The organism is Dyadobacter sp. CECT 9275 (genome assembly GCF_907164905.1).
GTDB lineage: Bacteria > Bacteroidota > Bacteroidia > Cytophagales > Spirosomataceae > Dyadobacter > Dyadobacter helix.
Window position 1 is genome coordinate 1,326,445 of sequence record NZ_CAJRAF010000002.1, and the last position, 115,343, is coordinate 1,441,787.

Sequence of the window (115,343 nt, forward strand, 5' to 3'; positions counted from 1 at the left end):
CATGTCCGCCGCCAGCAGATGCCGACCTGAAATTCCCTGCATGTGGTCCCCGTTCACCTACCCAATGCACATGATCGGCAATGGTCTTGATATCATCATAAGTGTATGGATTGAAATGCTTCCCGGCCTGCCGCTGATACCGAGCCCCCTGGATGATGTGATACATGTGCGGGATCACGCAAACCGTGATAAAGGGATGTCCGTAATCATTAAAATCAATTCCCCAGGGATTACTGGACCCTTCCGCAAAAACCTCAAACTGATGGGTGGTCGGGTGATATCTCCATACACCGGCGTTTATTTTGGTCCGTTCAGCATCCGAGGCGCCTGGTTTGCCAACATTAGAATGGGTGAATACCCCATGTGTACCATATAACCAGCCGTCGGGCCCCCATCTGAGATTGTTGAGTACTTCATGCGTATCATGCACACCCCATCCGTCAAGGAGTTTCTGAGGGGGACCAGCAGGTTGGTCCGTTTTGGCATCAACCGGAATAAACAAGAGATACGGAGCAGCTCCCAGCCAAACACCTCCCATCCCCACTTCAATCCCGCTGACGAGGTTCAGGCCTTCGGCAAACACCTTTCGTTTGTCCAGAGTACCGTCACCATCAGTATCTTCAAAAATCAGGATCCGGTCGCGGCCCTGCCCCTCGGGTGCAGGCACCGGATAGGTATGCCCTTCCACCACCCAAAGTCTCCCTTTTGCATCCAGCGTAAAACTTATCGGACGGATAATATCCGGTTCCGCAGCTGCAAGCGTTACTTTGAAACCTTTGGGAGGCGTCATTACCTTGGCCGCTTCCAGACCCGAAAGTCCTGCATGCAACACAGGATCCAGTGGAGGAAGGATAATAATATCTTTTTGTTTCAGTTCGTTTGGGAAATCCGGACGAGTGGGGTAAAACAGGAAGTCATCAAAATTAATGTGCGCCCATTTGTCGTTGGCTATGTATGGAATCTGCGAAATACCCGTTTCGTTGTCGATGATACGAATAAAAATATCCTTGTTTAAATACGGCTGCAGATCAACAACAGCAGGCTGCAGCGTAGCACGGCCCTGGCCTGTGATATGATAAATGATCTGATCGGTACCTGCCAGCACCAGTTCCACGCGGGTATCCTGTAACGCTCCGCCCGATACTCTGAAAGCCGCAAAAGGCTGGGTAACCCGAAAAGGCACGGAAGTTAAAGTTCCCGTAAGTTTATAGTGAAGAGTTCCGCCACTGCTCAGGAAATATTTGCCCTCGAAACCGATATTCATTTCCTTTTCATGAACAGGCGAAGGATCCTGACTAAAAAGCGGATTGGCAAAAGCCTCGCCAGTAGCTGTCCAGTCTTTTAAGGTACCCGTTTCAAAATTAAGATTTAACGGTTTTCCATCTTTTAAAGGCAATTGCCCGGCAATGGTGACATCGGATATTACCCCTTCGACTACTTCGAAGCTTCCGACCATCCCTGCCGCCCGGTGCCCCGGTACTGAGCAAAAATAGGTATCACTCTGCTCCGCTTTGAAAGTAATACTGGTACTGGCACCCTTTTCCAGAATCGTTTTGCTTTTGATACCGAGCTTTTCCAGCGCAATATCATGGGTCATGATCTCACCATTGGTGATCCTGATACGTACAAGCTCACCCTTTTTTGCTTTTAACGTAGGATTACGCGTACCATCTTTAGCAAAGAAACCGAGCATGGTAGCTTCCAGGGCATAATCACGATCAAATTTACCAGTGTCTTGTACCGGGATTTTTTTAGACTGTTGCGCCAGAACACCGAACCCGGAAGTTGCCCAGATCATGCAAAACAACAGGATGCGAAAACGGAATGAAGGGATCATATATCAAATAACATTTGAGGATATCGAATTAAATTTCTGAGGAAAAAGACCAATAGGTATAGGTTATACTTACTTGCCCCTGTCCACACCAGTATCGCACCCTTTTCCTGTTACCTAGAATGTTTTATTTCCGACAATAAAATGATTGCCCCTGTTGCGATAACCATGCACCGCCGTACTCAGCAAAAGAATTGCCGAAGCGGCTAAGGAAGCGTAAACAACCGCCTGCTCTTCCCCCTTATTGGCTACTCCTACAGCAATGAGTGCCCAAACACCCACCGAGGCCGATTCCCTCATATTTCTATTCCAGGTCAGAAACAAATTAACGACCATTGCAATAAAAATCATGACGATTGTCCAGCTGACCTGAGAAATACCAAATCCCGCCCACTGGATCTTGGTAAGATAAGCCGCTACATTGGCAATTAAAGCCACACAAATCCAGCCAAGATAAATGGCAAAAGGCCACCATTCCAGGGCAATCTGCTTCAGCGTAATCAGGTCCAGCTCCATCCGGGTCCGTTTCACGATCAGTATCAGATTAGCAAGCAGTATGATCATAATCAGCACCGAGGTACCTGTATATTCATAAAGCCAGGCCAGCACCCAGAAGCAATTGGCGGCACAGGAAGCCACATAACTCCAGCCGATCCGCCCTACAATGGCGGGCACCTCCGACGAGCTTAAAAGCCCTCTGGACTGGTGGATAACAAAAGCGGCTAGTCCCAGGTAGATCAGCCCCCAGATGGCAAATGCATATCCTGCGGGCGTAAATAAGTTCTGATAAGAAGCGGAAACCGTTGCCATGGTCTTACCATTGAAAATACCGGTATTGGATAGGTAATTAATAATGATGGTCACGATCAGTGCCATCACATTGGATCGTTGCAGTGTTTTTTTCATAAGTTTTGTCTGCTGGTCAGTTTTCAAACTTCTTCGTCAACCAAGGGCCTTTGGTATCCCAAGATAGCAAGATAGTCAGTATACTTCTATTAAAACTGTACCCGTGCGTTCAAAATAACAAATGCACAGTTGCGTGGCAATATCCCAGCCGTTATGACCCCGCTTCCGGTGGTCCTTCATTTTTCCATCACCGCTCCCTACCCCAACTCAAAAGTTAAATATTAATTAACATTTAAATAATAAAGACCGGGACATTTGTCTCTATTTTTACATGTTTAATTTTGATTAATCTAAAATAGTTAAATATTTATAAACAAAAAACAGCTTCTAACAAAATATTCTATATATTTATGGATTGATATATAGAATATTACAAATCAACATACACATTGCTATGTATAATTCTACTTTACTTAAAATTTTAACACTATCCCCTGAAAGGACTCAGTTATCAGAAAAGTGTTCAGTATAAGTTTACCAAACTCACCTATATATTGACTAATTTCTCTTTTACAACCTTACCCTCCGACGGGCATGCATACCACGGCTTTTGGAATGAATACACAATTAAACAATAACATATGAAACCGATGTCTACTAAACCCATCTTGTTAATGCGGTATGGACTGATCGCCTTTGGCATGATGATCAGCAGCCCTGCCACACTGCTGGCCGGAAATGAAATGAACGGAGCTCCTTCGAAAAAGAGTTTCCCGACAGAAAATGCAAGCAAATTATCAGCAACACAACAGACTGATCCGGATCAGAAACCGGCAAAAAATTCAGCTGCCATTGACGTAAGCGGCAAGGTTACGGACAGCAAGGGAGGGATTTTGCCCGGCGTGAATGTCATTGTAAAAAACAGCCAGAAGGGAACGTCAACAGATAGCGAGGGAGCCTTCCGGATCAGTGTTGATTCGGAGTCGGATGTACTTGTATTTTCCTTTATCGGATACAAAACCCAGCAGGTAGTAGTTGGGAACAGAAAACAGATTTCGGTCATTCTTGAAGATGACACCAACGTTCTGGACGAAGTGGTCGTTACCGCGCTGGGTATATCCCGGGAAAAGAAATCACTCGGTTATGCCACCCAGAAAATCAACGGAGACATCATCAACGAATCTCCTGCTACGAATTTCGTAAATAACCTTTCCGGAAAAGTAGCTGGTGTCAATATCAGCGGAGCAGGCGGTGTAGGGTCTTCTTCCAGGATCACCATCCGGGGCGAATCTTCTCTTTCCCTGATGAGCAATCAGCCGTTATTTATTATTGACGGTGTGCCGGTTGGCAATGACGGCACCAACAACAGCGGCAGTGCAGATTACGGCAACAGTGCGTCGGAAATCAATCCGGCGGATATCGAATCCATCAACGTGTTGAAAGGCCCGGCAGCGGCAGCCCTATACGGCTCCCGAGCCGCACGCGGAGCCATCGTCATCGTTACTAAAAAAGGAAGTAACCGCAAAGGATTGGGCGTAAGCTTTAATTCCTATCTGTTTGTGGAAGAAGTAGGACGTCTCCCCAAGTTCCAGAACGACTTCGGCCAGGGAAACAACGGAAAATATGAAGGCTCCAACTTCGGAGCGAGCTGGTCGGCATACCCCAACGGGGATAACGATGATTATGATGAAAGCTGGGGCCCCAGAATGAACATTGGTACCACCGAGGCCCAGTTTGACTCTCCCACCACGAACGGGTTCCGCGGCGGTGACGTCTCTATCGCTAACAGAGGAGATATTATCAGGACACCCTGGGTTTCTCAACCGAACAACATCAAAGATTTCTTCACACGCGGGAGCAAGTACTACAACAACCTTGCCTTTACAGGCGGAAACGAAAACGGCGATTACCGCCTTTCTCTTACCTCTTTAAATGAAAAGGGTGTAATACCCAACAATAACCTGAACCGCTACCAGGTAAGCCTCAACAGCAGCTACAAGCTGACGAAGAAACTTACGTCTTCTATCAATATCAATTACGTTAAACAGGGCAGCGACAACCGCCCCGATAACGGATACGGACGGAATACGTTCATGTATTTCTTTACCTGGATGGGTCGTAACGTAAACATCAACAGCCTGAAAAACTACTGGCAACCTGGCTTGGAAGGGGTACGCCAGTTTCAGTATAACTATGGTGAAAATCACAACAACCCGTTTTTCCTTCAGTATGAAAACACGAAAGGACAGAACAAAGACAGGGTTTATGGCAATATCGCACTGGAATATGCCTTTGATGACCACCTGAAAATCAAGTTGCGTTCGGCCGCGGATCTTTACAACGATTTCCGTCCTATGCAATGGGCTGTCAGTACGGTAGATGTTGAAAGCGGCAGCTACTCCTATACTTCTATCAAGAGCGAAGAACGCAATACCGATTTCCTTCTGACCTATTCCAACACGATTAAGCAGGGCGATTTTGGGTATACGTTTTCATTCGGTGGTAACCGTTTTGACAACAACGGGCATAGCGAGTCATCAACAGCTCCGCAATTACTGATCCCAGGCATTTACACCATCCAGAATACCGCCAGCCCGTTGAACGGCAGTTCAAGCAGATACAAGAAAAGAATTAACAGCCTTTACGGTGTAGCCAATTTTAATTATAAAGACCTGGTATACCTGGACATCAACGCCCGTAACGACTGGTCGAGTACCCTTCCCAAAGGCCACAATTCTTATTTTTATCCTTCTGTCGGTGTAAATACCAATCTTAAAAGCATACTGAATCTTCCTAAACTCATCAGCCAGGCCCAGCTAAGAGGTAGCTGGGCACAGGTTGGAAATGACACAGGCCCCTACTCTATTTACAATACCTATGGAAACGCCAGCCCATGGGGCAATAACTATGCACTGGTGGGCCCCGGCTCATTGCTGAACCCGAACCTGAAACCCGAGATCACGTCAACGTATGAGTTCGGAGCAGCGGTAGGCTTCCTGAACAACCGTCTGGGACTGGATGTAACCTATTACGACATCCGCTCCAAAAATCAGATCATCAGCCTGCCGCTGGTGCAGAGCTCCGGTGCAACATCCAAGCAAATCAATGCTGGAGAAATCAAAAATACCGGTGTTGAAATTATGATCAATGCAACGCCGGTCAGCACCTCAAATTTCAAGTGGAATTTAAATGTCAACTGGTCACATAATACAGGTAAGATCGTCTCCCTGACCAGCGAAGTGGACAAAATTGTACAAGCTGCCCCTGGCGAGGACGCCTCCATACAAGCCCGTGTAGGAGAGAAAATGGGTGCTATCTGGGGCCCCGGCTACCAACGCGTTGCAGACGGACCTATGAAAGGGGAAATCATTATTTTCAAAGATGCCTACCCCCGGCCCACCACGCAGGATATACATTTAGGAAATTATAACCCCGACTGGATCGCAGGATTTTACAACCAGTTCACCTACAAAAATTTCAGTCTGAACTTCATGTTTGGCGGACAGTATGGCGGCAAGTTCATCTCCCGTTTCTACAACAAGGCGGCAGGCGCCGGCCAGTTGGAAGAAAGCGCCATGGGGCGGTCAGCGCGTGCGCCGGGTACCGAGTACAGCTCCCCTTACTACATTCCGGGTGCTGCACAAATGGATGACGGCAGCTACCAACCCAACAACACCAGCACCGACGGAACCTACAGCAAAGGCGTTTACGGAACCAACGCCCGTTATTTCATCAAAAAACCGCTGGATCACATTTCCGAAGCACAGCTGTTCAGTTCTACTTATTTTAAGCTGAGAGAATTGTCGTTCGGATATAGCCTGCCTACCAAATGGATCGGCGTGAAGTATATCAAAGCTGCAAAAATTTCAGTAACGGGCCGCAACCTGTGGCTGATCACCCCGAAAAGCAATAAGCATTTTGACCCGGAAGTTGCTACCGCAACAGCCGGAAACGGATTGATACCCGGTTTTGAAAACATGAGTACGCCTTCGACGCGGGAAATGGGTGTGAGTCTGAACCTGAATTTTTAACAGCAAAACTTTACAATCATGAAAAAGTTAAGTTATATACTAATCTTTGTCCTGCTGACTGTGGCGAGCTGCACAAAGGATTTTGAAGAGATCAATACCAATCCCAATTCTCCCGATAAAGTTTCAAATGCCGGATTGCTGTTGCCCAATCTGATCCGGGGAGCGGTAAACAACCACCTCGATAATTCCTATACCAGAGGAAGTATTGCTGCCAACCTGCTGGCCTCCGACTATGCCAGTAATTTCAGCAACTGGGCGCGTTCAGATGCAGGCAGTTATTTTTTCTGGAATTACTATGACTACATCCGCGACCTGAACGAAGTCATCAGTATTGCGGAAACCCAGGGCCAGAAGAATTACAAGGGAATTGCCCTGGTACTCCGTTCATGGATGTTCCAATGCCTGACGGACCTTTACGGCCCCATTCCGTTCCGTGAAGCGGCCAATGCAAAACTGTCGGGTATCAGTGCCCCCAAGTTTGAACAACAGGATGCCGTTTACGCCGGGTTACTTGCTGACCTGGAAGAAGCAAACAGCCTGCTCGGCAGCAGCAATGAGCCTGTGACGGGCGACATCCTGTACAGCGGAAATGTTGACAACTGGAAAAAATTCGCGAATAGCCTCCGGCTACGGCTTTTGCTCCGACAGTCCAAACGGGTTGATCCCACCACTGCAATGAAAGCCATCGTTGAAAACCCGACCAAATACCCTTTGTTCTCTTCCAACGCAGACCAGGCAGCCTTACAATATCTGGTCGACAGACCTTCAAACGAATCCCCTTTTTACCGGTCAGGAAATGGAGGAACAGGAACCAAGGTCAGCAAACAACTGATTGATTACCTGAAATCCCTTAATGACACCCGCTTGTATGCCTACGCGCTGCCCACTCCGGCCAGCAGCGCCACCGATGCCAACGGCGTCCGTCCCGACCCTAAGAATTTCGTTTACGCCGGCGACCTCAACGGAATCGGTAACTTCCCCGACAACAATGCAACATCTCCGTCGGGCATGCTTTGGATGTCTATCCAGTATGCTCCAGACCTGGCTTCCGCCACTGCAGGACAGGGCATTATCATCAGTTATTCCGAGGTGCAGTTCATCCTGGCCGAGGCCGCCGAAAAGGGCTACATTTCCGGTGGCTCTGCCGCAGCCGAAACCTATTACACAAACGGAATTAAGGATCAGTTCAAGTATTACAGCAGCCGTATTCCGGCCAACTACGCAACTTCCTACCTGAAACTGACGCCAGCCAGTATCGTTGCTCCCGACAGCTACTTTACCCAAAACGGCGTTGCCTATACCGGCACTCAGGCACAAAAACTCGAAAAAATCGCGCTGCAGAAATGGATCTCACTGTATCTGGTTGGTTTTGAAGCCTGGTCGGAATGGCGACGTACCGGATTCCCGGTGATTCCGGTTGGCCCCATTGGCCCAGGATACGTCCCCAGAAGAATCCTTTACCCTGCCGATGAACTCCGGATCAATGCCGCACATTACAACGAAGCAGTAGGATGGCTGGGAGCCGATGATTTAAAGTCGCACATCTGGTGGGACAAATAATGAGATAAGGAAATCGACTTAAAGCAACAAAGGGTTAAAAGGTTCTCACGGAGCAACCTTTTAACCCTTTCACTTTTCCTGACTTTTAAACCTTTACACCTCGAGAGTACCCGTATTTACAAAAATAACCAATCCCCGTTACCGGGAACGCCGCTGTTCCGGGTCATGTCCTTACCGGTGAGAAGACTTGGAATAACTTTGTCGACCCCAAAATTATGGCTTATACTTTTGAGCCTTTACGTTGAGCAGTTTTTCCAGCTTTTTAATTATTTCTTCATGGAAGCGGTTATCTATTCTTTTCTGTTCTGGCTCACGAAAACGGAAATCATCAACGGTACTCCATGAACTGCCATTATTTACGGCTCTAACAGAGATAACCAGTACGTCCTGGCTATCCATACTTCCTTCATAATAAGATACAAAATACATTTCTTCTGGTTGGTCTTCAAAATAGAAGATTTTCCCATTTAAAAATCCATACCCCCCCTGTTTCCAGTCATCAAGATGTACCCATTTCTCGGGAATCCGGCAATTAGGATTTTGAGTGTAAAGGTTTTCTATTCCTTTTTCCATCTGCATTTCGGAAATAGCGAAACTCCATTTCTGAAATGCACCCAGGGTACCAGCAATTTTATCAAGATTGCAACTTTTACTGTTACAACCCACTATCAAAATCATCAGAATCCAAATCTTCTTCATTGTTTAAGGTTTTATGGCTGACGCTCCCGGACCTGCTAATTTGACAGCTTCAACTAGTCCGTAAAATACTGTTTTAGGGGCAGCAAAGATCCCAAGTCCGACGGCGAATCCTGCCGCTTTAATTCGGGATATTGGATCCAATGCCGAGTTAGCCGCATTCATATTTTGCGTTAGGACAAAGCGCCAATCTGCTCCAATTACCTCTTTAGAAGTAAAAAGGCCCTCCGCGCCATGAACTCCCTTACTATCGTAATATTTATCGTGGGTGTATCCCGCAAGTTCAACCGGATTACGAGGCAAATAAGAATAATCGTCTTTTCCACTGTATTTTTTGGGATTATTCGGGCCATTGTAAGTGGTCCAAAGATAGTTGTGTCCAATACTCCTTGGATTCAATGCATTAGGTGTCAACCCTCCTTGCACATCATACCAGGCATTTTTAACGGATTCTTTGTCTGGGTACCATTCAATACCCAGACGCCCCCGATATCTCTTCTCCCGTACTTCCGAAACCAACTTTCCGCCGTTACTCATAGTACCACCAGCTTCTTTCATCTCACCTTCTGCAAAACCAACCATTTGTTCAGAAGATGGGTTGTTTCCAAAGACCAGCCTTTCAAAATTCAAATAACTCATGAACCTTTTAATATCTCCTTGATCTGTTGTGGTATATCTATTTGCAGTTTCCTCCCAGAGCCCAAACGGGTCAATATATTTAGCGGGATTATTTAGTACATACTGATAAGGAGACTGAGTATAGTCACCACTACTGACGGGATCCACCACCATCCACTCCCGATCGTCGGATCATACTGCCTTGCTCTGTAATCCAGCAACCCCGTTTCCGGCTGTTTTTCCTTTCCGTTATAAAGCGGAACGCCGCCCGGATACTTATTTGTACCAGCAGCCCTAGGAATCGCAAGACCAAAAGGCATATATTCCGTTTCCTGTACCATGGTACCGGATTCGTTCATCACCACTGGAACGCCAGCCCGGTCGCGTATTGCCGAGGTGATCTCTCAGGTAATACTCAAAACTGTAATCATTGCCATTATTAGTGATGTTGATCTGCCCTTCTTCGGTGGCGGAGGGATGTAGGCTCAGCTAAACTGTCCGCGTCAAGAGCTGAGTGATATAACCGTACCTGGCGAAAGGAACCGCTATTTGTCTATACCAACATGGTTCTTCCTTCGCTTGATCAAACAAGAGCAAAAAATTAAGGCAAAATAATGCTTTTTCCCATAGGACTCCGCACTCCCCACTATTTTGTCAGGCAGCCGCACAGATTGACTCAACAGCGGAGTGTAAAAACTTATAAAAAGCCCATCAACTGGACACGCTTCAAGAGCTTTTGATTTAAAACCTCATTCTGAATGACTCTAGCAAAATGCCATTTCTGGACAACCAAAGACTCTCTTAGCCCGATTAGTCAGTGAGTCGACACTTGGATAAACCCGAAGTTGGGAAACCGTTGAATAATAGATTTCTCATACATAAATCGAACTACCTAGGGATTATTTTTTCTGATATTATGGAAAGATGACTAAAAAAAAAACAAACACAATAGAATAAATATCACTATATTTTGATTTTTTACCTCAAGCCATTTTATTCTCTTTCTACTATAAATAATCAAAAAAACTTGAAGAAATAGAGCGGGCAAATACTGTAAAAATGAATAGGTGTAGTTATTGCCAATTCCCCAAGCAATGAATATCAACAAGATTGTTGCATATCTTAATAAAATGAATACAAATACATTTATAATGTAGTAAATTATTACACGAAAATTTTCCATATTAGTTTACCTTTACATCTATTCCATACTAACTTTTCATTTTCTTAACAAAATCATTTACAATATTATTATGTTATTCTGCATGCGCAGTTTGCTGCCAGTCGCGTCGTAGTGGTAGCTCCGAGTTTTGCTATAGACTGATATTTTTCGAAGGATATTCAGTATCTCAGCCCCCCCTGCCCGTTATTTAAAACACATTACTACCGCCAATTTCTCGTTTGTGAGCACACAAACGATGGCGGAAAAGTAGTTACCCATTGTTATATTCGAGGATCCCATCATATTTAAGTTTTCCGTTCAGTTGTGTCCTACTTTAAATCCTTCGGGAAAGGGTGGTCCCGCATATTGATTATTGGTCTTTTCATAAAGTTACCGTCAAAAAACACTGAGTCTGATCTGATCAATTTGATTATTTCCTTCCCAACACTATTCTCTGAGAATCGCCTAACCAAGCTGCCCGGCATTTCTCCTGTTGACATCATGACAATTCCAATTTGCGGAACATAGTAGGTTATTGATCCACCATGCGATTTACCGAAGAAATCATTGTCTACGGATTCATTAAACCTGTAGACCATGACATTTGAATCTTTGACAGAATATTTTTTAAGGCCGCTCAAGGATGTATTAGTTACGCTGTCATATGGAAATATCATATTAGTATGAAACAACGTATCGTCAAATGAAAAGCTAAGTATATAATTTTTATTATCTACGGATTCAAAAACACCTTTTTTTGATTCATAAATAAATATGGATTGTCGATATCTACTCGAAACAAGTTGAACTGAATCATTTATGGTTTTATGCAAGAAGTAAACTGAATCTGCGGATCGTACCGAGTTGTCTTCATCTATATAATCAAAAATCACTTTATTATCCTTTTCTATATTCTTGCAAGAAAGTAAAGCTAGTACGACTAAGGATAAATATTTCAGTAAATTTGTCATATACCTACTGGGGATTTTCTACCCCTTTTTAGCCTGTTTAGGTACTTTCATGGTATAGTCGACGCTTAGATAAACCCAATATTGACGCAAAGTAACTCTTGATATTATTGAATGACTGATGTTTACGCGTCCAGTTGTAGGCTAATTGAAAATCCTTATCTATAGCTGTCATTCCAGACCGCCAAAAACTGATAAACATAAATCATAATATATATCAACTTATATCTAACGAAGTCAAAAACTGGTTTAAATCTTTCATATAGTTTTTGATTTAGACTTTCTTTTCTAGAGTCGATATATGAATCCTGAAATTTACTCTCAAAATATAAAATAATTATACCAATGCTAAACATTAGAAGCCCAAAGAAATCGTTCCATTTCATTAAACCACTTATCTCTATCCACCCTGCATGCAAAAAGACAATCAAGATAATAGTACTTAACGCTACTACTAAAATATTTTTGGGAATTCGATCATTTCTTACCAAATACAAATAAATTGAGAAATCGAGAATTCCAAAGAATAAACAGTATAAAATATTCAATATCATGACTATTACTTAATAGTTTTTTCTACATTAAATCCTATTTTTATTTCAGCACCAAGACCAATATTTCCCATACCCTTAAACACAAAAGTACCTTTGTTGCCATCATTGTATCCTCCTATACCGCCACCTATATGAGCACTTCCTAATGAACCTCCAACTGTTACGCCTACTTTAAAACCAAAAACAGTAACACTAGGATTCGCTTCACCTTTAAGTAGATAAGCTCCTGCTTCCCCTCCTAAATAGGCCCCTCTTTTGTTGTTTTCACCTGTAAGAATTCCAACTGTTCCATTGGCTTCTGCTAAAAGTGCATTCCCTTCTGTGCCTAATCCAATATTGTTATTTTCTGTCCCACCTGTTAAACTTGCCGTGCCCTGCAAACCAGTTACCTTTACTCCTCCTTCAAGCGCCAAATTGCCCGCTCCCGTACCCGTAGTATTACTGTATTCTGCTCTAAAACCTGTAACATTTACATCAGCACCTCCATATTCACCAGAACCATTATACCCGGCACTATATCCTGCAACTACTCCTTTTGTTTGAGCTGTGTAAGCGAGTCCACCAGACCCATAGAACCCATCTGGCCGGACGGTAGCTTCATTTAATTGAACCACATCCTTTTCTGGATTAAACGGCGTCCTTGCGAAGTCATTAATACTGATCGTCGTATCACCGGAGGGATCAATATACAACAAAGGATTTCCAAGTCCATAACTGTAGGGAGACACATGACCAAATAGTTCAGCAGCACCATCTACCGTCCCAAATCTCCCGATCGTCGGATCATACTGCCTTGCTCCGTAATCCAGCAACCCCGTTTCCGGCTGTTTTTCCTTTCCGTTATAAAGCGGAACGCCGCCCGGATACTTATTTATACCAGCAGCCCTAGGCAAATCAAGCCCAAAAGGAAAATACTCAGTCTCTTGTACCATAGTACCCGCTTCGTTCATCACCACTTGAACGCCAGCCCGGTCGAGTATTACCGAGGTGATCTCTTAGGTAATACTCAAAACTGTAATCATTGCCATTATTAGTGATGTTGATCTGCCCTTCTTCGGTGGCGATACGGGTAAGGTAGTTACTATTATTATATTCAAATGCCCCGGCATACTTGGTGTTAACCGTGCCGTTGGTATTGCTCATCCTTAGTTTGGAACCTGCGCCATCATAGTGGTATCCGAGGGTATCACTGCCGATGGCAACTTCGCGTGGAAGATTCAGTATGTTGTAGCGGATACCACCTTCACTGATACCCCGGTTTTTGTCCATGGTAGCGTTGCCGGCTCCGTCATAGGAGGAGTTAGGAACTGCCGTTACCGGAGGTATTACGCTGATCTGGTCCGAGCCGGGGAGCCTGTCGTCCAGTCTGTACATCGCTACGCAGAATAAAGGAAATCAACATACGGGTACGTCGTTCTCCTTTCCGTTTTGTTGGTCATTATTAGATTTTTCTGAGACAAATTGAGAAATATCATATCTCGTATTTTGCAGTTATCGAGCATGTGTATGGCCCTTTCCCTGCCTGCTCGTCGTCACGCCATCGCACCAGAAATTATCATTTTGTTAAATAGCCCATTGGACAGAAGCCCGCGAAAAAGAATTCCACAATTTTGCTGCCCAGAATGCATGTTAACCCATTTTTTTCATATTAAACAATTCACAAGATGGATCGACGTATACGAAGGCGGTCAGAATTTACAGGAGCTTCACCCAAATCCGTCGCCCGATTGGCACTGATCGCCATGATAAGCGGCACCAGCTGGGCAAACACGCCCTTCCCAATGGACGTAAAGGTCAATACTTCGTTTCGGCTTATGACTGCCCAAGCCGACAGACAAATCAAAGGAAAGGTAACTGAGGGCGACACACCCAACGGGATTCCCGGCGCGAACGTTGTTGTGAAAGGCACCCAGATTGGAACGGTAACAGATGCAACAGGTAATTATTCACTTGACATTCCCGAAGGCGGTGCCATACTCGTGTTTTCATACGTAGGTTATATCAGTCAGGAAATCGCGACCGGCACACGGACCACTATCGATATCGCACTGAAGGCCGATAGCAAGTCACTGAACGAGGTGGTCGTTGTGGGTTATGGAACGCAGAAAAAAGTAAACCTGACGGGCGCTGTGGACCAGGTGGGCCAGGAAGTATTGCAAAACCGGCCGATTCCCAACCTGGCGCAAGGGCTGGTGGGGGTTGTACCTAACCTGAATATCCGTATGTTTGACGGCAAGCCCACGCAATCGCCTTCTTTTAACGTACGTGGTACTACATCAATCGGTCAGCAGGGAAGCGCACTGGTGCTGATCGACGGCGTGGAAGGTGACCCGCGCATGCTGAACCCGCAAGACATCGAAAGCATTTCGGTACTGAAAGATGCGGCTTCGGCTTCCATTTATGGAGCACGTGCCGTATTTGGCGTGGTACTCATCACGACCAAACCAGCGCCGGAAGGCAAGATGCGCGTTTCTTATACGGCCAACTACTCGATCAAAGCCCCTACGGAGATTCCTGACAACATCGTCGACTCCTATCCATGGGCGCAGGGTTTCAGCGACGCCTGGTCGCGCTGGAACGACAACGGGAGCACACCGACCGCGGTTAACAAAACGATCAGCTTCTCCCCCGCCTATCTGGCCGAGATCAAAAAGAGATATGAAGACCCGTCACTGCCAAAAGTAGAGGTAAACCCGACAACCGGTGAATATCAATACTATTACAGCACCGACTGGTACAAGGAGTTATACAAAAAGCGCCTGAGCGCACAAGATCACGCGCTTTCCATCGCCGGCGGTACCGACAAGGCAACCTACCTGCTCAGCGGCCGTTTCAATAACCAGGATGGATTGTTTCGTTACAATACGGACAAATACAGCATGTATAACTTCCGTGCAAAGGGAGGTATTCAGCTGACTTCGTGGCTGCGGGTCGATAACAACACGGAGTTTTCTTCGATGAAATACCACCAGCCATTGAACGTCGGTGAAGGAAGCGGTATTTACCGGAACATTGCTGATGAAGGCCACCCGCTGGCTCCACTACTGAACCCGGACGGAACACTTTCGTTTTCAGCAGCTTATACTGTGGGTGATTACTACTACGGCCGCAATGCCATTGACCAAACCCAACGCTTCCTGAAAAACCAGACGGCAGCGAAGGCGCAATTCTTCGATAAGGCACTCACCATCAAAGCCAACATGACCTTCCAGAGCACCGACCTTGCCACGCAGCAAAACCGTGTTCAGGTGCCATACAGCCGTACCAAGGGTGTGATCGGCTACACCGGTACCAATACCAACGACATCGCCGAAGCAAGAAATACGATCAGCTACCTGGCAACAAACTTCTATGCAGATTATGTGAAGTCGTTTAACAATGTCCACAATTTTACGATACTGGGCGGTTTCAATTACGAACGCTCGATCACTACAAACCTGGCCGCCCAGCGGAACGGTATCGTATACAGCGGCGCCGACGACATCAATCTCGCGCTGGGGCAAAGCATTACTACCAACGGTGGTTACCGCAAATGGGCCATAGCAGGGGGCTTTTTCCGCCTGAACTACAACTTCCGCGAACGATACCTGCTTGAAATAAACGGACGTTACGACGGTTCTTCGAAATTCCCGACAAACCAACAGTGGGCTTTCTTTCCATCGGCCTCAGCCGGTTGGCGCATATCGGAAGAACCATTCTGGAAAGTGAGTCCAAAAATCATTTCAAACCTGAAACTGCGTGCATCTTACGGTTCGCTGGGTAATGGTAACATAGCGCCATACGCATTCAATGAGAAGTTCAGTATTTCTCAAATGGGGCGTGTCATCAACGGAATCCGCCCGCAGGCCACAAGCCAGCCCGCCGTTGTTCCGAACGGCCTGACATGGGAGACTTCTACCACAGCCAACTTGGGTCTTGACTTCCATGCGATCAATGGTAAACTCCAATTCTCCGGGGACATTTACCAGCGTAAAACAACCGACATGTTTACTGTTGGACCAACTGTTCCTTCGATATACGGTACAAGCGTACCTAACGGAAACTATGCCGACCTGAAAACCAATGGATGGGAGCTTTCCATCAACTGGGATGACCAGTTCAACCTGGGCTCTAAGCCGCTCCACTACGGTGTACGTGTGACATTGGCCGACTACAAAGCGACGATCACCAAATACAACAACCCGGATAAAAACCTGACTGACTATTACGAAGGTCAGCGTGTGGGTGAAATTTGGGGTTACAAAGTGGCCGGGTTGTTCAGATCAGCGGACGAAATCGCCAACTCTCCATCACAGTCCAACGTACCGAACACGAACACCCGCAAGAACTACCCTGGTGACCTCAAGTTCCAGAATCTGGACGGCGACAATGTCATTTACCAGGGTTTGAACCGCGTGGGCAACTCGGGTGACAAATCGATCATCGGCAACTCCGAGCCTCGTTACACCTATGGAGTGAACCTCTCGGGTGACTGGAACGGCTTCTTCGTAGGCGGTTTCTTTCAGGGTGTGCTCAAACAAAACTGGTATCCTTCGGCAGAGGCACGTTTCTGGGGACAATACAACCGTCCATACAACGCTTACCCACGCTGGCAGCAGGACAATATGTACCGCGAAGAACTGGGTAACTTCGATGCTTATCTGCCTCGTCTGGTAGGATACATAGCGCAGGGAACAGGCCGCGCATTGCAGGTGGCCAATGACCGTTACATGCAGAATGTGGGCTACATCCGGCTGAGAAACCTGCAAATCGGTTACACCATTCCCGAACGCATCACCTCTAAAATCCACGCACGTGACCTGAAAGTGTATCTGTCAGGAGAAAACATCTGGACATGGTCACCACTTTACAAATGGACCCGCGATACGGATGTAACCAGCATTTACGGATCAGACAAAGACCTTAGCGGCGGTAGCAGCGGCGACGGATACAATTACCCGATGTTGAAATCCGTATCAATCGGGTTGTCAATCAATTTCTAATAGCAATTATGAAGACTAAAAAAATACTCAGTTATACCCTTGCCGTTTTGCTGCTCGCTACGGCAAGCTCTTGCGACCTCACAGAGGTGCCGGTAGATACCGCCACCAACCAAGCTGTTTTCAGCTCCGAGGCCGGTCTGGACCTTTACATGAACTCGTTTTACAACCTCCTCCCGGATCCGGATGTAGGCGTATTCCAGATCGACGACAACTCGGACCTCGTTGCGCGTAACGGCGTAGACGACTACCTGGCTGTCAATGCATTAAGCCCAATAACAAGCTCCGGCTGGTCCACGAACGACTGGGCGCCGCTTCGTAACATCAATTACTTTATTGAAAATGCCGAAAAGAGTACCGTACCTACCAAAAACCATTACCTCGGTACGGCACGGTTCTTCCGGGCACTGTTTTACTTTACAAAGGTCAGAAGATTTGGTGATGTGCCCTGGATCGAAAAGACGATCGATGTAAAAGACGAAGCTACTTTGTACGGAACACGCATGAACCGTTATGAAGTGATGGACAAAGTCCTGGCCGACCTGAACTTCGCCATCGACAATATAACACTCACTTCCGACGCTTCGGTAACAAGGATCACCAAGAACGTGGCACGTGCCTACAAAACGCGCATCGCATTGTTTGAGGCTTCTTGGCGGAAATACCATACCGAAGACAACAAGCAGTCGACAGCCAATGCCTGGTATGAGGAAGTTGTGAAGGAAGCCAACGCCATCACAGGTTATACGCTGCATACCAGCACGCCAGACAGGGCTTACCGTGAAATGTTCATTACAAAAACGCCTTACACAGACGAGACGATACTCTCGGTCGCGTTAAGCGCAAACCTTCAGGTGTACAGCTCTGCCAACCGCCGCTTCATTAGTCCCACCTATGGCAACCGCCCCAGCCTCACGCGCCGCTTCGTAAATACTTACCTCAATCTGGACGGAACGCCGTTCACAAGCAAGACCGGTTACGAGACGACGCCTTTTGTAGAAGAGGTAAAAAACCGCGACCTACGCTTGAAACAGACGATTCGGACCGGAGACTATGCCCGCACCGAAAACGGCGTCCCGGTTGTTGCTCCGCCAAATTTCAGCCAGACATACACTGGTTACCAGCCGATTAAATGGTGCTACGACGAGCGTTTCCCCTTCGATGACGAAAGCCGCAACGACAACGCGCACATCGTAATGCGCTATGCAGAAGTGCTTCTGAACAAGGCTGAAGCACTGGCCGAGCTTGACAAAATGACTGCCACGGAATGGACGAACACCATTGGTGCGCTGCGGAAGCGGGCAGGGATCACCGGAGCGACGCTGACGACACCGCCAACGGTAGCCGATCCATACATGATATCATTTTTCTCTAACAAATTCACTAGTCCTGTATTACTCGAAGTGTTACGCGAGAGAGGTACCGAGTTGATTTTTGAAGGACTACGTCCAGACGATTTAAGAAGATGGAAACTGGGCACCCTTTTCCAGACAGCCTCGCTGAATGGTATGTACGTACCTGATCTGGGCGAGTATGACCTGAACGGAGATGGCAAAAAAGACGTATATTTCTATCAGGGAACCAAGCCAACGTCTTCCACAACTGGCATCGCATTTGTGGATGTGTCGGCTTCTACGGCCGTGGGACGTATTCAATTGTCCAAAGGCACATCGGGTGAAGTGATGTGGAACCCCGGCCAGCGCCAGTGGGCAGACAAGAAATACCTCTACCCCATTCCCGAAGCTGAACGCACTCGGAATCCTGCTCTGGGCCAGAATCCGGGCTGGTAAGCTTACAGCTACTATCTGGTTCAACAGTACAAAAGCGGGGTCTGTCGGAAACGATAGCCTCGCTTTTGCCTTGCCAAATCATTTGGGATAAATACTACTGTTTTGTGGGTCATTCTTTGGGAACACAAACGATGACGAAGCCAAACCTTTGTAACTCCTTATTCAACAAAAGGGTTAAAAAAGTCCTTTTAGAGCACCTTTTTAACCCTTTCGTGTTACGCCGGTTTTAAAAAACCGGACAAAAGCGATGATAAATTAAAGGATATTATTGCTTATCCCACCAAACCCTCGTTTTGAAGTTATCGGCTCCCTGACGGGCCACTGCGGCCTTGTAGTTAACATCATTCAGTACAGGCTCATCCTCGGGGTAGCGTAATCTGCGTGGATAAGTACCATCCGTTTCGTTACTTGGATAATTAATCGGTGTAAGTTTGGGATATCCCGATCGGCGTACGTTGGCGAATGCTTCAAGACCGTTCATGAAACATGCTGCCCAGTACTGTGAATTGATCTGCTCGTAAGCTTTTTCTTTGTCGGCAGTACCAACGAAAGGATTGGCTGTCAGATAGGTATTGATCTCTGCATCGGTAATAACCGCCGTGGCTTCGTATTTAGCCAGGTTTTTCATCGCGCCTGTTACACCATTTTTGTAAAATGCAGCTGCATCACCGGTGATCCAGCCACGAACAGCCGCTTCGGCGAGCATCAGCTGCACTTCACCATAGGTAATCAACATTCTTGGGCCATCCAGTTTGGCATAAATGTCCCGGTTGATACCGGAATACTGATGCCCGCCCGCAGGATTACTATTGTCATAACTAGGATCCGACTTAATGGTAACCAGGTTGAATCCGTTTGGCATTCCTTTCTGAATAGCAGGATCAGTATTCTTGGTAGAAGCTTTGGCCGGATCGGTATATACGGCCACTGTATATTTGAGCCTTGGATCATTGCGGCTCTTAAGGAAATTAAAGAAGGTGGCACTAATCTTGCCTGGATTGGGTCCGGATACGGAAAGTGTCCAGCTATCTTCATTTACAAGCGCCTGGTTAGCTCCCGTTTTGTCCGGAAACCTTACGAATGCGTTGTCATCAACCGAGGTAAATACTCCCCCGGCAAAAGCCTTTTTCACCCAGGCTTCGGCTGTTGCAGGCTCTACTTTCTGCAGACGCATACCCAGGCGCAGCATCAGAGAATATCCGAATTTTTTCCATTTGGCAACATCACCGGCATAGATGATATCAGCTGTAACAGGGCCTTTTGAAGCGTCCAGCTTTCCGATGGCATCCTCAAGCTCCGACAGCATACTGTAATAGATATCCTTCTGGGTATCATATTTGGGTTTGTAGTTCTGGGTGTAATACCCGAGATTGGCCTCCGAATAAGGAACATCGCCATACATATCTGTCAGGCGGTGGTAGATCAACGTTTTCCAGATCCTCGCCATGTTGTACAGATTGCTGAGCTCTGGTTTGTCCTTGGATAACACCAGGGCATCTTCCAATAATTTACTACCTCCGGTACCTGGGTTAAAGGTATTCTTCCACAGACTCTCACTTCCCCCTTTGTTGTACACATATTTGTCACCAAAGAAATCAAACGTTCCGGCATCACTCAGGGTTGCAAACTGCTGTACAAAAGGTTCCGCATAGTGTAATGAAGTACCGTTGTCCCCTCGGGATGAGAAAAGCTGTGACGAGGTAAACAGGTAAGCGGGGTTGAAAATCTCAGCAGTTGCCGCATTGGGATCTTTATTCAGTTCTTCAAAATCGCCATCGCAGCCGGACATGAGCATCACGCCGCTTGCCAATAACAGGCTAAGTATCTTTTTCATTTTTTAATATTTTTTCAGTTCCTGACTTAGAATTTCAAATTCACGTTAAATCCATAACTTCTGGTTGGCGGAAGTTGGGTTGATTCAATACCCTGATCATTACCTGCGGAAATGTTGGTTTCCGGATCAATACCAGGAGTATGTTTCATCAGAATAGCAAGGTTACGCCCTACGAGTGAAACACTTGCCCCTTTGATAAATCCGATTTTTTCATACAATGCACGCGGCAGACTGTAAGTCAGCGATACATAACGGAGTTTGATAAAACTTGCGTTATACAGATAATCATCTATCGCGTCACGGCGTCTTACAATGATATCACGGTTGTTAACCTGAGCAGCCGTTACCAATACTTTGTTTTCTTCTCCCGTCTCGGTCACACCTGGCAAAACCACTCCGTTCTCTCTACCCAGTAACGACCGGTACGACATCCCACGGTGTTCCAGGTTATAATTGGTATTGGAGTAGATCAGTCCGCCGAACTTGCCATCTACCTGAGCCGACAAAGTAAGCGCTTTATAACTGAATGTATTGGTGATACCGGTTGTCCAACGCTGTATACCCGAACCAAATGCCTTTACATCTGTAGGAACAATAGGCAGACCTTTGGCATCCATTACATCCCGGCCATTGGCATCCCGTTTGATGGTACGCCCCACAATCTGTGAATATTCCTGACCTACAACCTGTTTGAGGAAAACCTTCGTGGCCGTGGCCATCAGAAGCTCGTTGGTGGTATTGGAAATTTTCAGGACTTTGCTTTTGTTATAAGCCATATTCAAGGTTACATCCCAGCTGAAATCCTTTTTGGTGATCGGCCGTACGGTAAACAGTGCTTCAACACCACGGTTACGTAACTCTCCCACTGTCACCACAGCACCGCTATAACCCGTAACCGTTGTTAAGCTTTGCTCGGTAATGTCATTGGTCGATACTCTATTGTAGGCAGCAAAATCAAGACCAACTTTGTTGTTAAACAAACGCAGGTCCATCCCCACTTCCAACTCGTTCACACTAAGCGGGCGCAGGTTTTTATTAGGAACGATGGGTTGGTTGATGGTTCCCAGTGGCTTACCGTCATAGCTGTAAGGTAGTACGCCATAGGTCAGGTTAAGCTTATAGGGATCCGTATCTCCCCCTACAGCAGCATAGGAGGCTCTGAATTTGGCAAAACTGATCGCCCTGGGCAGATCGAAGGCATCCGAGACCACATAACTAACGCTGGCAGATGGATAAAAATAGTTATTGGACTCTGGGCTAAGCGTTGAAAACCAGTCGTTCCTGCCCGTTACGTTCAGATACAGATAATTTCGGAAAGCAAGTTCAGCAGTACCAAAGAGCGAGTTGATTTTTTTATCATAAATAGAAGTAAGCGTGGTACGCACCGAAGTATTATTGATCACTTCCAGACGCGGTGTGATGATCCCTGCACCACTGATATTGGTACCATCGTTGTGCCTCGACATCAGGTTACCTCCCAGGTTTACTGTCAGGTTGAAGTCCTTGCTTAAGGCTTTGTTCAGTCCCAGCATCCCTTCAAAGTTTCTTTCGTAGAAAACGGAATTGATCTGGTCAATCTGCCCGTTCGGACGATAGCCCGTGCCTTCCGGTACGATTTTGTTCAATTTCAGAGAATAGTAGTCCTGCCCTGCCTTTGCTTGCAGAAACAGCCAGTCGGTAATATTCCAGCGAGCGTTCACCGCAGCAATGAAACGATCCTTCTGTGATTTGTTACTGATCCGATTTAACGCATAATACGGATTGGTAGCACCTCTGTCGGTACCCAGTACTTTTTCAACGTATGTAGTAGGATTGTACCCCGGAGCCAGCGCACTGGTAGGCATGTTGCTGTTTACAAACAAAATGGTCCCGACACTGTTTGCATTGTTACTTTCCAGCACATAACGATTGTTCACCTCCTCGTTGATGTAATCCACATTGGCACTGATGGCAATGTTTTTAGTCGCATTCTGGTTGATGCTCAGGCTGATATTGTCCCGGCGCATTTTGGCATTGGGAACAATCCCCTGGTTCCGCATATCCGTAATACCTACCCTGAAATTACCTTTGTCCCCACCACCGGTAAAGGCTACGTTGTTGGACGAGGTATGCCCGGTACCATAGAAATCCTTCAAAACCTGGTCTTTCACATAAGAATATGGTCTTTCCACACCATCCAGCTGGATAGTTGGTAGTCCATCGTACTTGGCGCCCCAGTGATTTTGACCGTGCGCAGCAGCATTGTCCATACTGATGGGTTTAACTCCGTTGTACCCCTGTCCGTATTCCTTTTGCAGCTCCCACATAAAAAAAGGTACTTCCCAGGTATTGTTGGTATTGAACTCGATACCGATACCCTTGTTGCCCTTACCTGATTTGGTCGTGATGATGATCGCACCGTTTCTGGCTCGGGAACCATACAAGGCAGCAGCGGCCGCTCCTTTGAGGACGGTCATTTCCTCTACATCATCGGGGTTGATACTGGATATGTTATCACCCCAATCCGGATTATCATCTTTGCTGCGTCCGAATTTCGTATTATCCATTGGCAAGCCATTGATGATAAACAGCGGAGCGTTATCCCCTGCAATCGAAGTATTTCCACGGATAGTAATCCGGGTAGCACCGGCTGGTCCTGCCGCTGAACCTGATACGTTCACACCCGCCACTTTTCCTGCCAGAGATGCTGCAATATTGGTTTCCCTGGTTTTTGTAAATGCCCCTCCGTCAATTTTGCTTACGGAATAGCCCACCGCTTTCACATCCTTTTTGATACCCAAAGCGGTCACGACCACCTCATTTAAGGATTTGGTATCAATCTCCATTTTTACTTCAAGATTGGTACTGTTTCCAAGCTGTACCTCCTGCACCTTGTAGCCCACAAATGAAAATACGAGGACGGCATTGGTAGAGGGCACGTCGATTGAAAAAACACCATCCACATCGGTTGTCGTACCCTGCTGGCTACCCTTTACCAATATGTTCACCCCAGGCAGTACAGCGCCTTTGTCGTCCGTCACTTTTCCTTTGATTGTTTCCAGAGGATTAACGGCTATCCTGGTTTCTGACACTTTGCTTTTCCGGAGTACGGAGCCAAATGGTTCGGCTGCCTGCACCGCAGATGCCGTTAAAACGGCCATAGCAATGATTAAGCTACATCTTTTGCCTACCTGTACAAAAGGTGTACCCTGTTCTGGTAGAATTTTCTGTTTCATTAAGTTAACTGGGTTTAAGGTTAAAATTATCTTTCGCGCTTTTTTTTCCATTTTTGGTCTGAAAAAGTGGGTGAATAATAACCTTATGTACGCCAGACACCCAAAATTGGGCCTTCGATAAATTCTATTTAAAAAAAATAAATTACCAAACAGCAAAATACAATCTCCACATAAGTCTGTTCAATCTCCGAATTCGCATATTTGAATGGTTTTGGCAGGTATTTTGGCAAGGATAACTCTTGGAAAAGTTACAAGACAAAAAAAATAATTTTGGCCGGATAAGACCGTATTCCCTTTTTTTAAGTACTTGTTTTAAAGCACAGATTAATCCTAAATCCTAATGCCATAATGAAAAAAGACACCCAGCTTTCCAGGAGAGCATTTTTAGAAAAAGTACCTCCCGTCACGCTCAGCCTGCTGGCTGCGGGCCAGCTCATGGCCCCCGTTCGTGCGGAATCGGCCAGTTCCAGCGCAGGTCAGCCCCACTACTATGGAGGCGATATACATCCTGCCGACCTGAAGAAGTTTGTTCCGGTCATGGTCACGCCACTCGACAGCAATAAAAAAATTGATTACGATAAGGTTTCTCTGCTGGTTGATTTCTACCTGGCCGCAGGCGCCAGGGGTTTTTTTGCCAATTGCCTCAGCAGCGAAATGTTTTTTATGGATGATGCCGAAAGAATTGCACTCACGCGGCATGTGGTAAAGTACGTCAATGGCCGGGTGCCGGTAGTTTCCACTGGCTCGTTTGGGAATTCGATGAAAGAAAAAGTTGCTTTCGCACGAAAAATCAATGATACAGGGGTAGATGCCGCTATTCTGATCACCAGCCATTTCGCCGAAAAAGACGAGAGCGACCAGAAACTGATCAATAATTTTGAAGAATTTTTCGAAAAGACCGGAGACATCCGGCTGGGCACCTATGAATGTCCTCGTCCCTACAAACGGATTATCACACCAAAAGTTTTTAAGTTTCTGGTTTCTAACGACCGCCTGATCTACCACAAGGATACCTCCGAGGATATCGCTAACATAGCTGCAAAACTGGAGATAGCCCGTGGGACAAAAATGGAATTATATAATGCGCACAGTGCTACGGTACTGAAAGCACTGCAACTGGGAGCCAGGGGGATGTCACCGGTATCTGGAAATTTTTATCCGGAAATCCATACATGGCTTTGTGAAAATGTGAATAATCCGGCCAAATCGGCAGATGCCGAATGGATACAGTCGGAGATTGCAAAGATGGAACCCGTAATCGGGAAATATTATCCGCTCAGCTCCAAATATTTCCTGCGTAAACGAGGTTTCCCGATAGAAGTTATAAGCAGGTCGAACAGCCGCGAAATACCTGCCGACCAGGCACAAATCCTGGACAATAGTTATAAAACTTTTTTAAGCTGGTGCGACAGGCTGCGAATCAAACCAGCTACTGTTTAGCGTCTGAAGCTGTTACTCCGTCACTTTAGCTGTAAACGATTTGAGAATCCCGGCCGGGGCATTCCTTTCTCTGGGATGGTTACCGACCGGGATTTGTTCAGCTATTATCAAGCAAATCCGTTTCAGGCAAAACTTAGCTAAAAGCTAACAGCTAATCGCTAACAGCCAATTGCCTGCAGTATATCCCTAGTTATAACCCGGATTCTGCGGAAACGCCTCTCCCCTGCCTTCTGTCCGGTCGATCTGCGCTTGCGGAATAGGACGGAGGACGTGAAAATCCTTGATGTTCGGTGCCGCCACCGGGTTGTATTTCCTCACCCTTTCCACCAGCTTATTGGTCCGTTTCAGGTCAAACCACCGCATATACTCACCCGAAAGTTCACGGGATCTTTCGTCGAGGATAAAATCGAGGTTGAGATCGGCCGCCTTTACTTCCATTGCTTTTTTGTTCGCTTCCGTTTCGGCTGCTGTGGCGCCAGTTCTGGCTGCCCTTCGGCGCACAGTATTTACAAAAGTAACCGCTTCGTCGGCTTTTCCATCCAGAAGCAGGGCTTCAGCGGCCAGCAGGTATGTATCGGCAAGGCGGAAAACCACAAAATCACGGGTTCCCTTTGCCTCATTGATCGAAATCCGGTTGGGATCCAGGTACTTGCTCAGGCTTGGAAAAATTCCGGTGGTATACTCGCTGGGGCCAAAGATCACATATCTTTTGCCAGCCTTCTGCGCAGGTGTCACCTCTGTCGGAGAAAGGTAAAACGATGTATCCCCGAGTGCCATCTGCACCTGTTTCCCGTTGATGGTATACGTGCCTGGTTTGTTGCAATACCATACGCGCTGGAAAGACTTCTCGTTACGCGAGTCGTATGCGTTGTATAAATTCAGCATGTAGTTGTTAGGCTTGTAATGTGCCCAGGGACGGCCATTGGGCAGATCCCTGTACATACCGGGCTGTCCTTCGTAACCCATGATATAAAACATGTGGGCATTATTCCCATTTCCGTTGGTCAATACGTTGGTGCTGTATTGGACAGAAAATATAACCTCGTTGTTGACTTCGTTTCCGATTTTATAAATCATCCAGAAATCATCGAGCAGTTTGGGGCCGTTTGGCGTTGCGATGGCTTCCTTTGCAAATGTTGCCGCTTTGGTGTAATCTCCCGGCTGGGCTACTTTTGATGCGCCACGGGTGAGATATACCCGGGCCAGGAAATGTTTGGCAGCCGGCAAGGTGGCACGCCCGAAACCGGAGGCTGTCACGGGCAGGTTAGCTACGGCAAAGTTGAGGTCGTCAATGATCACCTTGTATACATCTTCGATGGGAGACCGTTTGGCAATGGTGGAGGCACCCTGCGTTTCGACCAGCGTAATATGTACGGGGCCGAAAATCTCCACGAGCATATAGTAGTAGTATGCCCTCAAAAACCTGGCTTCGGCAATCCTTGTGTTCTTTAAGGCTTCCGTCACACCGGTTACTTTGGGTGCCCGTTCGATCACCGCATTACAGGTATTGATCGCTTCGTAAAATGCATTCCATGGGCCGGAAACCATGCCGCTGGCAGAATGGATGTTGGCGGTGTACCCGTTAAAGGCCGGGTCGGCACTTCCGGTGGTGTATTCGTCGGTGCCGTAAACGGATAAAAAGCCCCCGTTTTGCGTTCCGTACCAGGTCCTCAGATAGCTGTATGCAGCATTCACACCATCCTCCATACCAAGGGCTGTGTTGAGGTGTTCATTGGATATTTCGGTACGAACGTCTTCTTCCAGCATATTTTCGCAGGAAACGAAAACCAGTGATGTCAGTAAAAGCGACAGAATAAGTATTTTCTTCATGATTTCAGATCAAAATTTAATGTTCAGACCAAGCAGGTAATTCACGACGGCCGGGTTATCCATAATCTCGGGGTCAATACCCTTGTTCTTACTGACGTAGGAAGAGAAAATGAACGGATTGGTAATATTGAAGCTCAGCCTTACCGACTGCGACCGGATCTTTTTCACCAGGTCCGTCGGTACATTGTAGCCGAAATTGATATTCCGGATTCTGATAAATGAGCCATCGAAATATTTCAGCGTGCTTCCGAAAACCGGTCCAGGGCTGCCCGACTGGCCGTTGATGGGACGCGGATAAGCATTGGTCGGATTGTTGGGAGTCCAGTAGTCGACATCCAGCATATTGTACCGGCCGCCGAGGGCGATGGTATTGTTCGGCGTGCTGTGATGCGCACTCGCCAGAAGACTGCCCGCTCTGGCCACTGCGAAGATGGCGAGATCAAAACCCTTCCAGGCAAAACGGTTGTTGAAGCCGAACGTCCACGACGGATTGCGATTGCCCAGGATGGTCCGGTCGCCCGGGTCGATAACGCCGTTGCCATTCCGGTCGGCCACTTTGATCTGCCCCACTGAAGAACTGTACTTTTTGGCCTCATCCTCCTGCCCCAGCTGCCATATACCCGTTTTTTCGTAGTCATAAAAAACGCCCAGCGGTTTCCCGATAAAACGGGCGTTGCCGATGTCGTCTACTTTGCCCTGCGAAAGCATGAGGATTTTCTCTTTATTATAGGCTAAGTTAAGATCCGTACTCCATTCGAAACCGCCGCTGCCGGATACGATGTTGTTGCTCCCGAGTGTCACTTCCACGCCTGAGTTGCTGGTGGAGCCCACGTTGGTAAGCGTTCCGGAGTAGCCGGTGGTGTTGGGGAGTAATTTTTCCAGCAGCAGATCGGTGGTTTCCGCCTTGTAAACTTCTACGGTACCCGTAAACCGGTTGTTCACAAACCCAAAGTCAACACCGGCATTCAGCGTGGCAGTGGATTCCCACCGGAGATCCGGATTGCTGATCGAAGAAGGGCGACGGCCAAAAGCGGTTGTTCCGTTATAGTCATACGCTGTGGTCGATAACAGGCCCTGGGTCTGATAGGGATCAATACCCGTATTACCGATTTTCCCGTAACTTACTCTTACTTTCAGATTACTCAGCTGACGGAAACTTTTCATAAACGCTTCGTCCGAGAGGTTATAGGCAAAAGCCGCGGACGGGAAAAAACCCCATTTGTTGCCCGGGGCAAAACGCGATGATCCATCCGCACGTGCGGTTAATGTCAGCAGGAAACGGCTGTCGAAGGCGTAATTCAACCGCCCCATATAGGAAAGGATTGTCCATTTTTCGTAACCGCTCCCCACACCCGAAATCGTATTGGCGGCGCCCAGGTTGTAATATTCAACCGATTCGGCCGGCAGATTCGTCACGTTCACCGAGCTTGATTCCGACGTCCGGTCCTGGATACTGTACAAACCCGTTACGTTGATTTTATGTTTGTTGGCGATGATTTTATCGTAGGTCAGCATGTTTTCCCAGGTATAGGAGAAAACGAAATTTTCGGAACTGCCTCCGGCCGGAAGTCCGCCCTGCCGAGAGGTTGTATTGGATTTCTGGAAATTCCCCTTCCGGCTGTTGACCAGATCGGGGCCGAAGTTCATACGGAATTTGAGTCCGTCAATCAGCTCCGCCTCCCCGTACATGCTGCTTAACAAGCGAAATCTTTTTTCTTTGTTGATCACCGCCCCGGGAACAAAGTCTGTGAGCAGGTTGTACATCAGGGCATCACCCGTCGGGAAGGGTACCAGGTTCCCTTCCGCATCATAAGGAGAACCCAGCGGAGTTTGCACCAGAGAGGCCATGTAGGGATTGATATCGCCTCCATTGCGCTCACTGAAAGTACCTAGCATGGAAATACCCAGTTTGATCCGCGTATTGATATCCTGGTCGAGGTTGATACGTGTGGTATATCGTTTATAATCCTGGTTGCTGAAATACCCGCGGTCGTTGAGATAACCCATCGACAGATTATAGCGGGTGGTGCTGGAACCGCCCAGTACGCTCAGCTCATGGTTTTGAGAAAATCCGCTTTTGGCGATCAGGCTGGGCCAGTCCGTATAGCGGCCGTTTTTGATGGCCTGTATCTCACCGGGCTCAAATATTTTGGCATCCGACGCTTCGGGGGTAGCATCATTGTAGTTGTTGGTGGCGCGGTTTGCCTCCCTTTTGAATTCGACAAACTGCGGACCGTCGAACACATCGGCGTAACGTACGATTTTGGTCGCCCCAAACCAGGTATTGTAACTCAACGTTGGCGCGCCTACTTTTCCCCTTTTGGTCGTGATGATAATTACACCGTTGGCGCCTCTGGACCCGTAAATGGCGGTCGCCGAGGCGTCTTTCAGCACTTCCATGGACGCGATATCATTGGGACTGATGTCGTTGAAGCCGCCGGAAATCGGGATTCCGTCGACCACATACAATGGATCGTTTCCGCCCCGCACCGAGCGGTTTCCCCTGATCCGTACGGTCGGTTCGGAGCCGGGTTTGTTGGATGTTTGGGTGACATACACACCGGCAGCACGGCCCTGCAGCATCTGCTGTGCGTTGGTGACGGGCACTTCCTTCAGGGTTCTTTCATTAATGGAAGAAATGGCTCCGGTGATATCCTTGCGGGTCTGAGACCCGTAACCCACCACAACTACTTCATTCAACGCCTTGGTATCCACCTTCATAGATACATCTATGCTGCTGCGATTCCCCACCACGACTTCCTGTGACAAGTACCCTACGAAGGAAAAGATCAGGACCGGATTGACGCTTTCCTGCGAGCCTTCAAGTATGGACAGGCTGAAATTCCCCTCCGTATCGGAAGTCGTCCCGCGCTGCGTGCCTTTCAGTACAATGCTCACCCCGGGGAGTCCATGGCTCTGCTCATCCGTGACGCGGCCACGAATATCTACCAAAGCTGGTTTATATTCTGAAATACGGCTGGATAGCAGGTCTTCTATTTTACTTTCAGATTTGCTTTCCACGCGTGGTATAGCCGGCTCCTTCTGAATAAAAGACGAATTGTTGTTTCGCGGTAGAGCCGCCTCCTTTTTTTTGATCACGATGGTCTTCTCCACAATCATATAGGTCAGCGGCTGATCGTCGAGCAGTATATCCATGGCCTGTTTTACAGACACGTTCTGAAGGGACACGCTTACCTTTTTTGTTTGTTTCAAAAGGTTGTTTTCATACCAGAAAATAAAGCCGGTCTGTCTCTTTATTTCCTTCAGTATTCTTTCCACAGATGCGTTCTTTTCTTTCAGCGTGACACTTTGAGCCCGTCCGTCCGCAAATACATGAACACATGCCAAGGCAATGATGAAGGCAGTCAGTTTGATCCGCATAACTATTTGTTTTTTAATATTCGGACGAATCCGGATCACCGAGGGAATGCTGTTGAGACTTCGCTCAATAAACAGCCACGCTTTTTCGGAAAAAGCGGTCTGATACGTACAAAAATTCATACTTTTGTTTTGTTGGGTTTAATGAATAAAAAATCTGTCGAAAGTTTTGTGGCCTTACGGCCAGTTCGTTAGCTCCACATGCCATCTGTCGAGGATGGCTTTGGCCGGAAGTGTTGGTAGCACTTTCGGCTTTTTTATGAAGCCGATGGTTGGCGCTAGTTTCCTCGTTTCATACTTGCTGGGTTTAGATTGAAATTTGACAGGGTTAAGGTGTTACAATAATTGTCTTCCCTCTTACTTTAAAATGGATATTATTGAGTTCCAGTACCTTCAGCAAGCTCGACAGCTGAGCGTTTCTGGAGATACCACCGGTAAACAGGCGCTGCGGTATATCTCCCTCATATTCCACCTTCACGTCATACCATCGTTCTACCTGCCGCATGATGGTTTTGATGTCGGCGTCCTTGAAGGCGATGAGCCCGTTTTTCCATGAAATAGATTCCTCCGGGTCGATTCCGCTTCGGACCATGAAACCGTCCCGCCCATTGTATTCCGACTGCTGTCCCGGTTTCAGTAAGCTTGCATTTCTGGTCCCTGTTTTGGACACACGTACACTTCCTTCAAGCAGGGTCGTTTTAATAACCTTTTCGTCCGAATAGGCCATGATGTTAAAATGCGTTCCCAGCACTTCTACGAGCTCTTTGTTGTTCACGTTGATTCGAAAAGGTACCGGTCTTTTTTTGTCGTCCTGTTGTTTGGCAATTTCAAAGTAGCCCTCACCCGTGAGGCTAACGCGCCGGTCGGTATGATCAAATGTAGTGGGGTAATGCAGGGACGAGGCCGCATTCAGCCACACCTTGCTTCCGTCGGGCAATACAACCCGGAACTGCCCGCCCCGCGGCGTTTTGATCGTATTAAAAGTGACTGGCCCGACTGGGTCACTGAGTCTTTCATAGATCAGTTCACCATCCTTTTTGCTGATACGGAATCCCTTGTCTTCCTTTAAGGCTCCGTTGGCCAGTTCGTTTAGTTTCAGCACAGAACCATCGCCCAGCGTCAGCGTCGCTTTGTCGCCGCCGGGAGCGATATCTCCCGTGACGGCAGCGATTTCAGGTGTGGCTGTATTTTTTTCTTTCACCCAAAAATAGGTACCTGCCCCCAGCAGCAAAAGCAGAACTGCCGCCGCTGCAACGGAGAATCTGAACAAAGGGACAACTTTCCGTGGTTTGACAAACCGGGTCTGACTCAGTATGGCTGACAAAAGGCGATCACGATGTGCCTGCTCATCGGCTGCCAGGGACTCCGGAATGAGTACTTCCTGGTTCTGATCCGCGTTGTACCAACTGGCAAACTCCTTCTTCTCATCTTCGGTAATGGACCCATCCAGCCATTTGCCGGCTAGTTCCTGGTAACGCACGTCGGGTATTTTTAATGACATAAGTAAAGAGGCTTATATCAATAAGTGCCCTCAGGCAGGTCAATCCCTTAGTCCGGACCCAAAAAAATGTATTATTTTTTTTAAAAAGTAGATTTAAGCACGAACACCCTACAACAGAGTCGTGAAAAGGAACTGATTCAGGCCGGTACGGAGGGTCCTGAGTGCCTTGCCCAGATGCGCTTCAACGGTTTTCTCCGCAATGCCGAGCTCCTCGGCGATCTGCTTTTGTGAGTACCCCGCATCGCGGCTGAGCTGGTAAACGAGCCTGCACTTTTCAGGCAATTCGGCAACCAGTTCGCTCAAACGGTGCCGGAGTTCCTCAAAGTCCAGCCATTCCTGGGTAGAATCGTCAAGAATATCGTTCAGGTGCAGGCTGTGATCGGCAAATTTCTGAAAGTTATTCCTTTTGGCCAGCGCCTTGATCACCTGGTACTTGACCGAAACGGTGAGGTAGTTTTTGAGGGACGACGTGAGCTGGAGTTGCTCCCTCCTGTTCCAAAGCGAAACGAAAAGATCCTGTACAATTTCCTCCGCTTCGTCCAGATCACCGGTTTTGTTCGCCGCCACCACCAGGATCGTTTTCCAGTAGCGGTTGAATAGCTCCGTAAAACTCTTTTCATCTCCCTGTTGCATCAAGTGGAGAAGTTCAGAATCGGTGAGGAGCTCGACAGACATACGCCAGTAATGTAATTATTGAAACAACAAATGTAACAAATTATTTAGCAGGTTTGTAAACCTGCGGGCGGGCAACGGTACTGGCAGAGGATCCCCTGCCGGTCCTGATGTTTCCCATACCCCACACCCGGGGAGAGATGATACTATTTTGTTCCCATGTTAAAATGCTGTGATTGAATAAACAATTCTCTTCGTTACAAATCTAACCTGCGGGTCAGCCGCCAAGCGGGTCGGGCCGGTAACAGCCCTGCCCTAACCACTCAATTTATCCTGATTATGACGTATATCAGCAACGGATTAGGAACCCGGTGACAGGATAAACTCCTTAAATCCCTTCTGAATCAGCCACATGAAAAATAGTATTACAAAAGCAAACAAAAGTAGAGGAACCGAAAAATAGCAGAACTTAATTTTGTAAAAGTTAAATCAAGCCAAACCTTCTAAGCCCATTACTATGCAAAAGAGAATATTACTATGTCTTTTTCATTGGAAGCCCTGTTTGTTATCTGTTGTTCTGACGTGCCTTTGTATCTCTGTTGCCTTCTCTCAAACAGCAGTCAGGGTTTCCGGAAAAATTATTGATGAAAAGAACGAGGGATTGCCAGGTGTTAATATCCAGGTAAAAGGAACAACCACCGGAGCAACCACCGATGCTGACGGAAACTATTCCCTGAACGCCACACCGGGCTCATCCCTGATTTTTTCTTTTATAGGATACCAGAGCCAGGAAATCGCGGTTGGAAACAGCTCCGTAATCAACGTAACGCTTAAAGCAGACGTGGCGGTTCTTCAGGAAGTATTGGTGGTCGGTTATGGTAAACAGTCCAGAGAAACACTGACCACTTCCATCACCAAGCTGGACACCAAAGCACTTGAAAACGTACCTTATACCAATGCGGCATCGGCCCTGCAGGGAACTGTTTCAGGGGTGAGGGTGCAGAGTACTTCGGGACAACCCGGTTCAGCACCCAGGGTGATCGTCAGAGGTGGTACTTCTATCAATAATCCCAACGGAGCCAGCCCTTTATACATTATTGACGGGGTAATACGTACCGATATGAACGATGTCAATTCAGAAGATATTGAGTCAATGCAGGTTTTGAAAGACGCTGCATCCACCGCCATATACGGAGCAAGGGGTTCCAATGGGGTAGTGATCATCACCACCAAAAGCGGGAAATCAGGCCAGACCCGGATCTCCTACTCTTACGACCTGACCACTTCCAAACCAGGTAAGTTATTTGAGCTTGCCAACGCACGAGATTATCTGACCCTGAACCGTCTGGGGGTTTTCAGTGCACCCAAATTCGGAGATTACACTTCCCGGCTTATCCTTCCTATGGGATACGGAACCGGCAACGACCTCACCAATAACACTGCATTTACCACACAATACCTGACATCCGCTAACGAGCACAAACTGAAGGAAGGATGGCAGAGCATGCCTGACCCCGCCGACCCGACCAAAACCCTGATATTCCAGGATACTGACTTCCAGGCGCTTAACTATCAAACCGGAGTATCCCATAACCATAATCTGGGCATCACCGGAGGTACCGAGAAAGCTACTTTCAATGCAGGGGTGGGTTATATGACAGCGGATGGTACGGTTATCACGACCAAATACAGCCGGTTGAGTTTCAACCTGAATGGGGAGATCCAGGTGAAAAAAAATCTGAGCGTTTTTTCAAGAGTGATGTTTTCCAAGGCCAAATCTAATATCCCGTACAGTTCTACGGCCGTTACTTTTTATCGTAATGCCGGATTGGCACCGACAGCCAAATACAAGTTTGAGGATGGAACCCTGGCACCAGGTACCAATAACGGTATCGGAAATCCTGAGTACCAGATGAACACCCGGAAGTATGACAATTCAAATGAAAAGCTGACCATCTCGCTGGGTTCTCACTGGGATATACTGCCCGGCTTATCTTTCGAACCGCAGATTTCAATGTACAATATTTCAAGAGATGTACGTTCCTTTCAGCCAGGTTACTGGAACGGACCACTTGCGTATGTAGACTCCCGTGTGTCTTCGGCAAGTTCTTCCAAATGGCGGCAAACCCAGGCTGAGGGTGTATTAGCCTACACCAAAACACTCGCGAAAGATCACAACCTGGACGTTCGGGCGGGTCTTTCCTACTTTGTCCGTGATACCTCAGGTATCAGTGCAAGCGGCAGAGGTGCATCCACCGATTTGATACCTACCTTGAATGCTTCAGGCGAGGCAACTGCCGTGAGCGGAACCGTGACCAGGCAGGCCATCATGGGATATTTTGGAAGCGCCAATTACAACTATCAGATGAAATACCTGCTTACCGTAAATATGCGCTATGATGGTGCCTCCAACCTGGGCGAAGAATATAAGTGGGGATTTTTCCCGGGGGTTTCGCTTGGATGGAACATTCACAAGGAGGATTTCTGGAACGGCATTTCAAGAAGTGTTTCACAGCTGAAACTTAGGGGAAGTTATGGTGTAAACGGTAACATAAGCGGCCTCGGAGATTTCACCGCCTACGGCGCGTATGGCGTAGGTGCCAAATATGGCGGAGCTGCTGCAATCCAGAATACCGTAATTCCAAACAAAGACCTGAAATGGGAACAATCCAAAACCTTTGACGTAGGTGCCGATTTCGGGTTCCTGGACAACCGGATCACCATGATCCTCGATTATTACCGCCGTGTGACGAGCAATCTGTTAACCAGCCTTCCTTTGCCTCAGTCAACCGGCTTTGGAAGTGTACTAACCAACCTGGGTTCATTGGAAAACAGGGGATTCGAGGTAGAACTCGGTGCCCGTGTGACCTCCACCAGCTCGCCTCTGCAATGGAACGTGGCTTTTAACGCCTCGAAAACCAAAAATAAAGTATTAAAACTCCCATATAACGGAATTGAGAATAACCGCGTGGGTGGTATCCTGATCTGGGATGACGCCAAACAGGATTACGCCTGGAAAGGCGGCCTCCAGGAGGGTGTGCGCCTGGGTGAAATGTATGACCGCCAGCAGGTCAGGATCTATCCTACGGATGAAGATGCCAAAAATGGACCGATTGCCTCCTACATTGTGGGTGCAGATAAAACGCAGTATGGTGGTGACGTAGAATATTATGATGCCGACAAAAACGGGACCATAGATTCCAGAGACAAAAGATACATGGGAAATGCCTATCCGGTATGGACCGGAGGGTTATCCAACACCCTGAGTTTTAAAAATTTCAACCTGTATGTAAGAATGGATTACACCACGGGGCATACCATTTTTAACTGGGGCCGCCTGTTCCTGGACGGTAACCTGTACTCGGACGGAAACCTGACGCAGCGGATGGTGGACCGCTCCTGGAAAAAACAAGGAGATATTACCGACATGCCCCGCTCCTACTGGGGCGGTGAAAGGGTACAACGCAACCTGTTTGACGGAGTTACCACGAGCGGGAATTCGCAATACATGGAATCAGGAGACTTTCTGGCCATCCGCGAGGTTACACTGAGTTATTCCGTTCCATCCAAAATACTGAATAAGCTGAAAATAGCCAACCTCAGGTTTAATGTCACTGCAAACAACATTCATTATTTCACCAAATATTTAGGACTAAACCCCGAAGAAGGAGGCACAGACGACGGACGGTATGCTATGCCCAAAAATATAATCTTCGGAGCCAATCTCTCATTTTGATCAAAAAGGAAATCATGAAAAAATTTAGAATAATATCCTTTGTCCTGCTGGTGTGTTTATGCGGATCTTCCTGTGATGTCCTGGATGTATCTCCAACCAGCGTAATTACCACCAACTCCTTCTGGAAAACACAGAACGACGCAGAAGGTGCATTAAACGGCATGTACGTAAACCTCCGAAACATTTCAGGCGCTATCTATACCGTAGGTGAACAACGCAGCGAAGTTTTCGAGGGCGGCGTTTATGGCAGCGGCCGAAATGACCTCTTTCTTAACGAACTCAGTGGAGATCAGCCTAACCACCCCGACTGGAGTGCTTTTTACGCGGTTGTCAACTCGGCCAACCTGATCATCAAATATGCCGAACCGATTACCTTTAAAACGGAAGCAGCCAAAAATAACCTTTTGGCACAGGCATACGCGATGCGCGCTTATACTTATTTTGTAATGACCAAAACCTGGGGTGACCTGATCATCCGCACAGAACCCACTGAAAGTTCCAGTGCAGAGATCACGATCAAAGAGCGTTCGCCACAGGCCGAAGTCTTTGCATTGATCAAAAGTGATATTGAAAAAGCATTGTCGCTTTTTCCCGACAACAATTTTGTAACAGGAAGGTCCAAATGGTCCAAAGCAGCCGCCAATACACTTAAGGCTGACGTTTTCCTGTGGACCGGCAAAAGGCTTAACGGCGGCCAGGCCGATTTCACCACAGCTCTTAACGCCATTGCCGAAGTAGAAAAAGCAGACGTTTCCCTGCTTCCTAACTTTGCTGACCTATTTGAATACGCCAACAAAGGAAACAAAGAAACGATTATGACCATACGTTATCAGGACCTGGACGGCGCAGCCAATAACCAGTTCTGGCTGCACTGGATCATCGACAGCGCCATCCCATCAAACATTGATGCCGCTACCAAAGCACTCATCCAACCCGTGGGAGGCGGCCAGGGGCTGCTGGTACTCACCCCGCTGGTCAGAACCCAGTTCACGGACGATGATACCAGGAAAAAAGGTTCATTTTATGAAATCTATACCTATGATGCGCAGGGAAAACCAACCTTCTATACCACGCTGTCCATGAAAGGCCGCGGTTTGCTCACCGGTGGTACCCGATTATTTCTCAGTGACATTGTCCTTTATCGCTATGCGGACGTACTGTTACTGAAAGCCGAAGCCAAAAATGCATTGGGCCAGGATCCAAGTGCGGAGATGAACAAAGTGAGGGAAAGAGCCTATAAGACAAATTTCGCCAGTCACATGTTCGTGTCGGGCACCAAAGAAGCCAATGACGATGCCATCCTTAAAGAAAGACTTTTCGAACTGGTTTACGAAGGAAAAAGATGGTGGGACCTGGTGCGGTTTGGAAAAGTATTTGACCTGGTCCCGAACTTAAAAAGCAAAAAAGGCCAGGATTACCTGCTGCTCTTCCCGATTGCCAATACGGTACTAAGCCTTGAACCGAAGGTCAAGCAGAATCCGGGGTATAAGTGAGTAGTGGCGGTGGGAGGTGGGCAGTAAAAGTAAACAGTAGTCAGTAGGCAGTAGGCGGTAGGTGGTAAAAAGTGATGGTCAAATGGGTCAAAAAGTTAATAGTCATACACGTCGGAGATTTTTAAAGAGTACTGTTGCCAGTGTAGGCGCAGCGCAGGCTCTTCCCGGAATATTCGGAGACAATTCTGGTTTGCTGCGGGACAGCGTATCTGAAAAGAAAGAACCGCTCTCAAAAAAGCATAAAAACCTGTTCAATGGTGACACCTGTGTTTTCTTTTACAACCCTGAAAAATGGCAACCCGGGGATTATACCTTTAAGCGCGTCATTAATCCCAGAACCGGAAAGCTCAATACCAAAGAAACGCTGCAGGGTGGTCCTTTTGCTGCCAAGGCCATCCACCGTTTTGTAGACGAACTGGCCGACAACGATATTGATACCTTTGTTATCAACGCCAACGCATCGCGGGCCTGGTACCCCAGCAAGACCATCCCGAGTATTCTGGACGGGTACAAACGTGGTGACCGTGATTTTTTCAGAGGCCACGCTATCTGCCAGGGAATTACGGAACCGGAAGCCGTTGAAGATTTTCTGGATACCTTCTCAGCTTTCATGGACCGCTACCAGGATTTGCTGGATGCCGGGGTAGACTGGCTTGCCGAAACATCAAAGGCTTGCCGCAGGCGCAAGATATCACCCTGGGTAAGTATCCGGATGAATGACCTTCACGGGAGCAACAACTTTGAGGGTAGTTTCTTCAACCTGCCTCTTTTGAAACAAAAGGAAATGCGGTTGCAGAATAGCTCCTATGGCCCGCACAACCCGTCGTATCGGGAAGGGCTTAATTATGAAAAGGCCGAAGTACGGGATATCATGTTCAGGCAGATCAGGGAGGTGGTGGAAGATTACGACTTTGAAGGCCTGGAACTAGACTGGTGGAGGCAGCCGCTTTGCTGTGAACCCAATGCTTCTGAGCAAACGATTGAAATGATGCGCAACTGGATCAGGGAAATCAGGAAGCTCACACAGGCAAGGGCCAGAAAAACCGGCCGCCCCTACCCTTTGGGTATTCGGATCCCTGGCAGGCTGGATATTCTCAGAAGTATCGGTCTGGACGTAGTAACACTTTGCCAGGAAGGTACCCTGGATTTTATCTGTCCTTCGGGATTCTGGTGCACAACCTGGGACATGCCGCACGACCAGCTGCGAAAGTTGCTGGGCGACAAGGTAACTATTTACGGGGTGATCGAAGACGGAGCCAATGCCCTTGCCACAGTGGACCCGGAGCGGAATACTACCCAAAAACTAAGATACATTTCGGCAAGCAAAGAAATACTGCATGCCAACGCAGCTGGTAAACTTGCACTGGGCGCGCAGGGAATAGAGTGGTTCAACTTCTATTGCACAGATCAGGCCCGGATTCCCGGCGTCATCACCGAATATGCCTCTCTGCGTAATATTTATAACCTGGACTATCTCCGCGGGCGTCCCAAACATTATTCTTTCGCAATAGGTGGCCGATCATTTAATCTGATTCCCTTTGAACTGCCACCGCAATTACCAGTGGTTCTGGAGCCTGTATCCCAGCATCCCTTTAAGATACCCATGTGTGCGGAGCCGGCCAATGCCAACCTGGAACTCGTCATTCAGATCGTGCTGAAATCCGACGATCCGGTGACACATCTTCCGGTTTCTTTCAATGGTTGCTGGCCTAATCTGGTAAAGGAAAAAACGGCAAAGCTGCTCTTCCCGCTGGGATTCTACACCGACCACGTAAAGGAAAATACTGCGTACAACTTCAGGTTTCCCATCACGCTGGTAAAGGAAGGCTGGAATGAAATTGTGGTGGAGAATGGAGGCAAGGCAACTTTAAATGTAGTGTGTATCGAACTGGCGGTGAAGCCCACAGAATTTAATACGAAACAATAATCTATCAATCAGAAAAACAGGTAGTTATGGATATTGAATTAATAAAAAAACAATTTGCAGAAGATGGTTATGTTTTTCTGCCTGGGTTTATTTCGGCAGAAGAAATTGAAGAACTGAATAAAAAACTCGAAACCTTTATTGAAAACGTAGTACCAGGCATTCCGGCCACGGATGTTTTCTACGAAGACAAAAATGACCTTTCCACTTTAAAGCAGATCATGCACGTTTCGGAATACGAGCCCGACTTTGCTCCTTTGCTTAAAAATAGCAAGTTCAGTAAAATAGCTGAAGAACTGCTGGAAGACAAAGTGATACCGAGAATTCTGGAATATTTCAACAAACCTCCGAAAATCGGAAAACCTACGCCGCCGCATCAGGATGGGTACTATTTCATGCTCAAACCGGCCAAAGCGGTCACCATGTGGATGGCGCTGGAAAATGTGGATGAAGCCAACGGATGCGTACGTTATGTAAAAGGTTCTCACCTAAAGGGGATGCGTACCCACGGCCGCACCCAAACGCTGGGCTTCTCGCAGGGGATTGTTGATTACGGACTGCCGGAAGATATGGAAAATGAAATTGCTTTTCCGGCCAAACCCGGCGACCTGCTCATCCACGATTCCCTCACGATACACCGTGCCGATGGAAACCAAACCGCCGATCGCACGCGGAAAGCTCTTGGCTTTATTTATTTCGGAGAATCTGCCAAAGAGGATGTGGAAGCCAAAGCCGCATACCAGGCCAGGCTGCAGAAAGAAATGCAGGAAAGAGGCGAGTTAATTACCGGGTAAATACCGGGTGATATTATCAATTTTCTAATTCATTTACGAATGCTTAAAGTCACAAGATACCTTCTTATTTTCCTTCTCTCGGGATACTGCCATACCTGGGCAAACGCCGCCATCCCGGCCGACTCCATCAGTATAACCAGGGTATGGGACAAAGAGCAGCACAATGCATTTCCGGATCTGATTCAGTTTAAGGATTATTTTTATATCACGTTCAGGGAAGGCGCCAACCATGTTGGGAACGAAAACAACGGCAAGGTGAGGATCATCAGATCCAAAAACAGGAAAGACTGGGAGTCAGTGGCATTATTTGACATGGATGCCGAAGATGTGAGGGAAGCCAGGTTATCCCTGAGGCCCGACGGCACACTGATGGCGATTGTGGCCGCCGGCATTTTCAAAGACGGAAAATACCTTACCCTTGCTCCCTATGTCTCTTTTTCGGACAAAACAGGAACCCATTTCTCTACACCCGAAAAAACCACCTTTAGTAAGGAAATTGCACCAGCACTCGACTGGATCTGGAGAATCACCTGGCACAAAGGAATAGGCTACGGAATCATGTACTCCGTAGATTACAAGATGGTTGATGGCAAAAGGGTAAGAACCATGTACGCACAGCTGCTACGCACCAAAGATGGAAAATCTTACGAAAAGGTACCCGGCGTAGCTATTAACGGAAGCCCTAATGAATCCACAATCCGTTTTGACAGCCACGACAATATGTATGTACTGGCGAGAAGGGAAACGGACGACCAGATGGGCATACTCGCCGTGAGCGCCTTTCCCTATCGCACGTGGGAGTACCACAAATTAAGCCAGAGGCTTGGAGGACCTAACTTTCAGTTTATGGGCAAGGACCGGCTGGTGATAGGCACCCGTATGCACGAGGGCAACGCTGCCTCTACCGCGCTCCATGTGACAGACCTGAAAGGAAAGATTCTGAAAACCATTAAACTTCCCAGTGGAGGCGATAACAGCTATCCGGGAATGGTGCTGGATAAAAAGATACTCTGGGTAGCTTATTATTCCAGCCATGAAGGCAAAGCGATGATTTACCTGGCCCGGGTACCCGTCAGCGATCTGAAAACTAAATAAGTAGATCGCCGGATCACCCGCCATACCGGCTAAAATCACAAAAGGTTTTTAATGATTATTCCTAAACATAAACCATGAGAGTTCTGAAAATTTCAGTTGTTTTGATATTAATAGCCCTGCATCCGGTTGCCATGGCAGGAGGCGAAAAATATGAAGGCCGCACATCCCTTGCTGACTCTGCACGGCATCTTATCATTTCAAAGGGTGGCGAAGCGGGTCTATATCAGGCATTCCCTGATGCCTGCCGGCTAAAAAACGGAGACATCGTAGCGGTGTTCTACGCAGGAGATGAACATGTTACCAAGCAAAGCACTCAGTATCCTAAAGCAGGAAGGCTCTGTATGGTACGTTCTAAAGATGAGGGCCGTACCTGGTCAAAGCCAGTTACCATATATGATGACGCAGACGATAACCGCGACCCTCACATTGCTCAGTTGAGTGACGGATCACTGATCTGCAGCTTTTTTTCACTTCGTTATGCCACTTTTGGCGCCAAGGATTATGAACCGGTAGGCGGCCCTCAGTTGATCCGTTCAAAAGACAATGGTAAAACCTGGGAGAAGAAAGCAACGCTTCTGCAAACCGGAAGCGTGGATTGGTATTGCTCAGCACCGGTACGCGAAATGCCGGACGGAACCCTCATTCTGCCTGTTTACTACATGGACAAAGGAGCTGTGCATGCCTGGGGCGGCGTGATCCGTTCAACGGACAAAGGTAAAACCTGGGGGCAGGTTATCCCCATTGGTCAGGAAGCCAACCTCCCGCTTGCTGCCGAAACAGATGTTATTCTACTGAAAGACGGAACATTGTATGCTGCCCTGAGAGCTCAAAAGGACTTCCCCATGCATTATGCCGTCAGCAAGGACCTGGGTAAAACCTGGTCCAAAGCCATGGACATAGGTTTCAAAGGTCATTCTCCTTCCTTTACCCGGCTGAAAACAGGTGAGATCCTCCTTACCACCAGAGCATTCAAAGGAACTACCGGCAACAGAGGGTATACCGGACTCCGCGTCAGCCGCGATGAAGGAAAAACCTGGGAAGGACCTTATTTGGTGGATGAAACATTGGGCGCTTATCCTTCCACAGTGGAGCTCAAAGATAGCTCCGTGCTGGTGGTTTATTATGAAGAAGGCAAGGGAAGCGGTATCCGCGTCTTTCGTTTTAACGTACCAGAAAAAAGCGGCGACCGTATCTCGCTCAACAATCCGGAAGCACTTTTAAAACTTCCTCTAAACTGACCGAAGGAAAAAAACCTAATTCTCATTCATTACATATTCCCCAGTAAAAAGCCTATGTCCACAACTGAAACAGCACCATTAAAAGCTGAGTATGTACTACCTTCCGGAGCATGGAGGGTAGTTGTTTTGCTGTGTTTTGTGGGTTGCCTTAATTACCTGGATCGTACCATGATCACCACCATGCGTACCTCAATTATCCAGGCAATGCCCATGACAGATGCGCAGTTTGGATTGCTTACTTCTGTTTTCCTTTGGGTGTATGGCATTCTGAGTCCGTTTGCAGGTTTCCTCGCCGACCATTTCAATCGCAGCCGGGTAATCATCATAAGTCTTTTTGTATGGTCTGCCGTTACATGGCTGACAGCCTATTGCACTTCCTTCGAACAGCTCCTGGCCACCCGTGTGCTCATGGGCATCAGCGAAGCCTGTTACATTCCTGCGGCTCTGGCGCTTATTGTCGACTATCATAAAACATCCACTCGTTCTCTGGCATCAGGGATTCACATTGCTGGCATCATGGTGGGCCAAAGCCTGGGTTTCGTTGGCGGCTGGATCGCAGAGAAACAAGACTGGAGTGCTCCGTTCGGCGTCTTTGGTGTGGTGGGTGTTGTTTATTCCTTCATCCTGCTGTGGTTGCTTAAGGATGCCCCAAAGACCGGGCAGCCGCAGGAAAAGAAACAGGAATCTGAGGTACATTTTTTCACCGCCTTAAAGAGCCTGTTCAGCCAGGGTTCTTTTCTTCTGTTGATACTTTTCTGGTCTTTGCTCGGTATTATCGGCTGGATGGTAATGGGCTGGATGCCCACTTACTATGAGGAACATTTTAACCTTTCGCAGGGTATGGCCGGGTTATATGCAACGGGTTATCTCTACCCCGCTTCCATTGCAGGTGTTATTTTAGGCGGATTTTTAACCGACCGCTTTTCCCGCGGCAATTCCATATCCACATTTCTGGTGCCGGTAATCGGCCTTTGTATTGCCGCTCCGGCTATTTTTATTGCCAGTAACACCACGGTACTTCCGCTGGCAATCACCATGTTCATGTTTTACGGGCTGACACGTATGTTCAGCGATGCCAACATCATGCCGATACTCTGCCTGATAGCGGATGTCAGATACCGGGCAACGGGTTATGGTGTCATTAATTTATTCGCCTGCGTCATCGGAGGCTTAGGCTTGTATGCAGGGGGTGTGTTGCGGGATATGGATGTAGACCTTGGAAAAATATTTCAGTCTGCGGCTTTGCTCATGGTTGTCTGCATCGGATTGCTGTATCTGATCCGGAGAGGGGTAAATAAAAAATCGGAGGAAATATGAAAATTATTGACAAAGGAAAAATACCTACACCCGACCATGACAAAAATTTCAGAAGTAACACTTTTCCGTGTATCGAGATATTACCCTCTGGAAGATGGCTTGCTGCCTTCAAAGCAGCAGAAATAAAAGGTGACTGCGCGTTTCAGCATGCAGTAATGACCTGGTCGGACGATGAAGGCAAAACCTGGATCACTCCTTATGAGCCGGTGAAACTCCCCGATATTAACGGAACTCCCGGCCTGAGCAGGATTATGTACTTTCTGAGCCTCGGCGGCAGCCGTGTGCTGATGCTCGCCAACTGGATGGATGCCTCGGATATGTCTCTTCCTTATTACAACCCTGATCAAGAAAACCTGAAAGATACCCGGATTTTTACAAGTATTTCGGAAGACGAAGGTGAAACCTGGTCATCACCACAGTTAATGAACATCCCCGGCATCACTGACCCTGTCCCTTTGACGGGAGCGCCGTTCAGGCTGGGAAACGGGATTATTGTATGCCAGTTTGAGATCAACAAATCCGAAAATGATACGTCGCCCTGGGTACATCGCTCAGCCATGGTGTTTTCAGACGACGATGGTAAAACCTGGAACGATCCCGTGGTGGTAACCGAGGTACCTGATATGTATTACTGGGATCAGCGGCCGGTGATCCTGCAGGACGGGCGCACTATAGTTGATTTCTTCTGGACACTGGATGGGAAAAAACAGGAATACATCAATATCCACGGAAGAGAAAGTACCGACGGTGGAAAAACCTGGGGCGAGCTTTGGGATACCGGTATTTATGGCCAGCCCGGTCCTTCTGTTGACCTGGGTGACGGACGCCTGGTAACCATCAGTATCGACAGAACCGTGCATCCGGTGATAACGGTAAGGATCTCATACGACCGGGGCCGGACGTTTGACGAACCGCTGGTAGTGTTTGAAAAAAACAACCTGAACAGGCAAGACAGTAGGCAGATCAGCATGAACGACGCCTGGGACGAAATGGCTGCCTTTTCGGTAGGCCATCCGGCGTTGGAAAAGATCAATGACAACGAGTTGCTGGCTTATTACTACGCGGGTGACCATACGGATGAAACAAGCATAGAATTCGTCAGAATTCAGATCCGGGAAACATAAAACTTGATGATATGGATGTAAATACAATTTAATGCAGACAACCAAACGCCAAAAGCTAATAGCTAGAACCTATTCCTAAACCATAACCATTATGACTACCTACCCATTTCGCGGACTGATGCTGCTTATCTGCCTCATGGCAACGGCCTCTCTACAGGCTTCCGATATAAAAACGGCACCGGCCGACACCCTCAAGCCCATTATGATTTCAAAAGGTGGAGACGCAGGTGATTATCAGGCTTTCCCTGACGCCTGCAGGCTGAAAAACGGAGATATTGTTGCCGTATTCTATGCAGGTGACGAGCACGTAACCAAACAAAGCGAAAAGTACCCGAAGGCGGGAAGGATCTGCCTGGTACGCTCCAAAGATGAAGGGCGCACGTGGAGCAAACCTGTGACCATTTACGATGATACCGACGACAACCGCGATCCGCACATTGCCCAACTTAGTAACGGTGCACTGGTTGTCAGCTTCTTCTCCCTCAGATATGCTACGTTCGGTGCAAAAGAATATAAGACGCTGGGTAGCCCTCAGCTCATCTGGTCAAAAAATAATGGGAAGACCTGGGACAAAGAAGCTACTCTTCTTAAGACCGGAGATATTGACTGGCTTTCTTCCGCTCAGGTAAGGGAAATGCCGGATGGTACGGTTATCCTGCCCATTTATCATCAGGAAGGCAAAGGAGGGCTCAAAGCCTGGGGCGGCGTGATGCGTTCCGCTGATAAAGGCAAAACCTGGGGCCCTGTGATCCCCATCGGCGAAAAAGCCAACCTTCCCCTGGCTGCTGAAACCGATGTGATTTTACTGAAAGACGGCACGCTCTACGCCGCTTTACGGGCTCAGCAAGAGGTACACATGCATTATTCAACCAGCAAGGACATGGGCAAAACCTGGTCAGATGTAAAAGATATTGGTTTCCGGGGGCACTCACCTTCTTTCACCAGACTTAAATCCGGTGAGATATTACTTACTACCAGGGCATTCCGGGAAGCGCCTTCCAAGAAAGGATACACTGGCCTGCGGATCAGCCGCGACGAAGCCAAAACCTGGGAAGGTCCTTATCTCGTGGATGAAACGCTTGGGGCTTACCCGTCCACTGTGGAGCTGAAAGACGGTTCGGTACTGGTGGTGTATTATGAAGAAGGCAAGGGAAGCGGAATCCGTGCTTATCGTTTTAAGATACCGGCCAAAGCAACAGATGCCCCGTTTGCCACCCCCAGAAGCCTGGGGATTCTTACCAGCAAATGATGCGCATACTTTAATTCTTTAGTTTCTCCGGCGCTAAAATCGGCCACAAACATAACACGATGGAGCAGCTTTCGGCTCAAAATTTAAAAGGGACCTGGTGTACAATGCTTTTGCCCGTCAGGGCAGATAACGGTATTGACTATCAGTTACTGGAAGACGAGCTGGACATACTCTGCAGTGCCGGTATCAGCGGAATTTATTCAAATGGTACTGCGGGCGAGTTTTTCAACCAGACCGAATCAGAATTTGACTCCATCAATCAGTTATTGGCACAAAAATGCAGTCAGTCTGGTATTCCCTTTCAGATTGGTGCAAGTCACATGAGCCCGCTCATTTCTCTGGAAAGGATCCGGCGGTCACGGTCTTTAAAACCAGGAGCTTTTCAGGTAATCATGCCCGACTGGGTAGCGCCCAACCCTGATGAGCAAGTAAACTTTCTGAAAGTGATTGCCGAAGAGGCCTTCCCAATCCCATTGGTTTTATATCATGTGGGCCATACCAAAACGGTTTTGAAACCAGCCGACTTTGGCCGGCTGGCGCTGGAAATCCCCTCCCTGATCGGCATAAAAGTAGGTGCCGGTGGGGCTGAATGGTATACCGCAATGCTGAAGGAAAATCCGCCGCTTTCCGTTTTTGTTCCCGGCCACAAACTCGCCACCGGTGTGAAAGAAGGCGTGGCCTCAGGAGCTTATTCCAATATGGCCTGTATCCATCCGCAGGCAGCGCAGCAATGGTATCTGCTAATGCAGGAAGATTTGCCCGCGGCACTGGAGATGGAACAGCGGATTACACAATTTTTCGATCAGTGTATTTTACCACTGCATTTTAAAGGTTATTCTGACATGGCGCTGGACAAATTCCTGGCGGCAATAGGAGGCTGGACCGCCGTTGGCACACGTGTAAGGTGGCCCTACCAGTCAATTGACCAACAAGAGGTATCGGCAGTCCGAAAAATTGGCAGAAAGTTGATACCCGAATTTTTCCTTGTCTGAACTTCACATACTTCAATACCACAGCAACCATTTTACCAAACCCCATTATAATGAGATTGAATAAGATATCAGGACTTTTTTTAGTTTTCACCCTGGTGATGATCTACGCTCCGGGTATCCAGGCCCGCTCCTTTTCTCTTCCCGGAGCTGCCCTACTTGCGGCTGACAGTATTCCTGGAGTGCGTAAAATCGAAGATGTGATCATTTATCAGAATCCGGATTTTCACGCTGCTTTTCCATCAGTCATCAAAAAGAAAAACGGTGAGATACTGCTTGCTTTCCGCCGGGCCCCCAATCGGAAAATTTTCAGTGAAAAGGGCACCAATCATGTCGACCCGAACAGTTATCTCGTAGCGGTGAAATCGAAAGACGGCAAAACCTGGACCCCTGAACCAGAATTGATCTATGCACATACTTTTGGAGGTTCTCAGGACCCCTGTCTGCTTCAGTTGAAAGACGGTACCCTGTTGTGCGCCAGTTATGGATGGGCATTTGTACGTCCCGACGGCATCCCCAATTTAAAAAAACCATACTTCGAAGCAGGTGGTGCTATTTTCCTGGGAGGCTACATCATGCGTTCTACCGATGGCGCCAAATCCTGGCAGGGACCCATTTACCCTCCTCATATCGCCCCGGAAATTAATCATACCGCCCTTGGAAACATGGTTCCGGCATATAACCGTGGTGCCATGTATGAGGGCAAGGACGGACGGATTTTTTGGGTTGTAGCGGCGACTGACCAGCAAAAGCCCGGTAAAACTTCCAATCACCTGCTGATATCATCCGACAAAGGGCTTACCTGGAAATATTCCGCTCCGGTGGCAGTGGACAGCAAGGTATCTTTTAATGAAGCCTCGGTTTATGAAACACCCAAAGGTAATCTGGTTGCTTTTCTGAGAACCGCCGGGCTGGATGACCAGGCCTGTATTGCACGCTCCACCGATGGCGGAAAAACTTTTACTGCCTGGGAGAAAATGGGATTTCAGGGACACCCGTTACAGGCACTTCGCCTGCCCGATAACCGCGTGCTGGTTTCCTACGGATACCGCCATAAACCGCTGGGCATCCGGGCCCGGATTCTGAACGCCGAATGTACCGATTTTGCAACGGCTCCGGAAATTGTTCTGCGCACAGACGGAGGCAGTACCGACCTTGGATATCCCTGGGCCGTTCAGCTGGATAAGAACCGCGTGCTGGTCAGTTATTATTTCAATGTTCCAGGCGGCCCGCAGCACATTGCCGGAAGTATTCTGGAAATCAAATAAACGGATCGTGTGCTTATCTCAAATTTCACCGACATGCTGATGAAAATACGCCGGTCCTGCTTCCCAGGAGTTACTGTCACCATGCTACTATTGGTTTTTCATACCGCCAATGGCCAGCAAACAAACTGGGATAGCACCGCAAGGCCTGATGTTTATGCTCCGCGGGTTGGGTTGATGAAAACGTTTCGTCACTCCAGAAAGGACATTGTTTTCCTGGGGAACAGCATCACATTCTGGGCCGAATGGAGCGAATTTCTGGAAAACCGGCATGTAAAGAACCGGGGCATTCCCGGCGACAACAGCTTCGGTGTTCTCGAACGCCTCGGAGAGGTAACCAACGGAAAACCAGCAAAGATTTTTGTAATGATCGGCATCAATGACCTGGCCCGGAATATCCCGGCAGAAATATTACTGAAAAATTTCCAGCGGATTGTCCGTAGGATAAAAACGGAATCTCCCGACACACGAATCTATCTTCAAACCCTGCTTCCGACCAATGATTCCTTCCACAAAATGACCAATCACTGTAATAAGGACGCGGTGATCAGGGACGTAAACCTTGGGCTGGACCAATTGGCAAAGGACGAAAAAGTCTCTTTCGTTGATCTGTACAGCCACTTTGCGGATGAAAAGGGAAAATTAAAAAAGGAGCTTACATGGGATGGCGTACACCTTACGGCGGAGGGATATCTGCTTTGGGCCGCTGTCCTGAAACGGGGTAAGTATTTAAGATAACAACCGGAAATCTCAGATTTCCATCATGAATAGTTTCAACAAACCATGTATTCTGAATGACAGCTTACCATACTGATATATTCCAACTGAACGACAAGCACATCTGGGTATTTGGCGGAGCAGGTTACCTGGGGCAGGCTACCGTGCTGATGCTCTCCAGGCTAGGGGCAAAAGTCCTTTGTGTGGATCTGGACAACCGAGCGGAAATCTTTGTAAGGAATAACAATTTAACAGGTGTTACACCCGCCTCGCTTGACATCAGAGAGACAGGGGCATGTGAACAGTTTGTCAAAGACCGGATCGCAGAGCGGGGTGTTCCGGACGGTTACGTAAACCTGACCACTGCAACAACAGCAAAAAAAATGGAAGACCTCACCGCCGAAGATTTTGATTCCGTAAATCATGGTGGCTTAACCTCCACCTTTATCCTCACCCGGGCGATCGGCAGCCAGATGGCCGTTCGCAACAGGGGAAGTATTGTACTGTTTTCCAGCATGTACGGAACGGTATCTCCCTATCCCGAGGTATATCAGGAACCGATGAACAAAAATCCGCTGGAATACGGGATTGGCAAGGCGGGAATCACCCAGATGACCCGTTATTTGGCCGTGCACTGGGGGAAATCCAATGTACGTTGTAACTGCATTTCTCCGGGCCCGTTCCCCAATCCTGAGGTACAGAAAACCCATGGGGCCTTTGTGGAAAGACTGGCCGGGAAGTCTCCGCTGGGCCGAATCGGACAGGCGGAGGAGATAGCAGGTTCCGTGGCTTTCCTGTTGTCCGGGATTTCTTCCTATATCACCGGCCACAACCTGGCCGTGGATGGCGGGTGGACCTGCTGGTAGGACGCCTCAGGTTTATCCATCTTAAAAACATTTTTTGAAACACCATTCCTAACCCCAATATCTTATGCAATTGAACACGCTTATACGACTCGGGCTGATGCTTGTCCTTATCTGCAAAGGCCTCTATGATGTTTCGGCCGACCCTATGCCGGGCGACAGTATTAAAGGTGTCCGGAAAGTTCAGGATGTCATGATTTATCAGGACAGTCAGTTCCACTGTGCATTTCCTTCTGTTGTTAAACTGAAAAACGGGGAAATTTATGTAGCCTTCCGCCGTGCTCCAAACCGGAAAATATTTGGCGAAAAAGGTACCAGCCACGTAGACCCGAACAGCTATCTGGTAGCGGTACGCTCCAAAGACGGGAAAACCTGGACCAAAGAACCTGAACTGATCTATGCGCACCCCTTTGGTGGTTCGCAGGACCCATGTCTGCTGCAATTGCGGAACGGGAATTTGTTATGCGCCAGTTATGGATGGGCGTTTGTTCGTCCTGATGGTCTCCCAAACCTTAAAAAACCGCATTTTGAAACCTCGGGCGCCACATTTTTGGGTGGTTACATGGTACGTTCCACCGATGACGCAAAATCCTGGAAAGGTCCCGTTTATCCGCCACATATCGAACAGGAAATTCTTTACACCGCCATGGGAAATCCACTTCCAGCTTATAACCGCGGTGCTTTGTATGAGGCAAAGGATGGCCGCATTTTATGGGTTGTTGCCAATACCGACAGGGAAACACCTAACAAGACCTCCAATCACCTGATTGTTTCGGAGGACAAGGGCCTTACCTGGAAATACTCAAGCGCCGTGGCGGTAGACGACAAGATTTCCTTCAATGAAACATCCGTTTATGAAACGCCGAAGGGGGATATCGTTGCATTTATGAGGACCGAAGACAATGGCGACCAAGCTTGCATCGCACGATCCACAGATGGCGGAAAAACATTTAAACCCTGGGAGAGCATGGGCTTTCAGGGACATCCGCTGCAGGCGCTTCGCCTCCCCGACAACCGGGTACTCCTCAGTTACGGTTACCGCCACAAGCCGCTGGGAATCCGGGCACGTATTCTGAATGCGGAATGTACCGATTTTGCCACAGCTCCTGAAATAATTCTACGTACAGATGGCGGCAATGGTGACCTGGGTTATCCCTGGGCAGTTCAGCTGGATAAAAAACATGTGCTGGTAACTTACTATTTCAATGTGCCGGGAGGTATGCAGCATATTGCGGGCAGTATTCTGGCAATAGACTAACCCCAGATGATGCCGCATCCCATCAACACGCAGGTGCCACTCCTTGCAGCAATGCCCCGGCTAACCTACCCGGACTGGATAGTCATAGCCGTTTACGGTGCATTGATGCTTTTTATTGGCTGGTACTATTCACGCAGAAACAAAACCCAGGAAGACTACGTGCTAGGGGGCCGTAAAATGAACCCTACCTCGGTGGGTATCTCCTTGTTTGCTACGCTGCTCAGTACCCTGAGTTACCTGTCCTATCCCGGCGAGATGATCAAACACGGGCCGGTAATCTTCTCCGGAATGATTGCCTATCCGGTGATCTATTACGTGGCAGGCTGGTGGCTGATTCCCTACATCATGAAAATGAAGGTAACCAGCGCTTATGAAATCCTGGAAAGAAAACTGGGGCTCAGTGTGCGGATGCTGGCAACGTTCATGTTTCTGTCGCTCCGGTTTTTATGGATGGCTACCATTGTTTACGTCACGGTAGACGTTGCTTTGTTATCTGTTATTGATATTAACCCTGCCTATACTCCGTTCATTGGCATCATCCTCATGCTGGTTACCATCATTTATACTTCTATGGGTGGCCTTAAAGCGGTCGTTCTTACCGATGTGATCCAGTCAGCCATCTTTCTGGGCGGGGCTGTTCTGAGTATCATCATCATCTGTCTGAACCTGGATTCCTTTACAGGCATATTTCCAAAACAATGGCCCGCTCACTGGGATACACCCCGGCTCGGATTTAACGTCATGGAACGTACCTCAGTAGGAAATGCTGCCCTGGTAATTTTCACCTGGTACGTATGTACTACCGGATCTGACCAAATGGCCATACAACGTTACTTGTCAACCAAAGACATCCGGGACGCCAGAAAAACCCTGCGGGTTTCGTTTTTTTCAAGCATGCTTTCAGACCTGCTGCTGGCGCTTCTGGGATTATCCATGCTTGCGTTTTATGTCAAAAATCAGCATTTTCTGTTACCAGGACAAACAATTTACGAGCAGGCAGATACTCTTTTCCCGAGGTTCATCATGATCGGGTTGCCTGCGGGGCTTTCGGGACTGGTCATTTCCGGCTTGCTGGCAGCCGCCATGTCCAGTATGTCGTCGGGTTTGAACAGTGTGTCGTCCGTTATCGCCGAAGACTTCCTGAAACGGTTCCGGAATCCATCAGCCACACCACCTGACCCGCTCAGGCTTGTTAAACAGCTCTCCTACTTTTCCGGAGGTATTGTAATTGTGCTCAGTCTTTTTGTGTCGGGCGTACAGGGAAACCTCTATGAAGTGGTCATGAAAGTCGTCAATCTATTTGTAGCACCCTTGTTCGTCCTGTTTTTCATGGCCCTGTTCGTCCCTTTTGCTACCGAAAGAGCCACTTTTGCTGCGGGCCTCATAGCGGTTGGTGCCGCCATAGGGGTGGCGTTTTATGGTGTTTTTGGTATTACCATTCTGTGGATGATGCCGTGTTCACTGGTTACAGGCGTTGCGGTTGGCGTGCTGCTGAGCCTCCCTGACAGGTTCTTACTTAAAAAAGGGCAATCCAGGGATCCGTTGAAAGTCTCTGAGTAGTTCAAATAAAATGATTACATCAAAATGAAATATACCAATCTTCTTACTGCCCCAGACCAGGCCCTTATCGGAAGCAGGCTCAACGATTTCATACCAACGGAAATCTATGACATCCATGTGCATCCCTATGACCCCGCTCATTTTGCACCCGGTACATGGGCATTCCTGGAAGGTGCCGGAGTACTGGGATGCGCCGAGCACCGGGCGGCTCTGCAGCAGTATATGCCGGTGAAAACAATCCATGGCCTGTACTTCGGAATGCCGCACAAAAGCAGTAATCGTCAGGAAATGAACCGGTGGGTACACAGCGAAGTAGTGAACAACGGCACTTCACTGAGCCGTTCACTGATGGTAGTATCTCCCCTGGATGATCCGCAGGAGATTGCCGGGAATTTAAGGAGTGGCAGGTTTACCGGACTTAAAGTATACCACTGTTATGCCGCCCGTCCTGATACCATGAATGCATCGGTAACGGAATATGCCCCCGAATGGATGTGGGAATTATTACACGAGACCAAGGGCGTGTTGCTGCTCCACATTGTCCGCGACGGCGCGATGGATGATGCTGATAACCAAAAGGAAATACGCAGGCTGTGCCGTACCTATCCCAATGTCAGACTGATACTCGCTCATGTGGCCCGGAGTTTTAATTATCGGAATGCGAGAAGCGGCCTTTATTCACTTGTCGATCTGGACAATGCGGTTATCGATACATCCGCTGTTACAGAATCTGAATCCTTTGCAGCTGCACTGAGGATACTTGGTCCCAAGCGGGTACTCTGGGGTTCAGACTTCGCCGTAAGCGAGGCCCGCGGACGATGTGTTACAACGGGTGGTTACTTTTACTGGCTTCATCCGGAAACCATCGCCCCGGAACACAAACCCGCAACAACCAATGAAATGACCCTGATCGGGATCGAATCCCTGCTTACCCTGCGCGAAGCCTGCGACGATGCGGGAATGACACCTTCGGATGTTCAGGATATATTTTTAAATAATGCCTTACGATTATTGAGTCCGCATCTTCCATCCAATGCCTTACCCGAGGAATCCACCGGCCCCGACTACTGGAAAAAAGCCCGGGAAGTAATTTCCGGAGGCACCGGACTGCTTTCCAAAAGAGCAGAAATGTTTGACGGAAAACAGTGGCCAGCTTATTTTTCCAAATCAGCCGGATGCGAGGTTTGGGATATGAATGGGAAAAGGTATATTGATTTTGCCGGTGGAATCGGCGCCGTTTTACTGGGTTACGCCGACCCGGATGTAAACGCTGCAGTAACCCGGCGAATCGCTCAGGGAAGTTACAGTTCACTGGTCAATCCACAGGAAGTAGAACTCGCCGCTACCCTGCTGGACCTTCATCCCTGGGCAGGCAAAGTTCGTTACGCCCGTGGTGGAGGAGAAGCCATGATGATGGCTGTTCGTATTGCCCGGGCATCCACCGGCCGGAGTGGGGTTGCGTTCTGCGGATACCACGGCTGGCACGACTGGTACCTGGCGGCAAATCTTGGAGAGCACGATGCACTGGACGGACATTTATTGCCTGGCTTAGCTCCCAGTGGGGTTCCCCGGGAATTGAAAGGTACTTCGGTCCCTTTCAGGTTTAACGACATGGCGTCCTTTGAATCCGCCCTGCAGACACTCGGCACCAACCTGGCGGCCGTAGTTATGGAACCCATGCGTTCCCAGTTCCCACAGGATGAGTTCATTGCAAAGGTGGCCGCCCGATGCAGGCAAAACGGTGGCGTTTTTGTGGTGGATGAAGTATCAAGCGGACTGCGCTATGGTTTCCCAGGTGCACTTTCACACATCGGAGTAGAGCCGGATGTTGTGGTTTATGCCAAAGCCATGGGAAATGGTTTCCCCTTCGGTGCAGTGATTGGCCGCGAAAAAATTATGGCAGATGCAAACGCCAGTTTTATCTCCTCCAGTTACTGGACCGACGGTGTAGGAACAGCCGCTGCTCTTGCCGTACTGGATAAAATGAGACGGCTCAATGTGCAGGAAGTGGTTTGGGAAAGAGGTTTAAAATTCAAGAAAAAATTGAATGACCTTGCCTCCCTGTATCCGGCATGCTGTCTGATAGTCGGCGGAATGCCCGTAACCCCAACCCTGTCCTTTCAGCTAAACGGCCAGGCCTTGATGGCTAAAAAGATTTTTATACAAAAAATGCTGGAACATGGCTTCCTGGTTTCCTCTTCGATGTACCTGATGTACGCCCATGAAGAGATACATGTGGATGGCCTGCTGCAAGCCATGGAGGTTGTGTTATCCGAAATGCAGGAGGATATCATCACTGGAAAATATGAAAATACTGGCGAGCCCCAGGATATTCAGCCTGGTTTTGCACGACTGACCTAGCGGTCCCGCTGGGGATACCATTTAAAAAATCGAACTATAGCCGCATAACAGGCAAACCACCCTATTCTGTCATTATATGAAACATTCAATCACTACTTTAACAGTTCTTTTCTTATCGATTATGCTCAACGCATGCACCAGTAAAAAAACAGAGTCAACAGATTTATCTGAAAATGAACAACAGTCACTCACTATTCTGAGAGATGTTCTGTCCGGCCAGTCGGAATGGGTAAAAGTACATGCCGCGGAATATTTGCTATGGTCGGGATACCCGGAAGGTGTGAAAGAAACTTTTCTTGAAGAAGAGAAACGCTCCGGCACAAAACCACCCTACCGAATTGGTATCTGGCGCGTACTGGCTCAGGCTGCTACCGGAGAAACAGAAAAAAAAGCTTTCACTGATAAAATAAAGGCCGTTTTTCTGGATAGTACAGCTACGGACCGTACCCACGCAGTTGAAACACTAGCCAAACTGAGGATATCTCCTCTGGCCGATGATCAGCCACTTACAAAAAAAACGCTGAACGGCCCGGTGAGTCCCTTATCACTTTATACGCTCTGGAGTGTGGCATTTACCACGCAGGATTCTCTCAGAAAAGCTCCGGCCAAATTGCTGGAAATGATACTTAACGCTGGTGACGACGTTACATTCAAAACCATTCCGGCATATGCGCTGCGCCAAATAAAAGGTTTGTCGGACCAGGAATGGGAGCAGCTTGCGGATGCCGCACTCGCTGAACCCGCCGCTTCACCCGCAAGGGTCTATATGCTTAGCGCCGCCTTTACCACGGCCTCAGCCGGGTCACCCAAGCGGGAACAGATCCACGCAGAACTATTGAAATACAAAAACGCCACCTCAAAAGGTGACGTAGCGGAGATGGCCGCGGCCCTGGCTGACAGCGGCAGCGAAGATGATATCCCCTTACTGGTTTCCTTGTTCAAAGACACCGCTCAGCTCTCTTCGGAGGCGGATAAAGCGGATGTTGCCGCTTCTGCCGCCCACGCCGTTCTGCGAATTATGAAAAGGAACCGATAGCAGGATGAATGAAAGCAAACGGATTTTTAAGAAAGCAGCGGAGATATCGCTGGTTTTACCCGCGATTCGGCCTTGAGAACAACAACCCGCAGAGATGAAAAATAGTATCATAAATAGGAATGAAAGTAACAGAACGGTTAACAGGTGAATATTAATTTTGATAAAAAGACAAGACCATGAAAATGCGCGAAAGCCGGGTATTAAAAAAACTCAGAGCAGGAGAAATAGTAAGCTGCTTTAAAATAAATTTTTCGGATGCCAGGGTATCCGAAATTGCTGCTATCTCGGGATTCGATTGCGTCTGGACCGATCAGGAACACATCGGACAGGATTGGTCCATACTGGCTGCCAGTATATGGGCTACCAAAGCGCATGACACCGACCTGCTGGTGCGGGTGCCCAAGGGCAGTTACAGCGACTTTGTGAGGCCGCTGGAACTGGATGCTACGGGAATTATGGTACCACATATCATGAACCTGCAGGAAGCCGAAGCCATCGTATCCATGACCCGGTTTCATCCCATAGGCCGCCGCCCGATCGACGGAGGTAATGCCGATGGCGCGTATACTGCCCTGGATTTTAACGAATACCTGGTGCAAGCCAACCGGCAGCGGTTCATTATTTTCCAGATCGAAGATCCGGAACCGCTCGAAGAACTGGAAGAAATTGCGGCGCTGGACGGTTATGATATGCTGTTTTTTGGACCGGGCGATTTCAGCCAGGGTATTGGTGCGCCCGGAGAGTGGAATCATCCGGAACTGATCGCAGCCAGAAAGAGAGTAGCAGAGGTAGCACGCAAGCATGGAAAATTTGCCGGAACCGTGGGAGGCCCCGGAAACGTGGACGAGCTGATTGCGATGGGGTACCAGTTTGTGAGTATGGGTGCAGACGTTGTAGGTGTCAAAAACTATTGTCAGGATCTGGTGGGTGCTTTTACAAAATCCGCCTCGGCCGGGTCGAAAAATTCATACATGAATACCTGAGCACGGCCTAGTCCATAGTAGGAAAGCTCTAAATAAATAAAACCAGATATTAACCATGAAAAAAAGGCCACTGGGCGCTACCGGGATACTTGTGTCAGAAATTGCTTTTGGGGGGGTAGAAATAGGCATGCCCTATGGTATCGGTGTCACAGGAAGGGAGGATATGTTGTCCGAAAAAGATGCGATCTACCTGCTGCATGAAGCTCAGGAAAAAGGTATCAACTTTTTTGATACGGCCCGGTTATATGGTGAAAGCGAATCCATTATGGGTAAAGCTTTTGAAAAAAGAAGGGATGATGTGGTAATCGCAACCAAGTGCAACCATTTTAGAAAAGACGGCAAGCTGCTGCCCGACAAAGACCTGAAGCCATTCATCGAAAATTCGGTACAGGAAAGTCTGCGGGCACTCCGAACCGACTACCTGGATATTTTTATGCTACATCAGGCAGATACCGAAATTCTGAAAAATCAGGTCATTGCAGAAGCTTTCTCAGAATTGAAAGACAAAAAGGTGATCCGTGCCACGGGGGCATCTACCTACGCCGCAGCCGAAACCGAATTAGCAGTTGACACGGGCAGCTGGGACATCATACAACTTCCTTTTAATCTGATGGACCAGCGGCACAGTATCTGTTTCCAGCAGGCTGGCCAAAAAGGTGTGGGGCTGGTGATCCGTTCGGTTCTCATGAAAGGACTTTTGAGCGACAGAGGCAGGAACCTTCATCCGGCGTTAACGGAAGTTGAAAAACACATTCAGGGGTATTACAAACTGGTGGGAGATCAGTTTCCCGATCTGCCCACGTTGGCCACCCAATTTGCCCTTTCGTTTGAAAATGTCTCAGCAGTGCTGGTAGGCATCGACAAAATGGAATACCTGTATAAGGCACTTGCAACGGCAAACGGGCAGTACATGAGCCAGGAACAGCTCAAAGAGGCCGAACAGCTGACATACCCCGATCCAGCTTTCCTGAATCTTCCGCATTGGGACCGGATGGGCTGGTTAAAATGACTATAAAGCAAAGAAATTTTTCATATACAAAGAGTAAGACCAACAGCTACAACTTGTCATGATCAACATTGGAATAATTGGCATGAGCCCCGGAAATGCACATCCCTACTCCTGGGCAGCTATTATTAACGGATCTTTTGACGCGGAGGAAATTACACGCATCGGTTATCCCGCTGTGGCAGCTTACCTGCAGGCCAATCGGGATACCCTGGGGATACCTAATGCCCGTGTAACACACGTCTGGTCGCAGGAAAGAGCGATATCGGAAAGCATTGCTTTTGCCGCTTCCATACCCTATATCACCGATAATCTGGAGGATATGGCCAGCCAGGTTGATGCGGTAATCCTGGCGCGGGACGACCCCGAAAATCACCAGGCCATGGCCGCACCTTTTATAGCCGCAGGACTTCCGGTTTTTATTGATAAGCCTCTCGCCTATTCCGCCGAGGACCTGCAATGGTTTTCCGACCAACATACTGAGGGAAAATTCATTATGTCCTGTTCTTCTATGCGATATGCCAATGAATGCCGCATTGCCCGCCAGGAATTAAAAACGCTGGGTCAGTTGGAACTCATTACAGCGGTGGGTAAAAAGGACTGGAAAAAATACGGGGTACATCTCCTGGAAGCGGTATTCGGGATACTGGATGATCCCGAGCCGGCGTCTGTCAGACATGTGGGTGAACTTGGTAAAGAAATTGTACACCTCAGGTTGCGTGACGGCCTGCAAATCACCTTTTACCTTTTTAACGATATAACCGGCACATTTCAACTCTCCCTTTTCGGTCAGCAGGGCTGGAAGCTGGTGGATATCCGAAACTCCTACTCCATGTTCCGCGACAACATCATTGAATTCGTCCGGTCGGTAGAAGAAGGTAAACCCCGCCTGGCATTCAGTAAAACCAGGAACATTATCAGTATCATCATTGCAGCAAAGGAAAGCAGGGAGAACGGGGGGAAGGAGGTTTTACTGGAGAAATTGGTGCGGTAGAGGGTGGGCGGTTGGAAGTAGGCAGTGGGAAGTAGGCAGTGAAGTAAACAGTAAAACAGTTCACAGTAAAAAGAGCTGACGGCTTGAAGGAGTTGACAGTAGGCGGTGGGAAGGAGGGAGTTAACAGTAAACAGCACACTGCAAAAATAGCTAACAGCTAATAGCCAACAGCTTGAAGCAGTAGGAAGTAGGCGGTGGAAGTAAACAGTAAAAAAGCGAACAGTCAATAGCCAGCAGCTAACAGCTTGAAGGAGAGGGCAGTAAGAAGTTAACAGTAAACAGAAAAAAAGCTAACAGCTAATGGCTAATAGCCAACAGCTAAATACCCAAAATGAATCATGAATGTAAAAGACTTACTCAGTTTAAAAAATAAAGTCATCCTGGTTACGGGTGGGTCGGGGAACTATGGAAAATGTATTGTAGAAGGACTGGCCGAAGCGGACGCCACCGTCATTACTACCTCTCGAGACCTTTCTTCTGCAGAAAAGAATGCCGGTTATTTTAGAGATAAAAACCTGGATGTACACGCTATGCAGGCAGACCAGGGCGATGCAGATTCCGTAAAAGCTTTGAAATCCGGAATTATGGAAAAATTCGGCAGGTTGGACGGTTTTGTAAATAACGCCGTTTCCAGGCCTATGAAGGGTTATCATGCTCCTATTGACCAGTTTGAAGAATCAATGCAGGTGAATGCTACCGGGATGATGAATCTCCTGCGGGAAATGACCGCCCTGATCGTGCAGAGTGGCGGCGGCAGTGTGATCAACATCGCATCCATGATGGGGATGTTCGGCCCGGACCTTTCCAATTACGACGGAGCACCCGGCATGGGTGATTTACCCCCCGATTATTTCTTTCACAACGCGGGGCTGATCAACCTCAACCGCTATATGGCCCAGATGAACGCCGGTAAAAATATCCGTTTCAACTGCATTAGCCCGGGGGGATTGTTCAACAATCAGCCCGAAGCTTTTGTGAATAATTATTGCAAAAAAGTACCGCTGCGCCGTATGGCCAATCAGGATGACATCAAAGGTTTGGTGGTATTACTTTCGTCCGATGCAGGAGCCTACATCAACGGAGAAAACATCCTGATGGACGGGGGACTTAATGCCTGACAGCCATTTATTAAATCAGACCCGCGCAGGAACCAGAAGATACCATCTGCTCTTGTCTATACCAAATCGCTTATTAACTTATCATTTATGAAAAAAGTAAATCATCCCGACCGAAATCCAGACTTCGCAACCGGTGCTTATTCTGACGGCATTATCGTTGACGGCTTTTTATTTGTAAGCGGTCAGGCGGCCGTAGACTTTAAAACTTCAAAATTTGTGCTCGGTACCATTGAAGAAGAGACCCGGCTGACACTGGACAATATCAAAGCCATTGTGGAAGCAGCAGGTGCAAGCATGGAGAACGTCGTAAAATGTACGGCACACCTGGCTGATATCAATGAATTTGACAGGTACAATACAGTATATGCCACCTATTTCCCGGGAATAAAACCAGCCAGAACCACGGTGCAGTCCGTACTGGCAGAAAACATCCGCGTGGAAATAGATTGTATTGTAAAACTGCCGTAGACCAGACGGTAAACAACATGAACGAACTCATGAAAGTGGAGGATATAAGGATTGGCGTGGTGGGCCTGGGCCTGATGGGCTCCAGCATCGTAGCGGCGTTGCTGGTGGCAGGGCATCAGGTGGTGGCTCTTGCGCCTGTTTCTTATGATGCACAGGAGGCCCCCTCCAAAATTGGCCGCCAACTGGAACTATGCCAGCAGGCAGGCATGATCAAAAATAACCCCTCCTTTTATCTGGACCGGTTGACCATATCCGAAGATTATGATTTGCTCGGTGCCTGCAGTATTGTTCTGGAATGTGTGATCGAAAAAATAGAGATCAAAGCCGAGGTGTATCATAAAATCACGTCGGTGGTAAGTTCTAAAACCATCATTGGGTCTAACACCTCAGCCATCCCCATCAGTGTTTTGCAGGAGAAGGTTGCTCATCCTGAACGCTTTCTGGGAGTCCATTGGGCAGAACCCGCCTTCATGACCCGGTTTCTTGAGATCACCTGCGGCAAACTTACCTCCGCGGATTGTGCCGACCATATTTTTACATTGGCTCATCATTGGGGCAAGGAGCCCACTTTGCTCAAAAAAGATATCCGCGGGTTTATCACCAATCGGTTGATGTATGCGGTATACCGGGAGATATTTCACCTGCTTGAAAACAATGTGGCCAAACAAGAGGATTTTGATAAGGCTTTCCGTTATGATGCGGGATCATGGATGACCCTGATGGGTTTGTTTCGCCGGATGGATTACATGGGGCTCGGTGACTATGCTGCCATTATCGATCAGCTTTTTCCTGAATTGAGTAATTCCGAAAAGGTACCCGCAAAAATGCAGGAAATGGTCCAAACCGCGGCTAAAGGCATTCATAACAGCAAAGGATTGTATCCCTACGTGCATGGAGAAGCTGACCAGTGGGATGAAGCGTTTGCCAGTTTCAACAACGAAATACATCAGCTGGCAGCAGAATACCCTGCCGGAAAAGTAAACGATTACCTTATCTCAGGCAAAAATTATCAGTAAGGCAGCGAGGTACCTGCAGACATTAAATTACACGTTTAATCCTTCAACGAATGAAAGTATCCGGATACCCTCAATCACCTGTTCTGCTGATGGGTGACAATAGACTGGCTTACAGCATAGCCCTTTGTCTGCAAAAAGCCGGACAGCCAGTTTATCTGAGTACGCCGGACAGCGAAAACGCGCAGCGTTACCTGCAACAGTATGCCGGGGCTCTCCCGGAAGATACGCCCATCGGGACAATAAGTGTGATCCGGGATCTGCATTTGGAAGAAAGTATCTCGATGGCCATTGTTGTGACCGATGAAAATCTCATTCATAAACAGCGGGCCATCTCGGCGCTCGAAGCCGTCATTCCGGCGGATACCCTCATCGCCATCAATACAGAATCAATTCCTTTGAGCCAGCTACAGTCCCAGGCCGGCAATCCTGACCGTATCCTGGGGGCCAACTGGGTAGAGCCCGCTAACACAACATTATTCCTTGAAATCATAGCCAATTCAGTCACCAAACCGGCCTTCACACACTATTTTTCCGAAACGGCATTATCATGCTGGAACAAAGACCCCTATATTGTAAACGGGGATTCGGGGATCCGGATGCGGCTTTTCGCGGCCATGATACGGGAAGCATTTTACCTGATAGAAAATGGCTATGCCAATGTGGGTGACATAGACAGAGCCTGCAGAAATGATGCCGGCTACTATCTTCCCTTTGCAGGAAATTTGCGGTACATGGACCTGATGGGCACCGATGCCTATGGTATGGTCATGAAGGATCTCAATCCTGAACTGGCACAGGATAAAAAGGCTCCGGAGTTTTTCAATGCCATGATGCGGAACAAACGCCTGGGAATGGAAAGCAACGGCGGATTTTATGATTACCAGCCGGGTGAAAGTGAAAAATGGGAATCACTGCTCAACCAGTTCAGTCACCAGATCAACGGCCTCTTTCAAAAATATCCTTTTAATTACAAGACCTCCGGAACAAACGGCAACCTTGCCACATTCCATTCCGAAAATCAGGTATAATCCAGGAGCCGGTACCGCTGGTATGCTACTGGAGTTCAAATAGAACAACAAGGGATACCTCCCCAAATACCACATAACCGGATAATCGAGAACAAGGCAATTTCCATTCGAAACAGCCATTACATATTCCTGACTTCATAGTGCCTGTGATACTATCATGCAAAAGTCCGTACCAGAATTTCGGCAGATCGCTAAATATTCAGGGTTCTCCGGTAGTCACTCGGTGTCATGCTTTTCAGCTTTTTAAATTGCCTGTTGAAGTTGGCAAGGTTTGTAAAACCGCACTCATAAGCCACCTCCACCACCTTCCGATCGTTTTGGGACAACAGCTTACACGCATGCCCGATCCGCACCGTTGTGAGGTACTCCACGAACGTGACGCGGAACTGCTCCTTGAAAAAATTACAGAACGCCGTTACCCCCATACTGCTTACAGCAGCCATTTCCGGCAGGCTTATGTCCTTGTCAAAATTTTGCATGATATACCCGGTTATCTTTTTAAACCGGTCGGACGAGCCATAGTGGAAGTTCTGCACAAAACGCGGGCTGGCCAGCAGCTCGTATTCATTGGTGTTGGACATGATATCAAAAATCAGGAACAGGGAAGATAACCTCTGGAGTCCGTTCATGTCGGGCATTTGTTTGATCAACGCATTGATTTTCTTGCGAGTATCTCCCAGCAAGGTCATGCCGCGTTCTGACAGCTTTAAAACTTTACGGAAATTTTCGATTTCCGGAATATTCATAAAATCTTCTCCCAGAAAATCATCTGTAAAGTGTAATACCAAGGCATCCGCTTTATGGTCGGCCCGCCTTTCCAGATAAATAGGATCATTCACCCAGACGTGTGGCAGCAACGAACCCATAAACACCAGGTCTTCCTCTCCGAAATATCCGATGTGGTCACCGACCATTCGCCTGCCGGTACTTTTGGTAACGAGTACAAACTCATAATGCGCATGGTAATGCCAGGGCGCAGGAAAGAAATCACCGGTTTCCCGGAAAACTATAAATGATTTGTCGACATCCTGAGGTAGGTGAAATTCAACAGCTTTCATAGTCCATAAATTTATTGTTTATGGAAAATAATATAATCATTCAATATTCACCAATTTGTGAAAAATAGTATCATAAATATAGATAAAAGTAGAATGATGTTGCCGTAGTGCGCGGAAAACGAACTGGATTTAAAAATCCTGCTCTATGGTCACCAGACCATGTGTAAAATCATATCGTGAGCAGGGGGGATTGGGCAGGGGGCAATTCGGTTAAGCGGTAAGTGGTACTGCGTCCGCCAGAATCTTCTTTCACCAAAATATTCTGATCGACAAGATTTTGAATATCCCGCAGCGCCGTGTCTTGAGATGACTTGGTAATCTTTGCCCACTTGGATGTGTTGAGTTTCCCGGTAAGGCCGTCAAGAAGTTTATTTAACATGATTCTTTGCCGCCGGTTGATATTCTTTCCGCTAAACATATTCCAGTACTGCGATTTTCTGAGCACAGATTCCAAGATTTCATCACTAACTGAAATGGCTCTGTCCAGGCAAGCCAGAAACCACACAAGCCATTCTGTAATATCAAGCTCGCCTTTTTGAGTTTTTTCCAGAATGTCGTAATATTTGTTTCTTTCAACTCTGATCTGTGCAGACATGCTGTAAAAGCGCTGGGAGGTCTTGTCGGATCGTGCCAATTGCATGTCAGCAATCGTGCGAGCTATGCGTCCGTTACCATCGGCAAATGGATGTATCGTGACAAACCATAAATGTGCAATAGCTGCTTTGATTACCGGGTCATTGCTCTTATCATTGTTGAACCACGCTATAAACTGATGCATCTCTGATGGAATTTTATCCGAAACGGGAGCCTCAAAGTGAACTTTTTCCTTTCCCAACACACCTGACACAACCTGTATAGGGCCGCTAGAACCGTCTCGCCAGTTCCCTGTCGTGATTTTAAACATCCCGCTTCTGCCTGTTGGAAAAAGTGCTGAGTGCCAACCAAACAATCTTTCCTCTGTAAGTTCTTTCGAAAAGTTGCTTGTTGCATCCATCAGCATTTCCACCACACCTTCAACATTACGATCAGCAGTGGACAGCCCGCTTGCATCCATTCCAAGTTTTCGGGCAATGGAAGAGCGTACTTGTTCCGGGTCCAGGATTTCTCCCTCTATTTCGTTTGACTTAAGCACATCTAAAGTAAGCGTCTGTAAAACTGCTTCCTCCCTTAACGAAAAGCCAAGAGTCTCCATCTTGCCAATAAGCCGACCTTGTTTGTTTCTTATTGAAGCCAAAGGTTGGATGATAACATTATTATCGCAGGAGAATTTTGGCCAGAGTGCTTTTTGATGGATGTACATATTTATTCTCCGCATTTAATGCGTTGAATGTAGTCTATATTCTCCGCATTATCAAGCTTATTCCAGGCAGGAATCTGGGGCAGAAGAGATGGGAAAAGGACAATCCCTTCCTTCCTTCCTTCCTTCCTTCCTTCCTTCCTTCCTTCCTTCCTTCCCGATCACATCCTTAATAATAACTAACAAATCATGAACCCGATCTGCCATTTTCAGATTACTTTTGTTCTTTCTTATAAAGAAGGGCCTCCTTGAAGAAGATATTCTTAATTTTTATCCTTTTGTTGCCTCTTCATGCTGTGGTTGCCCAGGTGCCCTACCTCCTGACCGACAGTGTATCTGCACAAATAAAAAATTACGAACTACTACCTGACAAAGGTTATACCATTCACCAGATTCTTTCCGATACCACCTTTCGCTTTATTTCAAACGATTCACTGCGCCCGGGAAAAGAAACAGCCTACTGGCTCAGGCTAAAAATTGAGAATCCCTTTTTTTACGACCAGCATTTTGATCTTTGGCTTCGCCCCTATTTTAAAAATACACTTTATTATTTTGACAGCAACGACCGGAAATGGGTCGCCCGGGAAACAGGTATTAAATCAAGGTCCGATTATCGCAAGCGCGGGGTGTTAACAATGCCCTTCATTTTACAGGGACAAACTACAAATGTATTGTATGTTAAAACGGACCTACCGCCATCCGGTAAATACGCCCCGGCATTCAAACCAAAAATAGTGCTCAAACAACAAAAGGCCAGTATTCAGGAAGAGCGAATCGTATGGATTGCCTGGGTAGCCTCGCTGGTGGTACTGTTGCTGTTTTTTCTCAACAATTTATATGTCTATTTCAGCTTCCGGGACCGAACAATTTTATATTATCTCATCGCACAGCTCGGCGGAATCATCTATATAACTTCATACCGGGAGTTTTTTACAGGTTTTTTTAATGGCCCCGTTTTCACCTTCCAGCTGAAACCCAACGGGTTCATTGCTTATTTTAACCTGAATTTTTTGCTGATGTACATCAGTCTCATACTGATCATGTATGGCATTGTGCAATTCACAAGATCCTATCTGGAAACGCCCAAAAACCTTCCTGTACATGACAAAGTACTAAAATACGGGCTGATCTTTTACCTGGCGGTCACCGGCACCATTACCTTACTGAATGTAAGCGTAATATGCCTGCTCGGAGTTTCTACGGTGTACGAGAATATCCTGGCGCTCCTGCTGATATGCGCTGTCCTGTTTGCCTCTGTATCCGGTTATCGCCGAAGGCTCCGTACGGCGGGTCCGTTTTTAGTGGCCAATACAGTGCCGCTGGTTTTTATAATTTGTACCACTTTGTTCCATGTTTTTGTGAGCCATAGCCGTACTGACGAAACATTTCTTCCCGACCTCAGCATCGTTGCACAGGCATTTGGTTTCTCGGTGGCGCTGGTTGCCCGTACAAGACTGCTGCAAAACGATTTGAACCAGAAAAAGTTAGAAGCGAACCAGCTGGAATTTGACCTTCGTGAGATTACCCTGCAGCAAAGATTTATGAAACTGGAAAATGAAAAAATCAATGCCGAAATCAATGAGGAAAAAATCAGAAATGAACTTCTGAATCAAACCCTGGAAGTGAACCAACGTGAACTGGCATCCACAACATTGTACATCGTGCAAAAAAACAAAATGCTTGCCAAACTAAAAAAGCAAATCCACGACTCGAATGCCGACAACAAAAACGAGAATATTAAAGACATTGAATCCCTGCTGAACAGCAACCTGTATCTTGACTCAGACTGGTCAAAGTTCAAACTGCATTTCGAACAGGTCCATCCCAATTTTTTCTCTGACCTCATTGCCAGATATCCTTCTCTGACCAAGAATGAAATAAGGCTCTTCGCATATTTTCACATCAATCTTTCTACGAAGGAAATTGCTGCATTACTGAACGTAGACCCGGGCAGTGTACGACGCGCCAAAAGTCGGCTTTACAAAAAGATAGCTATTCTTGGCGCGGATGAAACTCAAAGGAAGATGAACTGAAGTCTCTTCCAAAAGCCCATTGATTCAAATGCATTTTACAATTATGTATATCACTGCAAGTCACTTACTGATATATACAAATTGTTTCATAGTTTGAGTTTCTATCACTACCCTCTCAGGTTGTTTAACTTCAAATCTCAACATCCTTCGTCCAGAATGATTTAACGATATGTTTTAAAATACCCAGATAGGATTTAACATGAGGAGCCTGGGTGTAAAGTGTAAATTGGTCATGAGTCGTATGAAATCCCATATAGAAAAGCCAGAAGCCAAAAGAAAGGTATGGAACCGCAGCAAGCTCCACCTCACTGATGGAGCGATGATTCCTGTAACCTTCTAAGAATATGGTGTATGCCTCATCCGCAGCCGGTTGCGTCATCCTTCCTGTGTACACTTCTAAAACCAAATATTGCCAAAAGGTCATAATATCATTCACCAGCCAGCCATAACCCATAAAATCAAAATCAAATAACGTAATCCGGTCATTTTCAAAATGGAAATTTTTGGGAAGAAAATCAAAATGACAATATCCAGCTGAAAAGTCAGCAGTATCCATAAGTAATAGCTGATCTTTCGCAATCCTGGCTTTCTCACTTAACCAATTGTATCCTTCCGGATCATCCCTAAAAGAACCACCTATCATTCTTAAAGGATTGTCGATGGTAGTTTCAAAGTTAAAGTTCCATCGCGCTCCTACTTCCGGCATATTTGAGGACACATGATGGAAGCGTGCCATTTCCTTACCAAGATTTAATAACTGGTTTTCATTGAGCACCCTCACCACTTTTCCCGCAGCATAACTGAACAATACCTAATGCCTCAATCCTTCCACTGCTTCAATACTTAAAATTGCTTGTCCTGAAACGTCCAAAATCGGATAAGACACCGAAACCCCGGCATGCTTCAGTGTTTGTAATATCAGCACCTCTTCTTTTATCTGAGCCAAACTCCGGTGAGAACAACGATATATCCTTAGAATAAAACGGTCATCGCCAGATTCAACAAGATAGGTGTCTCCAACACCCCGGACTAACAGTTTACATTGGATTACCTCAATGTCGTATTTATCTGAAATGAGTGCAGACAAAGCATCAGGGCAAAGCGTAGAGTAAGTGGCGGGGAATATAGGCTTCATATGGCAAAGATAGAGCTAAGCATCGGCAAGTCTATAAAGTCCGATAATTTGAGAGGCCAAATTGTCAGCTAGAACGGTTTCGTCCATACCTGAAATAGGACCACTGGTCGTCGGCGTTCACTTTACTATTACTGCTCTACTCATGAGTCGTAATTCTTAACCCCGAATTCATCCCTCAACCCAAGTTATCCACAAAATATTTTTTTTGTCCATACTTTGTCCATGCCCGATTTTAGCCTCTCAGGCAGAAACAGGGTTGTTTTGTGCTTCCTTTTTCATATCCGGCCTGGCTGCTACCATTATCAAGACCTCTCTTACAAGAATCGCCCTAACTCATAACTCTTAATTCTTAACTCATACCCTCCCATTGTTCATGAACAAGCAACCGATCATCTACTATTTCCTGATCGAACTGATCGTCGTGATTAGTATCAGTTTTTACGGCCCATTTTTTAAGGACCTGACGGGCATGTATGGTTTACCCATAGCGGTCCTGCTGTATGTGATCCTCACGCAGGCCATTGCCATATCAGCTGTACTAACATTACAATATATTAAGAAAAAAAGTGGCTCCCTCCCACCTATACATACGGACACAAACAGCGAACCTGAAAAAGACTCGTCCCCTCTTACTAATGTAGCCCTCCCTGTCAAACTTCCCGGACGATCCCATTCGGCGACCGAGGTGCAACAGCCCTTAGTCGTTGAATCGGGGTCAGCCGGTAATCCATTGTCTGTTGCAGAACGCAGCAAGCTTAAGATCAATTTTGAACTGACCCATCCCGATTTTTTCGATAACCGTAAGAAACAGCACCCGTACCTGTCTAACAACGAAATATGGCTGCTGGTCTACTATGATCTCAAATTGTCAACAAAAGAAATTGCGGCCATCCTCAATATTGACTCCGCGAGCGTACGCAGAGCCAAGACCAGGATGCAGAGAAAACTCCGTCAACACGGTACTGAACCTGCAGACGACCCGTCGGATCCGATGAACGACATACCTGAAAGCGGTTGAGATTCCTTTTCACAAAACCCGTCTGTCCCACCTTTTATATCAGAAAATTCAAAAAACAACCATGCATTTAAAGCAAACACACCGAACAAAAAGTAATCTTTCACCCCGTTTCAGCCAGGCAATTATGCTGATCCTAATCCTCTTAGGAAGCATCGATGCCAGCGCAACCCGCCGTTATGTGGACGCCTCCAGCACCGCCCCTACGCCCGACGGCCTCAGTTGGGCCACAGCCTATACAAAATTTGAAGATGCCGTTACTGCCGCCGTCAGTGGCGATGTGATCTGGGTAGCCAAAGGAACCTACCAGCCAGCCTTCGAGGCCAGTTATACGCTCAAGGCCGGCGTAGAGATCTACGGCGGTTTCACCAATACCGATACGGACATAAGCCAGCGGGACTGGGAAGCTAATGTGACCAAACTGAAGGGCAACGGCAACAGCGTATTTTATATTAAAGAGGTGCGGAATAACCCGGTGTTGGATGGCTTTACAATTTGCGAGGGCATAAACAGGCTCGACTATGCCGGTGGGATGTGTATTTTATCTTCCTCACCGACACTTCGTAACCTGATTATCCGCGACAATCTCTTTTTTGACAGTGCCTTTAACCCCTCACTCTATCCATTCGGTGCAGGTATGTTTAACTTTAATTCCACAACGGTTCTTACCAACGTTAAGTTTATTGATAACATCTGCAATTCCGCTACTTCTATGGCCATCGGTGGCGGATTGGCCAACGTTTTCCATTCCAGTGTGGTAATGAACGATGTGGTTTTCTCTGGGAACAAATGTATTTCGGCTAATAATTTATCCCTGGGCGGAGGAATGGCTAATGATAATCAATCTAGTGCGGTATTGAACAATGTGACTTTCTCAGACAATAAATGCATTTCGGCTAATAATTTTTCCCTGGGCGGAGGAATGGCTAATAATAATCAATCTAGTGCGGTATTGAACAATGTGATTTTCTCAGACAACAAATGCATTTCGTCTGATGGCGACAAGTCCTATGCCTATGGAGCCGGGTTCTACTGCTCCGAGTCATCTCTTACTTTAGATAAGGTTGTGTTCTCTAAAAACGTGAGCGAGGCAGGCACGGGCACCTATGGCGGAGCCGTTTACATTGCATACACTCCGACCGACAAGCCCTCCTTGCTTACCAACGTGGTTTTTGATCAGAACTCGGCTTTATACGGGGCTGCTGTATATTGTAAGTATTCGACCGTTACCATGGCACACGCCACGGCTTCGAATAATATCGGAAATTACAGTTGGTGCTACGCATTTACCGGAGTCGCTGCTACCGTAACCATCGGCAACAGTGTCTTTTATAATAATCGAAGGGATCTCTTTTTTAGTAATCCGGTATCTACCGCCGTCAGAAACTCTTTCATAAACCCTCAAGGTACCGAAATCACTCCTGTTAATTCAATCTCGAGCGATTTTTCCCCGTTTTTGAATGAAGGCGTTCCGGCGGGCCCAGACGGTATCTGGATGACGGCGGACGACGGACTACGCCTGGTCTATGATGCCGTAGTAACACCCATAGACAAGGCGGAAACCATTACTTCTGAACTTTATTCTGCCTCGGTTGTCAGTGCGTCGGGAACGGACATCCGGGGCGTTCCCAGGCCGCAGGGCGCTGCCAACGATATGGGTGCCTACGAAGGCGGTGTGGATCGGGCCATTATCTACGTAGATGTTTCGAATACATCTGCAGTACATGACGGAACCTCATGGTCCACTGCTTTTAACAAATTAGAGGATGCGTTGGATCCGACAATTGTCGGTTCGGGAGGGTCGGTGTGGGTCGCCAAAGGAACCTATCAGCCTGAGGAAGGCAAATCGTTCATGATGCTCCCACTGAGCAGGATATATGGAGGATTTAAGAATACCGATACCGAGTTCGAACAGCGGGATTGGGTAAATAACCAAACGATCCTGCAGGGCAACGGCAGCCATGTCATCAAGAACGTTAACAGTGGCGTCGATCCGCCGATTACCGGCAAATCGGAGCTTGACGGGTTTACCATTACCGGAGGCAACGGAGGAGCAACAGGAGGAGGAGGAATGTACAACTATAGGTGTTCCCCAACCATTTCAAATTCAATATTTGATCAAAACGAAACCGATCTGAGAGGTGGAGCCGTTTATAATGATCTCAGTTCCCCCTGGTTCAGGAATGTATCCTTTACCGGCAACAGCAGTAACAACGGCGATGGTGGCGCAATTTATAATAATGGCGGATCGACGGCATATGACAACGTAATTTTCAGCAACAATAAGGCCGACAACGGCTATGGAGGTGCAGTTGTTGCCGATCGCGTAACGATGGTAATGAACAACGCCGTTTTTGAATCCAATCATGCAGCCAACGGAGGAGCCATTTCATCGATCCAGTCAACGGTGGATATTACCAACTCCGTATTCGTTGGCAACCAGGCCACCACTTCTTCGGCCGTCATGTACAACACAGGCATAAAGCTTCATATCACCCATGCGACCTTCCTGAATAATATCGCCACGGACGAGCTAATATCTGAGCATGGCGCGTCAATATATTCATACACTTCCATTATCAACAGCGTCTTCAAAGGAGGAGCACCCATTGGTAGCTACCCGGTTGTCTCGTATACTACTTTAGGAACCGTGCGGTCGGGAATAGCCAACGAGGTAAAAACAACTGATTTGTTTGTTAACGAAAACCTTCCCAAAGGAGCGGACGGAATCTGGTTCACTGAGGATGATGGATTACAACTGGCTTATGACGTGGATACCTCGCCGGCAACGGCGATCAATTCGGGCAAGACCGTCGTCGAGGCTGATGGTAATACCTCAATCACCGACGTTGCACTAAAAGATATTACCGGTTTCCCGAGACCATCCGGAATGGGTTACGACAAGGGTGCCTACGAATATCGATACCCAGTCGGTGTTGCCAGTCACCTCTATGTGGATGCGTCCAATACAGCAGATCCGAGAGACGGAAAAACCTGGGGGCGGGCTTATAACAATCTTGACCTGGCTCTGGCTGACCCGCTTCTAACCGCAGGTAATGAACTGTGGGTGGCTAAAGGTACTTACCAGCCTGCAAGCGGCAGTTCATTTGTGATGAAAGAGGGTGTGGGCATTTATGGTGGATTGCTCAATACCCATTTGGATTTATCGGAACGGGATCCTGCCGCCAACCCCACCATACTCAAAGGCAATGGAAAATCGGTGATTGACAATACTTTCACGGAGCCAACAGCCCTCACCGGTACTGCCGTTCTGGACGGCTTTACCATTCAGGATGGAACTTCCAGTATTTTGGGCGGTGGTATCAGGAACACCTATGCGTCACCAACACTTCAAAACCTCATCATCAAAAATAACTCCGCCACCAGCAACGGAGGAGGAATAGCGCTCGACCATTCATCTTCCCAACTGATGAACGTCAGAATTGAAGGTAACCAGGCACGGATCGGGGCAGGCATGGATATTACGAATAGCTCGCCGTCCATGATCAATGTGGTCTTTAAGGACAATAATGCTGGCGAATTTGGCGGCGGTATCAACAGCACATCGAGCAGTTATGACTTATTGAACGCTGTTTTCGACGGAAATAAAGTTACCGGAGAGTGGGGCGCAGGCGGCGGTGTATTCTCTTCGGGCGAATCAGGCCCTACAATTTTCAAGAACGTGATCTTCTATGACAATAAGGCCGATTTTGGCGGCGGGATCAGTGGTGAAAGTCCCGTTTTAACGAATGCCACTTTTTACAAAAATATTGGAAATTTTGGGGGCGGCGCCACAAACTTTTATTCACAGACGGCTGATGTAGCTGCGATCACCAACAGTGTTTTCTGGGGAAATACCGATGGAGACAATGATACAGCGACGCCCGACCTTTATTTTCCGGGACAGGACATCACCGCCAACTACAACTTCACCCAATCCGATTTCAGCAGCGGGAGAACGGGCAACATCCAGGGAACATCGTCCCCATTTGTGAACGAAGCCCAGCCTATGGGCCCGGATGGTATCTGGTTTACCGAAGACGACGGTCTGCAGCTCAGCGTCTGCTCCCCGGCACTGGACAAAGGCAGTAACGATGCCGCCAGCGAAATTTACATCGACGTGCTTGAGCAACCGCGTAAACACAACACCACGGTGGACATGGGCGCTTATGAAAAACAAAGCAACACCAAGCCTGATGAATTTGCCTCCAATGCAGCCCTGAGCCTGAATACAGCCAACGACCTTCCCCTACTGCCTACCTGCGAGGACAACGGCTGGACTTTCTACGCCGATCCCACAAAACCCGACAACTTCATTTTCGCCATCGACTGGAGTACCGGTAATGAAGCGGCCAAAGCGACAGCAACTGTTAAAATCACGCTTGCGGAAAACAACACTGCTGTGCTGGACAGCGACAAAGGCATTGTAGCCATGCGGCGCTACTGGAATGTGGATCTGCACGCTACTACGCTGGTGAATCCTGTCAAAGTACGTTTTTACTATGACACGGCCGATGTAACAGCCATGGAAAGCACTGTATCAGACGCTTCGCTGTTCATGAAAAACAATGAGGTGAAATGGTTTAAAACCACTGGCAACTTATATGTTCCGACGCAAATCACGGCAACGGATATCAACACAGGCGCCCGCTTGTTCCTTACACCCGCGTATGGTACGGACAACGGCATCGCCTTTGCCCAGTTCAACGAAGTAACCTCATTTAGTGGTGGTACCGCCGTCATACTGGCCGAGAAAGAACCGTCGCTCCCCGTTACGCTGATCAGTTTCCAAGGTAAAAACACCGAACCAGGTAGTAACCTGCTTACATGGAAAACCGCCGCCGAAAAGGATTTCAGCCATTTTGAAATAGAACACAGCCTCAATGGTACCACATTTACAGTACTCGGCAACGTCCAGGGACAGAATACAGGCAATTATCAATACACACACGCAAACCCGCCGTTCGCGGTCAATTATTACCGTCTCAGGATGGTAGACCTCGACGGTTCCTTTGCCTATTCCAGGATGATTTCTGTCGCCAACAATCAGGGTGTTCCCCTTGCAGGCAGCATTTATCCTAACCCTGCTGCATCAGGAAAAAATAGCTTTATCGACTTTAACGTCAATGAAGCAGGTACCTGGCAAACACAGATATTCAGTACCTCAGGTATTTTGCTGAAATCCGGCAGTATCAGTCTCCAGCCCGGTTTCAACAAAATCATGATCGACGTCAAAGGCTTGCCCGAAGGAATACACCTGGTCAGGTTCAGAGACCAGTACCAGCGTGAGGTGGTCAGGAAGCTTGTAATTGAGTAAGAGCCTGAGGCAGAGGGTTGTCAATGGCATCTGGTGAACAGTAGGTAGTTAATAGTAGGCAGTGGGCGGTAGGCGGTGGGTGCAACGGTCAATGGTCAAAACAGGAATTAATTTGAAACAGCAAACCGGCGGATAAGGCAGCCGGTTTGCCATGACCGACCTTTTGTTTTACTTCAACACAGCTCTGATCGCCCGCATCAATACTTCCTCCACCTCCGGTGCCACGCCGGAAGCCAGCCCGCTGGTTTCGTACCCACCCTGGGAATAAGCCGCGCTTGTGCCGATGTAGCCAGGGCCATATTCCTCATAAGCGGCTGTACATACCTGCTCAGGCGCCGGGCGCAGCTTTTGGGCAGCAAGCTGGTATTCAATGAACAATTCACCGGGGAGATTAAGCAGCCATGTCCTGTCGAGCCTTAGCGAAGAAATTGTCACCTGGTTGGTGACAGTGTTTTTCTCCAGCCACGCCAGCTTTTCAGCTGCTGCATACTTATCAGAGGTACCCGAAGTGGTATCTTCCAGCGTTTTTTTCAAATCCTTTGCATTAATATTGCGTGTGCTTGGCAGATGGGTATTTACATATTTCCAGGAAAGATCCTTGCTCGTCAGGGCCGACCTGCTGGTTTGGGCCCAGGCTTTTTTCATCGCCTCTTCCATTCTTTCCGTCAGAAGAACACGGGTGGCCGGAGATCCATCATTGTATTTCCCGGCTGTAATATTGCCACCGGCACCATTGAAATGAATGTGAGGAATGCCCGTGGCCTTTTCCCTGGCATTCCTTGCTATACCCACAAATTCGCAGGTAACGTCACCCTGGCCATAGTAGCTCTGCGGATGTGTAGCATAATAGGTCAGTACTGCAAGCGGCTTGTCATTCTGCCAGAAGCTTACATTTTTTAGCCAGGGGTCTATCAATCCTTCCGGGGCTGCTATAGCCTTTGGATCTTTGGTACTACTCCACCGTACAATGGCCACCTTTCCATCCGGCCCCAGGATGCGCCGGTTTGAAGCCACCTTATCCACTTGCGCCTGACCAAAACCAACATGCGTTACCTCCTGTGCACTACGCATGGCTTTGCTGACACCCGCTGCAACATTATCGATCACCTCTAAAAGAAAAAGGCTATCCATGTGCGAACCGCCCATACCGTATCGGCTCAGTATCCTTTCGATTCTAAAATCACAAACCACGCCATCGTGCTGATGTAACGCATGCACCGATACCCGTTCCACGGTTGTATGGGCAGCGTCCGCCAGCTTACGTCTCCACACATCCTGTCCTTCATTTGAAATCCCTATCCAGTCAACGGCACACAAGACAATCGGTTTTTCATCGGAGAGTATGACAACCCCTCTGGCACTAAGCGAATCGGTAATGGAGCGTGCCCGGGCATAGGCAACCGGGCTGCCAATGGGTGGCGTAGCATCCACATTAAAAACTCCAATCCTGACGGCCTGTGCGGCACAGCCGGGAATCACCAGCAGCCAAACGGCGATAATTAGGTAAAGTTTCACTTTTCTCTTGTCAGGCAGGCACATATCAGTTTGAGGGTTAGGATTCAGAAATTCAGGTGCGAAGGTCATTTTTACAAAACAAACATTTTTATCCGTGCTCCGGCGTAAACAGACGTTTTGCTTTGGAATGGCAAACTTACGTAAAAGCCGTGTGGATAAAATGATTAAGCCCGGATTACGCAATAGGAATTTGAACGAAATATCATTTTGCAAAATTGGCGTAAAGTTCGCTGTGACGGCAGACCGGGGCCTGTCGGACAAGAACTGAAATGCCAATGAAGCAAATTTTTATTTCGGACCATGAGCTAATGCGTAATCCGGGTTAAAACAAAGATGCCCATCATTGGGCTTCCTTGTTCTTTTTATTTAATATTCGGTTTAATTACTTTTCAAAAATAGAAAACCTCCTCAGTATCTCACCAAGCCTAATCTACCCTTGAAATATGTACTCCCGACGCGAATTTGTAAGACGGCATTCTTTGAAAAGTCTGGGTTTGTTACTGGCCCCTTTTGTTTTACCCGATGAGCGGAAACCCAAAACGTCGTTCCGGTTCATCAGCCCGGTAGACGGAGATATGCTCCACAGTGGAGACGGAATTGCCACCAACGGCACGCTTAAAACCAAAGTGAAAATTTCGGCTCCTGCCCATGCGCTCATCACGGTAAATGGTAGGCCTGCGGTCCGCAAAGGTAATATCTTTACTTCTGAACTGATGCTGGACCAGTATAAGAACATTATAGAAGCAAGGAATACCAGAACCGGAGAAAGCAAAACAATCACGATTTACTGGCTTCCCAACCTGGTGGATCGATACCGGCTTTCCATTGACGATGCCATCTGGTTTTTGAAGGATATTCACCTTCACGCAAGTACTTATCAGTCGCTTTTTGAAAATCCGTTCATGGGTTTTCTGAAAGAGTTGCATGACCAGTTTGGAACGAAAGTCCATATCAACATTTTCTACGAAACGGAGGGTTTTAATCTGTCGCAGATGACAGATAAATTCAGGAATGAATGGATAGCGAATGCTTCCTGGCTCCGGCTGAGTTTTCATGCAAAGGCTGAATTTCCCGACAATCCTTACAGAAATGCCGGATACCATCAGGTGAAGCAGGAGTGTGAGCAGGTAATCTCCCAGATACGCCGCTTTGCGGGTGCCGAACTGGACGGCCCCGTTACTACGCTTCACTGGGGCGAGGTACCCGTTGAAGTATCCAGAGCATTACGTGACGCGGGTTATAAAGGCCAGCTTTGCGATTTTAATGTAGATGACGATCTTCCTCCCTGCTCCTATTACCTTAGCGTAGAACAAAGGCGCCACATGAACAAACGTTTTGTCTGGAGGGATAATCAGGAGGATATTATTTTCATCAAAAGCAGTGTAATTATAGATACCATGAAAATAGAAGGTATTGTGCCACACCTGGAAAGATACGGACGGGAATCACGCCGCCAGCCCTATACGGACCTGCTGGTTCATGAACAATATTTTTATCCTTATTACCGCGCCTATCAGCCCAATTACCGCGATAAGGTACTAAAAGCCGTTACCTGGGCGCACGACAATGGGTATCGGCCAGCTTTTTTAAGTGACTGTATTTTTGGTTAACCTGGTAACTCCTGTTGTTCAACTTTCAGGTAGCACCAGTATTCGAAAATAATGAGCAGCCGCACTTTTTTATATGTGTAAAGTCATTCTTTTGTCCTACAAATCATTGAAAATTGCATTACCCTGACACGATACAGGAACCAATCCATTATTTCAAAATTGAATCTGTTATGAAAAAGATACTCGTTCCAATAGATTTTTCCGAAAATGCACAAAAGGCTATCAAAGCCGCGGAAACTATAGCATCCAAAACCGGAGCCGCGCTCTCCATCCTGCATACCTACCAGCCCTATGTTGCCGATATTTCCATCCCTGCTACGGTAAGTTCCCTGCCGGTTTACGAAGAACTGGAAAATTCTTACAAACAGCAGCTGGACGAATACGTAGCAGAAGCGCAAGCGTTGGGGTATCAGGCCGAGGCCGTCTGGGAATCGGATGGTATTCATACTGCCATTCTTCGCCAGGCAAAAAATACCAATGCGGACCTGATTGTACTGGGACGTACCGGAAAAGGAAGTTTTATGGATAAACTAATCGGAAGCGCTGCAACCGGTATTGCCACCGACGCCCCCTGCCCCGTGCTGGTGATCCCCCCGGATGCTGCCACCACCGACTTTAAGCAGGTGGTGTATGCCACGCAGCTGGAGTATGAAGAAACAGATATTCTCCGTCAGGTCATTCAACTGGCGGAACTGCTGGGTGCCAAACTTACCTTTATCAAGATCAGCTCTTTGGAACAACCTAACATCCAACCGGATAACCAGTATATTGAACAAATGACCGCGGAATTTAACATTCCGGCCAGCGATATTGTGATACGCACCGGAGGAGGGGTTCTGGACGGGATTGAAAATTACTGCAAAGAGGTAAACGCAGACCTGCTGATTGTATCTACCCGTGAAAGAGGTTTTTGGGAACAGTTTATCATCAATCCAAGCGTAACCAGGAAACTGGTGGTGGAAACCCACGTGCCATTGCTGGTTTATCACATGAAAGAATAGTAAACCGGAAACACCGGGGCAAATGGAGTATCCGGAGCGGGTCCGCTTCGGATACTCAAAGCATTTTGTTTGTAAAAAAAATAACAGTTTTTAGCTCTCAACAAGGACTGCCTCCGTCAGCAAAGCAATAGCCGGATTACTTCTTTTTTAACAACAAACTATTGGTGATATTTTTAACATACTGATTTTTATCTGTCAATATCTCTTTTATTGTTTGGTATATATCAGGATTTGAAATATGCCTGGCCGAAACTAACTGATAGGCGTAACTGAGCGCAGCGGGGTTCAGTATACCCTGCAGATAGTAGCGAAGTAATTGCAGCACGACTTCGTCGGAAACCGCAGGACATTCAAGCAGCTTCCATATAATATCCAGTCTTTTCAGATCATTTACTTCTGGTATCTGATCTGCCAGTTTCTTCTGAACTGCCTCACTGCTTAAACTGCCCACCGTGATCACCCGCAATGCCAGGCTGGAATTACGCTCGTCTTTAGACGCTACTCTATCAATCAGCTGATCAACAAAGCTGCTCACATACTGTGTGTTACCCGCAAGAATATTGAACACCCAGAAGTCTGCGATCGGGTCGTTTTTATGTAGCAGATTGGCCAGATACCCCTGGCTAACGCGCTGTTTCAAAAGGTTATTTATATTTTTTTTACCCTTTCCGTAAACAACCTTCCACAAGGTAAAACAAGTGTAAACCGCATCCTGCACCACGTAGTCGTGCAAGGATTTACGCGTTGCGCCGGATACCCCATCCACATCATTTTTCTTTTCCACCACCAGATCTTCCATTTCAAGATCTTTAAAAACAGATAACGAATCAGATAAAATAAAATGAAGCCTGTTGTAATCATCTGCACTGAATTCCGCATGATCCGTTTTGGTCAGTGGCTCCCGATCCATTAATTCAAAGTGATGATAATTTCCAAAACCGTCCCAAACCAACCGGATACTAATCATCCTGCACTGGCCCGAATTACATACTGATTGATGGATATCACTGCTAAACCAGTTGCTTGGTCCGTCTGCCGCCTGGCATTCCAGCAGACTAAAGGTTTCGAGTGAATCGTCAGTAAAGGTATGTTTCAGGAATACACAATTTTCATCCGCCTTCTGCTTTTGCCAATGCAAGCCGTACGAAACGACTGAATGAGTTAAAAACAAAAATACCAGTATTACGAGACGGCCGATAAAATGATAAAACATACTTCTGCTAATTTTCCTGCGATCCATATTCAATATGACGAAAACTTACCGCATCACAACCGTTTTGTTGTGCCATAGGTACAAAACAATCTCACTAAACGTCCTTCCGGATAATCAGTAACAGCTTTCACTATAATAGATTCTAAATGGTCCACTTCACCTCTGTCCAATCCACTTCCTGAGGTAAGCGGTTAGAAGTTGCCGAAATGGCGGCCAGTCGCCCGGCTGCCTCGCCCATCACCACAGAGTTGCCCGTAACCCGGTAACTGGAATGCGCAATAAAATCACCGCTTATGCAGCGCCCGGCCATCATTAATCCTTTGATATCTTTCGCAATTAATGCACGGATGGGTATGTCATAAGGTATGGCCTTTACACCCCGGTTATATACCTGCCTGTTCTCATCATCTTTTTTCACCGAATGCACATCCACTCCAAAAGTTACTCTACAGACCGCATCCTCATGCCGTGCCCCGGCCATGATATCTCCAGCCGTTACGGTATACAACCCATGTATCCTGCGGCTTTCCCGTACCCCGATCTGTTCGGCAGTACTCACGATCCTTAAATTTTGCCAGGAGCCACCAAGTGAGCGGAGGCCATTCACGATCTGATGCACCTCCGCACGTGCCCGGAGGGTGGCAATACTGATTTGCCGGGCATCAAACCCCACATAACCATATTCATGATTGGCCATTAACATAAACAGATCTTTATGTATGGGATATAACCCGGGCAGGCTATAGGAAGGTTTCACGCCACTTTTCATGATTTCGGCTTCCAGTCTTTTTTTAGAAGGAGACCGCACCTTGCTATCCTCGGCGTCGCGGACAAACGGTTTGATCTCTTCATAATTTATGCCGGTAACAATGGCCAGAAGGCTCATCGGCTGGCCTTCCCCTTCGGGGCCGCCATAATCGTATTTACAACCTGCCTGCATGGCAAGGTCCCCGTCGCCGGAACAATCCACAAAAATCCTGGCTGACCAGGCTTCCCTCCCCGACTTAGACTCTGTCAGCAGGTGCGTAAGCCTTCCATTTTTCACCGCCGTTGATACAACTCTGGTATGCAGACGGACATCGACATTGGCCTCTACACAATAGGCCTCCAGAACTACCTTCATGATCTCGGCGTCAAAAGCATAACTGCTCCCGCTTGCAACAGTACCCTGCCCGGAAAGTTTGGCGAGGTCACGCTTGATTTCATTGATAAAACCTGATTTGTTCTGATTGTCCAGTATCCAGGTAAGGTTGCCGGCCGTCCATACTCCCCCCAAACAACCATGTACTTCAATCAAAAGCGTTTTGGCTCCGTTTCTCCCTGCCTCTACGGCAGCAGCTATACCTGCCGGGCCCGCACCGCAAACGATCACATCATAAGCTCCGGCCAGAGGAATGGTCCGCTGGGGCTCTACCACTCCCTTTTCTTTGCTGACGGCGCCTTGTGCCACCGACTCGGAAAAGGGCAGTATTGCACCAAAAATTGCTGTATTGATAAACGCTCTCCTCTCCATCTGCTAATTGGTTTTGGTTATATATCATTCATTTAAAAACAGGCCCAGGTCCACTGACGAGAGGCAAACAGTACCTTTGAAACGTAAATGATCTTACCGCCCTCCCCTTTGGAGCAGCCCAGATCGAAGTAAGTATTCTCCAGCACCAGATCGTTTTTTCATACAAAACGTGACCTGATTTAAGAAACTTCACTCCAGTTTACGGCCATGGGCAGCCTGTTGGACAGAGATGCCTTTGCCGCTACCTTGCCAGCAGCTTCCCCCATGGGCACGGCGTTACCCGTTACCCTGTAGCTTGCGTGCGCGTAAAAATCACCGCTGATACACCGGCCCGCCATCATCAGGTTGGTTACATCCTTAGCAATAAGGGAACGGAGGGGTATCTGGTAAGGCTTCATTTTTATGCCGGAGTTACTGTAACCTCCGCCTTCCGCTTTGGCCAATGCATGTACATCCACAGAGAATTTCACATCACATACACCATCAGGAAACTGTGCTCCTTTCAGCAGATCTTCCTTGGTGAGCATATACTGCCCATGAATTCTCCTTCCCTCCCGGATACCGATTTGCGCCGCCGAAGTTACAATTCTTACATTGGACCAGATACCTCCGGTTGCCCGCAGCCCGCTTATGACTTTATTGATTTCGTTGCGCGCGTCAATGGTCGCCTTACTGATCGCATCGGCATCAATGGCTGACACGCCGTACTGGTGATTCATCATCAGCGCTACGGAGTCAGGGCGGATGGTAAAAAAGCTCGGCATACTGTAACTGGTGTCAAAGCCGATCCGTAGGATCGCCGCGTGCAGTTTTTTCTTACCTTCGGTAGAAGGTGACCCGTCTTTACCAAGTCCCTCAATAAATCCCTCCTTCACCAGGTCGGCCTCTTTCAGCCCGCTTAAAATCACCATCAGGGACATCGGCTGAACCCGGCCGGTTGCAGGCTCACCAAGATCAAAGCCACATCCGGCCCGAGCCGCCAGGTCGCCGTTACCCGTAGCATCAATGAACACTTTCGCCTTCCAGGCCTCGCGTCCCGAAAAACTTTCAGTAGTTATAAAATCAATTTTCTTATTCCTGTCCTGATACGCCGCCGTTACCCGTGTATGCAGGCGTACCTCCACCCCCGCTTCCCTGCACATTTCTTCCAGTATCCATTTCATTTGCTCGGCATCGTACTTCTTGGCCGTAAACTGAGCACCCGACTGATCCAGCCTGTAAATCAGTTCTTTCATGATGCCATTTTTATTTTCGTGATCGATGATATTACTGAGCAGGCCTGCCGTCCAGATTCCCCCCAGGCACCCGTGCAGCTCAATCAGGGTTGTTTTTGCACCCGACCGGGCTGAGGCCAGCGCAGCGGCGAAACCCGCCGGTCCACCTCCGCATACGATCACATCTGTTTCTCTGACAACAGACAAAGAACGCCGGGGTTCTTCCACGGTACCCTCCTTGCCTTTCTGAAAGGGATTACTTTCGGAAGACACGAGATGCGGCAAAACGAACGGCCCCAGTAAACCCGCCTTGATGATATTTCTTCTTTTCATGATTTTTTAGTTTCAGGTAATGGATAACAGGTCTAAAATCAAATTCAAAAGATCGGAAAATGAAAAGGTACCGGCCCGGGATACTCGCAAACACGATACCTTTTTCATTTTACTTTATTGCCCAGAATACTTTGGTACGGGCTTCCAGCGCCGATATATTATCAATGTCTGTAGGCGTGCTGGTGTTCCTGGTGATTTCACTAACGGGGTACGGTAAACGCGATGCTCTTCCGGTAGGATCAGTAAGCGGAATAACGCCCGTTCTTCTGACATCGTTATAGGCTTCTATAGGCTGAAACTGATAAAAATAAATGTACTTCTGCTTAATAACGTCACTCAAAACCAGCGCTCCGCTGCCGGGTAAAACTTTGGGTAAACTTTTATAGGCGCTGATTTTCTCATCACTCAGTTTTACCGCAGGCCGGTAATCTCCGGCATGTTTCAGCGCTAGGTCCACTGCCTGCTCATAAGCCGCATTGGCTTTGGCCTTATCCCCCAGCCTCAGCTGCGCTTCGGCTTCAATGAATTTCAGCTCAACAAACGTCAGCAACGGCATCGGAGAATTAAAATATTTCATCAGTTCCGGTTTGGAATAATAGGCGCCATCGAGCCTAGGTTCCCCAAAGTCAGCCCTGGCGGTGCCGTTGGGGGCCGAAACGATCTGTCCTTTTACTTTGGTAAACCATATAGCAGCCCGTGGATCTTCATCGGCTTTCTGAGTACTTCCAAAGCTCGCCATCGCCTGATAGATGCCATTCCCTACACTGGATCCTGGCTGGCTGTTATTGGCTACTGAAAACGGGTTTCCGTTGGTTTGGGTATCCGCAAATTTAGAGAATATCAGGTTTTCAGCGTCACTGCTGAATGACTTTGCAATTGCAGCCAGCGCATTATTGGCCGATCCGGTACCATCAACGTTGCTCAGGCGGTTATACAGCCTGGCTTTTAACCCATAAGCCGTTTTAATCCACAGTGCCCGGTTGCCTGCAAAAAACATGTCATCCGTTTTGGGCGCAACAGGACCCGGCTCCTTTTCCAGATTGATGATTGCTTCGTCCAGCATTTTTTGAATTTCGGCATAGATTTCCTGGGACGGATCAAAAGACGGATTCACAATATCGTCTCTTAACGCCTCCTTAAAGGGTATGTCGCCGAACAGATCCGTTAAAGCGGCCAGATTAAATGCTCTTAATACATCTGCTATTCCGGCATAGGTATACGCTTCGCTTTCCAGGGCCTTTTTCTTTACAATCGCAAGGTCATTCAGGGCCGAATAAGCCTGGCCCCATACCTGAGATCCCAGCCCCTGCACATCCTTGAGCACGTTGTTCCCTAATACAAAGGTGTTAGCCTCCGACAGGTAATAGGCGTTTAAAGCGGTACTACCTCCCGCCACCTCTGTCACATAACTCATTTGTACCTGCGGCAAAATGGTTTTAAGCGGGGCATCATTTACCTGATTGGGATTGGTGTCTATTTTGTTAAGTATTTCATCCGTACAGGCCGCCGAAATGAACAGAAGCAGTACAATCAGTATCTGTAATTTTTTCATCTTTATCAAAATTTAAAATTTCAACCGAATACCGGCGCCATAACTTTTTGTCTGGGGAATTTGAGAAACCTCAATACCTTGTGAATTCGGGCTGGAGTAGGATCCTTCGGTAATATTGACCTCAGGATCTGTAAAAGCCTTTGTGATCAGGAAAAGGTTGCGCCCTGTGAAGTAAACAGAAGCGTCACTTATTTTCCTCCCTTTCAGCCATTTAGCCGGGAAATTATAACTCAGCCCTACTTCCCGTAATCTGACAAACGATGCGTCGCTCAGGCTGGCTTCGCTGTTGGGCCATAAATTGTTGAAATAATTCACATCCTTCTTGATGACAATGTCGTTATCACCCACGATCTCCACCGTCCCGTTGGCCACCGTTCCTTTTTTGCCCACAGGAACAAACGAGGTCTCTCTGTCGCGGGTTTCTCCTGCCAGGCCTCTTCTCTGAGACTCGTTCAGCGAATGGTTATATATCAGCCCACCTTTTCGCCAATCCAGCTGGGCCGACAGGGTAAGACCTTTAAAGGTGAAACTGTTTATAAAATTCATTTCAAAATCGGGGGTAGGTGTACCGAGTACCTTTTGCGTATTGTTAATGATGGGTAACCCGTAATCCACCTTGGATTGATCACTCTGATAGATGATCTGATTACTTGCCGGATCTCTCATATAAGACGTCCCTACAAACTGAGGATATACATTGCCCACCTCGGCCACCAGTGAGATGACCCCGCTGGAAATATTTACCCGCTGGGTTCCTCCGTAAAGTTCCAGTACCTTGCTTTTATAGGTTGTGAAGTTTGTATTAAACTCCCATCTGAAATCTTTGATCTGCACGGGTACCAGCGAAAGGACGATTTCATGCCCGTTGTTGCGTATTTTTCCACCGTTTCTGATCTCGCTGGAAGCTCCGGTGGTAATGGCCACGGGAACATTAAAAATTTGCCCGTCCGACTTACTGTCAAAATAGGTGTAGTCAATGGATATCCGGTCACTTAAAAATCGGAGATCACCGCCTATTTCAAAAGTCCGGGTATTTTCGGGGCGCAGGTTCGGATTGATACGCGTTGAACTCTGCGTCCAGCTCACCAGTCCCTGATACGGAAAAACGAAAGATCCTGGCGTATTGGTTGTAAAGCCTCTGCCATTGACGTAAATAGGACCCGCCTGGCCAACTTCAGCCAAGGTAGCTCTCAGCTTGGCAAATGAAAAGATCTGCTTGCTCTCCGGAAGCAGCTCGGTAACAATGGCACTGGCTCCGATAGAAGGATAAAAAAACGACCGGTTGCCTGCCGGCATATTGGATACGATATCATTTCTGCCCGAAGCATTGATGTAAATTTTATCGTTCCATCCGATGTTGACATTACCATAAAATCCAACGATACGCTGTTTACTGGTACTGTTACTTGCGGAAATCAGGGTGGCATTTGCAAGATTAGGCCAGTTTCCAACCACCAAATTGGACCCCGTGGTGTTAATACTCTGGAAATTACTGTCGAATACTTCATTCCCGATAATGGCATCCACATTCCAGACCTTGCCGATGCGCTTGCTGTAGTTAAGGAACAGATTGGAGTTCAGCTGGTTGGAAAACCTCGTATACAGAAAAAGGTCTCCTCCGCTAGGTGGGTTGGTTCTGCCCCGGGTGGCATAACCGAGTTCGTTATAATCATTGATGACCGTGGTGTAATGATCCACCCCGACCCGATAATTCAGTGCAAGGTCAGGTGTAAACTTATAGTTCAGCAGTATATTCCCAAGGGTTCGTTTGGTCTTTTCGTTTCTGAACGTATGATTGATCACCCAGTAAGGATTATTCTGCGATACCCGGTAAAATATTTGCTGGTAAGGATCCCCCGGTGTTGCGTAAGGTTTCCCTTTCAGGTTATAGGAAGGAGGAGTTTCCGTTATCCCTCTGAAAATGTTTTCGTTACCTCCCTTTTCCGGAAAATCGTCCACTTTCAGATCCGAATAATTCACCGAGATGGAGGAGGTCAGATTTTTCAGCAATTTAAAATCACCGTTAAATTTGATGTTGTTTCTGGACATCGACGAATTAGGCACAATTCCCTTTTGATCGTTTCTGCCCACTGCTATCATGAAATTCCCGAAATCACCTGAATTGGAAAAACTCAAATTGGTGTTCATGGTACTTCCATTCCTGAAAAAATCCTTGTCGTTGTCATACACCCCTGGTTCTTCCTGCTCTCCGAGCTGATTCGTATAGGTGGTCATTGAACTGATGCGCGGTCCCCATGTAAAAATGGAATTGGGATTAAAAACGCCGTTTTCGCCCTGCGCGAATTCCATCTGCAGGTCCGGAAGCATACCTATCTGATCCACACTGAACTGGGTATCGAAACTCACCGTAGGTTTTCCTTTGGCACCCGCACCATTTTTGGTCGTGATTACCACCACCCCGTTTGATGCTCTCAGGCCATACAAAGCAGAAGCTGCCGGTCCTTTAAGTACGTTCATGGACTCAATATCATTTGGGTTCAGATCAAGTACACGGTCACCTCCTGAAATAGGCAGACCATCCACTACATAAAGCGGTGAATTATTCCCCGACAGCGAACGGCTCCCCCTGATCCTGATCCCCGGAGACTTTCCCGGCATACCGCTGTTAAGGTTCACTGTTACTCCCGCAACCTTTCCCTGAAGCCCTCCCAGGACATTTGGATTACCAGCGGCAGAAATGGATTTCCCGGATATCTGCTGCGTGGCATACGTAAGTGATTTCTGTTCCTTTTTGATACCGAATGCTGTGACCACCACTTCGTCAAAAGTACGGGCATCCACCACCATGCTTACTTTCAGATAGTTGGACTTTCCTATTTCTATTTCTTGCGTGAGATAACCTACAAATGAGAAAACAAGTATATTGCTGCCTTCGGGAACATCAAGTCGGAAATCGCCGTCGGCATCGCTGATGGTTCCTGTCTGAGAATTTTTAACCAGAATGGTAACACCGGGGAGTGCACTACCTGTATCGTCCGTCACTTTTCCCGAAACCGATTTCACATTGGCTTTCAAGGGAATTACCTCCTCTGTTTTTTCTTCCCTCGCCTCCTTTTTCTCCGTGCTATTGGTTTTACGTGAGAGGATGATCTGTCTTCCGGATACGATATACCCTACCTGCAAAGGGCTCAGGAGATTATCCAGTACTTCTCCCACCGTAACATTATCTGCTTTGAGTGAAACCGTTCGCTTTGGAGGTACCACCTGAGGACTGTAAGAAAACCGGACATCCGCATTTTTTTCAATCATGTGCAGAACAGTTTTAATATTCTCGTTCTGTACATGGATTGAAATAGTCCGGTTCAGCAGTTCCTGGGCGGAAACATCCGTGGCCCAGGATACCCCTACAAACAGAAAAGCTAAAACAATTTGCACAAAGGTAATTTTCATACACCTTTTTAGGTATGGATTTACTTTTTTCATAATTTTGATTTGTCAGTTCAGTATTATTAGATTCTGGACATAGCCATCCCGTTTCCAAATCTTCTGATTGGTAATGCCGGGTGCAAAACCAGTGGTGATGCAAGCACCATTGGTTTTTTATTTTAAGAGTAGGGTATTTATGTTTTCATTGGCATTATTTTAGGTTCATACTTCGGAATACTTATTCACAACTGCCTCCATTGATGATAATCTGCCCATCAAATTTCTGGTAAGTTGCTTTTACCGTTTTACAGATTATTTCCAGTTTCTGGTCAAACGATTCATGATTCAAAGAAGCGCTCAGCTGGCACCCCTGCAGACCTTCCTGATTATATCGGATGGTAATGCCATAGGCCATTTCGATATCCTTAAATACTTTTGAAATGGAAACCTCGTCGTACATAAACGTAGGCCTGTCCGTGGCGGCCGACGTCAGGATTTCAGGTTTTTCCACCAAAGTCTTGCTGAATTCTTCTGATTTTCTTGAAAAAACAGCCTGCTGATTGGGCAGCAGTAACAGTCCCTTATGCGGTGGTTTTTCATTGCCAGCCTGGGTATGGCCCGCTGGTTCCCGGTAAACCGATACCTGCCCCGATGCCACATTTACCTTCACCTCCGTTTCCTTTTCGTAGGCACGCACGACAAATTTCGTTCCCAAAACCCGGGTTACCACCTTGTTGGCATATACCAGAAAAGGCTTCTGAACATTTTTTGTAACTTCAAAAGAGGCCTCGCCCGAGAGCAGTACCTTGCGGTCAGTTTGATTAAAATCGTTTCCATAGCTGATTTTGCTATGGGGCAGCAGCTGTACCTCGGAGCCATCCGGCAAAAGAAACAACTGTACCTGCCCAGTTGAATTTACCTTTTCAGTAAAGGCCGTCTGCAACGCCGAAACATGTAAACTGTAATCCGATTTGGTGCCCTTGCTTCTCCATATCAAACTCCCTACCAGGATCGCAAGCACAACCGAGGCAGCCGCAAGCCATTTAGGGCTCAGTTTCAGACTTCGGGTTTGCGCCTGTGCTGCATTAGTGGCTTTGATTTTGAGAAGTAATTCCGAGATCATCGCCTCCGATAAATAGGTGGAAGCGTAATCGTGCAGCCCCAGCCGAACCGAATCCAATAAAAAAATGGCTTGCTCCCATTCGTTCAGATTGCCGGGATCCGTTTGTAACCAAGCTTCCCAGAATTCAGATGAAGTCTTCGTCGGCAATAACTGGTGGCTGATAAAGGTATCATCCGTCAGAAAATCAGATGAAGTAAAATGGGAGTAGACAGTTTTCAACGAGATCAGATTTTGTTAAGTCCGCCAATAGATGACCGATTTGACAAAACGTACTCACTTTAACCCAAAAAAATATTAAAAAAGTTAATAAAAAACAGAATGATCCATCCGCGCAGTTTCTCAATTGCCCTGAAAACCAGATTTTTGGCCGACTGGCTGTTGACTTCCAGCACATTTCCTATCTCGGTGTAATTCAGGTTTTCGATAAACCGCAATTTCAGCGCTTCCTGCTGCCTGTTCGGCAATTGGGCAATCAGTATTTTAAGCCTCTCCTGGCGGGAGCTGGCGGCCTCGAGTTCTTCCAGGATTTCAAGATCATTGGGTTCAAAAACCTCTATGTCTACATCGGCCAACGACTTAAAGGAACGCTCCTTCCGTTCGAGCAGGTGCATCATTCTTGTTTTGAGCGCCTTTAACAGGTAATATTTTACATTATCTGGTACCGACAACCGGTTTCGTTTTGCCCATATCTCCGTAAAAACATCATGAATACAATCCAGGACGAAGGCGTCGGAAGTGGTTACCAGGCTTGATCCGTACCGGTACATATCTCTGATGAAAAGCTTGTATAATTGCGTATACGACTCTTCATCTCCGTCCAGAAAAGCTAGCCAGAGCTGCTGATCCTGTTTTGAATGTGGATTAACGGTAGCCTTCAACGGAGATGGGTTAGGACAAAAGTGGGACGGAGAAATATGCAGAACGACAGGGAGAGTAAAACATCAGCGTGAAATTAAGATTAATTCCATTTTTTATCAATATAATCTAAGAATATATCTTGAATGGAAATAAATCTACAAAATTCCGTCGTGCGAGACGCGGAAATACCAATCGCTTTAGAGGTACCTCATGCTGCACTACCCAACAGCTGACCCATGGAAAAGCAATTATTTGACTGGCATCAGGGCTTCCCCCACTACCTTTCCGATGGAGCCGCTTGGGGGCAGGATATGTAATAATGCCGAAATCGTAGGTGCTATGTCGCTGATATGTGTTCTGTTTAATGTCTCTCCCGCTTTTACTCCCCAGCCAAACAGTAAAAACGGAACATGGGTATCATAATGGTAGGGCGTCCCGTGGGTGGTGCCATATTTGCCGCGGCCTATCCAGCCCGGCTGGAAAAGGATCAGCAGGTCCCCGCTGCGTTTTGCATTGAAGTCGTTCTGATAAAGCTGTTTCTGATAATCGGGGATCGGTTCCTGCTGGAGCTTGTGCAAATTGATAACATTGGCCACTTCAGGTAATTCCATGACCAGTTCGCTGATCACGGTCTGAATCGCCTCAATGGATATGTTTTTTTCCTTCATCCGTTTCTTGTCCAGATAAATCTGCCAGGAGGATATAGTCTTGATAAAATGCTCGCCAAATTCGCCGGATACCCGCTCCTTGATTTTCCGTTGCACTTCCACGGGGTTATACCGGCCCGAAGGAATTTTGTGCTGCGTCAGAAATTCGGGTACATCCATCACGCCGTGGTCTGCTGTCAGAAATACGGTGTATTTTCCCTTTCCTGCCCATTGGTCCAGAAATCCAAACAGTTCGGCAAGTTCTGCATCAAGCCTTAGGTAAAGATCTTCCTGTTCAATGGAATTGGGCCCAAAGCGATGTCCTACCCCATCCGGCGCCGAAAAACTAAGCGCAAGGAAGTCGGTGAATGCGCCCTTCCCAAGTTTTTCACCCTTAACAGCCGCAATGGCCATGTCTTTTGTGAGGGTATTGCCCCACGGAGTGGCCCCTATCAGATCCGGGTCAGAGGTGACGAGAGGATATGGAAAGACAGGCCTGGTACTTCCCTCCAGTATCTCTTCATAACTTTGATCATCGGTTGTACTTTCCTGGTACTCAGCCAATGGCAATAGCGGCTTCCACCCTTTGGAAAGATACTGGAGGTATAACTTTTTGTTGTTAAAATCCTGAACCCATGCTGGCAGCCCGGCCATATAAAAGGTACTGGTGATCCAGTTTCCGGTATCCCCGTCGAACCAGTAACTGCCATTCGAGGTATGACCTCCCGGCAGAATAGCGGAACGATCCTTAAGGGCGATACTGATGGTTTTAGATCTGAAATTGTGGGCAATCCGGAGCTGGTCAGTAACCGTGGTTACCAGCATATTCCTGGGAGAATTCTGGCCAGACTTTGTATTCCCGACACCCGACTCGGTGCTGTCTTCAACGCAATTCATATTCCTGTTCAGCGACCGCACGTACCAGTCGTTCGCGATGATGCCATGTATAGCCGGAGCCGAACCCGTGTATACGGAGGCATGCCCCGGGCCGGTGGAAGTATTGGCATAATGATAATGGTGATTCCGGCAGTTAAAGCCCTCGCGGAGCATTCTTTTGAAACCGCCACTCTGATATTTGTCGTAATACCGGAACAGGTAATCATACCTCATCTGATCGACCACAATACCAACCACCAGCCGGGGTTGCGCTAGCTTTTGCGACGATGTTTCCGGCTTCTGTGCCTTTGCCATATAGGAAAGCTGCGGTGCGGGCAGGGAGAGTATCAGAAATATCAAAATTTTTACTGGTCCGTTTCTCATTTCTTCTATTAAAAGTACTATACCCTTAATACTTGGAAGTATCCGAAAGCTACTACTGTCTGTATCGAGTCCGTAGACATTAAACTTTTCCAGTCATTCGGATAGTTGTTTGAATTGTTGTTTTCCGTTTGCTACAGGACCGATTTTTACCGTTTACTCAATACCTCCGCCCACATTACAACTTCCGGGCCGGATTGTGGTTCTACTGTGAAACAAAATTTATCAGCCATGAATACCAAAATCAGAATCGCATCCTTTGGCTTCAAACGAATTTTTATTACAACCCTCCTCACTGGCTCATTACTGGCCTGTAAAACCGCCGAGCTGTCCGTTCATCAGGAGCTGGAAAAAGAAACAGAAATATACCCCGTTAAAGGCAGGCAAGGGTCGCTGATAGGCCAGGTATTGTCGTTTGGAAGTTTCCGGACAGACAAAATAAAACGGGGATGGACATTTGGCTACAGTATCCCGTTCATTGTCCGCTTCAATGGTGCTTCGGAAAAATTAAGCTTCACCCAGTATGGCTCCAACGGACAGACAGCGGACGTAGCGGTAGTGAGCAAATTCCGTGAAACGGAGCTGTCCCAACTGGAGGAGTACTTTTCCATTTCACTTAAGTACAAAAACTATTTCGCCGGCACCGTCAAAACGAGTGATCCCGCTGACAACTGGGACTTCCTTGTTCACAATGTGGACGGCCCTGGGAGAAGTTTAAATAATAAAAGTACTGTGGGCTTTATCCGAAACGGTCACATGCGCATAGAAATCTCGGGAATCAGGGAATTAAAAGGTTCCTCTTCCCTGCTGACACAAAACGAGGTCTACGGTTATGAATACACGCTGAACGGTAATATCATAGGGGCCGTTTCGACCATCAATAATGGCAAGGTATGGCTAAAAAGGGATTTAAGTACCCCCCTGAAACTTTTGCTGGCGAGTGTATCATCCGGACTTATGCTTCGTAATTCGGTAGCAAATCAGGATTTAATCTGACCCTAATTTGGCTAATGCTTCTTTGGCGAAATGGTTTTCCGGATTGATCGACAATGATTTTCTGAACATTATTTTCGCTTCTCCGGATTTCCCATTCGTCAGAAGCAGCTCTGCATAGCTGTTGAAAGTTTGCCAGGCAGGATCTATGAAAGTCAGCAACTTTGATGTTTCCAGGGCTGCGGATTTGTGCCCGGCAGCATTCAGTTCTCTGGCCGCATAGTCCATCTCTCCGGGCGAAAAACGGTACTGCACGGTATCTGGCTTCAGTTCATGAAAGTGAGCTGCGGCCAGGTCCGCTCCGTAAATCAGCAGATCGTTGGTGTAAACCTTGACAAGCGATTTTTTCTGAGGTCGGATCTTACGACCCGTCATCAGTTGCATCACATTTTCAGCTGTGAGATGCAACCCGTCACTCTCGCCGTTGTCCAGCACGATTACCGCTTGCTGCCTTGTAACATTCCGGCTAAACATGGTGGCACCCCCAGGAATGAACCCTGAATGCGAAACAATCTTGCCACCGGTAGTATCTGTCGAGATAAACCATCCCAGTCCAAACGTCAGCCTTCCTGGTTCCACCACTGCCTGCTCCCCGGAATTTAGCTTTTGGGGACGGTACGCTTCTTCCAATGTTGCAGGTTTCAGCAGGGCTCCATTATAAAGCGCCTGATCGAACCTCAGAAGGTCCGCGGTGGTGCTTGCAACAAAACCAAGGCCCTGCAAACCTCCAAAATTAATCAGTAAGGCCTTATACTTTCGCATGGTATCCACTTTTTGCAACTGATACGAGAAAATCGGCATCCGGTAACTTTCTGCCCTGAGGGGGTCAGGGCGTGACATGGCGGCAGAGTAAGAATAAGTGTCTGTCATATCAGCGGGCTTCCAGATATTCATCGACAGGTAATCCATAAATTTCAGCTTGCTTACTTTTTCTACAATCAGAGCCAGTACGCAATATCCCGGATTGGAATACCCCCATTTCTCACCCGAAGGAAATTCGAGTTTGTCATACCTTTTCAGCGCGGGGATAACCAGTGCATTATCTATAACCTGGTCTGGCTGCTCATTCACAAATGGATTGAATATCTGAAGGTCGGGCAAGCCGGACGTATGCGAAAGGAGCTGGCGGATTGTGATCTTAGCAAACGGGAAATCGGGGATATATTTTACGACCGGATCATCTAGTTTAAGTTTTTTTCTTTCACTGAGCTGGAGAACAGCTACCGCCGTGAATGTTTTGCCAATGGATGCCAGCTGGAACCTTGTAGATTCACTGTTTGCCATACGGGTATCTGTGTTGGCATAACCGAACGACTTGCTGTACAAAACCTTACCCTTTTCTGCCACAAGAATACTGCCATTCAGATTATGGTTTTGATATGCTGTCGTGAGAAGACTGTCAATGCGTTCGGTCTGGCAGAAAGCAGGTGTAGCCGGGCAGAAAATTAACAAGAAGCAGAATAGACATAAAGTTTTCATTAAGCAGGAATGGTTTGTCTGGATTTACAGCCTACCATTCAAGGACTATGCCGATGTTCTAAACAGCTCATTATTAACAATGTAAAAAAACAACCACAACTCAAACCGTCCGCTACTGAACGGAAATGTACAATTATGAACACTTTGGACAGCACTCTTTTCGGCCGGGAAGCGTGTGAGCGCTTAATTCAAAACTGCGGAAACGACCAAAATCCCGTAAAGATTTGTTCTCAGGTACTTCCTGCTTTTTTGACAACGAAGCTCAACTGCCACTATTTTTTCAATACTTTTGGCGGAGTAAATCAAGATCCGCTTAAAAACAATTCCAAATGAACCCACAGCCTGTTTATGTATTCGCCAGGTGGCAAGTGAAAGATGGCCATCTAGACACCGTACTCCAATTGCTTGCCATACTAAGTGAAAAGAGCAATGCAGAAGAAGGAAATTTATTTTACAAGTTACACCAAAGCAATACCGACAAAAATACCCTCATGTTATACGAGTGCTACAAAGACGAGGCCGCCGTTTCGGCTCACCGTAATTCCGAGCATTTTCAGACCATGGTACTGGGGCAAATTGTTCCGCTGCTAGAAAGCCGGGAAGCGCTTCTTACCAGTTATCTGTTCTGAAACCAGGCCTCACCATTTCCCGCGCTTGCTGGACCGTAACACCCGAAGGGCCAGCACAGCCTACCCCACTTGGAGGAAAAAGCTTAAAACCGTGGACTCATTCCTGTCTGGGACAACCAACCCGTTCTTCACGGATACAGGAGATACTTCATCCGTATGGCCTTAAATTTCTGCAGACCTGGTTCCCAGCTTTTTCGGATGTCTGCCTCAGATACCCCTGCGATAATTTGTTTTCTTAACTGATCGGTCCCGATGCGCAGATCAAAGGCGGATATATCCTGGTTGGCTCGTCCGGGAGTGAAGAAATTGGCTTTGTCAGGATAGGCGTTGTACAATTCAATTAGCCATGACAAATTAATCTGGCGGCTTTTACGAAGCTTGTCAGTATCATATTTGCGAAGGTCAAGCCCATAACAAACAGCGTCCTTATGCCTGGGACTTTCACTCATTCCGGGTATACCCACGGGTTTGTATGAAAACGGGTACTTATCCTTCAAGGCAGGCGCTCCCAATACGGTAAATGGCATGTACGTTCCACGACCTTCGTTGATGGCCGTTCCTTCAAACATACATAAGCTCGGGAATAACATCACCGCCTGCTGTGTATTCAAATTCGGCGAGGGATTTATGGGAAGTACATAGGACTTGTCATGATCATAGTTGGCCACCTTTACGATGGTGATTTTGCATGGTTTTTTCAGATACCCTTCGCCGTTGAGGTACTGTGCAAACTCTCCGATGGTCATACCGTGGGTCATGGGAATGTAATGAATCCCTATGGCAGACTTAAATCTGTCGTCCGTCATTACCGGCCCGTCTACAACATAAGCGTTAGGATTGGGCCTGTCCAGAATCAGCAGTTCTTTGTTGTTCTCCGCACAAGCCTCCATCACGTACTGAAGCGTATTGATGTTGGTATAGTAACGGCAGCCCACATCCTGAATGTCAAAGACCATCAGATCCACATCCGCCAGTTGCTCCTTGGTTGGTTTCTGATTTTTGCCATATAAAGAGATGATCGGAATGCCTGTTTTAAGATCCGTCTCATTGCCTACTGCGGCCCCATTACTGGCATTGCCTCTAAAACCATGCTCAGGGCCGAACACCTTGACGATTTTAACCCCCAGGCTCAACAGGCTGTCGACACTGCTTTTCCTGCCAATGATGGAACTCTGGTTTGCCACCAGGGCAATCCGTTTTCCTTTCAGATAAGGCACATATTTTTCAGTCTGGTCGGCACCGGTAATAATGCCCGGCTTATCATACCTGCTTTGGACCGACGACGCAATCCGTGCAGTCACTTCCACATGACTGATCGCCAGAAATGTAAAGAAAAATATGGTAATAAATCTCATTGTTTGAATAGGTTATCAGGCTTAGCGTTTGAAAGGTTCGAACAGGTTGCAAAGGCTAAATTAGTAAATTTGGGCTCCAGGTACTTATAAACCACAAAAACTATGCAACACCCCTGACTTAGCATTAACCGCCCATACCCTTCTCAACCGAATACCGCTTAGGCTTCTCTCCGATATGCTGCTCGAAAACCCTTGAAAAATGACTCAGATTAGTAAAACCCAGCTGAAAGCCCACTTCTGATACGCTGAGGCGCTTTTCTTTCAGCAGCCTGGCAGCCTCCTGCATCCGGGCAGACTGGTAATATTCAAAGACACTTTTTCCGAAGGTCTGCCTGAACAGTTTCCTTAGCTTGGGTTCACTCATGCCAGCCTCTCTGGCCTGAGTAGCAATATCGGGCGGCTCGCTCAGGTGCGACTGCAAATGCAGCTTGATGGCGTAAATGGCTTTGATGTCCTCGATATGCATATTGCTTGCGGGCACCGAATCTCTTTGTAAGAGCAGGCCAAAAATATGGCAGAGCAGTTCTTCGCATTTCAGTTTGCAATAGTGGCTTTCCAGACTTTCCGGGACCGGCAGTTCCAGTATTTCACTCGCCGTTTTGATCATCGCGGGCGAAATGCCGGTCTCAAAGGCGAAGTTTTCTCTTGCCTCCAGAATGCTCACCACCAGCGGGTGTGACAGATTGCCGAAAAGTTTTTGCAGATATTGTCTCGAGGCGGCAATCGTTACACTTCTAAAAGAGGTATTTGAAGGCATATTCAGCACCGAAGAAACGGCGTGCGCACAAATAAAGACGTTTGTTTGCTCGGGCAACAGTTGTTTTTCCTGATCGGCCGAAGCAGGGAAAATGCCGCTCAGCAAAAAAATGATATCATCCTGCCCCTCCGCCAGCTCATTGGTGCGTTCGATCAGAATTTCCTCGTTCAGGTGATAATTGCGTACCATCATCCGCAGGTCCGTGCCCCAGGCAAAACCGCTGAGATACCCTCCTCCCTTGTCTTCCGGAATGTACACGAACCGCCCCTGAACCCTGGCACCGATCGCCCGGGCCAATCCCAGTAAAATGCCGGAACCCTGCTTATCTGTAAGCGATATTTTCATTTACGACTATTTTAATATCAGAAACAGGTATTTTAACTCTTAATGTACGCATAATTTTGTAATCATAAAAAACAAAACCATGTTACTACAAAATAAAAAAATAGCCATTGTGGGCGGAGGTCCCGGCGGATTAACCCTGGCGCGCTTGCTTCAGCAAAAAGGAGCCGATGTGAAAGTATACGAAAGAGATGAAAGCCAGGAGGTGAGGGCGCAGGGCGCTACCCTGGACCTGCATTTCGAATCGGGTTTAAGAGCACTGGAAGAAGCTGGTTTGATAGATGCCTTTAAAGCCAATTACAGGCCCGATGCAGACAGGCTTCGCGTGGTGGACGAAAACGCAAAAATTTTCCTGGATGAACATCACGAAGATTCTACGAGCAGTTTCGGAGATGAATGGTTCCGGCCTGAAATAGACCGCGGTCCGTTGCGGAATATTTTACTGGACTCCCTGCTGCCGGGTACAGTTGTGTGGGACAGCCATATTGTGGCCATTGAGCAGCGTTCCGCAGAAGAAGCCGAACATTCGTGGGAAATTATTTTTCAAAATGGCAACACCGCAGCGGCCGACATCCTGATCGGGGCCGACGGGGCGAAGTCAAAAATCCGTCCGTTTGTCACACCCATTAAACCCTTTTATTCGGGAGTAACAGTACTGGAAGGCAATATCCCGGACGCCGAAAAGAACGCACCAAAAATCTACGGCTTGCTGAAAGGTGGAAAAATAATGGCTCTGGGCGATTCAAAAACCATATCTGTGAGTGCCAAGGGGGACGGCAGTATGGATTTTTACACGGGCTGGAACGTGGATGCAAACTGGGTTACCGGGAGCGGCATAGACTTTAAAAACGGTAAACAGGTCCTGGAATGGTTTAAAAAGGAGTATGCCAGCTGGGATGACATCTGGCTGGAATTATTCGAGGTTGAAGGCACCGTCTTCACGCCCAGACCGCAATACTGTATGCCTTTGGATCAGCAATGGGAGGCCAAGCCCGACATCACCCTCATCGGAGACGCCGCGCACTGGATGCCGCCATATGCAGGCGAGGGCGTGAACATGGCGATGCTGGACGCCGTAGAATTAAGCGAGAGCTTAACCAGCGGAAAATTTACAGATGTACAATCGGCGATTGCCCATTACGAAAAACAAATGTTTGCCAGATTTGCCGAAATCGGTCGGGACACATTGAACAACACCGAATTCATGCATTCACCCGAGGGGTTACAAAAACTGCTGGCAATGTTCAACGGGCAGCCAAATGAAAGGCCGGTCCCTGGTTGACGGAGCCGGCCTATACAGGTGTTTGTCCGTCCGCCGGTGTCTGTGTACGGCGCCGGTGTTGTGTCCTCACAAACACCCAGCTTGTTGCTCATTTGTGAGGACACAAACGAGGGCATGGAAATACCAACAAACTAAAATCAATCCTTTGGCAGCCAGACTTTTGTATAGATTATTTTTTAACCAAAGTGTATATTTTTCCTTTTTGAGTCTCGAAGGTTATCATAAAACCATTTGAATCAGGTTTTGAAGTGAATTTCGCTTCTTTTACCGACAGATTTACCGGCGTTCGAAGCACACATGTTTCCCCTGTTAATGACTTAACGTTAACCACTGTGGGCAGATTACTTGCCCACTGAATGTCAAGTTCGAATCCGCCCCTTGCTCTCAATCCTTTGACAAATCCATTTTTCCACTGTGATGGCAATGCTGGTAATATGTCTAAAATATATTTATCCGGAGCATAGCGCTGCATACTTTGTAGTAGAACCTCTGAAATCCCAGACACTGCTCCAAAATTGCCATCGATTTGGAATGGAGGATGTGCATCAAAGAGATTGGGATAAGTTCCGCCTGCACCAGCCATAATTGTTCTTGTTTGCTCTGTATACCTAAGCTGGTTTGCAAGCAATTGATTAACCTGATCGCCATCTCTTAATCGCGCCCAAAAATTTTCCTTCCATGCAATTGACCAGCCTGTTCCATCATTCCCTCGAATTTTCAAAGACTTCTTCGCAGCCGCAGCTAATTCTGGAGTTCCTATTGCCGTAATTTGATTTCCCGGATGTAGAGCAAAAAGGTGAGATACATGCCTATGCTCCAGATCATCTGAATTCATATCCCAATCTTTCCCCCATTCCATTAACTGTCCATTACGTCCGATTTGAAGCTTTTTTATTTTATCCCTCGCGGCAGTGACTTGCTTTCTAAACTCCACGTCGATATTCAATACTTCTGCTGCATGGGCAACGTTGTTGAAAAGATCCCAAATAATTGAACGCTCCATCGTATTTCCTTCTGAAACACTCGCTTTTTGTCCATCGTCCGTTATAAAATAATTCTCGGGCGATGTTGACGGTGAAGTAATCAATTCTCCATTTTGGTCCTCTATCATAGTAGCTAAATAGAATTCGGCTGCACCTTTTAAAGTTGGGTAGACTGACTTTAAATAAGATTTATCTCTCGAAAATGCATAGTGTTCCCAAAGATGCTGACACGCCCATCCACTTCCGCCAGCAAAAACACCCCAAGGTAGTTTAGCACCCGGACTTGTCCACCCCCAGCCGTTTGTTGTGTAGCCATAATACCATCCTGGTGTATCAGGGCCAAAATAACTTTTGGCAGACTTCGCACCTGCAGTCTGTAAGCTTTGCGTTTGTTTTATCATTGGCAGGTGAAGTTCCGATAAATTCGCCTGCTCTGAAGGCCAATAATTCATTTGATAATTAATATTGGACTTATAGTCACACTGCCATGGAAGAGATAAGCCGTCACCCCAGATACCTTGCGAGTTTGATGGCAAGAGGTTGTCCGGCCGGCTTGACGATATGAGAAGGTACCGGCCATATTGAAAAAATAATGAAATAAAAGCAGGATCCATGCCGCCATTTCCATAGCTTTTCAGCCGTTCGTCTGTTGGAAGTGCGGCACTTGATGAAGAGCCCAGGTCCAATTCTACCCTGTTAAAGTACTGTTGATAATCCTTGATGTGATTGCTTAGCAAAACCTTGTAAGGTTTTGCTGCAACTGCTTTCATCTGTTCTGTAACCTTGGAATGTGGATGTACTCCCTTATAACCCTTTGCATAGTCTAATAGGTAAGAGGTTCCTGCGGTCAAAAATATGGTTGCTTCGTCTGCCTCGCTTACGATCAATTGATTATCAATAGCCCTTATGGTCCCGCCTTTAGTTTGCACACTTACCTGCACTTCAAAATCAAGTGTTTTCCCTGTGTTACCGGTCATGACCAACATGTTAGTCCCCCGCGATACCGTTTGCGAATTTTCCAGTCTTGTGAGATCGAGTGTAAATGTAACACTGCCTTTTCCAGAGCCTTGGATCCTACTCACGATGGCCTGATCAGGAGCTGAACTAAATGTTTCTCTACGGTATTCTGTTTGTCCTATCGTGAAACTAACTCCTGATACAGCTCTATTGATATCAAGCCACCTTTTATAGTTTGAAGCAGTACCTTGAGGCAGGCTGAATTGTAGTGACAGCTCCCCCAATGTTTGATAAGATGCCGAATAGGGAGCTGACGAAGTCATATATTCATTCGTTAATTTTTCCGCCAGCTGATAGTTCTGCTCTCTTATTGCTTTTCTTACGTCTGGGAGATGTTTATATGCATCTTTTCTATCTGCATCAGGCTGAGGGCTATGAGACCATACTGTAATGTCATTTAGCTGGAGCCGTTCACGATCCGGACCACCGAAGATCATCGCACCCAATCTGCCATTTCCAATGGGCAATGCAGTTTCCCACTGTGCTGCGGGACTGCGGTACCAAAGCATATTAGAGGTATCGCCAATATACTCAGCTCCTAGGGCGGATCGAAGTTTTGATAACTTATTTTTCCCTCCGGTATGACTCACATACTGCTCAGTATCATTTTCTAATACCCAGTCTACTACCAAACCCGAAACGTTGACATCCTTCTCTAAGTCCTGTGTAGAAAGGAATTTATGGTGTATTGCAGCTTTTTTTATTCGACCATTCAGAGCATTTTTCCCATCGGAATCCGAGCCAATCCTTAACGGGAAATTAGTACGAGTAATTTCGGGCAACAGTGTATCTGATGTGGTAGCAACTTCTTCCGAGTTTATGTACAGCTTGAACTTATTTAGTGATTTGCTATATGCGCCAACAACCTTTACCCATTGATTCAGCGGAATTGTCTGCAGGCTAAGCAGTTGCTTTTGCCCGGCAGCCATCCAAAGTTTATTGTCGCCTCCTATGCCGAGCGCATATCCTCCTGAGCCATTATTTGATTGATATTTATCGATGATCCTGGCTCCCGGGCTCTGTTGGTCAGTTAAAAAAATGATGGCTTCAAGGCTAACTTCATCAGTCAGATCCATAGCGGGAGTGTGACTGGCTTGCCAAACTCCCTGTTTGGGAGACACTTCAATCCCTTCCTTACTTTCTACTTGAGAAAAGGTATGAATATTGGAAAAAGCCGAAAGAAATATGGCAAAAAGTGAAATACGGACGTACATACCGATGACAATTAGATATTACAAAGAAACTCTTGAATTGTATCAACACAAGCGTTTTAATTATCCTGCATGATAAGATATTTTATCATCAAAGTTAAAATATAGCAGATTTCTGATGGTACGGATCGGGTATTATGCAGGCCAGGAGTGATTTTCGGTTACTTCCAGTACCTAGCAATTCCAGTATAACAATCCTGAGTGTACCGCTGTTTGTGTCCTCAAAAGCATCCAGCTTGTTCCTCATTTGTGAGGACACAAGGGAGGGCGTCGGAAAACATTGCTGGGCTTCTCCGAAGCCCAGGTGCGAATCCCCAATTCTGCAGAAAAGGTACCTGCCTTTACGGTCGCCATGTATTCATTTATGCATCTTGCGTCCCACAAAACTTCAAAAAATAGAGATCAATCTATCTTATCAAGGGCCAGATGGGATGAGCCCCAAAGAAAATCAGATATTATCAAGAAACAGTTTCTGTCGCTTAATTGAAAATCAGCACTAAACAAGAAGCCGTAGAAACTCCTCAAATGCACAATTCGCACCGTTTTATGTTAGAAAATAGCCAAACTCTAGGGTAGTGTTCAGAGAACATTACGCACAATGAGGGATCGAGAGGCACAATCCACTTAATTTAGTTTATTGTCCAGTCAGGAAATGCGTTCAATATTATATAAAACTTATCTAACGGCATTACGTTTCGAGAAAAGATCATTATCTTAGGCCATACTTAACCCTCTTGAGATGACAAACATTTTTTTACCTCTAAATTTTTTATATCCTTTAGCCACAACTCTGAAAAACCACTATCAAATAGTAAAAATTCCAACTCTTTTTTGCACAGTTAATACCTGTGGCAGTAAATCATATTCTTTTTTACAAATAGTACGTTTAGTGAATTCCACAAAGATTTACCTCTGCCGACAGGCAAGCAGTTTTCTTGAGTCTGAAAATGGTTGGATGAAGAAAAAGCAGAATATGAAAACTTGATAAAGGATGTAGATTTCATCATCTATCAAGTTACTACTTCCAACCTAAATTTCTACACCATACATGAAATATTCTCCTTGGTTCGTTGACGCGGACCGAATTCAAATAGGTTATTCAACCACAGGTATTGAAAGTTTTCTTACGAGGACCAATTCGATAAATAAATTTCTCTCACCGCAGGAGACTAATAAATATTTTCTGGTCGGCCCAAAAGGACTAGGGAAGACACTACTATTAAAACTAAAATCGCTACAACTTAGAGAAAAGTCTTACAAAGTCATTCCGGAGTCGACGCTGTGTGAGAAAATTAATGATATCGTAACCAAATTTTCTTATGAATCGATACATGACCTTGAAACAGAAAGGATGTGGAAAATTATCTGGGAGATTTCACTTTGTTGCTGTATAGCTAGGAATTGTAACGTTTCCTTACCAGAGGAAATATCACGAATTATCGGCTTGGCGAAGAGTCTCTCTTCAATCTTAAAAATCTTCTTGTCATTAGGAACTAAAAATATTGAAAAACTATATAACAAATTTAACGATACACAATTAAGACCGATCGTCGACAATTTACATGAGCGTGGAGTTTCACAACTCGCTCTGTTTATCGACAATATTGATGAAGGATTCAGTAGCCACGTCGGTGAAGCTGGAAAGACAAATAGTGAAAATACTTACCTTGTATCTGCCGAATTGTGGATAGCAGCCCAAATAGCAATTCTTGGTATTTCCAAAAGGTTAATGCAGGCAAACCCGCATCTTAAGATATATGTATCAATAAGGAGCGAGGCATTTAACCAAATAGTCGCACAGGAAAAGAAGCAAATTGGTGATTTGTGTACCTTTTTAGAATATTCGAAGGAGCAGATAAAAGACATCTTTCTTAAAAATATTCGAGAAACGGATTCTGACAATCTTGTTTTTCCATCGGAAAAAGATGCTATAAAATCGTTTCTGGGCTTTACTGGCATGCCACATCGATTTGTCAGAGATGAGAAAGGTGAGAAGGTTGTAGAAGATGTATTCGATTTCATATATCGGCATACCTTTGGCAGACCTCGTGAAATCGTAGCAATGGGCGAAAGAATATCGAATATATCTCCAAATGAAAGAAATATGGAAACCATTCACAACGCCATTAATAACGAAAGTTCAGAGTTATTCAAGCAGCTTACCTTGGAAATAATTCCTTCATTCGATATAGATATCTTTAGGAAATTTATTAATATAATTAGCAAGAATATATTTAGCCGTCGCACTGCCGAGATCGCTTATAAGTATTTTGCAGAAAATGAGAAATTTAAACACATATGCTCATACTACTGGAACTTGGGTATTTTGGGGATTGTAAAACAAAATGGGGCAGATAATAGTCGGCTAATCCAAGCATTCAGACCTGTTGGACAATATTCACTTGCAAAAGACTACGTACCAGAATATAAGTCTTTCTTAATGCATCCGGCTACATATTCATTAATGGAAGAAGTCTTGTATGACAGGGCAAACTTTTTCAGTTTGGAAAATATTGTAGGTTATGATAATATTTTTATAGAGGCCAGATCAAATTATAACAGGATACGCTATCATCTTCATTTGGGTATGGGTAGAGATTCATTGTCAATTTTGGTGCCGACGTTGCATAATCATAAAATCTTGGGAATAGTGATCAATCCCAGTAATAATATCTGGAATGAGCTGTCACTTGTCGAGTATTTTGAATTGAGAGTTGATGAAGATGTTTTCAAATTTAGAGTATATAGAGATGAATTTGAGGCTTATCGAAGAGATCAGATTTTTAGAGAATGGATTGATGACAAACAAGCAACTATTTTCTTTACCGGGAACAAAGAGTTAATTAATAACATAGCATCAAACGCTTCAGCGATAACCACTACGGATTATGAAGATATAAAATTCTTGGAAACCATTGGTAGTTCGGTGGACAATAATAACAAAATCATATATCTGTGCAAACGAACCTTCGATACGGCACGAGAATTAGACTTTAAAAACAAATTATTCCTAATACACCCAAGCTGGAAGCTTCGTAAGGTACTAATAGATCGCTATACTCTCTCCAGTAAGAAGTCAGTAAAAAATCAAAACTTGCTCTGCGAAATCGAAGTCGAGGAATATCCAGGAAAACAGGTCTCTCTTTATCATGATCAACTTAGCGTTATTCCAAATGGTATTGTTAGGCGCCCCAAGTCGAAGGAGGAATTCGATTTTTATGAGCGTGAATTCCGACTGTTACGGGAAGGTATTTATCAATACTATAAGCTACTAAGGCAAAAAGGGTTGATTCGACAAGGAAGCCAGGATTGTTTGCCAAGGCTCAGGTTATTTGCCTCAATACAGATAGAGGGCTTACTGTCTGGACAAAATCGACAAGTTTTAAACGAAGTATTTGGGAGGGATGATCGACCAAGTATTCGTAAAGAACTGATGAATGAATGTTTGATCCACTTTAAGAGGTTGGACGCATTGGAGCAAAGTCGGCTTGGTAACAACGGCCAGTCTGTAAATATTTCCGAACTAAAACGAACCATGGTCCTTCTTTCAAATGTCGGAATTTATGACTTTGTAAAATTATCAAGAGATTATATTGAAGCTCCTTCCCTTTGTGTAGATGTTTTAAAAGATTTGCAGGTCTATCCAATTAAGAAGTATTTCAGTACATTTATCTCTTATTCGTTTAGGGACACACAATTCGCTTCAACACTAGCCAATTATCTTATATTGAATGGAGTCAAAGTGGAGATGTTCGAAATTGATGACCCAAAGGGAAAGCTTTTGGGCATAATGTCAGAATATGTCAAAAAGAATGAGAAAATGATATTTCTTTCATCTAGAAATTCTTTAATAAGCAGTGCTTGTCATTTTGAGCTTAAAACTTGCCGAGAGAAGATCAGTAAGAATTGGAAGGAAATGTTAATCCCAATAAGAATTGATGACTATATCCTTGAAATCCAAGAATATGATATTCCATCAGATAAGAGATCTTTATTTTGGGAAAATATAATTTTCATCAAAGAAAACAATGTTCACGACTTTTCTAAACATTCGGCTTTGACAGACAAAAAGCTATTTGAGGCGGAAATTCTTGAGAAAATTTTAAATAAATATTTAAAGGCAAAATAACGATAGTCGTTACGATTAAATTCTATGTAGGACCATCGATATTTCTCAAGACACTATAGCAATTCCATAGCTATCGGTGAAAATTGTCGTGTCCCCCCCGCTCTGCATCCTCAATGCAACTTGATTCCTTGCCTCATGTTGTTACAGGACCTATGTACGACACTAGTATCGGGTATCAAAACCGCCTATATTATGGTTCAAAACTCTAAATTCATCTTTACCATGATTTCTAAAATCTCATAGTTGTCTCGTAATCTCCCTACGACGACACAACGTCCTCAGCCCGATTCGCAAAACACCTTACCCCCGTTTTCATAGTTTCCAAAACTTACGAATCGATACAATGTGCCGTCTGAGAGGATAAATTTCGGATAACACCTCGCACCTAGCTATTGTTCAATATCTACTTCAGCTGAGTTTACTTTGATTTACCATCACGTAACCTATCGTTAATACATAGTAAAAACACTAAGCACAACAAAGCGTCATCAGTCTCTGACCGATCTACAAAAAAACATCCTACAACCTTCACCCAAATTTAAAATACCAGCATCAAACCTCCGCTAACCACAAACCCTCACTTCGCCGTGGCCCCCACCTCCCACTCATCAGTCCGAAACGGCCCAACCGGCAAACCTTCACTACTAAAAAGATTCGACATGGCTTTGTTGCTGAAAGAAAACCGCACGGCTACAGGTTTTCTGATCTGTGGATAGGATACCACAATACGGTCATTTTGAAGTTTGGCTGTGGCGGGTAAAAAGACTTTGTCTTCTCCTGCCATGTAGAAAGACGTAGGTTCCTGGCCGTCAACGGTTTTAAAGCCAGCGGGTGCGTTTTCAAAAAACAAAGAGGCTTTGTCGCCTTTTACCTCCATCCGCTTGAAAGCAGGACTTTTATAGACCGCACCCTTTTGCCCATACGTATCGCCCAAAGCATATCGGGCGAGCCGTAAACCTACATCCTTTTTATTTTTTGGGTGTATGTCTTTGATGTTGTCCACCAGATCGCTGATGACGACCATACCCGTACCGGGAAGCGTGAGGGACTTCGCCTGCGCTTCGCGTAACAGGGCCGATTCCTGGGGACTTGGGTATGCAAATGGCGCGATCTGTACAAAGTAGAAGGGAAATTGCTTTTGCCAGTCTTGCCGCCATGCCTCAATCATTTGCGTGAAAAGTTTTGTATAAGTGGATGCCGTGGATACATTACTTTCACCCTGATACCAGATAGCCCCCGCAATGGGGAAATGTCTGAGCGGGTAAATCATGCTGTTGTAGGCATATCCGGGGGTGGTAGGCCAGGAAGGGTACGGCTTCAATTTTCCGGCGGCTGTCTGCAACTCCGGATCTTTGGTCACAACGCTTTCCGGCGCCCATACTTCCGCCGGTGTGCCGCCCCAGCTTGAATTGATAATGCCTACCGGAACTTTCAATTTCTCCTGCAGTTCCAGCGCAAAGAAATACCCGACCGCGCTGAAGCCGTCCAAGGATTGCGGACTGCAAACCTTCCAGCTTCCTTCGATCTGATCCTGCGGTGTCGGAGAAGTAGACTTGGGCACCTGAAACAACCGTAAATTCTGATTCCCGCTGGTGGGCATGGCCTCCAAAATCTGCGGCACTTTTTGAATACTGCTCCACTCCATGTTCGACTGCCCGGAGCATATCCACACCTCCCCGATCAGGATATTGTCGAGTATAATCACGTTTTTTCCTCTGAGCGTAATGGTATGCGGCCCGCCGGCTCCCGGGGTTGGGATTTTGATCTTCCAGCGCGCATCACCGTTACTGACCACCGAATCTGTTTTCATGTTCCAGGAAGTGGTGACAAATATCTTTTCGCCCGGACTGGCCCAGCCCCAGAGCACTGCATCCGACTTTTGCTGTAGTACCATATTGTTACCCAGAACATTAGGCAGCCGGATGTCGGCAAAGGCAGGCGATACGAGCAGGGATATAAAAAAAACAACAGAATAAAAAAGGGTATGCGGCGGTCTTGAGCTTTTCATTTTGGATTAAGGGTTTTTGACTTTCAATAAAAGCTTCCTGCTTGTGATACTTACCCAATTTATGAAGAATTCGGGCATTTTCATCTCCCTCATTTTGCAGCGTGGTACTCCTTTCTGATCGCGCAGTTTGCAAATTATTGCTGTTTTTTCTGCATCGCAGCAGAAAAGCTATATATTTGTCATTATTTATAATAAGTCTATTTAAAACTAACGTAATGAAAATAATTTATGCCCTCGTTTTCACTTTTTTCTCCCTTCAAGTCATTGCCCAGACAGGCACTGTCAAAGGAACAATAACTACCTCTGACGGCAAACCAGCAGAATTTGTGAACGTAATCCTGGAAGAAACAGGGAAAGGTACGGTGGTTGATAAAGACGGGAACTATACACTTCATAAAGTTCCAGCCGGATCTTACACGCTGGTGGCCAGCTTCACCGGACTTGTAACGCAAAAAAGTGAGGTCATTGTTTCCGCAGAACAGACCGTTCAGATCGATTTTACCCTGGTCGAAGATAACAGGCAGCTACAGGAAGTACTTGTCAGAGGTACCAGCCGTATGGTAAACAAGGAGAGCGAGACGGTGGCTCGCATGCCGCTTAAAAATCTGGAAAATCCGCAAGTATATAATGTGGTAAGCAAGGAACTGCTCAAGGAACAGGTCGTAACGGTGATGACCGACGCGCTCAAAGCAGCGCCGGGTGTAGTAGCCGTTTCGTTTCCCAGCGGAGGAATTGGTGTAATGTCCCGTGGTTTTGCCACGAATGTAGGCGCCAGAAATGGGCTCCAATCAGACCTGGGCCGTTCCAGTGCGGATGTTTCCAATATTGAGCGCATCGAATTTATTAAGGGGCCATCCGGGACTTTATTCGGCTCCTCGATTTCTTCCTTCGGCGGTTTGGTCAACATCGTAACCAAAAGGCCAGGCGAGCACTTTTTTGGTAACGTCGGGCTGACGGTTGGAAGTTTCGGACTATCCCGCCTGACGGCCGATATCAGTAGTCCCCTCAACAATGAAAAAACAGTGTTCGCTCGAATCAATACAGCAATCCACCGCCAGAATAGCTTCAGCGACTTTGGCCGAGTCAACAGTTTTGCTTTTGCACCGAGTTTGCTATACAAGGCAAACGAAAAATTGACTGTACTTTTTGATGCGGAGATTTTCAACGCCAACTCGACACGACCTACCTATACCCGGTTCGGGCCGCAAGCAGGCATTACCAACTACAAGGATATCCCCTTGGATTACAGAAAATCGCTTTACGATAATGATCTGGATTCCAAGACGCAATCTCAAAAATATTTTGTTGAGGCCAAATATAAGATCAACGAAAACTGGACATCGTCGTCTAACCTTTCGTACGTGAACGAACTTACCGATTACAGCTATCAAACGTATAACACATGGATTACGAAGGATCGCGTGGCAAGGTATGTCGGCATCTGGGGACCGATTAAAAACACGTACATCAATGCACAGCAGAATTTCGTGGGAAAATTTAACACCGGCGCCGTAAAACACACATTACTGGCAGGCGTGAACTATACCAATCTGTATGCCAACGGAATGAGCAAGAGCGGCCCCAATTTTGACACCATCAGTGTATCTCAGTCTTACAAACTCATCACAAAAATTTATACAGATAAATTGCTGCTCTTACCCGAGAGAGTCAGCAGCCGGGGAACCACCAAGAACCAGTACATGGGCGTGTATCTGTCAGAGGTAGTTAATCTGAGTGATCGCCTGTATGTTATGCTGAGTCTTCGTTTTGACAGGTTTAAACAGGGAGGCACCTCGGCTGAATATGAACAGAACTCGGTTTCTCCCAAACTGGGACTGGTGTATCAACTGATTAAAAACAAAGTATCCTTATTTGGGAACTATATGAATGGCTTCCAGAACACCAACCCCCAGGTAGAACAGCCCGATGGATCTATTCTGAATATCAAACCGCTGTATGCTAACCAGTGGGAAACAGGCCTGAAAACCGAGTGGCTCGACGGAAAGGTGAGTGCAACGCTGAGTTACTACACCATCAATATTGATAACGCGCTTCGCACGGATGATAGCCGATTTACCACTCAGGACGGAAAACAGCAAAGTAAGGGTATCGAACTGGATGTACTCGCAAACCCTGTCAGCGGATTGAATGTGGCCCTGGGATATGGATACAACGAAAACAGGATTGTGAAAGCCACATTGAACCAGGGAAATATAGTCGCCGGAGCACCTCAGAATATAGCCACCTACTGGATCAGTTATAAATTCAGACATCAGATACTGCGGAACCTGGGCGCGGGCATAGGTGGAAATTATGCTTCGGACGCCTATTTCAGCGACGCCAACACCGTCACACTACCGTCGTATAGCGTTGTAAACGCGACTCTTTTCTACGAAAATGCCAAATGGAGAACAGGTATTAAACTCAATAACATTGGAAATACACATTACTGGGATTCTTACGGTATCTACAACCCGACCCGAAACTTTTCAGTGGACGTGGCTATTAAGTTTTAGCAGTACATGACAATTAAAAAGATCACAGGAAAATTACACCTCTGGCTCGGACTCTCTTCCGGGCTAGTGGTGTTTATCGTGGCCATTACCGGCTGCATTTTTACATTCGAGGAAGAACTCTTCGGTGTCTTTCATTCCGAACTGGCCCGTGTTGAGGCTCCATCCGATACCCCAAAAACGCTGCCCGTATCCACTTTACAGCATGTGGCTCAAAGGGCATTTGGGGGCAAGGATACGGTGTCATTCGTCAACATTTACCGTGAAAACGACCGCGCCTGGGAGTTTGACGTGTACCGATACGACGATAAAAAAACCGCAAACAGCTTCTGGGATCACGCCGGGTTATATTGGAAAAAGGCTTACATCAATCCCTATACCGGAGAATTGAACGGCATCATGGATATGAAATATGAGTTCTTCACGGTGGTCCGCTCCATTCATCAGAACCTTTTCCTCAACCCCGACATCGGAAGCCCGATTGTAGGATCGGCAACGATCATTTTTATAATCTTACTGTTATCCGGCTTTGCTTTGTGGTGGCCCGTAAACAAAGCTGCTGCACGCCAGCGGTTTGCTTTCCGCTGGAAGAAAACCACCCGCTGGAAGCGCAAAAATTACGACCTGCACAATATTCTTGGGTTTTACATACTTGTATTTGCCCTTTTTATCGGACTTACAGGAATAGTATGGTCGTTTAAGTGGTGGGAAAATGTAGTATATACGGTGCTGGACGGGAAAGTAGTACGGTTTAAACTGCCGCAAAATCCTGATAAAACGCCGGCAGGTAACGAACCAACCCATTTGTTTGACCAGGTGGTAGCAAGAATTCAAAAAGAGAATCCACGCTATGACCGTATTTTTCTTTCAAAAAACAGATCAACCAATACACTCACTGCGGGTGCCAACTTTAAGGACAATACCTTGTGGACAGGCTACAACTATTACATGTATAATCTGTCGACAGGTAAGGAATATGGAGGGCTTCTTCAAAAAAACAAAACCACGGGCCAAAAGTGGCGCAACAGCAATTATGATTTGCACACTGGAAAAACCTTGGGGTACTTGGGTATGACGATTGCTTTTTTTGTTTCACTGATCAGCGCTTTATTGCCCCTTACCGGATTTTACATTTGGTGGGGCAGAAGAAATAAAGGCAAGAAAGGACCCGTTCATTCTCCTGAAACGCCTCCCTCCTACCAAATGAAAGGCAAAGCAATCATCAAATAATCAGGCTATTAAGTGAAAGACATAGAGAGTTTTGCCTCCGTTTGTATCCTCACAAACGGAGGGCACTAATGGTGACGGGTGGTGACACTCGAACGCAGTCTGGAGTCATTAAACCCAGCCGGCACAGTTAATTGAGCAGCTGCTTTTTGAAAAAAACAGGTGTAGTCCCCACCTCCTTTTTAAACAGCCTTGTGAAGTACGAAAGATTTTCAAACCCCAGGGCATAGGCAATCTCCGAAACCGAAGTTGCTTCTGATTTGAGCCGGTTTTTAGCTTCAGATATCAGATAGATGTGGATGTGCTCCAGTGCGGTCTTTCCGGTTTCCTGTTTCAAAACATCGGTCAGGTATCCGGGGGAGATATGTAACTTCTCGGCCAAATAATGAACCGACGGAAGTCCTTTACTGGTCAGGAAACCGGCTGTAACATACCTGTCCATCTCTTCGGCAAACCTGGTGGCAGTTCTGCCGGATATTTCTGAACGATTCATAAATTGACGTTTATAGAACCGCTGAGCGTATTTCAGCAGTGTGTCCAGATTGGCCAGTATAATTTCGCGGCTATATTCATCCTGATTATTGCTATACTCCATTTCAATTTTTCGGTATAACTCCCAGATCGTTACTTCTTCCTTTGGGGAAAGGTGAAGGGCCTCATTGGTTTCATAATCGAAGTAGTGGTATTTTTTAATGTCGTTGTGCAGAATGTGTCCGTTCAAAAAATCTTCGTGGACAAAGATGAGAAATCCATCTTCCTCCAAATCCAGATTTTTCATTTGAATGATCTGACGTGGCCTGACAAACATCATTGATCCGCAATCGTGATCATACCTGGTGCGGCCATACAGTATGACGCCCGATTTCAGTTTTTTGAACCCAATCATATAAAAATCGCTGGTGAACTCCCGGTCGCCCAGCGTACAGGCTCCGTTGCATTGATAAATACTGAACAACGGGTTCTCATTGAGCGTAAAACCATTGTCCCGGTGCAATTCGCTCAGATTTTTATAGTGTTTCATATCCATAACATTGTAACACAATCTGAGCGCTTATTCGCCAGATTGTGTTACAATTTTTTAAGTTGTTCAGGTGGATCAATGCCCATGCGCCTCTACGGCCACTTCTTTCCAGGCTTCAAATTCGGCCAGGCGTTCGCCGTAAACCTGCTTCACACCAGAATAGGCGATTTTACCAAGCAGAAAGTGAAGGGGAGGATTTTCCGAATCAATCAATTGCAAAACGGCGTTGGTGGTCGCTTCCGGGTTTCCCCAGCTATCAGGAGTGGCACCCTCAAAGAATGCCTTTTTGACCGGTGCATAGGCCTCAATTGGTTCTGCCTGCACAGCAGACGCTCCGGACCAGTCCGTTGAGAAACCATTTGGCTCTACCAAACTGACATGGATACCAAAGCCTTTGACCTCACTTGCCAGTGTCTCACTTAATCCGTTTACGGCATATTTGGAGGCGTTGTAAATCCCCAAAACTGGTAGCGTAACCAATCCCAAAAAGCTGGAAACCTGGATGATGTGCCCGCTTTTCTGCGCTCTCATGATCGGAACAACCGCCTGAGTAAGCCAAAGGAGCCCGAAGAAGTTCGTTTCCATCTGATCCCTGGCCTGTTGTTCGGTTGTTTCTTCAATGGCACCAAACAAACCAAAACCGGCATTATTGATCAGAACATCAATACGTCCAAAATGTTTATTGGCTTTCTCTACCGCCGCAAAGCCTGCTTCGCGGTCATTTACATCCAGTTGGATGGGCAGGACCGCCTCGCCATATCCGGCAATAAGGTCTGCGAGGTCATCTATGTTTCTGGCTGTTGCGGCCACTTTATCACCGCGTTCTAAAAGTGCTTTTGCCCAAAGTTTACCAAAGCCCCGTGAGGCACCGGTAATGAAAATTATTTTTGACATGATATTGTGTTTTTTAATACACCACAAAGGTATTGCGGGCAGCGGTGGCGCGTTTAACACAAAATCAGGGTTTGTTGACACATTTCGAGGGTGGTGTGGTTAATTGGCCCATGTCCTCACCCTGGCCGTCAACCTAAGACACAGATCTGCGGCCGATTCACGAAAACAAAAAGAGCGCCTTCAACCTTACAGAACGATACTGAACTGGTCGGCCAGAGAGGGTTCAGGCTCGGTATCATACCTGAAACGGCTCACTTGCGGAATGGTATAGTACTTACCTCCTAGCGTTAACCGGCCGTTATTTCTTTCGATATTGATTTTCAAAAACCCGTGTTGATCATCGCAATACTTTTCCAGCCGCACACCTTCAAATTCAGGTTTTTCCGAAGTGAAATTCAGATCATTTTTCAAAGCAACCGCGTGCAATTCATCATAACCTCCAGCACCTGCTACAATAAAGGGAACGGACTTTCCGTCGGTATAATGCCTTGTAAAACGCTGATAGTTATGAACATGTCCACTAAAAACTACGTCAGGACGAACGCCAGTTTCTGCAAAAACACTTTCCAGTAAGTTTATCATCGGCAAACTCGAACCATGGTTGATATCTGCCGAATAAGGCGAATGGTGAATGCAAAGAATCAGTGCTTTATCTGGTCGTTCACGGCCAGCTGTGATCAGTTCCTCAGCCAGCCAGCTGCGTTGCTCCGATGTTACAATCCCAAATTTTGGAACATTGCTGTGTATGCCGATGATGTTTGCAAGGGGCGCTTTGAGTGTCCAGTAAATATTGGGCTGCTGCTGGCTTTTTCTTTGTGCATTTCCGCTAAAAGGGACTATCCGCGATTCTGTATCACAGAAAACGGCCTTAAATGCATCCAGACTGTCATACCCTGTTTCGCTTTCCGGATTCACATCACTGTCGTGGTTTCCTGCAATGGCAAA

Annotated in this window: 75 protein-coding genes and 1 pseudogene (2 of these 76 only partly in view); 41 read left to right on the forward strand and 35 right to left on the reverse strand. The window is 46.9% G+C overall.

Annotation, left to right across the window (positions count from 1 at the left end; translation table 11 throughout):
• Together KOE27_RS13635 and KOE27_RS13640 are read right to left on the reverse strand one after the other, a co-directional pair.
• Nucleotides 1-1,798: the 5' portion of a PVC-type heme-binding CxxCH protein gene (locus KOE27_RS13635; protein ID WP_229252968.1), read on the reverse strand. 1,037 nt of this gene lie to the left of the window's left edge; only the first 1,798 of its 2,835 coding nucleotides appear in the window; it begins with the start codon at nt 1,796-1,798; its stop codon lies beyond the left edge, outside the window.
• Nucleotides 1,799-1,951: 153 nt separating this feature from the next.
• A complete protein-coding gene (locus KOE27_RS13640; RefSeq protein WP_215239415.1) occupies nt 1,952-2,740 on the reverse strand; it encodes a tryptophan-rich sensory protein in 789 nt (262 codons plus the stop codon).
• A gap of 590 nt (nt 2,741-3,330) precedes the next feature.
• Between KOE27_RS13640 and KOE27_RS13645 the strand changes: the two genes are divergently transcribed.
• Both KOE27_RS13645 and KOE27_RS13650 read left to right on the forward strand, forming a co-directional pair.
• A complete protein-coding gene (locus KOE27_RS13645; protein WP_215239416.1) occupies nt 3,331-6,711 on the forward strand; it encodes a SusC/RagA family TonB-linked outer membrane protein in 3,381 nt (1,126 codons plus the stop codon).
• 18 nt (nt 6,712-6,729) lie between these two features.
• Nucleotides 6,730-8,271, forward strand: a complete 1,542-nt coding sequence (locus KOE27_RS13650; protein WP_215239417.1) for a SusD/RagB family nutrient-binding outer membrane lipoprotein — start codon at nt 6,730-6,732, stop codon at nt 8,269-8,271.
• 213 nt (nt 8,272-8,484) lie between these two features.
• On the opposite strand, the gene KOE27_RS13655 is transcribed toward KOE27_RS13650, so the two are convergent.
• The 3 genes from KOE27_RS13655 to KOE27_RS13665 form a co-directional block, all read right to left on the reverse strand.
• Nucleotides 8,485-8,970, reverse strand: a complete 486-nt coding sequence (locus KOE27_RS13655) for a hypothetical protein (RefSeq protein ID WP_215239418.1) — start codon at nt 8,968-8,970, stop codon at nt 8,485-8,487.
• 3 nt (nt 8,971-8,973) lie between these two features.
• Entirely contained in the window at nt 8,974-9,606 is a 633-nt protein-coding gene (locus KOE27_RS13660; RefSeq protein ID WP_215239419.1) for a hypothetical protein, read from the reverse strand.
• 92 nt (nt 9,607-9,698) lie between these two features.
• On the reverse strand, nt 9,699-9,926 hold the full coding sequence (locus KOE27_RS13665; RefSeq protein ID WP_215239420.1) for a hypothetical protein: 228 nt from the start codon (nt 9,924-9,926) through the stop codon (nt 9,699-9,701).
• Here KOE27_RS13665 and KOE27_RS13670 point away from each other — a divergent pair.
• Nucleotides 9,925-10,068: a hypothetical protein gene (locus KOE27_RS13670; RefSeq protein WP_215239421.1), complete on the forward strand. Its 144-nt coding sequence runs from the start codon at nt 9,925-9,927 to the stop codon at nt 10,066-10,068. The genes KOE27_RS13665 and KOE27_RS13670 overlap by 2 nt on opposite strands.
• 1,008 nt (nt 10,069-11,076) lie before the next feature.
• Here the strand turns inward: KOE27_RS13670 and KOE27_RS13675 are convergent.
• The 3 genes from KOE27_RS13675 to KOE27_RS13685 all read right to left on the reverse strand — a co-directional run bounded on the left by KOE27_RS13675 (nt 11,077) and on the right by KOE27_RS13685 (nt 13,643).
• On the reverse strand, nt 11,077-11,718 hold the full coding sequence (locus KOE27_RS13675) for a hypothetical protein (protein WP_215239422.1): 642 nt from the start codon (nt 11,716-11,718) through the stop codon (nt 11,077-11,079).
• Nucleotides 11,719-12,274: 556 nt separating this feature from the next.
• The gene (locus KOE27_RS13680) at nt 12,275-13,201 is read right to left on the reverse strand and encodes an RHS repeat-associated core domain-containing protein (RefSeq protein ID WP_215239423.1); all 927 of its coding nucleotides are present in this window, start codon (nt 13,199-13,201) and stop codon (nt 12,275-12,277) included.
• On the reverse strand, nt 13,185-13,643 hold the full coding sequence (locus KOE27_RS13685; protein WP_215239424.1) for a hypothetical protein: 459 nt from the start codon (nt 13,641-13,643) through the stop codon (nt 13,185-13,187). Before KOE27_RS13685 ends, KOE27_RS13680 begins: the two co-directional genes overlap by 17 nt.
• Nucleotides 13,644-13,933: 290 nt before the next feature.
• Here KOE27_RS13685 and KOE27_RS13690 point away from each other — a divergent pair, with 290 nt between their 5' ends.
• A complete protein-coding gene (locus KOE27_RS13690) occupies nt 13,934-17,251 on the forward strand; it encodes a SusC/RagA family TonB-linked outer membrane protein (protein ID WP_215239425.1) in 3,318 nt (1,105 codons plus the stop codon).
• Between the two features lie 8 nt (nt 17,252-17,259).
• Nucleotides 17,260-19,038: a RagB/SusD family nutrient uptake outer membrane protein gene (locus KOE27_RS13695; RefSeq protein ID WP_215239426.1), complete on the forward strand. Its 1,779-nt coding sequence runs from the start codon at nt 17,260-17,262 to the stop codon at nt 19,036-19,038.
• Nucleotides 19,039-19,303: 265 nt separating this feature from the next.
• Here the strand turns inward: KOE27_RS13695 and KOE27_RS13700 are convergent, their stop codons facing one another.
• Complete coding sequence (locus KOE27_RS13700) at nt 19,304-20,872, reverse strand: SusD/RagB family nutrient-binding outer membrane lipoprotein (RefSeq protein WP_215239427.1); 1,569 nt, start codon at nt 20,870-20,872, stop codon at nt 19,304-19,306.
• A 26-nt stretch (nt 20,873-20,898) separates the two neighbouring features.
• The gene (locus KOE27_RS13705; protein ID WP_215239428.1) at nt 20,899-24,087 is read right to left on the reverse strand and encodes a SusC/RagA family TonB-linked outer membrane protein; all 3,189 of its coding nucleotides are present in this window, start codon (nt 24,085-24,087) and stop codon (nt 20,899-20,901) included.
• A gap of 348 nt (nt 24,088-24,435) precedes the next feature.
• Here KOE27_RS13705 and KOE27_RS13710 point away from each other — a divergent pair, with 348 nt between their 5' ends.
• The gene (locus tag KOE27_RS13710) at nt 24,436-25,527 is read left to right on the forward strand and encodes a dihydrodipicolinate synthase family protein (protein WP_215239429.1); all 1,092 of its coding nucleotides are present in this window, start codon (nt 24,436-24,438) and stop codon (nt 25,525-25,527) included.
• A 186-nt stretch (nt 25,528-25,713) separates the two neighbouring features.
• On the opposite strand, the gene KOE27_RS13715 is transcribed toward KOE27_RS13710, so the two are convergent.
• From KOE27_RS13715 to KOE27_RS13730, 4 genes are all read right to left on the reverse strand, one after another.
• Nucleotides 25,714-27,357: a RagB/SusD family nutrient uptake outer membrane protein gene (locus KOE27_RS13715; RefSeq protein ID WP_215239430.1), complete on the reverse strand. Its 1,644-nt coding sequence runs from the start codon at nt 27,355-27,357 to the stop codon at nt 25,714-25,716.
• A 9-nt stretch (nt 27,358-27,366) separates the two neighbouring features.
• Nucleotides 27,367-30,858 carry a TonB-dependent receptor gene (locus KOE27_RS13720; protein ID WP_215239431.1) on the reverse strand — a complete coding sequence of 1,164 codons (3,492 nt, stop codon included), beginning with the start codon at nt 30,856-30,858 and terminating at the stop codon, nt 27,367-27,369.
• A 205-nt stretch (nt 30,859-31,063) separates the two neighbouring features.
• The gene (locus tag KOE27_RS13725) at nt 31,064-32,236 is read right to left on the reverse strand and encodes a FecR family protein (protein ID WP_215239432.1); all 1,173 of its coding nucleotides are present in this window, start codon (nt 32,234-32,236) and stop codon (nt 31,064-31,066) included.
• A gap of 108 nt (nt 32,237-32,344) precedes the next feature.
• A complete protein-coding gene (locus KOE27_RS13730; protein WP_215239433.1) occupies nt 32,345-32,911 on the reverse strand; it encodes an RNA polymerase sigma factor in 567 nt (188 codons plus the stop codon).
• 454 nt (nt 32,912-33,365) lie between these two features.
• On the opposite strand from KOE27_RS13730, the gene KOE27_RS13735 reads away from it, so the two are divergent.
• The 24 genes from KOE27_RS13735 (at nt 33,366) to KOE27_RS13850 (ending at nt 63,480) form a co-directional block, all read left to right on the forward strand.
• Complete coding sequence (locus KOE27_RS13735; protein ID WP_215239434.1) at nt 33,366-36,584, forward strand: SusC/RagA family TonB-linked outer membrane protein; 3,219 nt, start codon at nt 33,366-33,368, stop codon at nt 36,582-36,584.
• Nucleotides 36,585-36,598: 14 nt separating this feature from the next.
• Nucleotides 36,599-38,077, forward strand: a complete 1,479-nt coding sequence (locus tag KOE27_RS13740) for a RagB/SusD family nutrient uptake outer membrane protein (protein WP_215239435.1) — start codon at nt 36,599-36,601, stop codon at nt 38,075-38,077.
• 82 nt (nt 38,078-38,159) lie between these two features.
• Nucleotides 38,160-40,004 (forward strand): hypothetical protein, encoded by a 1,845-nt coding sequence (locus KOE27_RS13745; protein WP_215239436.1) that lies wholly within the window; start codon nt 38,160-38,162, stop codon nt 40,002-40,004.
• Between the two features lie 26 nt (nt 40,005-40,030).
• Entirely contained in the window at nt 40,031-40,795 is a 765-nt protein-coding gene (locus tag KOE27_RS13750; RefSeq protein WP_215239437.1) for a phytanoyl-CoA dioxygenase family protein, read from the forward strand.
• A 39-nt stretch (nt 40,796-40,834) separates the two neighbouring features.
• Nucleotides 40,835-41,890 carry a hypothetical protein gene (locus tag KOE27_RS13755; RefSeq protein ID WP_215239438.1) on the forward strand — a complete coding sequence of 352 codons (1,056 nt, stop codon included), beginning with the start codon at nt 40,835-40,837 and terminating at the stop codon, nt 41,888-41,890.
• A gap of 74 nt (nt 41,891-41,964) precedes the next feature.
• Nucleotides 41,965-43,128 carry a sialidase family protein gene (locus tag KOE27_RS13760; RefSeq protein ID WP_215239439.1) on the forward strand — a complete coding sequence of 388 codons (1,164 nt, stop codon included), beginning with the start codon at nt 41,965-41,967 and terminating at the stop codon, nt 43,126-43,128.
• A gap of 54 nt (nt 43,129-43,182) precedes the next feature.
• On the forward strand, nt 43,183-44,445 hold the full coding sequence (locus KOE27_RS13765) for an MFS transporter (protein ID WP_215239440.1): 1,263 nt from the start codon (nt 43,183-43,185) through the stop codon (nt 44,443-44,445).
• Nucleotides 44,442-45,569, forward strand: coding sequence for a sialidase family protein (locus tag KOE27_RS13770; protein WP_215239441.1), 1,128 nt, complete (start codon nt 44,442-44,444; stop codon nt 45,567-45,569). Before KOE27_RS13765 ends, KOE27_RS13770 begins: the two co-directional genes overlap by 4 nt.
• A 91-nt stretch (nt 45,570-45,660) precedes the next feature.
• Nucleotides 45,661-46,818 (forward strand): sialidase family protein, encoded by a 1,158-nt coding sequence (locus tag KOE27_RS13775; RefSeq protein ID WP_215239442.1) that lies wholly within the window; start codon nt 45,661-45,663, stop codon nt 46,816-46,818.
• Nucleotides 46,819-46,877: 59 nt separating this feature from the next.
• Nucleotides 46,878-47,810, forward strand: coding sequence for a dihydrodipicolinate synthase family protein (locus KOE27_RS13780; protein WP_215239443.1), 933 nt, complete (start codon nt 46,878-46,880; stop codon nt 47,808-47,810).
• Nucleotides 47,811-47,860: 50 nt separating this feature from the next.
• Nucleotides 47,861-49,075, forward strand: coding sequence for a sialidase family protein (locus KOE27_RS13785; protein WP_215239444.1), 1,215 nt, complete (start codon nt 47,861-47,863; stop codon nt 49,073-49,075).
• A 39-nt stretch (nt 49,076-49,114) separates the two neighbouring features.
• Entirely contained in the window at nt 49,115-49,810 is a 696-nt protein-coding gene (locus tag KOE27_RS13790; protein ID WP_215239445.1) for a GDSL-type esterase/lipase family protein, read from the forward strand.
• A 56-nt stretch (nt 49,811-49,866) separates the two neighbouring features.
• On the forward strand, nt 49,867-50,655 hold the full coding sequence (locus KOE27_RS13795) for an SDR family oxidoreductase (RefSeq protein ID WP_215239446.1): 789 nt from the start codon (nt 49,867-49,869) through the stop codon (nt 50,653-50,655).
• Nucleotides 50,656-50,719: 64 nt separating this feature from the next.
• Complete coding sequence (locus KOE27_RS13800) at nt 50,720-51,910, forward strand: sialidase family protein (protein ID WP_229252766.1); 1,191 nt, start codon at nt 50,720-50,722, stop codon at nt 51,908-51,910.
• A 6-nt stretch (nt 51,911-51,916) separates the two neighbouring features.
• The gene (locus tag KOE27_RS13805; protein ID WP_215239447.1) at nt 51,917-53,470 is read left to right on the forward strand and encodes a sodium:solute symporter family transporter; all 1,554 of its coding nucleotides are present in this window, start codon (nt 51,917-51,919) and stop codon (nt 53,468-53,470) included.
• Nucleotides 53,471-53,494: 24 nt separating this feature from the next.
• On the forward strand, nt 53,495-55,831 hold the full coding sequence (locus KOE27_RS13810) for an aminotransferase class III-fold pyridoxal phosphate-dependent enzyme (protein ID WP_215239448.1): 2,337 nt from the start codon (nt 53,495-53,497) through the stop codon (nt 55,829-55,831).
• Between the two features lie 76 nt (nt 55,832-55,907).
• Nucleotides 55,908-56,867, forward strand: a complete 960-nt coding sequence (locus tag KOE27_RS13815; protein WP_215239449.1) for a hypothetical protein — start codon at nt 55,908-55,910, stop codon at nt 56,865-56,867.
• Nucleotides 56,868-57,043: 176 nt separating this feature from the next.
• Nucleotides 57,044-57,850 (forward strand): HpcH/HpaI aldolase family protein, encoded by an 807-nt coding sequence (locus KOE27_RS13820; protein WP_215239450.1) that lies wholly within the window; start codon nt 57,044-57,046, stop codon nt 57,848-57,850.
• A 55-nt stretch (nt 57,851-57,905) separates the two neighbouring features.
• Entirely contained in the window at nt 57,906-58,859 is a 954-nt protein-coding gene (locus KOE27_RS13825) for an aldo/keto reductase (RefSeq protein ID WP_229252767.1), read from the forward strand.
• Between the two features lie 58 nt (nt 58,860-58,917).
• Complete coding sequence (locus tag KOE27_RS13830) at nt 58,918-59,850, forward strand: Gfo/Idh/MocA family oxidoreductase (RefSeq protein WP_215239451.1); 933 nt, start codon at nt 58,918-58,920, stop codon at nt 59,848-59,850.
• Between the two features lie 338 nt (nt 59,851-60,188).
• Nucleotides 60,189-60,968 (forward strand): SDR family oxidoreductase, encoded by a 780-nt coding sequence (locus KOE27_RS13835; protein ID WP_215239452.1) that lies wholly within the window; start codon nt 60,189-60,191, stop codon nt 60,966-60,968.
• Between the two features lie 87 nt (nt 60,969-61,055).
• Nucleotides 61,056-61,436: a RidA family protein gene (locus tag KOE27_RS13840; RefSeq protein WP_215239453.1), complete on the forward strand. Its 381-nt coding sequence runs from the start codon at nt 61,056-61,058 to the stop codon at nt 61,434-61,436.
• Between the two features lie 17 nt (nt 61,437-61,453).
• Nucleotides 61,454-62,452 carry a 3-hydroxyacyl-CoA dehydrogenase family protein gene (locus KOE27_RS13845; RefSeq protein ID WP_215239454.1) on the forward strand — a complete coding sequence of 333 codons (999 nt, stop codon included), beginning with the start codon at nt 61,454-61,456 and terminating at the stop codon, nt 62,450-62,452.
• A gap of 50 nt (nt 62,453-62,502) precedes the next feature.
• Nucleotides 62,503-63,480: a 3-hydroxyacyl-CoA dehydrogenase family protein gene (locus KOE27_RS13850; RefSeq protein WP_215239455.1), complete on the forward strand. Its 978-nt coding sequence runs from the start codon at nt 62,503-62,505 to the stop codon at nt 63,478-63,480.
• 191 nt (nt 63,481-63,671) lie between these two features.
• On the opposite strand, the gene KOE27_RS13855 is transcribed toward KOE27_RS13850, so the two are convergent.
• From KOE27_RS13855 to KOE27_RS13865, 3 genes are all read right to left on the reverse strand, one after another.
• Complete coding sequence (locus KOE27_RS13855) at nt 63,672-64,538, reverse strand: AraC family transcriptional regulator (RefSeq protein WP_215239456.1); 867 nt, start codon at nt 64,536-64,538, stop codon at nt 63,672-63,674.
• A gap of 169 nt (nt 64,539-64,707) precedes the next feature.
• Nucleotides 64,708-65,844, reverse strand: a complete 1,137-nt coding sequence (locus KOE27_RS13860) for a Fic family protein (protein ID WP_229252969.1) — start codon at nt 65,842-65,844, stop codon at nt 64,708-64,710.
• 51 nt (nt 65,845-65,895) lie between these two features.
• Nucleotides 65,896-66,042 carry a hypothetical protein gene (locus tag KOE27_RS13865; protein ID WP_215239458.1) on the reverse strand — a complete coding sequence of 49 codons (147 nt, stop codon included), beginning with the start codon at nt 66,040-66,042 and terminating at the stop codon, nt 65,896-65,898.
• Between the two features lie 41 nt (nt 66,043-66,083).
• Between KOE27_RS13865 and KOE27_RS13870 the strand changes: the two genes are divergently transcribed.
• The gene (locus tag KOE27_RS13870) at nt 66,084-67,868 is read left to right on the forward strand and encodes a 7TM diverse intracellular signaling domain-containing protein (protein ID WP_215239459.1); all 1,785 of its coding nucleotides are present in this window, start codon (nt 66,084-66,086) and stop codon (nt 67,866-67,868) included.
• A 130-nt stretch (nt 67,869-67,998) separates the two neighbouring features.
• Here the strand turns inward: KOE27_RS13870 and KOE27_RS13875 are convergent.
• Nucleotides 67,999-69,003: pseudogene (locus tag KOE27_RS13875) on the reverse strand (phosphotransferase enzyme family protein).
• 373 nt (nt 69,004-69,376) lie between these two features.
• Here KOE27_RS13875 and KOE27_RS13885 point away from each other — a divergent pair.
• Both KOE27_RS13885 and KOE27_RS13890 read left to right on the forward strand, forming a co-directional pair.
• A complete protein-coding gene (locus tag KOE27_RS13885; RefSeq protein WP_215239462.1) occupies nt 69,377-70,021 on the forward strand; it encodes a helix-turn-helix transcriptional regulator in 645 nt (214 codons plus the stop codon).
• 61 nt (nt 70,022-70,082) lie between these two features.
• Complete coding sequence (locus tag KOE27_RS13890; RefSeq protein WP_215239463.1) at nt 70,083-75,335, forward strand: choice-of-anchor Q domain-containing protein; 5,253 nt, start codon at nt 70,083-70,085, stop codon at nt 75,333-75,335.
• A gap of 168 nt (nt 75,336-75,503) precedes the next feature.
• Here the strand turns inward: KOE27_RS13890 and KOE27_RS13895 are convergent, their stop codons facing one another.
• Nucleotides 75,504-76,919, reverse strand: coding sequence for a hypothetical protein (locus tag KOE27_RS13895; RefSeq protein ID WP_215239464.1), 1,416 nt, complete (start codon nt 76,917-76,919; stop codon nt 75,504-75,506).
• 374 nt (nt 76,920-77,293) lie between these two features.
• On the opposite strand from KOE27_RS13895, the gene KOE27_RS13900 reads away from it, so the two are divergent.
• Both KOE27_RS13900 and KOE27_RS13905 read left to right on the forward strand, forming a co-directional pair.
• Complete coding sequence (locus KOE27_RS13900; RefSeq protein WP_229252768.1) at nt 77,294-78,460, forward strand: hypothetical protein; 1,167 nt, start codon at nt 77,294-77,296, stop codon at nt 78,458-78,460.
• Between the two features lie 170 nt (nt 78,461-78,630).
• Complete coding sequence (locus tag KOE27_RS13905) at nt 78,631-79,461, forward strand: universal stress protein (protein WP_215239465.1); 831 nt, start codon at nt 78,631-78,633, stop codon at nt 79,459-79,461.
• Between the two features lie 136 nt (nt 79,462-79,597).
• Here the strand turns inward: KOE27_RS13905 and KOE27_RS13910 are convergent, their stop codons facing one another.
• The 8 genes from KOE27_RS13910 to pafA all read right to left on the reverse strand — a co-directional run bounded on the left by KOE27_RS13910 (nt 79,598) and on the right by pafA (nt 92,561).
• Nucleotides 79,598-80,674 carry a hypothetical protein gene (locus tag KOE27_RS13910; protein WP_215239466.1) on the reverse strand — a complete coding sequence of 359 codons (1,077 nt, stop codon included), beginning with the start codon at nt 80,672-80,674 and terminating at the stop codon, nt 79,598-79,600.
• A 142-nt stretch (nt 80,675-80,816) separates the two neighbouring features.
• On the reverse strand, nt 80,817-82,187 hold the full coding sequence (locus KOE27_RS13915; protein WP_215239467.1) for an FAD-dependent oxidoreductase: 1,371 nt from the start codon (nt 82,185-82,187) through the stop codon (nt 80,817-80,819).
• A gap of 179 nt (nt 82,188-82,366) precedes the next feature.
• Entirely contained in the window at nt 82,367-83,734 is a 1,368-nt protein-coding gene (locus tag KOE27_RS13920) for an FAD-dependent oxidoreductase (protein WP_215239468.1), read from the reverse strand.
• Between the two features lie 109 nt (nt 83,735-83,843).
• On the reverse strand, nt 83,844-85,286 hold the full coding sequence (locus KOE27_RS13925; RefSeq protein ID WP_215239469.1) for a SusD/RagB family nutrient-binding outer membrane lipoprotein: 1,443 nt from the start codon (nt 85,284-85,286) through the stop codon (nt 83,844-83,846).
• Between the two features lie 12 nt (nt 85,287-85,298).
• Nucleotides 85,299-88,697 (reverse strand): SusC/RagA family TonB-linked outer membrane protein, encoded by a 3,399-nt coding sequence (locus tag KOE27_RS13930; RefSeq protein ID WP_215239470.1) that lies wholly within the window; start codon nt 88,695-88,697, stop codon nt 85,299-85,301.
• Nucleotides 88,698-88,911: 214 nt separating this feature from the next.
• A complete protein-coding gene (locus tag KOE27_RS13935) occupies nt 88,912-90,015 on the reverse strand; it encodes a FecR family protein (RefSeq protein WP_215239471.1) in 1,104 nt (367 codons plus the stop codon).
• A gap of 59 nt (nt 90,016-90,074) precedes the next feature.
• Nucleotides 90,075-90,674 carry an RNA polymerase sigma factor gene (locus KOE27_RS13940; protein WP_215239472.1) on the reverse strand — a complete coding sequence of 200 codons (600 nt, stop codon included), beginning with the start codon at nt 90,672-90,674 and terminating at the stop codon, nt 90,075-90,077.
• A gap of 228 nt (nt 90,675-90,902) precedes the next feature.
• Complete coding sequence (pafA, locus tag KOE27_RS13945) at nt 90,903-92,561, reverse strand: alkaline phosphatase PafA (protein ID WP_215239473.1); 1,659 nt, start codon at nt 92,559-92,561, stop codon at nt 90,903-90,905.
• A 228-nt stretch (nt 92,562-92,789) separates the two neighbouring features.
• On the opposite strand from pafA, the gene KOE27_RS13950 reads away from it, so the two are divergent.
• Nucleotides 92,790-93,554 carry a hypothetical protein gene (locus tag KOE27_RS13950; protein WP_215239474.1) on the forward strand — a complete coding sequence of 255 codons (765 nt, stop codon included), beginning with the start codon at nt 92,790-92,792 and terminating at the stop codon, nt 93,552-93,554.
• On the opposite strand, the gene KOE27_RS13955 is transcribed toward KOE27_RS13950, so the two are convergent.
• The gene (locus KOE27_RS13955) at nt 93,546-95,030 is read right to left on the reverse strand and encodes a serine hydrolase domain-containing protein (RefSeq protein ID WP_215239475.1); all 1,485 of its coding nucleotides are present in this window, start codon (nt 95,028-95,030) and stop codon (nt 93,546-93,548) included. The genes KOE27_RS13950 and KOE27_RS13955 overlap by 9 nt on opposite strands.
• Before the next feature lie 329 nt (nt 95,031-95,359).
• Here KOE27_RS13955 and KOE27_RS13960 point away from each other — a divergent pair, with 329 nt between their 5' ends.
• The gene (locus tag KOE27_RS13960) at nt 95,360-95,659 is read left to right on the forward strand and encodes a putative quinol monooxygenase (protein WP_215239476.1); all 300 of its coding nucleotides are present in this window, start codon (nt 95,360-95,362) and stop codon (nt 95,657-95,659) included.
• Between the two features lie 128 nt (nt 95,660-95,787).
• Here KOE27_RS13960 and KOE27_RS13965 read toward each other — a convergent pair whose 3' ends face one another.
• Both KOE27_RS13965 and KOE27_RS13970 read right to left on the reverse strand, forming a co-directional pair.
• The gene (locus KOE27_RS13965; RefSeq protein WP_215239477.1) at nt 95,788-97,014 is read right to left on the reverse strand and encodes an exo-beta-N-acetylmuramidase NamZ family protein; all 1,227 of its coding nucleotides are present in this window, start codon (nt 97,012-97,014) and stop codon (nt 95,788-95,790) included.
• Nucleotides 97,015-97,138: 124 nt separating this feature from the next.
• Complete coding sequence (locus KOE27_RS13970; protein ID WP_215239478.1) at nt 97,139-98,116, reverse strand: helix-turn-helix transcriptional regulator; 978 nt, start codon at nt 98,114-98,116, stop codon at nt 97,139-97,141.
• A 79-nt stretch (nt 98,117-98,195) separates the two neighbouring features.
• Here KOE27_RS13970 and KOE27_RS13975 point away from each other — a divergent pair, with 79 nt between their 5' ends.
• On the forward strand, nt 98,196-99,395 hold the full coding sequence (locus KOE27_RS13975) for an FAD-dependent oxidoreductase (RefSeq protein ID WP_215239479.1): 1,200 nt from the start codon (nt 98,196-98,198) through the stop codon (nt 99,393-99,395).
• Nucleotides 99,396-99,564: 169 nt separating this feature from the next.
• On the opposite strand, the gene KOE27_RS13980 is transcribed toward KOE27_RS13975, so the two are convergent.
• On the reverse strand, nt 99,565-102,609 hold the full coding sequence (locus tag KOE27_RS13980; protein ID WP_215239480.1) for a glycosyl hydrolase family 95 catalytic domain-containing protein: 3,045 nt from the start codon (nt 102,607-102,609) through the stop codon (nt 99,565-99,567).
• Nucleotides 102,610-103,654: 1,045 nt separating this feature from the next.
• On the opposite strand from KOE27_RS13980, the gene KOE27_RS13985 reads away from it, so the two are divergent.
• A complete protein-coding gene (locus tag KOE27_RS13985) occupies nt 103,655-106,735 on the forward strand; it encodes a toll/interleukin-1 receptor domain-containing protein (RefSeq protein ID WP_215239481.1) in 3,081 nt (1,026 codons plus the stop codon).
• 577 nt (nt 106,736-107,312) lie between these two features.
• Here the strand turns inward: KOE27_RS13985 and KOE27_RS13990 are convergent.
• Nucleotides 107,313-108,743, reverse strand: coding sequence for a sialate O-acetylesterase (locus KOE27_RS13990; protein ID WP_215239482.1), 1,431 nt, complete (start codon nt 108,741-108,743; stop codon nt 107,313-107,315).
• Nucleotides 108,744-108,958: 215 nt separating this feature from the next.
• Between KOE27_RS13990 and KOE27_RS13995 the strand changes: the two genes are divergently transcribed.
• Together KOE27_RS13995 and KOE27_RS14000 are read left to right on the forward strand one after the other, a co-directional pair.
• Nucleotides 108,959-111,259: a TonB-dependent receptor gene (locus tag KOE27_RS13995; protein WP_215239483.1), complete on the forward strand. Its 2,301-nt coding sequence runs from the start codon at nt 108,959-108,961 to the stop codon at nt 111,257-111,259.
• 6 nt (nt 111,260-111,265) lie between these two features.
• Nucleotides 111,266-112,486: a PepSY-associated TM helix domain-containing protein gene (locus KOE27_RS14000; protein WP_215239484.1), complete on the forward strand. Its 1,221-nt coding sequence runs from the start codon at nt 111,266-111,268 to the stop codon at nt 112,484-112,486.
• Between the two features lie 127 nt (nt 112,487-112,613).
• On the opposite strand, the gene KOE27_RS14005 is transcribed toward KOE27_RS14000, so the two are convergent.
• The 3 genes from KOE27_RS14005 to KOE27_RS14015 all read right to left on the reverse strand — a co-directional run.
• Nucleotides 112,614-113,504, reverse strand: a complete 891-nt coding sequence (locus KOE27_RS14005) for a helix-turn-helix domain-containing protein (RefSeq protein WP_215239485.1) — start codon at nt 113,502-113,504, stop codon at nt 112,614-112,616.
• Between the two features lie 75 nt (nt 113,505-113,579).
• Complete coding sequence (locus tag KOE27_RS14010; RefSeq protein WP_215239486.1) at nt 113,580-114,398, reverse strand: SDR family NAD(P)-dependent oxidoreductase; 819 nt, start codon at nt 114,396-114,398, stop codon at nt 113,580-113,582.
• A gap of 186 nt (nt 114,399-114,584) precedes the next feature.
• On the reverse strand, nt 114,585-115,343 hold the 3' portion of the coding sequence (locus KOE27_RS14015) for a metallophosphoesterase family protein (protein ID WP_215239487.1). The gene runs 396 nt beyond the window's last position; 759 of the gene's 1,155 nt are visible here — the last part of the coding sequence; the start codon falls outside the window, past its right edge; it ends in the stop codon at nt 114,585-114,587.

Excerpts from the sequence above, each read along its gene's own strand:
- KOE27_RS13900 (WP_229252768.1), top strand. The coding sequence starts at position 77,294 with ATGTACTCCCGACGCGAATTTGTAAGACGGCATTCTTTGAAAAGTCTG.
- KOE27_RS13770 (WP_215239441.1), top strand. The coding sequence starts at position 44,442 with ATGAAAATTATTGACAAAGGAAAAATACCTACACCCGACCATGACAAA.
- KOE27_RS13740 (WP_215239435.1), top strand. The coding sequence starts at position 36,599 with ATGAAAAAATTTAGAATAATATCCTTTGTCCTGCTGGTGTGTTTATGC.
- KOE27_RS13830 (WP_215239451.1), top strand. The coding sequence starts at position 58,918 with ATGATCAACATTGGAATAATTGGCATGAGCCCCGGAAATGCACATCCC.
- KOE27_RS13810 (WP_215239448.1), top strand. The coding sequence starts at position 53,495 with ATGAAATATACCAATCTTCTTACTGCCCCAGACCAGGCCCTTATCGGA.
- KOE27_RS13985 (WP_215239481.1), top strand. The coding sequence starts at position 103,655 with ATGAAATATTCTCCTTGGTTCGTTGACGCGGACCGAATTCAAATAGGT.
- KOE27_RS13990 (WP_215239482.1), bottom strand. The coding sequence starts at position 108,743 with ATGAAAAGCTCAAGACCGCCGCATACCCTTTTTTATTCTGTTGTTTTT.
- KOE27_RS13735 (WP_215239434.1), top strand. The coding sequence starts at position 33,366 with ATGCAAAAGAGAATATTACTATGTCTTTTTCATTGGAAGCCCTGTTTG.
- KOE27_RS13765 (WP_215239440.1), top strand. The coding sequence starts at position 43,183 with ATGTCCACAACTGAAACAGCACCATTAAAAGCTGAGTATGTACTACCT.
- KOE27_RS13815 (WP_215239449.1), top strand. The coding sequence starts at position 55,908 with ATGAAACATTCAATCACTACTTTAACAGTTCTTTTCTTATCGATTATG.
- KOE27_RS13930 (WP_215239470.1), bottom strand. The coding sequence starts at position 88,697 with ATGAAAATTACCTTTGTGCAAATTGTTTTAGCTTTTCTGTTTGTAGGG.
- KOE27_RS13690 (WP_215239425.1), top strand. The coding sequence starts at position 13,934 with ATGGATCGACGTATACGAAGGCGGTCAGAATTTACAGGAGCTTCACCC.
- KOE27_RS13890 (WP_215239463.1), top strand. The coding sequence starts at position 70,083 with ATGCATTTAAAGCAAACACACCGAACAAAAAGTAATCTTTCACCCCGT.
- KOE27_RS13660 (WP_215239419.1), bottom strand. The coding sequence starts at position 9,606 with ATGAGTTATTTGAATTTTGAAAGGCTGGTCTTTGGAAACAACCCATCT.
- KOE27_RS13725 (WP_215239432.1), bottom strand. The coding sequence starts at position 32,236 with ATGTCATTAAAAATACCCGACGTGCGTTACCAGGAACTAGCCGGCAAA.
- KOE27_RS13865 (WP_215239458.1), bottom strand. The coding sequence starts at position 66,042 with ATGGCAGATCGGGTTCATGATTTGTTAGTTATTATTAAGGATGTGATC.
- KOE27_RS13800 (WP_229252766.1), top strand. The coding sequence starts at position 50,720 with ATGCAATTGAACACGCTTATACGACTCGGGCTGATGCTTGTCCTTATC.
- KOE27_RS13910 (WP_215239466.1), bottom strand. The coding sequence starts at position 80,674 with ATGTTTTATCATTTTATCGGCCGTCTCGTAATACTGGTATTTTTGTTT.
- KOE27_RS13980 (WP_215239480.1), bottom strand. The coding sequence starts at position 102,609 with ATGTACGTCCGTATTTCACTTTTTGCCATATTTCTTTCGGCTTTTTCC.
- KOE27_RS13715 (WP_215239430.1), bottom strand. The coding sequence starts at position 27,357 with ATGAAGAAAATACTTATTCTGTCGCTTTTACTGACATCACTGGTTTTC.
- KOE27_RS13950 (WP_215239474.1), top strand. The coding sequence starts at position 92,790 with ATGAATACCAAAATCAGAATCGCATCCTTTGGCTTCAAACGAATTTTT.
- KOE27_RS13795 (WP_215239446.1), top strand. The coding sequence starts at position 49,867 with ATGACAGCTTACCATACTGATATATTCCAACTGAACGACAAGCACATC.
- KOE27_RS13995 (WP_215239483.1), top strand. The coding sequence starts at position 108,959 with ATGAAAATAATTTATGCCCTCGTTTTCACTTTTTTCTCCCTTCAAGTC.
- KOE27_RS13970 (WP_215239478.1), bottom strand. The coding sequence starts at position 98,116 with ATGAAAATATCGCTTACAGATAAGCAGGGTTCCGGCATTTTACTGGGA.
- KOE27_RS13825 (WP_229252767.1), top strand. The coding sequence starts at position 57,906 with ATGAAAAAAAGGCCACTGGGCGCTACCGGGATACTTGTGTCAGAAATT.
- KOE27_RS13670 (WP_215239421.1), top strand. The coding sequence starts at position 9,925 with ATGGTACCGGATTCGTTCATCACCACTGGAACGCCAGCCCGGTCGCGT.
- KOE27_RS13785 (WP_215239444.1), top strand. The coding sequence starts at position 47,861 with ATGAGATTGAATAAGATATCAGGACTTTTTTTAGTTTTCACCCTGGTG.
- KOE27_RS13760 (WP_215239439.1), top strand. The coding sequence starts at position 41,965 with ATGAGAGTTCTGAAAATTTCAGTTGTTTTGATATTAATAGCCCTGCAT.
- KOE27_RS13700 (WP_215239427.1), bottom strand. The coding sequence starts at position 20,872 with ATGAAAAAGATACTTAGCCTGTTATTGGCAAGCGGCGTGATGCTCATG.
- KOE27_RS13730 (WP_215239433.1), bottom strand. The coding sequence starts at position 32,911 with ATGTCTGTCGAGCTCCTCACCGATTCTGAACTTCTCCACTTGATGCAA.
- KOE27_RS13925 (WP_215239469.1), bottom strand. The coding sequence starts at position 85,286 with ATGAAAAAATTACAGATACTGATTGTACTGCTTCTGTTCATTTCGGCG.
- KOE27_RS13705 (WP_215239428.1), bottom strand. The coding sequence starts at position 24,087 with ATGAAACAGAAAATTCTACCAGAACAGGGTACACCTTTTGTACAGGTA.
- KOE27_RS13790 (WP_215239445.1), top strand. The coding sequence starts at position 49,115 with ATGAAAATACGCCGGTCCTGCTTCCCAGGAGTTACTGTCACCATGCTA.
- KOE27_RS13695 (WP_215239426.1), top strand. The coding sequence starts at position 17,260 with ATGAAGACTAAAAAAATACTCAGTTATACCCTTGCCGTTTTGCTGCTC.
- KOE27_RS13820 (WP_215239450.1), top strand. The coding sequence starts at position 57,044 with ATGAAAATGCGCGAAAGCCGGGTATTAAAAAAACTCAGAGCAGGAGAA.
- KOE27_RS13840 (WP_215239453.1), top strand. The coding sequence starts at position 61,056 with ATGAAAAAAGTAAATCATCCCGACCGAAATCCAGACTTCGCAACCGGT.
- KOE27_RS13645 (WP_215239416.1), top strand. The coding sequence starts at position 3,331 with ATGTCTACTAAACCCATCTTGTTAATGCGGTATGGACTGATCGCCTTT.
- KOE27_RS13755 (WP_215239438.1), top strand. The coding sequence starts at position 40,835 with ATGCTTAAAGTCACAAGATACCTTCTTATTTTCCTTCTCTCGGGATAC.
- KOE27_RS13640 (WP_215239415.1), bottom strand. The coding sequence starts at position 2,740 with ATGAAAAAAACACTGCAACGATCCAATGTGATGGCACTGATCGTGACC.
- KOE27_RS13955 (WP_215239475.1), bottom strand. The coding sequence starts at position 95,030 with ATGAAAACTTTATGTCTATTCTGCTTCTTGTTAATTTTCTGCCCGGCT.
- KOE27_RS13710 (WP_215239429.1), top strand. The coding sequence starts at position 24,436 with ATGAAAAAAGACACCCAGCTTTCCAGGAGAGCATTTTTAGAAAAAGTA.
- KOE27_RS13775 (WP_215239442.1), top strand. The coding sequence starts at position 45,661 with ATGACTACCTACCCATTTCGCGGACTGATGCTGCTTATCTGCCTCATG.
- KOE27_RS13680 (WP_215239423.1), bottom strand. The coding sequence starts at position 13,201 with ATGGTACAAGAGACTGAGTATTTTCCTTTTGGGCTTGATTTGCCTAGG.
- KOE27_RS13650 (WP_215239417.1), top strand. The coding sequence starts at position 6,730 with ATGAAAAAGTTAAGTTATATACTAATCTTTGTCCTGCTGACTGTGGCG.
- KOE27_RS13975 (WP_215239479.1), top strand. The coding sequence starts at position 98,196 with ATGTTACTACAAAATAAAAAAATAGCCATTGTGGGCGGAGGTCCCGGC.
- KOE27_RS13750 (WP_215239437.1), top strand. The coding sequence starts at position 40,031 with ATGGATATTGAATTAATAAAAAAACAATTTGCAGAAGATGGTTATGTT.
- KOE27_RS13960 (WP_215239476.1), top strand. The coding sequence starts at position 95,360 with ATGAACCCACAGCCTGTTTATGTATTCGCCAGGTGGCAAGTGAAAGAT.
- KOE27_RS13850 (WP_215239455.1), top strand. The coding sequence starts at position 62,503 with ATGAAAGTATCCGGATACCCTCAATCACCTGTTCTGCTGATGGGTGAC.
- KOE27_RS14005 (WP_215239485.1), bottom strand. The coding sequence starts at position 113,504 with ATGAAACACTATAAAAATCTGAGCGAATTGCACCGGGACAATGGTTTT.
- KOE27_RS13965 (WP_215239477.1), bottom strand. The coding sequence starts at position 97,014 with ATGAGATTTATTACCATATTTTTCTTTACATTTCTGGCGATCAGTCAT.
- KOE27_RS14010 (WP_215239486.1), bottom strand. The coding sequence starts at position 114,398 with ATGTCAAAAATAATTTTCATTACCGGTGCCTCACGGGGCTTTGGTAAA.
- KOE27_RS13720 (WP_215239431.1), bottom strand. The coding sequence starts at position 30,858 with ATGAATTTTTGTACGTATCAGACCGCTTTTTCCGAAAAAGCGTGGCTG.
- KOE27_RS13835 (WP_215239452.1), top strand. The coding sequence starts at position 60,189 with ATGAATGTAAAAGACTTACTCAGTTTAAAAAATAAAGTCATCCTGGTT.
- KOE27_RS13675 (WP_215239422.1), bottom strand. The coding sequence starts at position 11,718 with ATGACAAATTTACTGAAATATTTATCCTTAGTCGTACTAGCTTTACTT.
- KOE27_RS13780 (WP_215239443.1), top strand. The coding sequence starts at position 46,878 with ATGGAGCAGCTTTCGGCTCAAAATTTAAAAGGGACCTGGTGTACAATG.
- KOE27_RS13805 (WP_215239447.1), top strand. The coding sequence starts at position 51,917 with ATGATGCCGCATCCCATCAACACGCAGGTGCCACTCCTTGCAGCAATG.
- KOE27_RS13665 (WP_215239420.1), bottom strand. The coding sequence starts at position 9,926 with ATGGTACAGGAAACGGAATATATGCCTTTTGGTCTTGCGATTCCTAGG.
- KOE27_RS13915 (WP_215239467.1), bottom strand. The coding sequence starts at position 82,187 with ATGGAGAGGAGAGCGTTTATCAATACAGCAATTTTTGGTGCAATACTG.
- KOE27_RS13655 (WP_215239418.1), bottom strand. The coding sequence starts at position 8,970 with ATGAAGAAGATTTGGATTCTGATGATTTTGATAGTGGGTTGTAACAGT.
- KOE27_RS13885 (WP_215239462.1), top strand. The coding sequence starts at position 69,377 with ATGAACAAGCAACCGATCATCTACTATTTCCTGATCGAACTGATCGTC.
- KOE27_RS13895 (WP_215239464.1), bottom strand. The coding sequence starts at position 76,919 with ATGACCTTCGCACCTGAATTTCTGAATCCTAACCCTCAAACTGATATG.
- KOE27_RS14000 (WP_215239484.1), top strand. The coding sequence starts at position 111,266 with ATGACAATTAAAAAGATCACAGGAAAATTACACCTCTGGCTCGGACTC.
- KOE27_RS13855 (WP_215239456.1), bottom strand. The coding sequence starts at position 64,538 with ATGAAAGCTGTTGAATTTCACCTACCTCAGGATGTCGACAAATCATTT.
- KOE27_RS13845 (WP_215239454.1), top strand. The coding sequence starts at position 61,454 with ATGAACGAACTCATGAAAGTGGAGGATATAAGGATTGGCGTGGTGGGC.
- KOE27_RS13920 (WP_215239468.1), bottom strand. The coding sequence starts at position 83,734 with ATGAAAAGAAGAAATATCATCAAGGCGGGTTTACTGGGGCCGTTCGTT.
- KOE27_RS13685 (WP_215239424.1), bottom strand. The coding sequence starts at position 13,643 with ATGTACAGACTGGACGACAGGCTCCCCGGCTCGGACCAGATCAGCGTA.
- pafA (WP_215239473.1), bottom strand. The coding sequence starts at position 92,561 with ATGAGAAACGGACCAGTAAAAATTTTGATATTTCTGATACTCTCCCTG.
- KOE27_RS13905 (WP_215239465.1), top strand. The coding sequence starts at position 78,631 with ATGAAAAAGATACTCGTTCCAATAGATTTTTCCGAAAATGCACAAAAG.
- KOE27_RS13745 (WP_215239436.1), top strand. The coding sequence starts at position 38,160 with ATGGGTCAAAAAGTTAATAGTCATACACGTCGGAGATTTTTAAAGAGT.